101 protein-coding genes and 1 pseudogene (1 of these 102 only partly in view) are annotated in these 114588 nt (G+C 62.9%); 53 read left to right on the top strand and 49 right to left on the bottom strand.

What is annotated here, in order from left to right; translation table 11 throughout:
* The 4 genes from tauA to tauD all read left to right on the top strand — a co-directional run.
* Window positions 1-51: the 3' portion of a taurine ABC transporter substrate-binding protein gene (gene tauA, locus AB5Y89_RS06920; protein ID WP_368223261.1), read on the top strand. It extends 924 nt beyond the left edge of the window; 51 of the gene's 975 nt are visible here — the last part of the coding sequence; the start codon falls outside the window, past its left edge; the stop codon is at window positions 49-51.
* A gap of 16 nt (window positions 52-67) precedes the next feature.
* Window positions 68-835: a taurine ABC transporter ATP-binding subunit gene (tauB, locus tag AB5Y89_RS06915; RefSeq protein ID WP_368223259.1), complete on the top strand. Its 768-nt coding sequence runs from the start codon at window positions 68-70 to the stop codon at window positions 833-835.
* Window positions 832-1662: a taurine ABC transporter permease TauC gene (gene tauC, locus AB5Y89_RS06910; RefSeq protein ID WP_368223258.1), complete on the top strand. Its 831-nt coding sequence runs from the start codon at window positions 832-834 to the stop codon at window positions 1660-1662. The genes tauB and tauC overlap by 4 nt, the downstream gene beginning before the upstream one ends.
* A gap of 79 nt (window positions 1663-1741) precedes the next feature.
* Complete coding sequence (tauD, locus tag AB5Y89_RS06905) at window positions 1742-2593, top strand: taurine dioxygenase (RefSeq protein ID WP_052815882.1); 852 nt, start codon at window positions 1742-1744, stop codon at window positions 2591-2593.
* Between the two features lie 161 nt (window positions 2594-2754).
* On the opposite strand, the gene AB5Y89_RS06900 is transcribed toward tauD, so the two are convergent.
* The 8 genes from AB5Y89_RS06900 to AB5Y89_RS06865 form a co-directional block, all read right to left on the bottom strand.
* Entirely contained in the window at window positions 2755-3123 is a 369-nt protein-coding gene (locus tag AB5Y89_RS06900) for a DUF1428 domain-containing protein (RefSeq protein WP_139736972.1), read from the bottom strand.
* An 83-nt stretch (window positions 3124-3206) separates the two neighbouring features.
* Complete coding sequence (locus AB5Y89_RS06895) at window positions 3207-4568, bottom strand: MFS transporter (protein WP_041213223.1); 1362 nt, start codon at window positions 4566-4568, stop codon at window positions 3207-3209.
* Between the two features lie 164 nt (window positions 4569-4732).
* Window positions 4733-5626 (bottom strand): heme o synthase, encoded by an 894-nt coding sequence (gene cyoE / locus AB5Y89_RS06890; protein ID WP_010673685.1) that lies wholly within the window; start codon window positions 5624-5626, stop codon window positions 4733-4735.
* 8 nt (window positions 5627-5634) lie between these two features.
* Entirely contained in the window at window positions 5635-5964 is a 330-nt protein-coding gene (locus AB5Y89_RS06885; protein ID WP_010673684.1) for a cytochrome o ubiquinol oxidase subunit IV, read from the bottom strand.
* On the bottom strand, window positions 5965-6660 hold the full coding sequence (locus tag AB5Y89_RS06880; protein WP_080560441.1) for a cytochrome o ubiquinol oxidase subunit III: 696 nt from the start codon (window positions 6658-6660) through the stop codon (window positions 5965-5967).
* The gene (gene cyoB / locus AB5Y89_RS06875; RefSeq protein WP_041211612.1) at window positions 6581-8557 is read right to left on the bottom strand and encodes a cytochrome o ubiquinol oxidase subunit I; all 1977 of its coding nucleotides are present in this window, start codon (window positions 8555-8557) and stop codon (window positions 6581-6583) included. Before cyoB ends, AB5Y89_RS06880 begins: the two co-directional genes overlap by 80 nt.
* Before the next feature lie 3 nt (window positions 8558-8560).
* On the bottom strand, window positions 8561-9649 hold the full coding sequence (gene cyoA / locus AB5Y89_RS06870; RefSeq protein WP_080767819.1) for a cytochrome o ubiquinol oxidase subunit II: 1089 nt from the start codon (window positions 9647-9649) through the stop codon (window positions 8561-8563).
* A 507-nt stretch (window positions 9650-10156) separates the two neighbouring features.
* Window positions 10157-10600, bottom strand: a complete 444-nt coding sequence (locus AB5Y89_RS06865; protein WP_109422028.1) for a carboxymuconolactone decarboxylase family protein — start codon at window positions 10598-10600, stop codon at window positions 10157-10159.
* A gap of 119 nt (window positions 10601-10719) precedes the next feature.
* Here AB5Y89_RS06865 and AB5Y89_RS06860 point away from each other — a divergent pair, with 119 nt between their 5' ends.
* On the top strand, window positions 10720-11628 hold the full coding sequence (locus AB5Y89_RS06860; protein WP_039039206.1) for a LysR family transcriptional regulator: 909 nt from the start codon (window positions 10720-10722) through the stop codon (window positions 11626-11628).
* A 90-nt stretch (window positions 11629-11718) separates the two neighbouring features.
* Here AB5Y89_RS06860 and AB5Y89_RS06855 read toward each other — a convergent pair whose 3' ends face one another.
* The 3 genes from AB5Y89_RS06855 to AB5Y89_RS06845 form a co-directional block, all read right to left on the bottom strand.
* The gene (locus AB5Y89_RS06855) at window positions 11719-12048 is read right to left on the bottom strand and encodes a DUF3634 family protein (RefSeq protein ID WP_191967283.1); all 330 of its coding nucleotides are present in this window, start codon (window positions 12046-12048) and stop codon (window positions 11719-11721) included.
* 95 nt (window positions 12049-12143) lie between these two features.
* Window positions 12144-13115 carry a nucleoside hydrolase gene (locus tag AB5Y89_RS06850; RefSeq protein WP_368223256.1) on the bottom strand — a complete coding sequence of 324 codons (972 nt, stop codon included), beginning with the start codon at window positions 13113-13115 and terminating at the stop codon, window positions 12144-12146.
* Between the two features lie 131 nt (window positions 13116-13246).
* Window positions 13247-13546, bottom strand: a complete 300-nt coding sequence (locus AB5Y89_RS06845; RefSeq protein WP_041214821.1) for a DUF3861 domain-containing protein — start codon at window positions 13544-13546, stop codon at window positions 13247-13249.
* 81 nt (window positions 13547-13627) lie between these two features.
* On the opposite strand from AB5Y89_RS06845, the gene AB5Y89_RS06840 reads away from it, so the two are divergent.
* Window positions 13628-14050 (top strand): MarR family winged helix-turn-helix transcriptional regulator, encoded by a 423-nt coding sequence (locus AB5Y89_RS06840; protein ID WP_113736097.1) that lies wholly within the window; start codon window positions 13628-13630, stop codon window positions 14048-14050.
* Between the two features lie 129 nt (window positions 14051-14179).
* On the top strand, window positions 14180-14749 hold the full coding sequence (locus tag AB5Y89_RS06835) for a HutD family protein (RefSeq protein WP_029314060.1): 570 nt from the start codon (window positions 14180-14182) through the stop codon (window positions 14747-14749).
* Here AB5Y89_RS06835 and AB5Y89_RS06830 read toward each other — a convergent pair.
* Both AB5Y89_RS06830 and azu read right to left on the bottom strand, forming a co-directional pair.
* Window positions 14746-14949: a hypothetical protein gene (locus AB5Y89_RS06830; protein ID WP_103244534.1), complete on the bottom strand. Its 204-nt coding sequence runs from the start codon at window positions 14947-14949 to the stop codon at window positions 14746-14748. The genes AB5Y89_RS06835 and AB5Y89_RS06830 overlap by 4 nt on opposite strands.
* Before the next feature lie 181 nt (window positions 14950-15130).
* Window positions 15131-15571 (bottom strand): azurin, encoded by a 441-nt coding sequence (gene azu / locus AB5Y89_RS06825; protein ID WP_043155526.1) that lies wholly within the window; start codon window positions 15569-15571, stop codon window positions 15131-15133.
* A gap of 299 nt (window positions 15572-15870) precedes the next feature.
* Between azu and AB5Y89_RS06820 the strand changes: the two genes are divergently transcribed.
* Complete coding sequence (locus AB5Y89_RS06820; RefSeq protein ID WP_368223254.1) at window positions 15871-16914, top strand: FAD:protein FMN transferase; 1044 nt, start codon at window positions 15871-15873, stop codon at window positions 16912-16914.
* A 41-nt stretch (window positions 16915-16955) separates the two neighbouring features.
* On the opposite strand, the gene AB5Y89_RS06815 is transcribed toward AB5Y89_RS06820, so the two are convergent.
* Entirely contained in the window at window positions 16956-17381 is a 426-nt protein-coding gene (locus AB5Y89_RS06815; RefSeq protein ID WP_039039212.1) for an Hsp20/alpha crystallin family protein, read from the bottom strand.
* A 270-nt stretch (window positions 17382-17651) separates the two neighbouring features.
* On the opposite strand from AB5Y89_RS06815, the gene AB5Y89_RS06810 reads away from it, so the two are divergent.
* The 7 genes from AB5Y89_RS06810 (at window position 17652) to AB5Y89_RS06780 (ending at window position 27511) form a co-directional block, all read left to right on the top strand.
* Window positions 17652-19298 carry a response regulator gene (locus AB5Y89_RS06810; protein ID WP_010673669.1) on the top strand — a complete coding sequence of 549 codons (1647 nt, stop codon included), beginning with the start codon at window positions 17652-17654 and terminating at the stop codon, window positions 19296-19298.
* A 58-nt stretch (window positions 19299-19356) separates the two neighbouring features.
* On the top strand, window positions 19357-20319 hold the full coding sequence (locus AB5Y89_RS06805; protein WP_029314056.1) for an ion channel: 963 nt from the start codon (window positions 19357-19359) through the stop codon (window positions 20317-20319).
* Between the two features lie 252 nt (window positions 20320-20571).
* Window positions 20572-21378: an exodeoxyribonuclease III gene (xthA, locus tag AB5Y89_RS06800; protein ID WP_010673667.1), complete on the top strand. Its 807-nt coding sequence runs from the start codon at window positions 20572-20574 to the stop codon at window positions 21376-21378.
* Between the two features lie 183 nt (window positions 21379-21561).
* The gene (locus AB5Y89_RS06795) at window positions 21562-22053 is read left to right on the top strand and encodes a hypothetical protein (protein WP_113736093.1); all 492 of its coding nucleotides are present in this window, start codon (window positions 21562-21564) and stop codon (window positions 22051-22053) included.
* A 298-nt stretch (window positions 22054-22351) separates the two neighbouring features.
* Window positions 22352-23884: an efflux RND transporter periplasmic adaptor subunit gene (locus AB5Y89_RS06790; protein WP_368223252.1), complete on the top strand. Its 1533-nt coding sequence runs from the start codon at window positions 22352-22354 to the stop codon at window positions 23882-23884.
* Between the two features lie 76 nt (window positions 23885-23960).
* A complete protein-coding gene (locus AB5Y89_RS06785; RefSeq protein ID WP_368223251.1) occupies window positions 23961-27089 on the top strand; it encodes an efflux RND transporter permease subunit in 3129 nt (1042 codons plus the stop codon).
* A 44-nt stretch (window positions 27090-27133) separates the two neighbouring features.
* Window positions 27134-27511, top strand: a complete 378-nt coding sequence (locus AB5Y89_RS06780; protein WP_368223250.1) for a copper-binding protein — start codon at window positions 27134-27136, stop codon at window positions 27509-27511.
* Between the two features lie 74 nt (window positions 27512-27585).
* On the opposite strand, the gene AB5Y89_RS06775 is transcribed toward AB5Y89_RS06780, so the two are convergent.
* Both AB5Y89_RS06775 and AB5Y89_RS06770 read right to left on the bottom strand, forming a co-directional pair.
* Complete coding sequence (locus AB5Y89_RS06775) at window positions 27586-29280, bottom strand: aspartate aminotransferase family protein (RefSeq protein ID WP_368223248.1); 1695 nt, start codon at window positions 29278-29280, stop codon at window positions 27586-27588.
* Window positions 29281-29456: 176 nt separating this feature from the next.
* A complete protein-coding gene (locus tag AB5Y89_RS06770; RefSeq protein ID WP_104454464.1) occupies window positions 29457-30470 on the bottom strand; it encodes a lipoate--protein ligase in 1014 nt (337 codons plus the stop codon).
* Window positions 30471-30937: 467 nt separating this feature from the next.
* Here AB5Y89_RS06770 and AB5Y89_RS06765 point away from each other — a divergent pair, with 467 nt between their 5' ends.
* Window positions 30938-33325 carry a diguanylate cyclase gene (locus tag AB5Y89_RS06765; RefSeq protein ID WP_368223268.1) on the top strand — a complete coding sequence of 796 codons (2388 nt, stop codon included), beginning with the start codon at window positions 30938-30940 and terminating at the stop codon, window positions 33323-33325.
* Between the two features lie 33 nt (window positions 33326-33358).
* Here AB5Y89_RS06765 and AB5Y89_RS06760 read toward each other — a convergent pair whose 3' ends face one another.
* The 5 genes from AB5Y89_RS06760 to AB5Y89_RS06740 are packed head-to-tail and all read right to left on the bottom strand — an operon-like array spanning window position 33359 to window position 38753.
* On the bottom strand, window positions 33359-36517 hold the full coding sequence (locus AB5Y89_RS06760; RefSeq protein WP_368223245.1) for an efflux RND transporter permease subunit: 3159 nt from the start codon (window positions 36515-36517) through the stop codon (window positions 33359-33361).
* Window positions 36510-37529 (bottom strand): efflux RND transporter periplasmic adaptor subunit, encoded by a 1020-nt coding sequence (locus AB5Y89_RS06755; protein WP_322131483.1) that lies wholly within the window; start codon window positions 37527-37529, stop codon window positions 36510-36512. Before AB5Y89_RS06755 ends, AB5Y89_RS06760 begins: the two co-directional genes overlap by 8 nt.
* A 39-nt stretch (window positions 37530-37568) precedes the next feature.
* Window positions 37569-38015, bottom strand: a complete 447-nt coding sequence (locus AB5Y89_RS06750; RefSeq protein WP_039039223.1) for a YeeE/YedE family protein — start codon at window positions 38013-38015, stop codon at window positions 37569-37571.
* 13 nt (window positions 38016-38028) lie between these two features.
* Window positions 38029-38442 (bottom strand): YeeE/YedE family protein, encoded by a 414-nt coding sequence (locus AB5Y89_RS06745; RefSeq protein ID WP_042881673.1) that lies wholly within the window; start codon window positions 38440-38442, stop codon window positions 38029-38031.
* Complete coding sequence (locus AB5Y89_RS06740; RefSeq protein ID WP_039039225.1) at window positions 38439-38753, bottom strand: helix-turn-helix transcriptional regulator; 315 nt, start codon at window positions 38751-38753, stop codon at window positions 38439-38441. The genes AB5Y89_RS06745 and AB5Y89_RS06740 overlap by 4 nt, the downstream gene beginning before the upstream one ends.
* An 85-nt stretch (window positions 38754-38838) precedes the next feature.
* On the opposite strand from AB5Y89_RS06740, the gene AB5Y89_RS06735 reads away from it, so the two are divergent.
* The 4 genes from AB5Y89_RS06735 to AB5Y89_RS06720 all read left to right on the top strand — a co-directional run bounded on the left by AB5Y89_RS06735 (window position 38839) and on the right by AB5Y89_RS06720 (window position 42004).
* Entirely contained in the window at window positions 38839-39024 is a 186-nt protein-coding gene (locus tag AB5Y89_RS06735; protein ID WP_041213243.1) for a DUF2892 domain-containing protein, read from the top strand.
* 52 nt (window positions 39025-39076) lie between these two features.
* A complete protein-coding gene (locus AB5Y89_RS06730) occupies window positions 39077-40348 on the top strand; it encodes an FAD-dependent oxidoreductase (RefSeq protein ID WP_319908257.1) in 1272 nt (423 codons plus the stop codon).
* A 371-nt stretch (window positions 40349-40719) separates the two neighbouring features.
* The gene (locus AB5Y89_RS06725) at window positions 40720-41094 is read left to right on the top strand and encodes a hypothetical protein (RefSeq protein ID WP_043154730.1); all 375 of its coding nucleotides are present in this window, start codon (window positions 40720-40722) and stop codon (window positions 41092-41094) included.
* Window positions 41095-41275: 181 nt separating this feature from the next.
* A complete protein-coding gene (locus AB5Y89_RS06720) occupies window positions 41276-42004 on the top strand; it encodes an MgtC/SapB family protein (protein ID WP_319908256.1) in 729 nt (242 codons plus the stop codon).
* Window positions 42005-42082: 78 nt separating this feature from the next.
* Here the strand turns inward: AB5Y89_RS06720 and AB5Y89_RS06715 are convergent, their stop codons facing one another.
* From AB5Y89_RS06715 to grpE, 8 genes are all read right to left on the bottom strand, one after another.
* Entirely contained in the window at window positions 42083-43093 is a 1011-nt protein-coding gene (locus AB5Y89_RS06715; RefSeq protein ID WP_041213247.1) for a substrate-binding domain-containing protein, read from the bottom strand.
* A gap of 27 nt (window positions 43094-43120) precedes the next feature.
* The gene (locus AB5Y89_RS06710; RefSeq protein ID WP_319908255.1) at window positions 43121-44536 is read right to left on the bottom strand and encodes a sucrose-6-phosphate hydrolase; all 1416 of its coding nucleotides are present in this window, start codon (window positions 44534-44536) and stop codon (window positions 43121-43123) included.
* On the bottom strand, window positions 44536-45900 hold the full coding sequence (locus AB5Y89_RS06705) for a sucrose-specific PTS transporter subunit IIBC (RefSeq protein ID WP_041214803.1): 1365 nt from the start codon (window positions 45898-45900) through the stop codon (window positions 44536-44538). Before AB5Y89_RS06705 ends, AB5Y89_RS06710 begins: the two co-directional genes overlap by 1 nt.
* A gap of 83 nt (window positions 45901-45983) precedes the next feature.
* On the bottom strand, window positions 45984-46943 hold the full coding sequence (locus AB5Y89_RS06700; RefSeq protein WP_319884032.1) for an aminoimidazole riboside kinase: 960 nt from the start codon (window positions 46941-46943) through the stop codon (window positions 45984-45986).
* Window positions 46944-47054: 111 nt separating this feature from the next.
* Window positions 47055-48545, bottom strand: coding sequence for a carbohydrate porin (locus tag AB5Y89_RS06695; RefSeq protein ID WP_323949985.1), 1491 nt, complete (start codon window positions 48543-48545; stop codon window positions 47055-47057).
* Between the two features lie 264 nt (window positions 48546-48809).
* Entirely contained in the window at window positions 48810-49946 is a 1137-nt protein-coding gene (gene dnaJ / locus AB5Y89_RS06690; RefSeq protein WP_039039235.1) for a molecular chaperone DnaJ, read from the bottom strand.
* 269 nt (window positions 49947-50215) lie between these two features.
* Entirely contained in the window at window positions 50216-52144 is a 1929-nt protein-coding gene (dnaK, locus tag AB5Y89_RS06685) for a molecular chaperone DnaK (RefSeq protein ID WP_010673646.1), read from the bottom strand.
* 283 nt (window positions 52145-52427) lie between these two features.
* Entirely contained in the window at window positions 52428-53003 is a 576-nt protein-coding gene (gene grpE / locus AB5Y89_RS06680; protein ID WP_368223240.1) for a nucleotide exchange factor GrpE, read from the bottom strand.
* Window positions 53004-53266: 263 nt separating this feature from the next.
* On the opposite strand from grpE, the gene nadK reads away from it, so the two are divergent.
* Window positions 53267-54151, top strand: coding sequence for an NAD(+) kinase (gene nadK / locus AB5Y89_RS06675; protein WP_010673644.1), 885 nt, complete (start codon window positions 53267-53269; stop codon window positions 54149-54151).
* A gap of 24 nt (window positions 54152-54175) precedes the next feature.
* Here nadK and AB5Y89_RS06670 read toward each other — a convergent pair whose 3' ends face one another.
* Window positions 54176-55333: a GGDEF domain-containing protein gene (locus AB5Y89_RS06670; RefSeq protein WP_368223238.1), complete on the bottom strand. Its 1158-nt coding sequence runs from the start codon at window positions 55331-55333 to the stop codon at window positions 54176-54178.
* A gap of 306 nt (window positions 55334-55639) precedes the next feature.
* Here AB5Y89_RS06670 and recN point away from each other — a divergent pair, with 306 nt between their 5' ends.
* The 7 genes from recN (at window position 55640) to AB5Y89_RS06635 (ending at window position 65262) form a co-directional block, all read left to right on the top strand.
* Complete coding sequence (gene recN, locus AB5Y89_RS06665; RefSeq protein ID WP_368223237.1) at window positions 55640-57304, top strand: DNA repair protein RecN; 1665 nt, start codon at window positions 55640-55642, stop codon at window positions 57302-57304.
* Window positions 57305-57775: 471 nt separating this feature from the next.
* Window positions 57776-58216 carry a universal stress protein gene (locus AB5Y89_RS06660; RefSeq protein WP_042864170.1) on the top strand — a complete coding sequence of 147 codons (441 nt, stop codon included), beginning with the start codon at window positions 57776-57778 and terminating at the stop codon, window positions 58214-58216.
* Between the two features lie 194 nt (window positions 58217-58410).
* Complete coding sequence (locus AB5Y89_RS06655; RefSeq protein WP_368223234.1) at window positions 58411-59574, top strand: efflux RND transporter periplasmic adaptor subunit; 1164 nt, start codon at window positions 58411-58413, stop codon at window positions 59572-59574.
* On the top strand, window positions 59571-61595 hold the full coding sequence (locus AB5Y89_RS06650) for a MacB family efflux pump subunit (RefSeq protein ID WP_368223231.1): 2025 nt from the start codon (window positions 59571-59573) through the stop codon (window positions 61593-61595). The genes AB5Y89_RS06655 and AB5Y89_RS06650 overlap by 4 nt, the downstream gene beginning before the upstream one ends.
* Complete coding sequence (locus AB5Y89_RS06645; RefSeq protein WP_368223229.1) at window positions 61592-62965, top strand: efflux transporter outer membrane subunit; 1374 nt, start codon at window positions 61592-61594, stop codon at window positions 62963-62965. Before AB5Y89_RS06650 ends, AB5Y89_RS06645 begins: the two co-directional genes overlap by 4 nt.
* Window positions 62966-63097: 132 nt before the next feature.
* Window positions 63098-63904, top strand: a complete 807-nt coding sequence (locus tag AB5Y89_RS06640; protein WP_368223226.1) for a siderophore-interacting protein — start codon at window positions 63098-63100, stop codon at window positions 63902-63904.
* A 251-nt stretch (window positions 63905-64155) separates the two neighbouring features.
* Entirely contained in the window at window positions 64156-65262 is a 1107-nt protein-coding gene (locus tag AB5Y89_RS06635) for a 3-deoxy-7-phosphoheptulonate synthase (RefSeq protein WP_045524002.1), read from the top strand.
* 470 nt (window positions 65263-65732) lie between these two features.
* On the opposite strand, the gene AB5Y89_RS06630 is transcribed toward AB5Y89_RS06635, so the two are convergent.
* The gene (locus tag AB5Y89_RS06630; protein WP_010673634.1) at window positions 65733-66140 is read right to left on the bottom strand and encodes an H-NS family nucleoid-associated regulatory protein; all 408 of its coding nucleotides are present in this window, start codon (window positions 66138-66140) and stop codon (window positions 65733-65735) included.
* 349 nt (window positions 66141-66489) lie between these two features.
* Window positions 66490-67434: a DNA-binding transcriptional regulator DsdC gene (gene dsdC / locus AB5Y89_RS06625; protein ID WP_043154694.1), complete on the bottom strand. Its 945-nt coding sequence runs from the start codon at window positions 67432-67434 to the stop codon at window positions 66490-66492.
* Between the two features lie 215 nt (window positions 67435-67649).
* Here dsdC and dsdA point away from each other — a divergent pair, with 215 nt between their 5' ends.
* A complete protein-coding gene (gene dsdA / locus AB5Y89_RS06620; protein ID WP_368223224.1) occupies window positions 67650-68981 on the top strand; it encodes a D-serine ammonia-lyase in 1332 nt (443 codons plus the stop codon).
* A 339-nt stretch (window positions 68982-69320) separates the two neighbouring features.
* A complete protein-coding gene (locus tag AB5Y89_RS06615; protein ID WP_080944224.1) occupies window positions 69321-69497 on the top strand; it encodes a hypothetical protein in 177 nt (58 codons plus the stop codon).
* Window positions 69498-69563: 66 nt separating this feature from the next.
* Here the strand turns inward: AB5Y89_RS06615 and icd are convergent, their stop codons facing one another.
* Window positions 69564-70817, bottom strand: a complete 1254-nt coding sequence (icd, locus tag AB5Y89_RS06610; protein WP_010673630.1) for an NADP-dependent isocitrate dehydrogenase — start codon at window positions 70815-70817, stop codon at window positions 69564-69566.
* Between the two features lie 410 nt (window positions 70818-71227).
* Here icd and AB5Y89_RS06605 point away from each other — a divergent pair, with 410 nt between their 5' ends.
* Window positions 71228-72319: an alpha/beta hydrolase gene (locus AB5Y89_RS06605; RefSeq protein ID WP_045523996.1), complete on the top strand. Its 1092-nt coding sequence runs from the start codon at window positions 71228-71230 to the stop codon at window positions 72317-72319.
* Between the two features lie 84 nt (window positions 72320-72403).
* Here AB5Y89_RS06605 and AB5Y89_RS06600 read toward each other — a convergent pair whose 3' ends face one another.
* Window positions 72404-72553 carry a hypothetical protein gene (locus tag AB5Y89_RS06600; RefSeq protein ID WP_010673628.1) on the bottom strand — a complete coding sequence of 50 codons (150 nt, stop codon included), beginning with the start codon at window positions 72551-72553 and terminating at the stop codon, window positions 72404-72406.
* 558 nt (window positions 72554-73111) lie between these two features.
* On the opposite strand from AB5Y89_RS06600, the gene AB5Y89_RS06595 reads away from it, so the two are divergent.
* From AB5Y89_RS06595 to AB5Y89_RS06520, 16 genes are all read left to right on the top strand, one after another.
* Entirely contained in the window at window positions 73112-73405 is a 294-nt protein-coding gene (locus AB5Y89_RS06595) for a hypothetical protein (RefSeq protein WP_368223221.1), read from the top strand.
* Window positions 73406-73520: 115 nt separating this feature from the next.
* On the top strand, window positions 73521-74303 hold the full coding sequence (locus AB5Y89_RS06590; protein WP_368223218.1) for a hypothetical protein: 783 nt from the start codon (window positions 73521-73523) through the stop codon (window positions 74301-74303).
* A gap of 157 nt (window positions 74304-74460) precedes the next feature.
* Window positions 74461-76581: a hypothetical protein gene (locus AB5Y89_RS06585; RefSeq protein ID WP_368223215.1), complete on the top strand. Its 2121-nt coding sequence runs from the start codon at window positions 74461-74463 to the stop codon at window positions 76579-76581.
* Between the two features lie 3 nt (window positions 76582-76584).
* Window positions 76585-77346, top strand: coding sequence for a DUF3142 domain-containing protein (locus AB5Y89_RS06580; RefSeq protein WP_368223213.1), 762 nt, complete (start codon window positions 76585-76587; stop codon window positions 77344-77346).
* A 7-nt stretch (window positions 77347-77353) separates the two neighbouring features.
* Window positions 77354-77548, top strand: coding sequence for a hypothetical protein (locus AB5Y89_RS06575; RefSeq protein ID WP_368223210.1), 195 nt, complete (start codon window positions 77354-77356; stop codon window positions 77546-77548).
* On the top strand, window positions 77545-78012 hold the full coding sequence (locus AB5Y89_RS06570) for a GNAT family N-acetyltransferase (RefSeq protein ID WP_368223208.1): 468 nt from the start codon (window positions 77545-77547) through the stop codon (window positions 78010-78012). The genes AB5Y89_RS06575 and AB5Y89_RS06570 overlap by 4 nt, the downstream gene beginning before the upstream one ends.
* 82 nt (window positions 78013-78094) lie before the next feature.
* Complete coding sequence (locus AB5Y89_RS06565; RefSeq protein ID WP_368223205.1) at window positions 78095-79003, top strand: pseudouridine synthase; 909 nt, start codon at window positions 78095-78097, stop codon at window positions 79001-79003.
* A gap of 64 nt (window positions 79004-79067) precedes the next feature.
* On the top strand, window positions 79068-79535 hold the full coding sequence (locus AB5Y89_RS06560; protein ID WP_010673620.1) for an NUDIX hydrolase: 468 nt from the start codon (window positions 79068-79070) through the stop codon (window positions 79533-79535).
* A gap of 158 nt (window positions 79536-79693) precedes the next feature.
* Window positions 79694-80800 carry a tRNA 2-thiouridine(34) synthase MnmA gene (gene mnmA, locus AB5Y89_RS06555; protein ID WP_342040334.1) on the top strand — a complete coding sequence of 369 codons (1107 nt, stop codon included), beginning with the start codon at window positions 79694-79696 and terminating at the stop codon, window positions 80798-80800.
* Between the two features lie 103 nt (window positions 80801-80903).
* Window positions 80904-81515: a high frequency lysogenization protein HflD gene (gene hflD / locus AB5Y89_RS06550; RefSeq protein ID WP_010673618.1), complete on the top strand. Its 612-nt coding sequence runs from the start codon at window positions 80904-80906 to the stop codon at window positions 81513-81515.
* A gap of 30 nt (window positions 81516-81545) precedes the next feature.
* A complete protein-coding gene (gene purB / locus AB5Y89_RS06545) occupies window positions 81546-82916 on the top strand; it encodes an adenylosuccinate lyase (RefSeq protein ID WP_010673617.1) in 1371 nt (456 codons plus the stop codon).
* A 152-nt stretch (window positions 82917-83068) separates the two neighbouring features.
* On the top strand, window positions 83069-84199 hold the full coding sequence (locus AB5Y89_RS06540; protein ID WP_368223202.1) for a cupin domain-containing protein: 1131 nt from the start codon (window positions 83069-83071) through the stop codon (window positions 84197-84199).
* Between the two features lie 404 nt (window positions 84200-84603).
* Complete coding sequence (pykF, locus tag AB5Y89_RS06535) at window positions 84604-86016, top strand: pyruvate kinase PykF (RefSeq protein WP_010673615.1); 1413 nt, start codon at window positions 84604-84606, stop codon at window positions 86014-86016.
* A gap of 149 nt (window positions 86017-86165) precedes the next feature.
* Window positions 86166-89483 carry a mechanosensitive channel MscK gene (gene mscK, locus AB5Y89_RS06530; protein ID WP_113069935.1) on the top strand — a complete coding sequence of 1106 codons (3318 nt, stop codon included), beginning with the start codon at window positions 86166-86168 and terminating at the stop codon, window positions 89481-89483.
* A 121-nt stretch (window positions 89484-89604) separates the two neighbouring features.
* Entirely contained in the window at window positions 89605-90213 is a 609-nt protein-coding gene (locus AB5Y89_RS06525) for a LysE family translocator (protein ID WP_368223200.1), read from the top strand.
* A 57-nt stretch (window positions 90214-90270) separates the two neighbouring features.
* A complete protein-coding gene (locus AB5Y89_RS06520; protein WP_368223198.1) occupies window positions 90271-91269 on the top strand; it encodes a beta-propeller fold lactonase family protein in 999 nt (332 codons plus the stop codon).
* A 63-nt stretch (window positions 91270-91332) separates the two neighbouring features.
* Here AB5Y89_RS06520 and AB5Y89_RS06515 read toward each other — a convergent pair whose 3' ends face one another.
* Both AB5Y89_RS06515 and AB5Y89_RS06510 read right to left on the bottom strand, forming a co-directional pair.
* On the bottom strand, window positions 91333-92073 hold the full coding sequence (locus AB5Y89_RS06515) for a dienelactone hydrolase family protein (protein WP_219603840.1): 741 nt from the start codon (window positions 92071-92073) through the stop codon (window positions 91333-91335).
* Between the two features lie 145 nt (window positions 92074-92218).
* Window positions 92219-93457 carry a uracil-xanthine permease family protein gene (locus AB5Y89_RS06510; RefSeq protein ID WP_041213272.1) on the bottom strand — a complete coding sequence of 413 codons (1239 nt, stop codon included), beginning with the start codon at window positions 93455-93457 and terminating at the stop codon, window positions 92219-92221.
* Between the two features lie 317 nt (window positions 93458-93774).
* On the opposite strand from AB5Y89_RS06510, the gene AB5Y89_RS06505 reads away from it, so the two are divergent.
* Window positions 93775-94902, top strand: coding sequence for a Hint domain-containing protein (locus tag AB5Y89_RS06505; protein ID WP_368223196.1), 1128 nt, complete (start codon window positions 93775-93777; stop codon window positions 94900-94902).
* Between the two features lie 117 nt (window positions 94903-95019).
* Here AB5Y89_RS06505 and AB5Y89_RS06500 read toward each other — a convergent pair whose 3' ends face one another.
* Window positions 95020-96729 carry an NAD-dependent malic enzyme gene (locus AB5Y89_RS06500; protein ID WP_010673606.1) on the bottom strand — a complete coding sequence of 570 codons (1710 nt, stop codon included), beginning with the start codon at window positions 96727-96729 and terminating at the stop codon, window positions 95020-95022.
* Window positions 96730-96950: 221 nt separating this feature from the next.
* Here AB5Y89_RS06500 and mobA point away from each other — a divergent pair, with 221 nt between their 5' ends.
* The 3 genes and pseudogenes from mobA (at window position 96951) to AB5Y89_RS06485 (ending at window position 99472) form a co-directional block, all read left to right on the top strand.
* Complete coding sequence (gene mobA, locus AB5Y89_RS06495; RefSeq protein WP_368223194.1) at window positions 96951-97565, top strand: molybdenum cofactor guanylyltransferase MobA; 615 nt, start codon at window positions 96951-96953, stop codon at window positions 97563-97565.
* Window positions 97562-98047: pseudogene (mobB, locus tag AB5Y89_RS06490) on the top strand (molybdopterin-guanine dinucleotide biosynthesis protein B); the annotation flags it as partial. The gene mobA and the pseudogene mobB, both read left to right, overlap by 4 nt.
* Before the next feature lie 345 nt (window positions 98048-98392).
* The gene (locus AB5Y89_RS06485) at window positions 98393-99472 is read left to right on the top strand and encodes an FUSC family protein (protein ID WP_045523960.1); all 1080 of its coding nucleotides are present in this window, start codon (window positions 98393-98395) and stop codon (window positions 99470-99472) included.
* Window positions 99473-99541: 69 nt separating this feature from the next.
* Here AB5Y89_RS06485 and AB5Y89_RS06480 read toward each other — a convergent pair whose 3' ends face one another.
* The 8 genes from AB5Y89_RS06480 to AB5Y89_RS06445 all read right to left on the bottom strand — a co-directional run bounded on the left by AB5Y89_RS06480 (window position 99542) and on the right by AB5Y89_RS06445 (window position 106209).
* The gene (locus AB5Y89_RS06480) at window positions 99542-100915 is read right to left on the bottom strand and encodes an HD-GYP domain-containing protein (RefSeq protein ID WP_139737440.1); all 1374 of its coding nucleotides are present in this window, start codon (window positions 100913-100915) and stop codon (window positions 99542-99544) included.
* Between the two features lie 84 nt (window positions 100916-100999).
* Entirely contained in the window at window positions 101000-101557 is a 558-nt protein-coding gene (locus tag AB5Y89_RS06475; protein WP_368223192.1) for a DUF3332 domain-containing protein, read from the bottom strand.
* Window positions 101558-101701: 144 nt separating this feature from the next.
* Window positions 101702-102997: a methyl-accepting chemotaxis protein gene (locus AB5Y89_RS06470; protein ID WP_368223190.1), complete on the bottom strand. Its 1296-nt coding sequence runs from the start codon at window positions 102995-102997 to the stop codon at window positions 101702-101704.
* A 202-nt stretch (window positions 102998-103199) separates the two neighbouring features.
* Window positions 103200-103664 (bottom strand): GNAT family N-acetyltransferase, encoded by a 465-nt coding sequence (locus AB5Y89_RS06465; protein WP_368223188.1) that lies wholly within the window; start codon window positions 103662-103664, stop codon window positions 103200-103202.
* Window positions 103665-103724: 60 nt separating this feature from the next.
* Window positions 103725-104180 (bottom strand): DoxX family protein, encoded by a 456-nt coding sequence (locus tag AB5Y89_RS06460; protein ID WP_368223187.1) that lies wholly within the window; start codon window positions 104178-104180, stop codon window positions 103725-103727.
* On the bottom strand, window positions 104177-104929 hold the full coding sequence (locus AB5Y89_RS06455) for a putative DNA-binding domain-containing protein (protein ID WP_368223186.1): 753 nt from the start codon (window positions 104927-104929) through the stop codon (window positions 104177-104179). Before AB5Y89_RS06455 ends, AB5Y89_RS06460 begins: the two co-directional genes overlap by 4 nt.
* Window positions 104930-105043: 114 nt before the next feature.
* Window positions 105044-105886 (bottom strand): DUF692 domain-containing protein, encoded by an 843-nt coding sequence (locus AB5Y89_RS06450; RefSeq protein ID WP_368223183.1) that lies wholly within the window; start codon window positions 105884-105886, stop codon window positions 105044-105046.
* A 59-nt stretch (window positions 105887-105945) separates the two neighbouring features.
* The gene (locus tag AB5Y89_RS06445) at window positions 105946-106209 is read right to left on the bottom strand and encodes a DUF2282 domain-containing protein (protein WP_010673595.1); all 264 of its coding nucleotides are present in this window, start codon (window positions 106207-106209) and stop codon (window positions 105946-105948) included.
* A gap of 298 nt (window positions 106210-106507) precedes the next feature.
* Here AB5Y89_RS06445 and AB5Y89_RS06440 point away from each other — a divergent pair, with 298 nt between their 5' ends.
* On the top strand, window positions 106508-108532 hold the full coding sequence (locus AB5Y89_RS06440; protein WP_368223180.1) for a BCCT family transporter: 2025 nt from the start codon (window positions 106508-106510) through the stop codon (window positions 108530-108532).
* Window positions 108533-108687: 155 nt separating this feature from the next.
* Here AB5Y89_RS06440 and AB5Y89_RS06435 read toward each other — a convergent pair whose 3' ends face one another.
* A complete protein-coding gene (locus AB5Y89_RS06435) occupies window positions 108688-109068 on the bottom strand; it encodes a hypothetical protein (RefSeq protein ID WP_049636634.1) in 381 nt (126 codons plus the stop codon).
* Window positions 109069-109746: 678 nt separating this feature from the next.
* Between AB5Y89_RS06435 and AB5Y89_RS06430 the strand changes: the two genes are divergently transcribed.
* On the top strand, window positions 109747-111819 hold the full coding sequence (locus tag AB5Y89_RS06430) for an NACHT domain-containing NTPase (protein ID WP_368223178.1): 2073 nt from the start codon (window positions 109747-109749) through the stop codon (window positions 111817-111819).
* A gap of 331 nt (window positions 111820-112150) precedes the next feature.
* Here the strand turns inward: AB5Y89_RS06430 and AB5Y89_RS06425 are convergent, their stop codons facing one another.
* The 3 genes from AB5Y89_RS06425 to thrC all read right to left on the bottom strand — a co-directional run.
* Window positions 112151-112417, bottom strand: coding sequence for a hypothetical protein (locus tag AB5Y89_RS06425; RefSeq protein WP_323925625.1), 267 nt, complete (start codon window positions 112415-112417; stop codon window positions 112151-112153).
* A gap of 483 nt (window positions 112418-112900) precedes the next feature.
* A complete protein-coding gene (locus tag AB5Y89_RS06420) occupies window positions 112901-113323 on the bottom strand; it encodes a DUF4440 domain-containing protein (protein WP_368223175.1) in 423 nt (140 codons plus the stop codon).
* 124 nt (window positions 113324-113447) lie between these two features.
* On the bottom strand, window positions 113448-114588 hold a 1141-nt coding region (gene thrC, locus AB5Y89_RS06415), incomplete at its 5' end, for a threonine synthase (protein ID WP_368223173.1).

Below are 114588 nucleotides of genomic sequence, written 5' to 3'. Positions count from 1 at the left end.
GACTACCGCCAGTTCGTGACCGATCGCTTCGTGAAAGCCGTGGCCCAGTAAATCCAAGGAGACGACCATGCTGCAGCTCTCTCATGTGTCCGCCGAGTACGCTGGCAGGCGGGTGCTCGACAACATCAACCTCTCCCTGTCCGAGGGGGAGCTGATGGTGGTGCTGGGGCCCTCGGGCTCCGGCAAGACGACCCTCCTCAACCTGGTGGCGGGCTTCGAGCCTTGCCACCACGGCCAGATAAGCCTTGAGGGCAAGCCGGTCACCGGCCCCGGCGCCGAGCGCGGCGTGGTGTTCCAGAGCGAGGGGCTGCTGCCCTGGCGCAACGCGCGAGACAACGTGGCACTCGGCCTGCAGCTGGCGGGCGTGCCCAGTGCCGAACGCACCGAACAGGCCCGAGCACTGCTGCGTCAGGTGGGGCTGGAGGGGGCCGGCGATCGCGCCATCTGGCAGCTCTCCGGCGGCCAACGCCAGCGGGTCGGCATCGCCCGGGCCCTGGCCACCCAACCCCGCCTGCTCCTGCTGGACGAGCCCTTCGGCGCCCTGGACGCCTTCACCCGGGAGCAGATGCAGACTCTGCTGCTGCGCCTGTGGCACGAGCACCGGCGTCAGGTGCTGCTCATCACCCACGACATCGAGGAGGCCATCTTCATGGCCACCGATCTGGTGCTGCTCTCCCCCTCCCCCGGGCGGGTGACGGAGCGGCTGACCCTGGATTTCGGTCGCCGCTTCGCCGCCGGGGAGCCCTGCCGCAGCATCAAGTCCGATCCGGCCTTCATCGAGCGCCGTGAATACGTGCTGGAACGGGTGTTCGCAGAGCGGGAGGCCTTCGCATGACTCTCGCCCTCGCCCGGCAACGGGATCTCACCCACGCACGGGCAGCGGGCTGGCCCCTGTCCCGCCGTCTGACCCTGAGCCTCGCCACCCTGCTCATGCTGCTGGCCCTGTGGTGGCTGGTGGCCCACTTCGGCTGGGTCGATCCCCTGTTCCTGCCGCCCCCACAGCGGGTGCTGGCACAGCTCATCACCATCGCAGGCCCAACGGGCTTTATGGATGCCACCCTGTGGCAACACCTGGGGGCCAGCCTGGGGCGCATCCTGGTGGCGCTCGCTGCCGCGGCGTGCTTTGGCATCACGGTGGGCATCGCCATGGGGCTCTCCCCCACCGTGCGCGGCGTGCTGGATCCCCTCATCGAGCTCTACCGCCCGGTGCCGCCGCTCGCCTACCTGCCACTCATGGTGATCTGGTTTGGCATCGGTGAAACATCGAAGGTGCTGCTCATCTATCTGGCCATCTTCGCGCCCGTGGCCCTGGCGACCCTGGCGGGGGTGCAGAGCGCCAATGCGGTGCGAGTGCGGGCAGCCCAGGCGCTGGGCGCATCCCGGTCCCAGGTGCTCTGGCACGTGATCCTGCCAGGGGCCCTGCCGGACATCCTGACCGGGCTGCGCATCGGGCTCGGGGTGGGCTGGTCCACCCTGGTGGCGGCCGAGCTTATCGCCGCCACCCGGGGGGTGGGCTTCATGGTGCAATCCGCCGGCGAGTTTCTCGCCACCGACGTGGTGCTGGCGGGCATCCTGGTGATCGCCCTGATCGCCTTCGTACTGGAACTGGGACTGCGCGCCCTGCAGCGCAGGCTCACCCCCTGGCATGGAGAAGGACAATGAGCCACAGGCTGACCTCTTTCCTTCGCCCCCCTTTCCTATTGGTATCGGGCCTTCACGCCCCCAGACATGGAGCAAGACCATGACCGACAAGTTGACCATTACCCCCCTCGGCCCCCACATCGGCGCCGTCATCGCCGGCGTCAATCTGGCCGAGCCCCTGAGCCAGGAGCAGTTCGAGCAGCTCCATCGCGCCCTGCTCAAATACCAGGTGCTGTTCTTTCGCAACCAGCCCATCACCCCGCGAGCCCAGCGGGCGCTGGCGAACCGCTTCGGGGATCTGCACATCCACCCCGTCTACCCCCACACGGAGGAGGCCGAGGAGATCATCGTGCTCGATACCCACGATGACAATCCGCCGGACAACGACAACTGGCACACCGACGTGACCTTTATCGAGACGCCCCCGGCACTGGCCATTCTGGCCGCCAAGCAGCTGCCCCCCACCGGGGGGGACACCCTCTGGGCCAGCGGCATCGCGGCGCTGGCGGCCCTCTCCCCGCCCCTGCAAACCCTGCTGGCAGGGCTGGAAGCCGAGCATGACTTCACCAAGTCCTTCCCGGCCCATCGCCATGATGACAGCGAGGAGGCGCGCCAGCGCTGGCAGGCGGCCGTGGCCCGTCACCCGCCCCTGCGCCACCCGGTGATCCGCACCCACCCGGTGAGCGGCCGTCAGGCCCTGTTCGTCAACGAGGGGTTCACCACCCGGCTGCCCGGGCTGCCCCCCAAAGAGAGCGAGGCCCTGCTCGGCTTTCTGTTCGAGCACATCACCCGCCCCGAGTTCCAGGTGCGCTGGCGCTGGCAGGAGAACGACATCGCCATCTGGGACAACAGGGTGACCCAGCACTATGCCAATGCCGACTACCTGCCGGCCCGCCGGGTGATGCACAGGGCCACCATTCTCGGGGACAAGCCCTTCTGGCGCCCGGGCTGAACATCCCTCATGGAGAGCGACCATGAGATAACGCCCAGCAAAAAGCCCGCCGGCTGGCGGGCTTTTTCATCATCTGACGGGCCTGGGTCTCGCTGACGGGCCTGGGTGTTGCTATCGGCCCTTGCGCTCCGGCCACCAGGGTGAAGCCCCGATGGCCGGTCTCAGCCCTTGAGCTCCAGCACGGTGTTGAAGCCTCCGAAAATCATGCGGGCGCCATCAAACGGCATGGTCTGGTGCAGGGGATTGGCGGGGTCCATCCTGGGGTCCTGCATCATCTTGCCCATGGCGTCGTCCCGCACCGCCTTGCTCGGCCACTCCACCCAGGAGAAGACCACGGTTTCATCCTCCCTGGCCGCCACCGCCCGGTAAAAGTCGGTCTGCTTGCCGTGGGGCACATCGTCCCCCCAGCACTCCAGCACCCGGGTGGCGCCGTATTCGAGGAAGATGGGGTCAAACTGCCCCGCATGATCGATCAGGGCCTGCTTGTTGGCCGTCGGCACGGCGAGCACGAATCCGTCCACGTATGACATCAGAGGTTCCTCCTGTGAGTGAGGATCTCAGCATAGCAGCCGCCCATCAGCCCGCGCTCTGCGCCGCCCCGCGCAGCCAGCCATCACAACGAGACCAGCCGCTCCAGATCGCTGCGGGTCAGGCGCTTGCTGTCCACCTTCACGTAGAGGGAGTGCTCCTCGCGCACCAGCAGCACGTCGCTTACCCCCTCGCAGGCGCGGATCCGCTGCTCCAGGGCCGGGGTGGCCTCGACCCCTTCCGGCAGCACGATGCGCAGGCTGCTCACATAAGGGGGCTCGGCCATGGTGAGGCTCACCCCGAGCCAGGCGAGGGCCAGGGCGGCGCAACCGCCAAACACCAGGGGGCCGCCCCCCAGGCTGTAGAGCAGGCCGCCGAGACTGCCGCCGATGGCAACCCCGAGGAACTGACTGGTGGAGTAGACCCCCATGGCGGTGCCCTTGTAGCCCGGCGGGGACTCCTTGCTGATAAGAGACGGCAGCAGCGCCTCCATCACGTTGAAGCCGATGAAGAAGAGCTGCAACCCGGCGAGCAGACCCCACAGCTGCTGGCCGCTCTGCCAGAGCACCAGCTCGGCGGCCAGCATCACCACCACGCACCCGATGAAGACCCGCTTCATCTGGCGGTGCTTCTCGGCATAGATGATGAAGGGCACCACGCTCACGAAGGCGATCAGCATGGTGACCAGATAGGCCTGCCACTGGCTGTCACGGGGCAGGCCCGCACGTTCCAGCAGGGGCGGCAGGGCCACGAAGCTCGACATCAGCAGGGTGTGGACGCAGAGGATGCCGAGGTTGAGTTTGAGCAGGCGAGGGTTGGTGAGCACGGTACGAAAGCTGCCTCGCACCATGGCGGACTCGCGATTTTGCAGGTGGGCCGCCGGGGTCGGCACCACCCAGAGCACCATGGCGATGGCGGCCAGGGCCAGCAGGGCGATGAGCCAGAAGAGGCCGGACAAGCCCAGGGCATGGGTGATGAGGGGGCCGGTCACCATGGCGATGGCGAAGGTGATGCCAAAGCTCACCCCGATGAAGGCCATCGCCTTGGTGCGGTTCTGCTCCCGGGTGAGATCCGACAGGAGCGCCATGACGGCGGCGGAGATGGCGCCGCTCCCTTGCAGGGCGCGCCCGACGATGACCCCCCAGATGGCGTCGCTCAGGGCGGCGATGACGCTGCCAAGGGCAAACATCAGCAGGCCACCGACGATGAGGGGCTTGCGCCCCACCTTGTCGGAGAGCAGGCCGAAGGGGATCTGGAACAGGGCCTGGGTCATGCCGTAGATGCCGATGGCAAGCCCGATGAGCGCCTCGGAGGCGCCCGCCAGGGACATGCCGTAGGTGGTCAGCACCGGCAGCACCATAAACATGCCGAGCATGCGCAGCGAGAAGACGGAGCCGAGCGCCCAGGTCGCGCGTCGCTCGCCCCTCGTCATGGTGAAATCATTCATGAGGGCCTCGATGAGTCAAAAAGAAGAGAGAAAGAAAGGGGTGACAGGCGCCCGGCCGCCCCGAAAAATCGGCGATGCCCCTCGCAGGGCGGCGCCCATAATAGCAGAGCCGGGAAGATTCCCGGCTCTGGATTTCATGCATTTCAGGGGTGCAGTTCACACTATCAGGGCAGCATGCTCACCAGCACCGGCGCTGCGTCCGGCTGGAAGTCCACCGACATCATCACGCTCAGGCAAGTAATGGTGACGATGGAGAACATGAACAGCTTGCGCGCCCAGAGGGAGTCGTCCACCGCCGCCTTGTAGCCCGACAGCGCCATCCCCAGCCACCAGACGCTCACCGCGGTGGCCACCACCAGATACTTGTACCCGGCGTAGCCGCCGAGGAACAGCATCAGGGTCGGCACCATGAACGCCAGGATGTAGAGGGTGATGTGGAGCTTGGCCACCGGGATCCCCTTCACCACCGGCAGCACCGGGATGTTGGCAGCCTGGTAGTCCTTGAAGCGGAAGATGGCGATCGCATAGGAGTGCGGCATCTGCCACAGGCTGAAGATCGCCAGCAGGATCAGGGCCCCCGAGTCGAACTGCCCGCTCACCGCGCAGTAGCCGATGACCGGCGGCGCGGCGCCGGAGAGGCTGCCGACCAGGGTGCCATAGACCGAGTGGCGCTTCATGTAGAGGCTGTAGACCCCCACATAAACCAGGAAGCCCAGCACCGCCAGCAAGGCGGCCAACGGATTGGCCGCAAAGTAGAGCAGTGCAATGCCCGCAACGCCCAGCGCCGTCGCATACCAGAGGGAGACACCGGGGGCGATGAGCCCCCGCACCAGGGCGCGGTTCTTGGTGCGCTCCATGATGCAGTCGATGTCCCGGTCGATGTAGTTGTTGAACACGCAACCGGAGGCCACCACCAGTGACACCCCCACCATGGTCAGGATGAACAGGGGCACATCCAGGCTCCCCTTCGAGGCCAGCAGGAATCCCCCGATAACCGAGATGAGGTTGCCGAAGATGATGCCCGGCTTGGTCACTTGCAGGTATTGCTTCATCATCATCAACCCGCTCAGTGAACCATCATGTTGATGTTGAGGTTGTACATGATCCACAGGGAACCCACGACCACGATGGCGATGATGAGCACGGTAAAGACCAGTGCCACCAGGTTCCAGCGCTCCTCGGAGGAGGTGTTCATGTGCAGGAAGTAGACCAGGTGTACGAAGATCTGCACCACCGCCATGGCCACCACGGTGCCGAGCACCACGGCGTGGGAGGCGGAGCCGTCCATCACCATCCAGAACGGCACGGCGGTCAGGATGAGTGACAGCACGAAACCGATCATGTAGGACTTGACGCTGCCGTGGCTGGCGCCGTGATTGTCAACGGAATGACTCATTTACATGACCCCCATCAGATAGACCACGGTGAAGACGCAGATCCATACCACGTCGAGGAAGTGCCAGAACAGGCTCAGGCACATCAGGCGAGTGCGGTTGCGCTCGGTCAGCCCCTTCTTGGTGATCGACACCATCATCACGATGATCCAGACCAGGCCGCTGGTCACGTGGATACCGTGGGTCCCCACCAGGGTGAAGAAGGCAGAGAGGAAACCGCTGCGATCCGGGCCCGCCTCGTGCACGATCAGGTGATGGAACTCGTAGATTTCCATCGCGATGAAGCCGGCACCCAGCAGGAAGGTGACGAACAGCCAGGTGTTGACCGCCGCGACCTTGTTCTTGTTCATGGCCAGCATGCCGAACCCGAAGGTGATGGAGCTCAGCAGCAGCAGCATGGTTTCGGCGAACACGAACGGCAGTTCGAAGATGTCCTTGCCGGTGGGGCCGCCGGCAGTGCCGTTGACCAGGACCGCATAGGTCGCGAACAGGGTCGCGAACAGGATGCAGTCACTCATCAGGTAGATCCAGAAACCGAATACCTTGGTGGCACCGGCATCGTGGTGCCCATCCTCATGGGCACCGTGAGAGTGATGTAGTACGTCAGTCGCCATGGAATTAAGCCACCTTGTTGATGTTGTCGAAATGCTGACCTTCGATGCGCTCGATCTCGTCAACCTGTACGTAGTAGTCCACATCGTCGTTGAAGCTGTGGATGATCCAGGTGGCGATCATGCCGATGAAGCCGGCGATGGCCATCCACCAGATGTGCCAGATCATGGCAAAGCCGAACACCACGCTGAAGGCGGCGATGATGACACCGGCACCGGAGTTCTTCGGCATGTGGATGGGGGCATACTGGGCAGGCTTCTTGTAAGCGCTGCCGTCAGCCTTGGCTTCCCAGAAGGCGTCCAGACCGGTGACCTTCGGCTCGATGGCGAAGTTGTAGAACGGCGGCGGAGAGGACGTCGCCCACTCCAGGGTACGGCCACCCCAGGGATCGCCGGTCAGGTCGCGGTTCTTCTCGCGGTCGCGGATGCTGACCACGATCTGGATGACCTGGCACAGCACGCCCAGGGCAATCAGACCGGCGCCGCAGGCGGCGACCACCAGCCAGCCGTGGAACTCGGGATCGATGTTCTGGCTGACACGACGGGTCATGCCCATGAAGCCCAGCACGTAGAGCGGCATGAAGGCCACGAAGAAGCCGGTGATCCAGCACCAGAAGGCACGCTTGCCCCAGACGTCATCCAGCTTGAAGCCGAACGCTTTCGGGAACCAGTAGGTGATACCGGCGAAGCAGCCGAACACCACGCCGCCGATGATGACGTTGTGGAAGTGGGCGATGAGGAACAGGCTGTTGTGCAGCACGAAGTTGGCGGCAGGCACGGAGAGCAGTACCCCGGTCATGCCACCCACGGTGAAGGTGATGATGAAGCCGACGGTCCACAGCATGGGCGAGGTGAACTCGATGCGACCGCGGTACATGGTGAACAGCCAGTTGAAGATCTTCACCCCGGTCGGGATGGAGATGATCATGGTGGTGATGCCGAAGAAGGCATTCACGTTGGCGCCGGACCCCATGGTGAAGAAGTGGTGCAGCCAGACGATGAACGACAGCACGGTGATCGCCACGGTTGCCCACACCAGGGAGGTGTAACCGAACAGCTTCTTCTTACAGAAGGTCGCCACCACTTCGGAGAAGATCCCGAACACCGGCAGCACCAGGATGTACACCTCGGGGTGACCCCAGGCCCAGATCAGGTTGATGTACATCATCATGTTGCCACCCATGTCATTGGTAAAGAAATGGGTACCCAGGTAGCGGTCTGCGGTGAGCAGGGCGATGGTGACGGTCAGGATCGGGAAGGAGGCGATGATCAGGATGTTGGCACACAGGGCGGTCCAGGTGAAGACCGGCAGGCGCATCATGGTCATGCCAGGGGCACGCATGCGGATGATGGTGGCGAAGAAGTTCACGCCGGTCAGCAGGGTCCCCAGACCCGAAATCTGCAGACTCCATATCCAGTAATCGACCCCGACCCCGGGACTGAACTCCAGCCCCGACAAGGGCGGATAGGCCAGCCAGCCGGTCTGGGCGAATTCACCGACCCCGAGGGAGACGTTGATCAGCACCACGGCCGCGGCGGTGAACCAGAAGCTCAGGTTGTTCAGGAAGGGGAAGGCCACGTCACGGGCACCGATTTGCAGCGGCACCACGATGTTCATCAGACCGATCACCAGCGGCATGGCCACGAAGAAGATCATGATGACGCCGTGGGCGGTGAAAATCTGGTCGTAGTGATGGGCGTTCAGGTAGCCTTCGCCACCCCCGGAGGCGATGACCTGCTGGCCACGCATCAGCACGGCGTCGGCAAAGCCACGCAGCAGCATGACCATGCCCAGAATGAGATACATGATACCGAGGCGTTTATGGTCGACCGAGGTCAGCCACTCTTTCCACAGATATTGCCACTTGCCGTAGTAAGTGATGAGACCGGCGATGGCCAGGCCCCCCAGAATGATACCGGCTATCGTGACCATGATGATGGGTTCATGGTACGGAATAGCCTCGAGTGTCAATTTTCCAAACATCGATTATTCCTCGGATCCTGCTTTCACACTCTTGTCGGCCGACATGGCCATGTGTCCGGCATGGGCGTCATGGTTCATGGCCTGGTTCTCCATGGCGTCCTCTTGCGAGGCCTCATGGTTCATCCCTTCGTGGTCCATGGCACCCGCTTTCGGGGCGGCGTCATGGTTCATGGCCTCGTGGTTCATGCCCTCGTGATCCGCAGAGCCCGCAGCCGGGGTGGCGTGACCACCATGGGACATGCCGCCCATGAACTTGTTGATGATGTTGACGAACAGCTTGGGATCGGCGCTGGCGAAGTACTCCACCGGGTGGTTTTCGCTCTTCTTGGCCAGGGCATTGAACTCATCCATGGTGCTCAGGGCCTTGGAAGAGGCCTTCACCTTGGCTACCCAGGCGTCGAAACCGGCTTGGTCCTGGGTCGCGATGGCCTTGAACTTCATGCCGGAGAAACCGGCACCGCTGTAACCGCCGGAGATGCCCTTGTACTCGCCCGCTTCGTTGGCAATCAGGTGCAGCTTGGTCTGCATGCCGGCCATGGCGTAGATCTGGCCGCCCAGTTGCGGGATGAAGAAGGAGTTCATCACGGTGTCGGAGGTCACCCGGAAGTTGACCGGGGTGTTGACCGGGAAGGCCAGCTCGTTGACCGACGCAATGCCCAGCTCCGGATAAACGAACAACCACTTCCAGTCCAGGGAAATGACATCCACCTGAACCGGTTTGACGTCCGATTCCAGCGGCTTGTAGGGGTCGAGGGAGTGGGAAGTTTTCCAGGTGATCACCGCCAGGATGACGATGATGATGACGGGTACAGTCCAGACGACTGCCTCAATCTTGTTGGAGTGGGCCCAGTCCGGCGCATAGGTGGCACTGGTGTTGGACGCCCGGTATTTGTAGGCGAACGCCACCGCCATGACAATCACGGGCACCACCACGATCAGCATCAAGCCGAGTGCGGTGAGTATCAGTGACTTCTGCTCCATACCGACCTGCCCCTTGGGGCTCATCAGTGCCATGTCGCAGCCACTCAGCAAGCTGGCGGTCGCGAGCAGCAGCAAAGCGCCCAAGCCCCTCTTCACATCAAAGAGTCTCATGCAATGTCCTCATCTTTTGAAGGCTTATTGGTATAAAAAAATGCAGCATTTTATTGCATCAGACCGGCATGTGAACAACATGAAAAATTAATCCCAAAAATGTTCAAAAGGTGATGGAAAGCGGTATCAGATGTTAATCCCTTGACAATGACCAATTTATTCAAGTTACACCGCGGCAATTCATCTTCCGTTAATCTCTCGTGCCACCAAAAGTGACCACCAATTAACCAAAAAGATCCATCTGGTCTGTTTTTAACCCGCCATTGCGATCAAAAAAGAGCCATACAGCCCCTTTTCGACTCACAGGTCATTTCTCCACACCTTGATCTGGATGGGTATTTTTCGGGGAAGATTAAAAAAATAATTAATCAAACGAATGTATGATTAACTTCCCGCCCCCCGACAACGGTCGCAACCCCTGGCGCCAGAAGGCACACTTCGTAACAAAACGGGCCCTTGTGCGGGCCCGTTGACAATCGTTTTCTCTCCCTCCCTCGAGGTCCGGTGTCAGGAGTGATCGTGTTCCATCCGGGTCGCCACGGCGATCCGGTTCCAGGCGTTGATGGTGACCACCTGCATCAGACACTGGGCCAGCAGGGTTTCCCCCAGTTGGGCCAGCGCCGCCTCATAGGTCTGCGCCGTGAGCCCCTTGTCGGCGATCAGGGTCACCTCGTCGGTCAGGGCCAGCACCGCCCGCTCCCGGGCGTCGAACAGCGGCGACTCCTGCCAGGCGGCCAGCGCCAGCAGACGCTGGGCGCTCTCCCCGTGCTTCATCGCCACGTCGGCGTGCATCTCGATGCAGTAGGCGCAGCCGTTGATCATGGAGGCGCGCAACTTGATGAGCTCCTTGAGCGACAGGGGAATGTCGGTGCCCCCGAGGTAGGACTCGAGGCCCATCATGGCCGAGACGGCGGCAGGCACCTGGTTGGCGAGCTGGATACGGTGTGACATGGCAAGACTCCTGTGATGGACCCCGGATGGGGCGGTGAGCTGATTGTTCACTTTTTCATTGTTGATTAGAATATCGTCATAACCTGCAACAGTTTTGCGTTTATCGCAAAGGTGAATCCATGCTGGATCGCATCCGCATCCTGGCCCAGGTGGTGGAATCGGGCAGTTTCTCCCGTGCCGCCCGCGCCCTCAACCAGGCCCCCTCCTCCGTGACCCGTGCCATCGACGCCCTGGAGCAGCAGCTCGGGATCCCGCTCTTCAAGCGCAGCACCCGCCAACTGGTGCTGACCGAGCAGGGCGCCTATTTTCTCGCCCGCTCCCTGCCCCTGCTGGAGGAGGCGGATCAGCTGGTGCAATCCCTGCAACCCCTCTCGGTGGCGCCAGAGGGGCCGCTGCGGGTCTCGGTGTTCGAGAGCTTCGGCGCGTCCTGGCTCTCTCCCCGCCTGCCCGACTTCCTCGCCCGCTACCCCGGGGTGCGCCTGGAGGTTGCGCTGGACAACCGCATGGTGGATCTCGATGCCGAGAACGTGGACGTGGCGGTGCGCATCGGCAAGCCCGCCGACAGCAGCCTGCACACTCGCCATCTGCTCACCAACCGCTCGCTGCTGGTCGCCTCCCCCGCCTATCTGGCCCGCCATGGCGAACCCGCCCATCCCGCCGAGCTGGCCCACCACAACTGCCTCATTCGCGGGCATGGGCGCCAACGCCAGCACTGGTACTTCCAGCAGGGCACGGAGCGCGAGAAGGTGGCGGTGCAGGGCAACCTTGCCTCGGTCGGGGGCACGCCCCTGCTCTGCGCCGCCCTCGCGGGGTGCGGCGTGCTGCTGCTGTCGAGCTGGATGGTGCAGCAAAGCATCGACGAGGGCACCCTGCTGCCGCTGCTGCCAGAGTGGCTCGCCTCCCCCTACGAGGATCGCCAGGACGAGATCCACGCGGTGTTTCGTGGCGGCCGCTTCCTCAAACCCCAGACCCGCGCCTTCATCGACTTTCTGGTCGAGGCGATCAGGCCCCTGCAAGGGCCGCGCTGACCGCAACAGGGCCTCCTGGCGAAACCCTGAAAACGCAGACGCCGGGCACAGGGCCCGGCGTCTGGAAATGAGGGTCGCCACGGCGACCGCTCAGCGTGATTTTCGCCCGTCAGGGCTCGGGGAGAGCCCCCGGTAATCCCCGTAGGGGAAGATGTTGCGCAGGCGCTGGGCCACGGGCTCGGGGATGGAGCGGGAGAAGACCAGCCTCACCCCGTTGCCGTCCCGCAGGCCCAGGATGCGCCCGCGCACCGGCTCATGGTGCAGGATCTGGGTCGCCTGGGCCACAAAGCGCGGCGGCACCGAGCCCCGCTTCACCACCACCTTGCCCGGCGCGAGCCGGACCTCGAACAGGGCGCCGCGCCCCAGCGTCATCAACCACCCGATCAGGGCTATCGCCACCAACAGAGACAACCAGGCCATTGCGTCTTCCTCCCGTCAACCCGATGTTCGCCAGTATAACCGGGGGCGCCTCACCATGACCCGGCCGCCATCACGCTTTCACTCACTGCCGGGCCTTATCGGCGCCCCTTGCCCCAGGCCACCAGGGTATCCCGATAGAGGGCGAGCAGGGCCTGATCCCGCACCGCGATCCCGACCTGCTGGGCCGGGCAGTCGGCCCACTCGTCATGGGGATGGCGGGTGTCGTCAAATTTTTGCAGGGTATGGCCGATGGCGGGCCCCTCGGTGATGACCCGCACCGGCCCCTTGCGCAGGGTGAACAGCGCAGGATCGATCACATAGGCGATGGCGGAGGGATCGTGCACATGGCACCCCGCCATGCCGATGCGCTCGGAATAGAAGCGCAGGTAGAAGCGGCTGACATCCCACAGGAAGCGGCCCGGCTCCCCCGCATCGTCCCGCAGGGCATCCAGATAGTCGGCGGTGAAGATGCTCTGCTGGGTGACGTCGAGCCCGATGATCACCAGGGGCCAGGGGGCGGTGAAGACCCGGTCCGCCGCATCGGGATCGTCGTGGATATTGGCCTCGGCACAGGGGGTCACGTTGCCGCGATGGCCGTTGACGCCAAAGGCGCCGCCCATCACGACCACTTCTTTCACCAGGGCGGCTACCTCGGGGGCCGCCTCGAGCGCCAGCGCCAGGTTGGTGAGGGGCCCGATGGTCACCAGGGTGATCTCGCCGGGATGGGCCTTCACCGTCTCGACGATGTATTGCCAGGCCGGGCGGGGATCCGGGATGAGGGTCACCTCCCCCGCCTGGACGTCGCCAAAGCCGCTCGGGCCGTGCACCACTGTCGTCGGCCCCACGGGCTCGCGCAGCAGCGGCGCGGCGGCGCCCCGGGCCACGTCCGCCTTCATGCCATATTTTTGCTTGAGCCAGAGGGCGTTGCGGGTGCCGTTTTCGATGGTGGCATTGCCAAACACCGTGGTGATGGCGAGCAGGTCAATGGCGGGGTGCGCCTCGGCAAACAGAATGGCCATGGCATCGTCGATGCCGGGATCGGTATCCAGAATGATCTTGTGGGTCATGGGTCCTCCGTGAAACGAGCTGCCAGTGTAGCGGGCCCTCGCCGCTTTGACAGCACCGGGATCACAACCTCGGGGTTTCCTTTGCATCAGGCATGCTGGCGGGACCACTCGCCCTTTGGGTCAGGGCAGGGTCACTCGGAAGGGGCGACCACGGCCTCCTCTCCCCTGGCGGTGCGTTTCAGTTGCCCCATGAATTGCTTGAAATGGGGGAGAAACCCCTTGAACAGCTCCTCTTTGCGATGCTGCATCATGACTTCGCCAAACAGCTTCAACCCGACGATAAACGCCTGATGTTCCTGCTCCGACATGGGCAGCTTCCCCTTGCTGAGCGCCAGGATGGCAAAGATGTCGTCGTGATTCTGGCAGTCGAACTGCAACGGGGGCACCTCGCGGTCCAGCGCCTGGACCTGTACACGATAAGTGTGTGGCATCTTTCATCTCCTCTCGGGCTGGGCTTTTGCCCATATGGTTGATAAAATCAATTAAACCCTTTCAAGTTGACTTTATCAACCATGAAGTTGTCAAACCGCCTCTTCCGGATCCTCGATCAGTACAAAATCGCCATGACGCAGCATTTTCGGGCACAGCAGATCGCCCTTAGCCCCCTCCATTACAAGGTGCTGCAACTGATCCATGCGCTGGATCCCGCCACGCCGCAGCTCATCGCGCAGCGGTCGGGCCGCGACAAGGCGCAGGTGACGCGCCTGCTGCAGGAGATGGAGAAACAGGGGCTCATCGAGAAGCGGCCCCATCCCACTGACAGACGCAGCATCTGTCTGGCCTTGACCCCGCTGGCCTGCGAGCGGGTCAGCCAGGGGGAGCAGGAGGCTGCACGGCTCGACGAACGGCTGTGTTCCCTGCTGACGCCGGCGGAGATAGCGCAATTGCAGCAACTGCTGGACAAGATAGAAAAAGGGCTTGAGTCGACCGATTAGGGTCAGCGTCAGGGGGTCCGCTGCCTGATTTGTGGCCAACCAGCGCGGCCTGCGCTGGCGGCGCCTTGTGAGCCACTCCCGGAGATGGTATCACTGGCCCCACTCTCCCCTTCCCGCCGAGGCGACATCGTGATCACCCTGATTAAAGAGTCCGACCAGTTGAAAATGCCCTGGAAGAACAGGCAGGGCACCACGGCCCAGATCCTGATCTCCCCCCCTGGTTCGACCCTGGACAAGCTCGACTTTGACTATCGGCTGAGCTCGGCCCCCATCAAGGAAGCAGGGAGTTTCTCACGCTTTCCCGGCTACCAGCGCATCCTGCTGCCCGTCAGCGGTGCCGGTTTCGTGCTCAACGGCCACCCCTACGCCACCTTCGAGGCGGCCCACTTCAGCGGGGATGACGAGACCCGCTGCGAGCTGCTGAAAAAAGAGGTGACGGATCTCGGGCTCATCTACCACCCGGCGCGCATCAGTGCCAACGTGCGGGTGCTGAACCTGCCCTTCCCCCTCAGCCTCACCCTGGAGGCGGACAAGTGCTACCTCTGCCACCTGCTGGAGGGCCAGCTCACCGTGCAGGGGCAACAGGTCGCACCGGGAGAGACCCTGGTGGTGCAAGGGGAGGAGAGCATCCGCTTCGAGTGCGGGAAGAAGACCACCCTCGCCTTCTTTACCCTGCAGCCCAAGCAGGCCGCCGTTTAACGCCGGGGGGCACGGCCCCCGCTGTCGAGGCAGGCCTGCATGGTGTCATAGGGGGTATAGTGCCTGGTGCGGCTGTAGTAGGTGCCGCCCTTGGGGTGGCAGATGCCGCTCCGGCTCTTCTTCACCGGGGGCTCGGCGGCCAGCGCCATGGCGCACAGCAGCATAAGGCAACAGCCAAGCATCCATTTCACTGCGTTCATGCTCTCTTTTCCGAAGGGGCGTAGGCGGGCCACTGGCCCATTTGCGGCCTATTCTACGCCGGTCATCTCCTTGCCACCCCAGACCAGATCATGAAAGCACCGCGACGCAGCGCAAGCGAAGACAAAAAAGCCGGGACCCTCCCGGCTTTTGCTTGTGCTGGCGGCGACACGACCCTTGGCACTACCCCACCTTGAAGCTGCCCTTCATCAGGGCGAAGTGGCCCGGGAAGGAGCAGAAGAAGGTGAGATCCTTGCCCGCCAGGCCGTCGGTCTTGAAGGTAACGCTGGTGCTCTCGCCGCCCCCCACCAGCTTGGTGTGGGCCAGGATCCTGGGGTCATCCTTGGGCAGGTAGTCGTGATCGACCCCGGCGCTCATGCCGGCGGTGGCGATGGCCTGATAGTCGGCGGTGTTGGCCAGCACCCAGTTGTGGCCCATGTTGGCCACCGGCAGTTTGCCCGTGTGATTGAGGGTCACCGTCACCTCCTTGCAGGTGGCCGGCACGCTCATCGCCGTCTGGTTGAACTGCATGGCGTCATTGCCTTCGATCACCAGTGCGCACTCGTCGGCCAGGACCGGGGTGGCGAGGGAGCCAAGAAGCAGCAGGGTTAACACCTTTTTCATCACGTTCTCCTTTGATTGACGAAGGATGACAGCACAGGCATCTCGCCCCCGTGGGCGCGACCCGCAAAGATGCTGTCAGGATCGATCTTCATTGTATTCAAATGTCACCGAAGGACGACCGCTTTTGGGCCAGCCTGCGGGCCCGGTCACTTCTTTTCTCCCGACCCCGGGCCCAAAGCGGGTTGATCAAATTCCCCTCCGGCTTAATTATTTGCGGCCTTCCCGCCCACGGCCACTCGCCAACACCACAGCCGTTGGCTAAGCTGCTCCCCCGTCGATGACTCCCGCGAGAATGAGAGATGAAGTTCCCCTTTGCGCCTGCGCTGACGCGCACCCTGCTGCTCTCCCTGATCCTGCTGCTTGGCGCCTGCCAGCCGGCCCCGACCCAGACCCGCATCCAGGGCAACACCATGGGCACCTATTATGCGGTGACCCTGAGCGACCCCTTCCCCGGCGGACAGGGGGCACTGCAACAGGAGGTGGAGGCGCTGCTGGCACGCCTGAACAAGGAGATCTCCACCTATGATCCGGGCTCCCTCATCTCCCGCTTCAATCAGGGAACGGGGCAGCCCCCCCAGGTCATCCCGGCCACCATGGCGAAGATTGTGCAACAGGGCATTGACGCCGGGCACCTCACCCGGGGGGTTCTCGATGTCACCGTGGGCCCCCTGGTCAATCTGTGGGGATTCGGGCCGGACAAGCGCCCGGTCAGGCGGCCCGGCGCAGAGCAGATCGCCAAGGCGCGGGAGCGGGTCGGCATCGACAAGCTCACCCTGACCCCCGAGGGGGATCACTTCCTGCTCGGCAAGGCCATCCCAGACCTCTATCTGGATCTCTCCACCCTGGGCGAGGGGGCGGCCTCCGACGAGATAGCCGGGCTGCTGGAACAAAAAGGGGTCCACAACTACCTCATCGAGGTGGCGGGAGCGGTGCGCAGCAAGGGACACAACGACAAGGGCAATCCCTGGCGGGTGGCCATCGTCGAGCCCTCGGACAGACCGGGCGCCATCGAGGATGTGGTGACCCCGAACGGCATGGCGGTGAGCACCGCCGGCAGCTATCGCAACTATTACGAGCTCGACGGCAAGCGCTACTCCCACATCATCGATCCCGCCACCGGCGAGCCCGTGACCCACAAGCTGGTCTCCGCCACCGTCATCACCCCCACGGCCCTGGAGGCCGATGCCCTCGACACCGCCCTCATGGTGATGGGCCCCGAGCGGGCGATGGCCTTTGCCAGGGAGCACAAGCTGGCGGTCTATCTCATCGAGAAGACCGCCACGGGCTTTGCCGCCAGCCACACCCCCGAGTTTGCTCCCTATCTGGTGCGCAAGCAGCCCTGAATGACGAGGCTCCGCAGTGCGGGGCCTCGTTCACTGACCGCCTATTCGATGGGAATGCGGTGGGGCGCGGGGCTGGCCGCCTGCTTGGGCAGGCGCAGGGTGAGGATGCCGTTGTCAAAGCGGGCGCTCACCTGCTCTGGCGACACCTCCACCGGCAGCTCGACGCTGCGCGACACGCTGCCATAATAGCGCTCGCTGCGCAGGGCCCGTTCATCCTTGTTCTGGCTGTCAAACTGGCGGATCTCCGCCTTCAGGGTCACCAGCTTGCCGTGCACGTCCACGTGGATGTCCTCCTTCGCCACCCCGGGCAATTCCGCCTGCAGCAGGTAGTCATCCCCGCTCTCCCGCAGATCCAGCTTGATCTGGCTGGGCAACGGGTCCCCGTGCAGGGGGCGGATGTAGAAGCCGGAGGCCATGTCGTGGAACAGATCATCAAACAGGCTGGTGCGACTTGGTAGCAAACTCATCTGATCCCTCCTTGTGAGCGGGCAAGGGAGCAGACGGGCACCCTGCCCTTCTGCCGCCTCCCGCATGCTGATGCTCTTCAAGTCTAAAAACCGGGACAGCGCCTGCCAGTGCCAACTCACCTTCCCTTGACCTGGATCAAAGGCAAGACACCCTTTTTTCACCCAAGGTCTGCGGGAAAAACCGGGGGGCCTCCCCATGTGCAATTGCCTGCCTGCGGACTTTGGTGGCACACTTCTCCCACCAGCCCGTAGCGCCTTGATGCCAGACAGATGCAGACACCGGACTCCGTACCCGAGAAGAAACCCCAGCCCAAGCCCAAGCGCATCCTGCTGGTCAACGAACAGCGTTCCTTCCAGATGATGATGAAGGCGATGCTGATCAACATCGGCATCAACCGCATCACCTACACCAACTCCGCCGACGAGGCGCGCCGCCGCTGCCAGAAAGAGAGCTTCGACATCTATCTGCTCGACTATGAGCTGGGGGCGGGCGAGAACGGCCGCCAGTTGCTGGAAAGCCTGCGGGATCAGCAACTCATTCCGCCCCAGAGCGTGGTGATCATGGTCAGCAGCGACGGCTCCCGCGCCATGGTGCTGAGCGCGCTGGAAGCCGAGCCCGACGAATACCTGATGAAGCCCTTCTCCCAGGAGCAGTTCTCCTTTCGTCTCAAACGCGCCCTCGCCCGGCGCCAGGCGCTGGAGAGCGTCTTCAGCGCCCTCACCCGGGACGATCTGCCTGCCCTGGTGGAGGCCTGTGCCAAACAGGCGGACGCGGTGCCCCGCTTTGCCAACTTCTGCCGCTGCCTGCAGGCCGACACCCAGCTCAAGCTGGGCCAGGCCAAGGAGGCTCGCAGCCTGATGCGCCAGCTGCTGGCGGGGCAGGAGAACAGCTGGGCTCGCCTCACCCTGGGCAAGGCGTGCCATACCCTGGGTCTGCACGAGGAGGCGGTAAGCCACCTGCAAGCCACCCTGAAACACACCCCCCTGATGGTGGAGGCTTACCTCTGGCTCGCGGAGTCCCTGCTGGCGCTGGGCAATGACGAGCAGGCCCAGCAGGAGCTGCGCCGGGCGGTGGACATCTCTCCCCAGTCGGTGCAGCTCTCCCGCCGTCTGGCGGAGGTGTGCCTGCAACGGCACGACTACGCCCAGGCCAAGGACGTGCTGCTCGCCCTCATCGACTTGTCGCGCAACTCGATCCACCGCACGCCGCATTATCTCGGGGCCTATATCCAGACCCTCACCTTGTACGCCCTCAACAGCAACGACGGCTACCACATCGCCAACCTGCAAAAGCAGGTGAACTCAGCCCTGTCGCGCATCCGCGACTCCCTGATGATGTCGGAGTTCAACTACCCGGTGTTCGAGCAGATCTGCCAGGCCCGGGTGCGCATCGCCCTGGGGGAGCTGCTCAAGGGCAAGAAGATGCTCTATCGCGCCAACCAGAACTGGCTGGACGAGCCCGCCACCATGCCTCCGGCTCTCCTTGGCGAGACCATACTCGCCCTCTATCAGCTCGGGGAGTTCGAGTACGCCGAGAGCCTGCAACCCCTGCTGGCGGAGGATGAGGATCGGCTGCTCACCACCTGCATCCAGGTAACCCGGGATGACAAGACGGTGCAGGAGCGGCGCCAGCGCTATCAGCAGCTCAACGATCTGGGCATCAAGGCCTATCAGGCCGGAGAGCTGGAGCAGGCCCTCGGCCACTTTCGCGAGGCCCTGCGCCGGGCGCCCGCCAATACCGGCGCCGCCCTCAACAAGATCCAGGTGCTGCTGCAACTCATGCAGAAGAACCGCAAGAGCCCGGAGTTTGGCGCCGAGTGCAAGGAGACCCTGGAGGTGCTGGAAGGCATCCCCCTCAACCCCGCCCAGCAGGAACGTTTTCGCAAGCTGCGCCAGGAATATCATCAGCACAGCTGAATCCCCCTCCTCCCCTCACCTATGCTGATACTGACTCAGGGAAGGGAGGGGCAACACCATGGCAATGTGCCGATACCTGGTGGCCGATGGCCGCCACTGCACCGAAGAGGCAGGGGATCATGATCTCTGCCGCTGGCACGACCCCGCTGCGGCCCACAACACCCCTGATACCGCCGAGGCGCTGGAGCGCTATGTGCGCCAGGGAGGCCTGTGCCACGGCCTGCAACTGGCCCGCGCCGAGCTGGCGGATCTCAACCTGGTGAACAGGCAGGGTCCGGAGGGATTCTTGCTGGAGCAGTGCAACCTCTATCGCGCCAACCTGCGAGGTGCCCATCTCTACGGCATTCGCATCAAGGGCGGCAGCCTGATGAAGGCCGATCTGAGCGAAGCGAACCTCCACTGCGCCACCCTCGACGACGTCAACCTGCTCGGCATCCGCTGGAAGAACACCCGCCTCGACAACCTGGAGACGGGCAAGCGGCTGATGCAGGACAGAAAGGGGCGCCGCGAGCGGGACCCGGCGCAGGCCCGCGTCTGGTTCAAGGAGGCGGAGGAGACCTACCGGGATCTGCGCAAGGCCTCGGAGGCCCAGGGCATCTTCACCATGTCCGGTCGCTACATCCAGCAGGAGCTCACCATGCGCCGCCTGCAGATGCCGTTCTGGTCCTACCGCCGTTTCGCCTCCTGGATAGTGGATCTCTTCTGCGGTTACGGCGAGGCCCCCATGCGGGTGGTTCTCTTCTCCCTGCTGCTCATCGTCATCTGCAGCATTTTTTACTTCTTCTGCGGCCTCAACTTCGCGGGCACCCACCTCATCTATCGACCGGACGCCCCCCTGGAGCAGAACGCCATCTTCCTGATGGAGTGCCTCTACTACAGCGTGGTGACCTTCACGACGCTGGGGTATGGGGACTTCACCCCGGTGGGGTTGTCGCGGATCTTCGCCGCCTTCGAAGCCTTTACCGGCAGCTTCACGCTGGCACTGTTCGTGGTGGTGTTTGTCAAGAAGATGACCCGCTAGAAACCTGTCCACGATCCTGCTGGGAGGCCGCGTCCAAGGCTCATGTGCTGCTCGCTTGTGTGTCGCCAGGCGCTCTCATGTATACATATACACTCAGGTTCCTCTGCTGCGCGTCACCTTGCTGACAGACTCTCGCGACAGATCGTGAACAGATTCCCGAGTCGCTGCGCCAGTCACAGCCCCCGAACTTGCATCCATCGCGGATTCCTAGTCCAATAAGCGACGAACAAAAACGACATGAGCACCCCGAACATGAAGATCATCTCTTTCAATATCAATGGCCTGCGTGCACGCCTTCATCAGTTGCAAGCCCTTATCGACAAGCACCAGCCGGACGTGATCGGCCTGCAGGAGATCAAGGTGCACGACGAAGCCTTCCCGGTCGCGGATGTGGAGGCCATGGGCTACCACGTGGTCTTCCACGGCCAGAAGGGGCACTACGGGGTCGCCATCATGAGCAAGCAGGCTCCCATCGAGGTGCAAAAGGGTTTCCCCACCGATCCGGAAGATGCCCAGCGCCGCATGATCATGGCCAGCTTCAAGCGGGAAGACGGCTCCGTCATCAAGGTGATGAACGGCTACTTCCCCCAGGGGGAGAGCCAGGATCACGAGACCAAGTTCCCGGCCAAGCAGAAGTTCTATGAAGACCTGCAGCACTACCTCGAGACCCACCACACCCCGGACGACCAGATAGCGCTGATCGGGGATATGAACATCTCCCCCACGGATCTCGACATCGGCATCGGCGAGGCGAACCGCAAGCGCTGGCTGCGGGATGGCAAGTGCTCCTTCCTGCCCATCGAGCGGGAATGGATGGAGCGCCTCAAGGGGTTCGGCCTCACCGACACCTTCCGCGCCGCCAACCCCACCGAGTGCGAGCGCTTCTCCTGGTTCGACTACCGCTCCAGGGGCTTTGACGAGAACCGGGGCCTGCGCATCGACCTCATCATGGCCTCCGACGCCCTCAAGGACAAAGTGACCGAGACCGGCATCGACTACGAGCTGCGCGGCATCGACAAGCCCTCGGATCACGCCCCCATCTGGACCTGCTTCGCCTGATCCCCACGTCAGGCTCGCCCTCGCCAAAAGCCCCTGCCCCCGCCCATGTGGGGGCTTTTTTTGTTCACTGCCCTGCCCTCTCTTAATCCATGTCAATTCCCAGGCAGACGGCGCTTGCCAGGCCTTGACCTTCTCCTTTCGGCAAGGTTTAGATTCGGCCCATTCGTCACAGGGAAGCCACCCATGCTCTCATCGAGATTGCCCACCACGTTCATCGCCCGGCTGTTGCTGGGGCTGATGCTCGTCTGCAATCTCACCCTGTGCATCGGCTGGCATGGGGCGGCCACCGCCCTGCCAAGTGACGCATCCGCATCCATCCTGGCTCCGGCGCAGTCCCCCCTGTCTCATGGACTGCACCAGAGCGAGCCTGTGCAGCACTCCGCCATGCACCAGGCCGACACAGCCTCCCTCTCCTGCCACGGCGGCCCCCAGAGTGAGGCGGCCCCGCCCGGGGAGGAGTGCCAGATGCAGAGCGGCGTCTTCGGCGCCACCAGTGCGCCGCCCCTGCTGGGCCTGCTGCTGTCACTGCTGCTGCTTCCTTTGCTGTTGCTCCCTTCGTGGCGCCTCGCCCCCCTGCTGGACAACTGGTTGCGGGATCCCTTCCTGCGATCCCGCGGTACCCACCCTCCCTCCTGGCCGCGCCGACACCTGATGTTGTCGGTGCTGCGCCACTAGAAAGATCTTCTCTCGCGGCAACAGCAAGCCTCGGCTTGCCCGTTTTCTGCCGCCTTGCCTGACCCTGTGACGACTGGCCCCGCCAGCAACAGGGAGCCGTGCGTCCGCTGACTCGTCAGCAACGCCCCGTTTGCCGCCAGCCCCTTGGGTGATGCCTTGCACCTCACCCGACCGGCGGCCTGCAAAAGAGAAGACGTATTATGTCACCAGCCCACTTTTCACCGTCCAAGGTTGCTGCCTTCGCGGGCACCTTATCCTCCTGCACTTTCTGCATGCAGACTCGCGTCGGAGGCTTGTCATGAACAAGACGCTGTTGATGTCCGCCCTGCTGCTCGCCCTCGGCGCCGGTGGCGGCTACTGGGCCGCCAAACAGACCACCGCTGGCACTGCAGCCAAGGAGAAGACGCCCCTCTACTGGGTCAACCCCATGGATCCGCGCGACAAGCGCGATGCCCCCGCCAAAGACAACATGGGGATGGACTTCATCCCCGTCTATGAGGAAAAACAGGGCGGCTCACCGGGCACCGTCACCATCAGCCCCGAGATCCAGCAGAATCTTGGGGTGCGGCTCGCCAAGGTGGAGAAGCTCCCCATCCACCAGCAGCTCGAGACGGTGGGTTACGTCGGTTATGACGAAGACAAGCTGGAAGCCGTCAACGCCCGCATGGCGGGCTGGATCCGCACCCTCGCCATCAAGAGCGAGGGGCAGCAAGTGAGCAAAGGCCGCCTGATTTACGAGCTCTACGCCCCGGATCTGGTCAACGCCCAGCACGAGTATCTGCTGGCTCTCAACACCGCCAACCCCCTGCTGCTGCGCGCCGCCGAGGGCAAGCTCAAGTCCCTGCAGGTGCCGGCGGATCAGATTGCGGCCCTCAAGCGCAGCCGCCAGGTGCAGGAGACGGTGCGCATCTATGCCCCCAGCAGCGGTTATGTCTCCGAGCTGAAGGTGCGCGAGGGCCAGTATGTGGAGCCCGCCGCGGCGCTCTTTAACATCAGCACCCTACAGCAGGTGTGGGTGAGCGCCGAGGTATTCGAGCGCCAGGCCGCCCAGCTGAAGGTGGGCGATCCGGTCACCATGACCCTGGACTACGCCCCCGGCCGCCACTGGCAGGGCCGGGTCGATTACCTCTACCCGACCCTGGATGCTGCCACCCGGACCCTCAAGGTGCGGCTGCGCTTTGCCAACCCGGACGAGTTTCTGAAGCCCAATATGTTCGCCAAAGTGACCATTCAGGCGGGCAAGGGAGAGCCGCAACTGGTTGTGCCGAGCGAAGCGGTGATCCGCACCGGCAGCCAGGACCGGCTGGTGCTGGCGCTGGGGGATGGCAGCTTCAAATCGGTGGCCGTCACTCTGGGCCCCCAGTTTGGCGACAAGGTGGCCATCAAGGCAGGAGTTGAAGCGGGGGACAGCATCGTCAGCTCGGCCCAGTTCCTGCTCGACTCCGAATCGGCTATCGATTCGGACTTCCTGCGCATGACGGCGGTGCGCCCCGCCCAGGTATGGACCCAGGGCGAGGTTGAAAGCATCGATCTGGCCAACCGCACCCTGATGGTCTCTCACCAGCCCATCCCCGAGTGGCAGTGGCCCGCCATGGAGATGGAGTTCACCGTCGCCGACGGAGTCGATATCAGCAAGCTGGCCGAGGGACAGACCCTGCACCTGCAAGTGATGCAGGAGGGGGATGAGTACCGCATCACCACCATCCATCAGGAGCAAGCGCCGGCAACTGGCGACACCGCCAAGCCCGCAACGGATGAGATGGAGAAGATGGAAGGCATGGACCATAGCCAGCATCAGATGGCGATGCCCGAGATGGAGAAGAAATCATGATCCCGTCGATATCTTGCCGCTTTACTAGCGACCATGTCCTGCCGTTCACGCCACGCCAAGAGGGAGGAGCCAAGTCATGATCCCTTCCATCATTCGCTGGTCCATCGGCAACCGCTTTCTGGTGCTGCTGCTGACTGTCATGCTCACCGCCTGGGGGCTCTGGTCGGTCAAACAGACCCCGGTGGACGCCCTGCCGGATCTCTCCGACGTGCAGGTGATCATCAAGACCTCCTATCCGGGCCAGGCTCCGCAGGTGGTGGAGGATCAGGTGACCTACCCGCTCACCACCGCCATGCTGGCGGTGCCGGGGGCCACCACGGTGCGCGGCTACTCCTTCTTCGGCGACTCCTTCGTCTATGTGCTGTTTGACGACAACACCGACCTCTACTGGGCCCGCGCCCGGGTGCTGGAGTATCTGAGCCAGGTTGCCCCCAACCTGCCCGCCTCAGCCCGACCCCAGCTCGGCCCCGATGCCACCGGGGTGGGCTGGGTCTATCAGTACGCGTTGGTGGACAGAACCGGCAAGCATGACCTCAGCCAGCTCACCTCACTGCAGAACTGGTTCCTCAAGTACGAGTTGCAGACGGTGGGCGGGGTCTCCGAAGTCGCCACCGTGGGTGGCATGGTTCGCCAGTATCAGGTGCGGGTCGACCCGGACAAGCTGCGCGCCTACGGCATCCCGCTCTCCCTTATCGAGACCGCCATCAAGCAGGGCAATCAGGAGACCGGCGCCTCCGTCATCGAGATGGCGGAAGCGGAGTACATGGTGCGCTCCAACGGCTATCTGAAAAGCGTCGAGGATCTGAAGCAGATCCCGCTCGGTACCAATGTGCGCGGCGCCCCGCTGCTGCTGGGTGACGTGGCGGATGTGGTCACCGGGCCCCAGAGCCGGCGCGGTCTGGCCGAGCTCAACGGCGAAGGGGAAGTTGTGGGCGGCATTATCGTCATGCGCTATGGCGAGAATGCCCAGCACACCATCGACGGGGTCAAGGCGCGGCTCGCCCAGCTGAAGAGCAGCCTGCCGGAAGGAGTAGAGATCGTCACCGTCTACGATCGCTCCGACCTTATCCAGCGCGCCATCGACAACCTCTCCGGCAAGCTGGTGGAGGAGTTCGCCGTGGTGGTGCTGGTCTGCCTCGCCTTCCTGTTCCACCTGCGCTCGTCGCTGGTGGTGGTCATCTCCTTGCCCATCGCCATCCTGACCGCCTTTATCGTGATGCACCTGCAGGGGATCAACGCCAACATCATGTCGCTGGGCGGCATCGCCATCGCCATCGGCGCCATGGTGGATGGCGCCATCGTGATGATCGAGAACGTCCACAAGCACATGGAGCGGGAGGCGCTCACCGACAAGAACCGCTGGCGCATCATCACCGAGGCGAGCATAGAGGTGGGCCCCGCCATCTTCTTCTCCCTGCTGATCATCACCATCAGCTTCCTGCCGGTGTTCGCGCTGGAGGCGCAGGAGGGGCGGATGTTCCACCCGCTCGCCTACACCAAAACCTACGCCATGGCCGCCGCGGCCGGGCTCGCCATCACGCTGGTGCCGGTGATCATGGGTTACTTCATCCGTGGCAAGGTGCTGGCGGAGCAGGCCAACCCGCTCAACCGCTGGCTAAGTCAGGGCTATGTGCCACTGCTCAAGGCCGTGCTGGCCCGTCCGAAAACCACTCTGGCTGTCGCCGCCGTGGTGACGGTGGCGGGCTTCTGGCCGCTCAAGTACCTGGGCTCCGAGTTTATTCCGCCGCTGGACGAGGGGGACATCATGTATATGCCCACCACCGCAGCCAATATCTCGGTGGGCAAGGCGCGGGAGATTTTGCAGCAGACCGACAAGCTTATTCGTACCGTGCCCGAGGTGCAAAACGTGTTCGGCAAGGCGGGTCGAGCCGAGACCGCTACCGACCCCGCCGATCTGGTGATGATGGAGACCAGCATCCAGCTCAAGCCACGCGACCAATGGCGCCCCGGCATGACCCCGGAGAAGCTCAAAGAGGAGCTGGATTCCCTCATCCGCTTCCCCGGTCTCACCAACGCCTGGGTGCCCCCCATCAAGACCCGCATCGACATGCTGGCCACCGGCATCAAGACCCCGGTCGGCATCAAGATAGCGGGGCCGGATCTCAAGGTGATCCAGCAGCTCGGCCAAAAGCTTGAGCAAGTAGTCGGCAAGGTGAAGGGCGCCTCATCGGTCTACGCCGAGCGGGTGGCGGGCGGCCGTTACGTCAAGGTGGATATCGACCGGCTGAAAGCGGCCCGTTACGGCCTCAACATTGCCGACGTACAGGCGGTGCTCGCCACCGCGGTGGGCGGCATGGAGGTGGGCCAGACCATCGAGGGGCGCGAGCGCTACCCCATCAACCTGCGCTATCCCCAGAGCTATCGCGATTCGGTGGCGAGCCTCGAGCTGCTGCCGATGGTGACTCCGAGCGGTGCGCGCATCGCGCTGGCGGATGTGGCTCGGGTCTACATCAGCGATGAGGCCCCCATGCTGCGCAGTGAAAACGCGCGCCTCAACGGCTGGGTCTACGTCGATATTCGCGGTCGCGATATCGGCTCTTTCGTGGCAGAGGCCAAGGCCGAAGTGGGCAAGCAGCTGGTGCTGCCGGCGGGCTACGCCCTCACCTGGTCCGGCCAATACGAATACATGGAGCGGGCCAAGGCGCGCCTCGCCTACGTGGTGCCGCTCACGGTCGCCATTATCGTGCTGCTGCTCTATCTGGCGTTTCGCCGCGTTCAGGAGGTGCTGCTCATTCTCACCACCTTGCCACTGGCGGTGGTGGGCGGGATCTGGACCCTCTGGCTGCTCGACTTCAACCTCTCGGTGGCAGTCGGGGTGGGCTTTATCGCCCTGGCCGGGGTAGCGGTGGAAACCGGCGTCCTGATGCTGGTCTACCTCAACCATGCCTGGGATGACCTCGTGGCCTGCGGCAAGCCGGACAAGGCGGGCCTGCACCGGGCGGTGATCCAGGGCGCCGCCCTGCGCCTGCGTCCCAAGATGATGACGGTGGTCACCATTATCGCCGGCCTGCTGCCCATCATGTGGAGCCACGGCACCGGCTCCGAAGTAATGCAGCGCATCGCCGCCCCCATGATTGGCGGCATGGTGAGCGCCTTAGGTCTGACCCTCTTGGTGCTGCCCGCCGCCTATTACCTGTGGCGTAGCCGCAGCCTTGGCAAGACCGAAACCCGGCAAGCCGATTGACCCGACTTCACCACCGACTTTGAATAAACGACGAGGAAAAGATCATGAATTACAAGACGTTGACCCTGACATTGCTGCTCGGCCTTGCCACCAACACCAGCCTGCAGGCAGAGGAGATGATGAACCACCAGGGGCACGACATGGCGCAAATGGAGGGGATGAACCATGAGGGCCACGACATGGCCGCCATGCAAACCGAGCAGACCCTGATCAAGGGGACCATCACCCGCCTCGATGCCGCGAGCGGCAAGGTCGGGATCAGGCACGAGGCGATCACCAACCTCAAGATGCCTCCCATGACCATGGTCTTTCGGGTGGCCGATACGGACCTGCTCAAGGATCTGAAGGTGGGGGATGCGGTGCGCTTTCACGCCGAGAACCCGGCCGGCAAGCTCACCGTGACCGCCATCCAGAAACAGTAAGCGGAGTCATTTCAATAAAAGACGGCGGGATTATCCCGCCGTCTTTATTTATGACATCACAACATGTGGCTATTTCAGCCACGAATATGCGCGATAAAGGCGTCGATCTGTTCGCGGCCGCAGGCGGGGTTCATGAAGACCGCCTTCTCCCCGGCGATGTAGGAATACTTGCCGCGCTCGTCGTATTCCGAGTGTGCCACCGCCTCCACCCAGTTGGTGTAGAGCCCTACCTTGCCGCGTCCCTTGAACAGGCTGCGGTGGTAGTCGGTGTTGCGCTGCAGGCGCGCCTTGTAGGCGGGATCGCTGGAGCGGGCCAGCTCGAAGGCGAACTCGGCCTCGGGGTCCTGTACCCACTCTGGGTTGTAGATCTTGAAGCCGACACTGGGCCCCTGGTTCTCCTGGGCCACCAGCTTGACGTTGCCGAGCTGGCTTAACCGGAAGCGGAAGTAGTTGGCGTTTTGCAGGCAGTGGGCCAGCACGGTGCGATACCCCTCCACCCCCAGGTAGTTGAGGGCCGCATAGGCACCGAACAGGCCGCTCGCCCCGCGGGAGCACTCGATGGTGGATTGCAGGTGGGTCTGACCCTGGATGTCCCGCTCAAAGTAGGAGAAGTTCTCCGGGTCGTTCTCCATCGCCTTGAGATCGTCCTGCTCTTTTATCATCACCAAGCTGGAGGTGTAGGGCACATAGCCCCACTTCTGGAAGTCCACGGTGAAGGAGTCGGCGTATCTGAGCTCGGCGAAGCGGCTCACGTTGCGCTCGATCCCCGCCAGGGTGGCGGCGTTGATGGCCAGCGGGTTGGCGGCAAAGTCGTAGTCCAGGAAGAAGATCATCGACCAGCCGATGGCGGCGTCGACGTGGATGTGGGGCCTGACCGCCACCTCGAAGCGCTCGCACAGCCTGTCCCGCAGCTCGACCACGGGTTTGACCCTATCCACCCCGAAGGTGTCGGTGGTGCCCATGGTGAGCATGATGGTGGGCACCACGTGTTTGAGGGCGAAGCAGGCGGTCAGGGTGCGCTCGAGGTGGTCGAGATCGATGTCGTTGTTCTCGCCCACCTGGATGCGGATGGTCTTGTTCTCGATGTCCACCCCGAGCAGGGAAAGGTTGGTGATGTTGGAGTAGTGGCCGCCCTGGGAGTTGATGATGCGGTAATCCTGATAGTGGCCTAACCCCTTGTGCTTGGCCTGTGGCAGGCTCTTGCGGATGCCGAGCAGGTAGCCGTAGAGGTTACAAAACGTCCCCCCCTGGGTGAAGATGCCGGTGGCGCGAGCTGGGTCATAACCCGCCAGCAGCGCTATCTGGCGCACCACCTTCTTCTCGAGCTCCTCCGCCACCCCGGCGTATTCGGAGTAGACCAGGTTGGGGTTGGCCAATATGCCCATCTGGGCGCCATAGATGGCGGGATCCGCCGACATGGTGATGACGTTCTCGACGCTGGAGGGGTTCTCCCAATCCTTTGACAAGGCGCCGGCAAACAGCAGCTCCGCCATGGGCTCCCCCGGCGTGCGCATGGTGGCTGGCACTGGCATGGTTTCGCAGAGATCCGCCAGGCGGGCGCGACCATCTGGCCAGGCATTGAGCCGCGCATCCGGCGCCAGTCCACGGGCGCGAAACTCGTTGAGGGTGGCAAAGCCGGGCTCGCGAAAGACCGGCCAGAGATCGGGATTGCGGGAGAAGAAGTGGGCTTTGACGGTGGCAAAATGGCGGGCGAATTCGGGGGAGACGGCGTTGACGCCCTCATCTTTCAGATAGACCAAGTGATTCATTTTTATACCATTGATACTGCTGAGGTGCGGTTTTTATACTCCAGTGACACCTCTATCAACAGAGACAATAACTAATGGTCTGCCCTACTTTTTGTCATGTTGGCGCCCTGACGGGCGCCGCGCCCCCTCTTCCCTCTTTTCCCCTGTTCATCTTGTGATCCTGGTCATGGGCAAGGTCAGCGCAGGGCGGTCAGCAGCCATGCCGAAAACCCTTCCAGCTCGGGGTTGGCCGAAAACGTCGCCCGCCACTGACGCAGCAACTCGTCGATGGCCTCGGGACGATAGGCCACCCCGGGCAGGCGTGCGGCCAGGTCATCCAGAGGCGCAGGGTCCAGGGTGTCACTGAAGATCTGTGCCCGCCCTATCACCCCCTTCTCCACATCGAAATGAAGCTCGACCCCGCCCCAGGGGAAGCGCTCCTCCAGCAGGTGGCTGAAGGCGGGAGCATGGCCGAAGTTCCACTCCCAGCTGCGTTGGCGGGCAAAGATCTCGGCAAAGCCGGGCAGGTCGGGCATCCGCTCGGGGGAGATATGCTCGGGCTGCACCACCTCACCGTGATGGGCAAAGAAGGCGTCGCACAGGGCCTGCACCACCTGCTCATGACCCAGGCCAGGCAACAGCTCGCCAAGGTTCGCCACCCGGCTTCTCACCGAGCTGATACCCTTGGCCGCCAGCTTCTTGGGGTCGGGATTGAGGTAGTGGGCGAGGCGACCGAGATCGGCGTCCAGCAGCAGGGTACCGTGGTGAAAGCCGCGATCATGGGTCTCCCGGTAGGCCGAACCCGACACCTTGCGATCCCCGTCCGGGGTCGCCACCAGCAGGTCGTTGCGCCCGGAGGCAAAAGCACTCACGCCGAGTCTGGCGAGGGCATCAATGACGATGGTGGTGGAGACGCTCTTGTCATAACCGGGCTTGCCCGCCATGAAAGTGAAACAGCTGTTGCCAAGGTCGTGGAACACGGCGCCGCCCCCGCTGCTGCGCCGGGCCAGGGTCACCCCGTCCTCTTCCATGCGGCGGGTGTTGCACTCCTTCCAGGGGTTCTGGGCCCGGCCTATCACCACCGTATTGTCGTTGCGCCACAGGAACAGCACCCGCTGGGCCGGGTCCATCTGGCGAAAGATGCACTCCTCCACCGCGAGGTTGAACAGGGGATCGTGGGAGTCGGAGAGCAGCAGGCGCAAGGAAGACATGACAGGACCTTCTCGGGAAACAGGAAACGGATGACTACCATACCACCCTGAACGAAGGAAGGCGTCCCCCGACCGCCACAGGTCGACACCCGATACGGACAAGAGCATCAACTTCTGATACGACAGGAGAAGATAAGAGGGAATTGCCGAAAACACGCAGTTTATCATTAACAGGCGAGAAGAGAGGCGGCAGCCATCCCTCCTGGAATGACACCTAATGCCCTTGTCACCGGCCGGTGACGAGTCAACAAGGTTTCAAAATGAGCCGTGACGCCCATTGACGTGATGAATGACACAAAAATGACTTTTAATGCCTCCCGCGCCCCATCTTATTGGGGCTTGCTCCCCTTGCGAATAACAGGAAATTGTTTGACTCTAGCCAGAAGAGCACCTCCCGAGAGAACAGCGGTATGACGGAGTCCGATGCATCTCGCCAGCCTGTACGCTGGCTTCTGCCCTTCTGGGTGATGATTGCCACCCTGACCACGGCTCACCTCAGGGCGGATGAGCGCGTCATCCTGCAGCTTCCCTGGCAGCACCAGTTCCAGTTTGCCGGTTACTACGCCGCCATCGCCAAGGGGTTCTACCGGGAGGCCGGCCTGCAGGTCACCCTGCGGGAGGCGGGGCCGGGCACCGACGTCATCAATGAAGTCACCACGGGTCGCGCCCAGTTCGGCATCCGCGGCAGCGATCTGCTGCTGGCCCGGGCAGCAGGCCGCCCTGTGGTGGTGCTCGCCGCCATGTTGCAGCACTCCCCCCTGATGCTCATCACCCTGGAGCGGCCGGATATCCAGACCCCGGGCGATCTGGCCAACAAGCGGCTGATGCTCGAACCCGGCTCCAACGAGCTGCTCACCTACCTGCATCGCTACACCCGCAGCCGGCAGTGGGAGACCCTGCCCTACGAGCGGGGGGTCCAGGCACTGCTGAGGGGCCAGGCGGACGTCATCAGCGCCTACAGCACAACCGAGCCCTTCACCCTGCAGCAACAGGGCATTCCCTTCCGGGTGTTCAGCCCCCGCGACATCGGTTACGACTTCTACGGAGACAACCTCTTCACCTCGGAGAGTGAGGTCATCAACCAGCAGGAGCGGGTCCAGCGCTTCTTGCAGGCCAGCCTCAAGGGGTGGCGCTATGCCATGGATCATCCCGAGGAGATGATCAACCTGATCCTGGAGCACTACCCCAGCGGGGCCGGGCGCGAGGCGCTCGCCTTCGAGGCCCGTGAAACCCGGGCCCTGATGCAGCCCGACATCATCGAGCCCGGTTACATGCAGCAGGATCGCTGGCAGCAGATCGCCCGCACCTACCAGGAGGCCGGGATGATCAAGGCGGTGCCCAACCTCACCCCCTTTCTCTACAACAGTACCCAGGCGAGCCTTCGTCAGCAGCGCCAACTGCTCGACAGGAGCGTGGCCATCGCCATGCTGATCTCTTTCTCCCTGCTGGCACTGCTCGGCGTCTTCCTGCACCTCTATCTGCGTCTGCGGGAAGAGGCCAGTGACCGACAGCGGCTCACCCGGGAACTGGCCCAGCGCGAGCAGCACTACCGCTTCGTGGCGGAGAACAGCGGCGACGTGATCTGGACCATGGATACCAATAGCCTGCGTTTTCGTTACATCAGCCCCGCCATCGCATCCCTGAGCGGCTATGAACCCGCCGAACTCTTTGCCCTCTCCCTGCGCCAGCTGCTCCCCGATGAGTCCTGGAAACAGCTTCGCGACGGCATCACCGTCTCCCTCGAGGCCTGGCAACGGGGGGATCATGGACAGACCCGGTGCGTCATCCACTCCCAGCTGCGCCACAAGCAGGGTCATCTGGTGACCATCGAGACGGTCACTACCTTACATGGCAGCGCCAGCACAAGACCGGACGCCATTTTGGGGGTGACCCGGGATGTCACCGAACGTTCGGCCCGGGAGGAGATGATGCGCCGCCTCGCCTTCTATGACCCCCTCACCGGCCTGGCCAACCGCCGCCTGCTGCAACAGCGGCTCAAGGAGACCCTGGAGCAGGCTCCACAGCAGCCCCTGGCCCTGGTCTTCATCGATCTCGACCACTTCAAGCCCATCAATGACACCTTCGGCCACGAAACCGGCGACCTGCTGCTCAAGCTGGTGGCCGAGCGCATGGGGGAGTGCGTCAGGGAAGAAGACCTGGTGGCACGCCTTGGGGGGGACGAGTTTGTCATCATGCTGCCCGATACGGATGCCTCGGCCCTCGCGGTCGCCGACAAGCTGCACCACTGCCTGCATCACCCCTTCCAGCTTGAGCAGCAGGCGCTGCGCATCTCCGGCAGCATAGGGGTCGCCCTCTATCCGGATCACGGCACCGACCCCAAGACCCTGATGCACCACGCCGATCAGGCCATGTATCAAGCCAAGCACCATGGCCGGGGCAGGGTCTGCCTGTTTTCCACCGGGCAGGATCCCCTCCCCGGCACCCTGCAATGGCAGCCCGCCCACGCATGCGGCCACCCCCGCATCGATGCGGACCACCGCCAGCTCTACCTGCTGGCCAACCGCTTGCTCGAGCACATGCAGGATCCCGGCATCCATCCGGATGCCTTGCTGGCAGACATGGCGCAGATATTCGAGATGGCGCGCCAGCACTTCCTCCTCGAAGAGCAGGTCCTCGCGCAATATGGCTATGAGGAGCTGGCGGCCCATCGCCAGGAGCACCAGCATCTGCTGAAAAAAGCCGGTCAGCTGATGGCGGCCGCACAGGCGGGCACCCTTGGCAACGACGCCCTGCTCAACTTCATCATCCAGGAGCTGGTCGTGGGTCACATGAGCCAGGCGGATCGCCGTTATTTCCCCCTGATGAAAACCTGCGATGCCCGCGAGGCGGTGTGATGCCAGAAAACAGGGGGCACGTGCCCCCTGTGTTTACCTCTGACTTCGGCGAACGAGCAGGCTGTAGTAGAGCAGTGGGATCACCACCAGGGTGAGCAGGGTGGAAACCAGGATCCCGAAGATCAGGCTGATGGCGAGGCCATTGAAGATGGGGTCATCCAGGATGAAAAGCGCCCCTATCATGGCCGCCAGCGCCGTCAGCATGATGGGTTTGGCTCGCACCTGCGCCGCCTCGATCACCGCCTGCTCGAACGCCATGCCACTCGCCCGCTGCTGCTCGATGAAATCCACCAGCAGGATGCTGTTGCGCACGATGATCCCGGCCAGCGCAATCATCCCTATCATCGAGGTGGCGGTAAACTGGGCCCCCAGCAGGGCGTGACCCGGCATCACCCCGATGAGGGTGAGCGGAATGGGGGCCATGATGATGAGCGGCACCAGATAGGAGCGGAACTGGGCCACCACCAGCAGGTAGATGAGGATCATCCCCACTCCGTAGGCTAGCCCCATGTCGCGGAAGGTCTCGTAGGTTATCTTCCACTCCCCGTCCCACAAGAGCGCCACCTCCCCCAGCTTGTCGGGCTGATGCACGTAATACTGTGGCAGCGAGATGTCAGCACCGGCGGCAAACATGCCGTAGAGCGGGCTGTCGGCATGGCCGCCCATGTCAGCCACCACCATCACCATGGGCTGCATGTTCTTGTGCATGAGGTAGCTGGGGGAGACCTCGTCACGACGGCTCACCAGCTCGGAGACCCGCACCAGCTGGCCGCTCTGGCTGCGCACCTTGAGAGCCAGGATGCCGGTCAGATCCCGCTTGTCACCGGGGGCGAGCTCGATGCGGATCGGCACCGGATACTTGGCGCCTTGCCCCTGCAGCCAGCTGGCATCCTGATAACCCACGCCCCCGTTGAGGGTCGCCACCAGATCCCCGAGATCGACCCCGAGCAGGGCCGCCTGGGCGCGATCCACCACCAGCCGCCACTTGGGCTGGGGGTCGGTCAGATAGATGTCCACGTCCACCAGATCCGCCGTGGCCACAAAGCGGGCCTGTACGGCGCGGGCAGCGGCTTCGCGGGCGGCCTGCGTCGGGCCATACACTTCCGCGACAATGGGCGACCAGACAGGCGGTCCCGGGGGCACCTCCACCACCTTGAGATTGCCCCCTGCCGCGCTGGCGATGGCCTGCAAGGGCGCACGCACCGACCGGGCAATCTCGTGACTGCTGCGATCCCGTTCATGCTTGTCCACCAGATTGACCTGGATGTCCCCCACGTTGGCGCCGCTGCGGATGAAGTAGTGGCGCACCAGCCCGTTGAAGTTGATGGGGGCGGCGGTGCCGGCGTAGATCTGGTAATCCTTCACCTCGGGCACCCTGGCGAGCTCCCGACCCACCGCCAGCAGGGTGCGCTCGGTCTGCTCCAGGGTCGCCCCCTCCGGCATGTCGAGCACCAGCTGGAATTCCGACTTGTTGTCGAAGGGGAGCATCTTGAGCACCACCCACTGCACCACCGGCATGGCGGCGGCCGCCCCGACCAGCAGCAACACCACCAGCCAGAGCTTATGTCTCGATCTTTTGGCACCCGCCCCCATCAGGAAGGGGGTCATCAGCCGGTGAAAGAGCCCGGCCTTGGCCTCCCCGTGGGCGACACGCCCCTCGCGTTTGAGCAGGTGATTGGCCAGCCAGGGGGAGAAGATAAAGGCCACCAGCAGGGAGATGAGCATCCCCATGCTGGCATTGATGGGGATGGGGCTCATGTAGGGGCCCATCAGGCCGCTGACGAAGGCCATGGGCAGCAGGGCCGCGATGACGGTCAGGGTCGCCAGTATGGTCGGCCCCCCCACCTCGTCCACCGCGCCCGGAATGAGATCCTTGAGGGACCCCTTGCCCAGGCCGCGATGGCGGTGGATGTTCTCCACCACGACGATGGCGTCATCCACCAGGATGCCGATGGAGAAAATAAGCGCAAAGAGGGACACACGGTTGAGGGTAAAGCCCCACGCCCAACTGGCAAACAGGGTCAGCGCCAGGGTGATGACGATGGCGACCCCCACCACCAGCGCCTCGCGCCACCCCATGCTCACCAGCACCAGCAATACCACCGCCGTGGTGGCAAAGATGAGCTTGCCGATGAGGGTGTTGGATTTGGTCTCGGCGGTGACGCCGTAGTCACGGGTCACCGTCACCTCGACGCCAGCCGGGATGAGCCGGTTCCTGAGGCTCTCGACCCGTGCCTCCACCCGCTTGGCCACCTCCACCGCGTTCTGCCCCGGCTGCTTGCCGATGGCCAGGGTCACCGCCGGGTAGCTGGCTTGCCCCTGCCCCATCCAGCTTCGCTGGACCGGGGTCTCTTCCCCAAGCCCCACCCGGGCCACCTCACCGAGATAGACGGGCTTGCCGTCGTGCAACCCCACCACCAGCTCGCGGGCCTCCTGTTCGCTTTGCAGGAACTGCCCCACCTGCACCTTGATTTCCCGGTTATCCTGCACCACGGCCTGCTCGCTGCCCACCCGGTTGGCGGCCGCAAGTCGCTGGCTCAGCTCGCCCCAGCTGATGCCATGGGCGCTGAGGGCCGCCGGGTCCGGCATCACCCGCAGCACGGCGCGCTGGCCCCCCAGGCTGTAGATGTCCCGGGTACCGGGAATGCGCTTGAGTTCGGTCTCCAGCTCGTGGGCGACCCGGGTCAGATCGGGGGCCCCCAGTTGCTTGCTCCAGAGGGTCAGACTGACGATGGGCACATCATCGATCCCCCGGGGTTTTACCAGTGGCTGACCGACTCCGATCCCCTGTGGCAACCAGTCGCGGTTGGAGTCGAGCTGGTTGTTGAGATCCACGATGGCCTGCTCCCGGCTCACGCCTACCTTGAACACCACCACCAGCAGGGCACCATCGGGTTGGGAGAAGGAGTAGAGGGTATCTATCCCCTTTATCTGGGAGACCACCTGCTCGGCAGGGGTGGTGACGAGGGATTCCACCTCTGCCGGGCTGGCCCCCGGGAAGGGAATGTAGACGTCGGCGAAGGTGACATCGATCTGGGGCTCCTCCTCCTTGGGGGTCACCAGCACGGCAAAGAGGCCGAGCAAGAGCCCCACCAGCGCCAGCAGCGGGGTGATGGCCGAGCCCTGAAACAGGGCCGCCAGCCGACCCGCCGGCCCCAGGTGGCCATGGTTGTCGTTCAGATCGCTACTCATGGGGCACCTCCTGTTGACGGGTCCAGGCATCGGGGGCCAGGGTGTCACCGCCCTTGAGACCCGCCAGGACCTCGCACAGCCCAGCCTCACAGTGGCCGACCCGCACCGGGGTCAGGGCCCAGCCCTCCCCCTCTTTGAGGTAGACGCCGTTGAACTCCCCTTGCCGCAGCAGGGCGGGCTCCGGCACTTGCAACACCTGACGCTCACCCTGTTTGAGCTGCACCTTGAGCCACATGCCAGGCAGCACCCCTGCCGTGTTCGACGGCAGATCGAGGCGCAGCCGGAAACTGTGGCTCTGGCTGTCGGCGTAGTTGAAGCGGGTCAGCTTGACGGGAGTCACGGCCTTGCCACCGGGCAGCAGCACCTGCACATCCGACGGCTGGCCGGCGAGAGCCAGTGCGGACTGGGGCAGCTCCAGCTCCACCCTCAGCTCGCCCAGGGAGAAACCGGATAGCAGCGGCGTACCGGGGGCCACCGTCTCCCCCAGCTCCACCAGCCGCCTGGTCACCACCCCGGCGTAGGGGGCGAGGATACGGGTATAGCCGTAGGCTTCCCGGGCCTGGATGAGGGCGGCCTCGGCGGCATTGACCTCGGCGCGGGCGGCCCGATCCGTTGCCTGGGCGTTGTCGAGCTGGGCCCGGGTGATCACCCCCTTGGCGATGAGGGCCTGATAACGGGTGAGCTGGCGCTCGGCCTCCACCTGCTGGGCCTGGGCCCTGGCCACCCGCGCCTCGGCGCCGGTCACGGCGGCAGACTGCTCCTTGCCGCTTATCTCGAGCAGGGGCTGCCCGGCCTGTACCTCGTCATTCACATCCACCAGCATGCGGGAGACGCGGCCACTGGTCTGGGCCGCGACCGTCCCCTGATGAATGGCGCTCACGGTACCGCTCAGGGTGAGCCAGTCGGTGACGCGCTGCGGGGTCAGCGTCAGCGGCCCCTTGGCCTCCTCGGCCGCCACCAGGGTGGATGTCATGACCAGCAGGGTGGTCACCAGCAACCGGATTGTGTTCATCATGATTCTCCTTCCCTGGCTCATGGGCACCTTGAAAACTCAGGCAATACGGTGCTGGCGAGCCTTCTCCAGCACCCTGTTCCAGACCTTGTCCACCAGCAGGATCCCGGCCGCCATGGCCCCGATGAACAACAATATCATGGGCTGTCCGCTGGAAATGAGACTCAAGGCAGGCCCTGGACAGATGCCGACCAGGCCCCAACCGATCCCGAACAGTGCGGCCCCGCCAATCAGGCGGCGATCCAGCACGGGAGCGGGAACCCGGGCCATGGGCTCCCCCAGCAGGCTCAGACGACGGGGTTTCACCAGCAGGAAGTAGCCCGGCATGAAGACAGCCAGGGCCCCTCCCATCACGAAGGCCAGGCTGGGATCCCAGGCACCGGCCAGATCGAGAAACCCGGTGACCCGCGCCGGATCCATCATCCCGGAGAGGGCCATTCCCAGCCCGAACAACAGACCCGCAAACACACTTGTCAGCAATTTCATGGCAATCAACCCGTCAAAACATGTGGTGAGTAAAGAACACGGTCGCCACGCCCATCCCCATAAAGGTGAGCGTCGCCACCACGGAGCGCGTCGACAGCCTCCCCATGCCGCAGATGCCGTGACCGCTGGTGCAGCCATTGCCAAGACGGGTGCCGATGCCCACCAGCAGGCCGGCCAGCAGCACCACGGGCCAGCCGGGCAAGGCATCAAAGGCGGGCATGGTGGCCCAACCCAGGGTCAGCGCCAGCCAGGCCCCCAGTCCCAATCCCAGCAGAAACAGCACCCGCCAGGGGGTCTTGTACTGCATTGCACCGGCCAGAATGCCGCTGATCCCGGCCACCCGGCCGTTGAACAACATCAGGATCAGGGCCGAGAGCCCCGCCAGCATGCCGCCCCCCAACGAGAGCAGCCATTGGCTTTCCATCATCGAATTTCCTCATCTGAGTGACAAAAATGGGTTTGCAGCGCCGCCAGCACATCGGCCGCCGCCTCGCTCACCAGGGAGTAGTAGATCTGCTGGGAGACTTTGCGCGAGCGGATAAGGCCCTGGCGCTTCAATACCGACAGTTGCTGGGAGAAGGCCGACTGCCCGAGCTGGCTGTGGGCCAGCAGCTCCCCGACCCCCTTCTCCCCTTCCACCAGCTGGCAGAGCACCATCAGGCGTTCGGGATGAGCCAGCGCCTTGAGCAGGCCGGCGGCGGCTGTCGCATGTCGGTTCATCTCGTCGAAGTGGCTCATAAGATTAAATTAGCAATTGCTGATATTTGTTCTATTGTATAAAACAACTCTAAATTAGCAATCACTAAACAAAAGGAGACGATAAATGACCGTCGATAACGGAGTCAGAGTGGTCGCGGGTGGCATGTTGCTGCTGTCGCTGCTGCTAACGGCCTGGGTCCACCCGGGCTTTGTCTGGTTGAGCGTCTTTGTCGGGGTCAACCTGATCCAGAGCGCGTTCACCGGGGTCTGTCCCGCCGCCGCCGTGCTCAGGCGAATGGGGCTCAAATAGGCAGGCGGACATATTGGCTCACAGGAGCCGTGTAATAGAGCGGAGGCTCATTATGGCAACCATCATCATCATCGGGGCAGGGTTGGGGGGCATGTCGGCCGCCTACGAGCTCAAGGCCGAACTCGGCAAGCAGCACGACGTCATCCTGGTGAACGACAAACCCGACTTTGAATTCAACCCTTCGAACCCGTGGATTGCGGTCCGGTGGCGAGAGCGCAAGGATATCTCCCTCCCCATAGAGCCTCATGTGAAGAAGAAGGGGATCCGCTTCATCCACGCCGCCCTGACCGGGTTGCAACCCCTCGAACAGCAGATCCGCCTCTCCGATGGCCAGCACCTGCACTACGACTTTCTGGTGCTCTGCACCGGCCCCGCACTCGCCTTTGAAGAGGTGCAGGGAGCAGGCCCGACGGCGGGCGGCACCGCCAGCGTCTGCACCCTCTCCCACGCAGAGGAGTGCCTGCACAGTGTCAACGGGCTGCTCGACGAACCGGGTCCGGTGATCGTCGGTGCCATGCCCGGCGCCTCCTGCTTCGGCCCGGCCTACGAATACGCCTTCATCCTCGATCGCCACCTGCGCGACAAGAAGGTGAGAAAGGACGTGCCCATGACCTTCGTCACCAGCGAACCCTACATCGGTCACCTCGGCCTCAACGGCGTGGGGGATTCCAAGGGCATGCTGGAGAGCGAGCTGCGCATGCGCGACATGCAATGGATCTGCAATGCCCGCACCGTGGCGGCCAAGGATGGGGTGATGACGGTGGAGGAGCTGGATGAAGATGGCAACGTCAAGCGCACCCACAGCCTCCCCTACAAGCATGCCATGATGCTGCCCGCCTTCGCCGGCATCAGCCCCCTGCGGGGTCTCGAGGGGCTGGTCAATCCCCGCGGGTTCGTCATCGTCGACGAACACCAGCGCAACCCTGTCTTCCCGCAGATTTACGCCGCCGGGGTCTGCATCGCCATCCCGCCCCAGCACAAGACGCCGGTTCCGACCGGGGTGCCCAAGACCGGCTACATGATCGAAGCCATGGTGCGCACCCTGAGCCACAACATCAAGGCAGAGCTGGACGGCCAGCCCCCAGTCACCCGGGCGGTGTGGAATGCCATCTGTCTGGCGGACATGGGGGACACAGGGGCCGCCTTCGTGGCCATGCCGCAGATCCCGCCGCGCAACGTCGCCTGGTTCAAGAAAGGGAAGTGGGTCCACCTGGCCAAGATAGCGTTCGAGAAGTATTTCCTGCACAAGATGCAGGTGGGCGACACCGAACCCATCTATGAAAAACTGATGCTCAAATACCTGGGCATCGACAAGACCCGGTAACCCCCCAAGGGCCCGCCGGTGAAGGGAAGAGGGCTCCCTTCACCGGCGCTTTCATCTCTTTTTTATTATGTTTCAATATGTTGCTATCAAGGGCTCGGGGTTTACCCAGGCCGCCGTATCGGCTACCATGTCGCCTCTTTATCACTAGCGGAGACCATCGGTGGGCAACTCATCAAGTGACAGACGCACGCCGACCCTCGTCGTCGGCACCCTGGTCGCGAGCTAGCCGCAGGTTTTTCTCTGCCGCGACTCGCCACCCTGCGAGAAGTGGATCCCTCTTTTCCCCGCTTTTCACACTTGACGTCAGGTGACGCGGACTCATCCCCCGACACCTTGCCTGCATAGTTTCTGCTTCCCAAAAGGAGGCTGCTATGCGCTTGATTTCAAACAACCCTGTCGCTGACAAATCCCCTTCCCTGCTGAGCAGACTGGGACGGGGCCTGCGACCACTCTGGCAACGTGGCAGACGGCGTCAGCACCTCTATCGGCTGCACATCCGCTGCGAAGACAGAGCCGACATGGAGCAGGTGCTGGCGGCGGTGAGCCACACCCTGCAACCGGCCGGACTCAGTCCCCTGCAGTCCATGAAGCCCGGGCGCGGTGAAGGCCGCGTGCTGGTGCTGAGCCTCTACTGCACGCCGCCCCAGCGCCGCTATCTGGTGCAGTTCATCCACCAGGTCGGGGCTGTCCACCCGGTACGCTGGGAACTGCGCCCCCGCGCCGGGGACGACGCCACCAGGCATTGACCCTCGAATGAGGCGAGGTCCTTCCCGGGCAACCGTGAAGGGCCTTTACCCTGTTCTGCGCCATCCCGCCCCGTCAGGAGGGGGGTCGCGCCCTTGCATTCACCACGATGTCGACCTTGCCCCCCATCTCTCACACAACCCGGGGGAGCAGGCTGGTCGGCATCCCAGGAGGAGACCCTTCATGAGAATGTGGCAACAACTCGATTTTCTCGCCCTGCTCGACACCCTGGCCAGCCTGCTGCTCGCCTTCGTGCTGGGCAGCCTGGTCGGCCTGGAGCGCCAGTACCGCCAGCGCACCGCCGGCCTTCGCACCAACGTGCTGGTCGCCGTGGGGGCGGCCCTGTTCGTCAACCTGGCCCAGCGCATCTATGACCTGCATGGCGGCAGTTACGGGGTCGTCCACGTGGTGGCCTACATCGTCTCCGGCATCGGTTTTCTCGGCGCCGGCGTCATCATGCGGGAATCCGGTAACATCCGGGGCATCAACACAGCGGCCACCCTGTGGGGCGTGGCCGCTGTCGGGGCCGCCTGCGGCGCCGGGTTCGCCCTGGAGGCCATCCTCGGCGCCCTCTTCGTGCTGGCCGCCAACACCCTGCTGCGCCCCCTGGTCAACCAGATAAACCGTGACCCGGTGGACAACATGGACACCGAAGCGACCTATCACGTGACCGCTCTCATCGGCCGCGCTCACCAGAAGGAGGTGCTGCCCTGGCTCGAGCAGATGCTGGAGCAGGCCCACTACCCCCTGAGCGAGCTCGACATCACCCCCTTCGGCGATCAGGATCTCGAGATCTCGGCGGCGCTGCTCGCCACCGCCATCGATGGCACCAAGCTCGATGCCCTGATGAACACGCTCGGGGAGCACCCTCACATCAAGCAGATCTTCTGGCGGGCCAGCATCACCGATTGACGCCCTCATACCAGGCGCAGCAGAAAAAGCCCCGCCGGATCCGGCGGGGCTTTTTCACAGGAAAGGGAAGCCGTGTGCCTAACGGCGGCTGCGCCAGCGCACCCTGGGGTTAATGACCTGGGCGGTCTGGGCTGGGGGATTGCCCGCGATGAGTTGCTGCATCATCTCGAAGGCGGCCCGGGCCAGGGCCGGGCAATCCTGGGCCACGGAATCGATGCGCATGGGGATGCAGTCGAGCAGATCGTGATCGTCGAACGTACACAGGCGCATGCCGGTCTCCATCAGTTCCGCCTCGTTGAGGTAGCGCAGCACCCCCTCCAGCAGGGTGAAAGAGGCGGTAAAAAGCCCCTTCGGCGGCGCCCCGAGTTCGTCCACCAGCTCAGACATCAGCTGATAGCCCGAGCTCGGCTGGTAGTCACGGTGGCGGACCCGGTCTGAAGTGGCCTCCAGCCCGGCCCGGTGCAATCCGAGCTCGTAACCCGCCAGCCGGTGGCGGCTGGGGGAGAGATCCAGCAGACCGCCGAAGTAGTAGATCTCCTCCCCGCAATCCTCGGCCATATCCTGCACCAGCTCGGCGGTAGCCTTGCAGGCGTCCGAGATCACCATGGGCAGGCGCGACTCACCGATGTGGCGGTCGAGCTGCACCACCGGCAAGCGGTCGTGGATGCGGGCATAGATGTCGTCACTGTGGCCGCTGGAGGCGACGATGAGGCCATCCACCTGGCGGCTGATGAGGTTGTCCACCACCCGCTGCTCCAGGGTGGGGTCATCCTCGGAGCAGGCGATGAGCAGCTGGATCCCCGCCTCCCGACAGCGGGCCTCCAGGGCACGGGCGATGCTGGCGAAGCCGAAGTTGGTGAGGTCAGGGATCACCAGCCCCCAGGTGTAGCTGCGCACCTCCCGCAGGGAGCGGGCGTGGATGCTCGGCTGATAGTGGCACTCGTCCGCCACCGCCTGGATCCGCTTGCGGGTATCGTCGGCGATGCGGTATTCCGCACTCTTGCCGTTGAGCACAAGGCTGGCGGTGGCCTTGGAGACCCCCGCAAGCGTGGCTATCTGGGCAATCGTGATCCGTTTCTTCTTCTCCACCTGACCTCCCGGCACACTGAGACCGGGCTATTGTACTAGGCAGGCCGCCAGCGGCCAGTGATCGAGGCAAATTTTGCTGCCATCACCACCACAACGTGCGGAAAGTACTGGATTTTCGCCGGGGAAGTAACGGGTCGACAAGCTCTGGCGCCCGCCATCGACGAAGCACTCCAGGCTGGAGCGGTCACACAAGACGGTGATCTTGCCCCCAAGCCAGGGGGCGCTTCGCTCCTCCCACTCCCCGCTCTGCCAGTTCTGGCGACGCAGCACAAGACGCCCAGGCTGCCACACCAGCTCGACCACGGCCCCGAACCTGAGGCGCCCTTCACCGCACAGCGCCAGATCGAGCCAGGCCGAGTCGATGGCCAGGGCAGGCAGCTCGTCCGGCGCCCCCTCGAAGCGGGTCTGCTCCCCTTTCAGGGTGCCCAGCTCAGCCACCGGCCGCTGGCAGAGCCACTCATCCTGCCAGAACAGCTCCCGCGGGCAGCTCATCTGGTGGATCCAGCCGTGCTCGAGAGTGGGCTGGCTCATCTCGTTCTCCTCCGGCAAGCCCAGCCAGCCGAACAGCAGGCGCCGCCCCTGGCTATCCTGGGTAGTCTGGGGGGCATAGAACTCGAATCCCCTGTCCAACTCGTGGAAAGCCCCGTGCTCGAAGCGCTCACCGTCGAAGTCACCCGCCAGCCAGCCGCACTGGTAGAGGTTGCGATAATCCTCTCCCTGCGGGGCAATCCCCTGCGGGCAGCTGATCAGCACATGGCGATCTCCCTGGGGGAAGAGGTCCGGACACTCCCACATGTAGCCAAACTCCCCGAGACCGCCGCGCCCGCTGCCGGCGATGGGGCCCACCAGTGACCAGGCATCCAGGGTGTCACCGCGATAGAGCAGCACCTCACCCCGATCGTCCAGGGTGCGGGCCCCCAGCACCATCAGCCACTGCCGACCGTCGTGCCACACCTTGGGGTCGCGCACATGGCCGCTGTAGCCTGCGGGCAGGTCCAGCACGGGTCCCAGCTTGGCAAAGCCCCCCTCACCGTCGGCACGGGCCAGACACTGGTAGGCGGTGCGGCTGCCGTCCGGGTATTTGACGTTGCCGGTATAGATGAGGGTCAGACGCCCCTGCTCGTCGCTCACCGCCGAGCCCGAATAGCAGCCGTGGCTCTCATAGGCCTCGGTGGGCAGCAGCGCCACCGGCTCGTGCTGCCAGTGCAGCAGATCGGTGGAGGTGACATGCCCCCAGCCCTTGTTGCGGTGCTCGCAACCGAGCGGGTTCCACTGGTAGAAAAGATGGTAGCGCCCGTCGTGCTCGATGAAGCCGTTGGGATCGTTGAGCAGCCCCACCGGGGCTGCCAGATGCCAGCGGGGCCGATGGGGATCGGCCGCCGCCTTGAGCTGTCCGGCCAGCAGGGACCGGACAACCTGGTTCAGGAGATGGCTTTCCTTCATCACTCCACCTTGTACTTGAGCAGGTAGGAGGCGGCGAAAGCGGCGCCAAAGGCGATCACCAGACCGATGACGTAGTGGATGAGGCTCATGGGCTGGACGATGGCCATGCCCGGGATGCCGGTCAGGCCCACCGCCGTCATGCCGACCTTGGCCGCCACCACGTAGGCGCCGCCGCAGGCCCCGCCGAACAGGCCGGCCAGGAAGGGCTTGATGTAGCGCAGGTTGACCCCGAAGATCGCCGCCTCGGTGATGCCGAGCAGGCAGGACATGGCCGCCGGCACCGTGATGGCCTTGATCTTCACGTCCCGGGTCTTGAAGTAGACCGCGAGGCAAGCCCCGCCCTGGGCCACGTTGGCCATGGCCCAGATGGGCAGCAGGAAGTTGACGCCGATGGCAGGGTTGGCCAGCAGCCCCGCCTCGATGGCGTGGAAGCTGTGGTGGATGCCGGTGATGACGATGAGCGAATAGGTGCCGCCAAACACCAGACCCGCCAGCCAGCCTGCCTGCTCATAGAGGGCGCTCAGACCGAACGAGATGCCATCCCCCAGCACCCGCCCGGCGGGGCCGATGAAGAGCAGCGCCACGAAGCCGGTGATGATGACGGTCAAAAACGGGGTGAGGATGAGATCCAGGGCGTCAGGGATGCGCTTGCGCAGCTGCTTCTCCAGGTGGGACATGAACCAGACCGCCAGGAGCACCGGGAAGACGGTGCCCTGGTAGCCGATCATGGCGACATCCAGGCCGAAGAAGTCCATGGTCTTGAAGCCCCCGGCCACGCCCCAGGCGTTGGTCAGGGCCGGGTGGGTAAGAATGCCGCCCAGCGTCGCCCCGAGGTACGGATTGCCACCAAATTCCCGCGCCGCCGTAAAACCGATGAGGATCGGCAGGATGATGAAGGCTGCCGAGCTGAACATGTCGAGCATGACGAACAGGGCGCTGTCGGCGTTGACCCAGCCGTAGGTGCGCACCATGCCGAGCAGCCCCATCAGCAGGCCGGAGGCGACGATGGCCGGAATGATGGGCACGAAGATGTTGGAGAGGGTCCGCGCCAGACGCTGGGCCACGTTGAGCTTGGCCGTCGCCATGTCGGTCAGCTCCGCCTTGCTGGCGGTGCCGGTCCCGGTCAGGGTGACGAACTCCGCATAGACCTTGTTGACCAGGCCGGTGCCGAAGATCACCTGGATCTGGCCGGCGTTGCTGAAGCACCCCTTGACCCCTTCCAGCTTGTCGATGGCGGCCTTGTTCACCTTGCTGTCGTCCGCCAGCACCAGCCGCAGCCGGGTGGCGCAGTGGGCGGCGCTGACGATGTTCTCCTTGCCCCCGAGCAGGGGCACCAGATCCTGGGCTATCGCACTGATATTCATATTCTTCCTCTTATGACCCGCCACGCTGGCGGGCCCTTGTCACATGAGAGTAGGGGCTGTCGAGCCGGGCTTCTAGCCGCAGATCAACAGCCGTCTGCGCCTGATCGCAAAAATTCATCCAGCCGGGTGCGGGTGGGCAGTGCCGTCATCGCCCCCTTGGCGGTGGTGGCGAGCGCCCCGCAGCCGTGGGCCTGAGCCAGGATGGCGGGCAGCTCGGCCAGCGTCGGCAGCGAGGAACGCCCGGCCAGCGCCGCCAGCAGCCCGGCGACGAAGGCGTCCCCCGCCCCCGTGGTATCGAGTGGCGTCACTTTGGGTCCCACCCACTCCAGCAACTCGCCACCCAGACGGGCCACCACGCCCCCCGCCCCCCGGGTCACCAGCACCAGGGCCGGGCCTGAAAGAGTGGCAAGCCCCGCCGCCATATCGTCCAGACCGCTCAGCAGTTGCAGCTCCTCCACCGAGAGTTTGACCACGTCTGCGAGGGCCATGGCCTCGCGCACCACGGGCAGCATCTCGGCAGGGTTGCCCCACACCTCTGGCCTCAGGTTGGGGTCGAAGCAGACCCGCCCCCCGACGGCCTGGATGGTCGCCATGGCTTGCAGACAACTGCTGCGCACCGGCTCGTTGGCGAGCGCAATGGAGCAGGTCAGCAGCCACTGCCCGGCCTGGAAGACCGGCAGATCGGCATGGCTCAGGAACTGATCGGCACTGGGGCGCACCATGAAGGTGAAGCTGCGCTCCCCCGCTTCATCGAGATCCACCAGTACCGTGCTGGTGCGATGGGCCGGATCCAGGATCAGGTGGCGAATGTCGACCCCCTCCCTGGCCAGGGTCTCCCCCATGAAGCGGCCAAAGGGATCCGCGCCGACCCGGCCAATGAAAGCCGACTCCCCGCCGAGCCGAGCAACGCCCACCGCCACGTTGGCCGGTGCGCCACCCGGACACTTGAGGTAGTACTGCTCCCCTTCCGGGATCAAGTCCACTACCGCATCCCCCATTACCCACACACGATTCGTCACCTTGTTGCTACTCCACTGCTGCACAGGATTTGCCGGGGTCAGCCCCGGGTTCTGGGTCCGCATTATCAGCTAAACCGTTTTAGCTAACCAACAGATCCCGGGGCCGCCTGCCATTTTTGTGATCGGGATAACGAACTAGAACCAGGTTTCCATCTGCACGCCAAAGTTCCACTCGCCCCCGGCGGTGAAGTTGCTCTGGCCCATGGCATCGGAGCTGGCGTAGTTGTCGAGCTCGGAGGACCAGTCCATCCAGGTGGCGAACACCCGAAGCTCGGGCCGCTCGAAGAAGCCGGCGGTCTGCGCCTTGAAGGTCGGCGCGAAGGTGAGCTTGGTGAAATCGCCGCTCACCGCCTGACGACCCTTGTAGCCCTTGGGATCGAGGTCCATGTACTGCCAGGTCGCCTCGTAGACCAGCTCGACGTTCTGGCTCAGCACCTGGGCCAGGCGGCCATTGAGGGTCACCCAGCGGTACTCGTCCCCCTTCACGTAACGATCCTGGCTGTGCTCGGCCAGCAGGGCCGGGGCGACACGCCAGCGAGGCGCAAGATCGGTAGCGCCAAATACGGCGACCCGCACCGCATCGGCATCCGGCAGCAGCTCGCTGTCGGAGCCCAGCCCCTTGAGCTCGGCACCCAGACCGTGGCCATACAGCACTGCCGCCTTGGAGAAACCGGGGTTTATGCCAAAGAAGCTGTCGGCGTGGTAGGCCACCAGGGTGTGGGCCCCCTTGTTCGCCGCTTCGCTGCCCGCGCCGCCGTCATTGATGCGCGCCTCGTTGTCCTTGGCGGAGAGGCCGTTCAGCATCCACTGCCAGTTGCCAACGCGGTTGTTCATGGTGAGGATGTAGCTCTCGATGTCGGAGAGACCGCTCGCGCTGATGTCGCCGTAGTCGCGCCCGTAGAGGGAGAAGTTCGCCTTCCAGTTGTCGGCCAGCTGCACGTCGTAGACGCCGCCGCCGGTGCCGGCCAGGAAGACCACGTCCGAGTCGAGCCAGTGGATATCGAAGTTGTCCCGGTCAAAGCGCTTGCCCGCCCAGAGCACCGAGTGCTGGAAAGGACCGCTGAAGCTCGCCAGATCGCCGATTTCGGCAAACACCTGGCGGGTGTTGAGGCTGGAATCGCTGGCGGTCCAGTCGTTGCTGGTCTCCACCCCGTCCGCCAGCATCAGCTTGTAGCGGGCCCAGCTGCCATCGTCGAAGGTCTGGGTCTTCAGCAGGTTGGCCTCCATGTAGGTGTCATCCTCGTTGCCAAGGCGACCCACGGCGCCGCCCACCGAGCCGGCCGGGGTGATGTAGGGGCCGCCGCGGCCACCATTGCCGTTGCCGTTCACCAGCAGGCCCGAGCGGGCATAGCCGTGGAACTCGAAGCCCTGGGCCCCGGCGGTCTGCTTGTCCACCTTCTCGCTCTGGGCCTTGGCCACGGCGGCGGTCTCGCGGGCTTCGCTCGCCTTGCTCTGGGCCTCATCGGCCCGCGCTTCGGCAGCGGTGGCGCGCGCCTCGGCTGCCTGCACCCGCGCCTCCAGCGCCGCCAGCCTGGCTTCGATACCGCCATCCGCCGCCCACAGCGGGCTGCTCATTCCCAATCCCAGCGCCACGGCCAGCGCCAACTTGCTCTTGAACATCGTCATCGTCCTCACCTGTCTTCTGTCGCCCGTCCGGGCTCTGTTGTTGTTGACGAGCCGAGGATAGCTAAACCGCTTTAGCTAACTCAATATGCCAGCTAAACCGTTTCAGCAGGAGTGTGAGCGGAATAACATTTGTACAGGAGGAATTGGTGGAAGTTGTGAGGAGGATCCCTCATCGGGATCCACTCAATAAGGGGGGATCCAGGCCAGATGGCGGGCAAAAAAAAGCCGGCACATCCGTGCCGGCTTGGGTAACGCGGGTCGCGTTTATTTGGTCAGGTCGTCGAAGAAGCGTTTCACCCCTTCGAAGAAGCCCTCGGATTTCGGCTTGTGGGTCTTGGCAGCGGCGCCGCTGAAGGAGTCGTCCAGCTGGCGCAGCAGATCTTTCTGGGTCTCGGTCAGCTTGACCGGAGTCTCGATCACCACCTTGCACATCAGATCCCCCACCTGGCCGGAGCGCACGGACTTGACGCCCTTGCCCCGCAGGCGGAACAGCTTGCCGGTCTGGGTCTCCGGGGTCACCTTGAGCTTGACCCGGCCATCCAGGGTCGGCACTTCAATCTCGCCGCCCAGCGCCGCCGTGGTGAAGCTGATGGGCACTTCGCAGTAGAGGTCGTTGCCGTCACGGACGAAGATCTCGTGCTCGCGCACGTGAACCTGTACGTAGAGATCCCCCGCCGATGCGCCGGTTTCCCCCGCTTCCCCTTCGCCGGAGAGACGGATGCGATCCCCGGTATCGACCCCGGCCGGGATCTTGACCGACAGGGTCTTGGTCTTCTGGTAGCGCCCTTCCCCATGGCACTTGCGGCACGGATCCTTGATGATCTTGCCGCGACCGTGACAGTGGGGGCAGGGCTGCTGCACCGCGAAGAAGCCCTGGCGCATCTGCACCTGGCCGGAGCCGTGGCAGGTGGGGCAGGTCTGGGCCTGGCTGCCGGTATGGGCACCGGAGCCGTTACAGACTTCACAGTGGACCTGGGTCGGGATCTTGATCTCCTTGGAGACCCCGCGCACCGCCTCTTCCAGCGTCAGCTCCATGTTGTAGCGCAGGTCGGAGCCACGGGCCGGGCCGCGACGACCGCCCCCGCGACCACCGAAGATGTCGCCAAACACGTCGCCGAAGATGTCGCCGAAATCGGCACCACCGCCAAAGCCGCCGTGGCCGCCACCCTGGCTCGGATCCACCCCGGCATGACCGTACTGGTCATAACGGGCACGCAGGTTCTCGTCGGTCAGGACCTCGTAGGCTTCCTTGACCTCTTTGAACTTCTCTTCAGCCCCGGCATCACCCTGGTTGCGATCCGGGTGATACTTCATGGCCAGACGCTTGTACGCCTTCTTGATCTCGCGCTCGTCGGCACCTTTCGACACCCCGAGCACTTCGTAGAAATCGCGCTTCGACATACTCATCCTGTTGCTATATCAGCAGTTACGCAGACGGGCGTTGGTTACCCAACGCCCGTAAATTCATTGACGAATCTGCTCACACTCTTACTACGAAGCCGTGATCAAGGCTCATGTGCAGCTCGCTTGTTTGTAACCAAGAGTGCTCATGTATTCACATACACTCCGGTTCCTGCGCTGCTCTTTACCTTGCTGACGGCCTCTCGCGACAGACCGTGAACAGATTCTGAGCCGATGGGCGAAGCGGACTTCGCCCATCCGGGTCGGGCTTACTTCTTGTCGTCTTTCACTTCTTCGAACTCGGCGTCGACCACGTCGTCGTCAGCCTTGGCAGAAGAGGAGGACTGACCGGCGTCAGCACCGGCGGCGCCTTGCGCCTGAGCCTGCTGCTGGGCAATTTCCATCAGCTTCTGGGACGCTTCCAGCAGCGCTTGCTGCTTGGCTTCGATGGCAGCCTTGTCGTCACCCTTGATGGCGGATTCCAGCTCGCTCAGGGCAGTCTCGATCTTGGTCTTCTCGTCGGCAGGCAGGGCTTCACCGGCTTCGGTGACCTGCTTGCGCACGGAGTGGACCAGACCGTCAGCCTGGTTGCGGGCCTGCACCAGCTCTTCGAACTTTTTGTCCTCGGCCGCGTTGGCTTCGGCTTCGCGTACCATGCGTTCGATCTCGTCATCAGACAGACCGGAAGAGGCCTGGATGGTGATCTTCTGCTCCTTGTTGGTCTCCTTGTCTTTGGCGGAGACGTGCAGGATGCCGTTGGCGTCGATGTCGAAGGTCACTTCGATCTGCGGCAGACCGCGCGGTGCCGGACGGATGCCTTCCAGGTTGAACTGGCCCAGGGACTTGTTGTCGCTGGCGCGCTTGCGCTCACCCTGCAGCACGTGAATGGTCACGGCAGACTGGTTGTCTTCGGCGGTGGAGAACACCTGGGACTTCTTGGTCGGAATGGTGGTGTTCTTCTCGATGAGCGCGGTCATCACGCTGCCCATGGTCTCGATCCCCAGGGAGAGCGGAGTCACGTCCAGCAGCAGTACGTCGGTCTTGTCACCGGACAGTACGGCACCCTGGATGGCAGCACCCATGGCCACGGCTTCGTCCGGGTTGACGTCTTTGCGCGGCTCTTTGCCGAAGAAGTCGGCCACGGTCTTCTGAACCAGCGGCATACGGGTCTGACCGCCCACCAGGATGACGTCGTCGATCTCGCCAACCGCCAGACCGGAGTCTTTCAGGGCGACACGAACCGGCTCCAGGGAGTCTTTCACCATGTCTTCCACCAGGGATTCCAGCTTGGCGCGGGTCACCTTGATGTTCATGTGCTTCGGACCGGTGGCATCTGCTGTGATGTACGGCAGGTTCACGTCGGTCTGCTGGGCAGAAGAGAGCTCGATCTTGGCTTTTTCAGCTGCATCTTTCAGACGCTGCAGGGCCAGCTGGTCGTTGCGCAGGTCAATGCCCTGCTCGCGCTTGAACTCGTCAACCAGGTAGTTGATGACGCGGTTGTCGAAGTCTTCACCACCCAGGTGGGTGTTACCGTTGGTTGCCAGCACTTCGAAGGTGGTTTCCCCTTCGACTTCGTCGATCTCGATGATGGAGATATCGAAGGTACCGCCACCCAGGTCGTATACGGCAACCTTGCGCTCACCCTTGACCTTGTTGACGCCGTAGGCGAAAGCCGCGGCAGTCGGTTCGTTGATGATGCGTTTTACATCCAGACCGGCGATGCGACCGGCATCCTTGGTGGCCTGACGCTGGGCGTCGTTGAAGTAGGCCGGTACGGTGATGACGGCTTCGGTCACCGGCTCGCCCAGGTAGTCCTCGGCGGTCTTCTTCATCTTTTTCAGCACTTCGGCAGAGATCTGCGGCGGTGCCATCTTCTTGCCTTTCACTTCAACCCAGGCGTCACCGTTGTCGGCCTTGGCGATGGCGTACGGCATGATTTTCAGGTCACGTTGTACTTCGTCATCTTCGAAACGACGGCCGATAAGACGCTTGATGGCGAACAGCGTGTTCTTCGGGTTGGTGATGGCTTGGCGCTTGGCCGGCTGACCAACCAGGATTTCGCCGTCATCGGCATAGGCAATGATGGACGGAGTAGTACGGTCGCCTTCCGCGTTCTCGATCACGCGAGCATGGTCGCCATCCAGAATAGCGACGCAGGAGTTGGTAGTACCCAGGTCAATACCGATGATTTTACCCATTTGACGAATCTCCAAATACTTTGAATAAACTGGCGAGGGGCTCGCCTTGATACGTTAACGGCTAGGTGGGGCCTGCCACTGTGGCTTTCAAGCTCCCGGCATCAAATTTTTTGTGCCGCCGTGGCCTTGCAACCTATATGGGGTCTCAAGTCGGCGCTTCAAGTCCGGCCCTGAAAAAACCTGCATACAGGCCACCTGACAGCCAAATGACGCCAGACACGTCTTTTGGCGCCACATCCAACAAAAAGCCCGCCAAGCGGCGGGCTTGGTGAGAACAGCGTGATCAGTCAGCGGACTTGGACACCATCACCATGGCCGGGCGGATGACGCGGCCGTTGAGCTCGTAGCCCTTCTGCATCACGGCGATCACGGTGCTTGGCGCCACGTCGGCACTGGGCACCATGCTCATGGCCTGGTGGGCATTGGGGTCGAACGGCTGGTTGGTCGGGTCCAGCGCCACCAGGCCGAACTTGGCCACGCCGCTCTGCATGGATTTCAGGGTCAGCTCGACCCCTTCAATCATCGGCTTGAGGGTGTCGTTCTCCTTGTCCGCCAGCTCGATGGCGCGCTCCAGGTTGTCCAGCACCGGCAAGAGCTCTGCGGCGAACTTCTCCAGTGCAAACTTGTGGGCTTTCTCCACGTCCTGAGCGGCACGGCGACGCAGGTTCTCCATCTCGGCGACGGCGCGAATGGCGCGCTCCCGCTCTTCCAGGGAGGCCTGCTGGGCCGCCTCCAGCTGGGCCTCCAGCTCGGCGATGCGGGCCTGCTCGGCTGTCACTTCACTGTCTACATCGGTCGGCTCGACTGGCTGGGCTTCCACTTGCTCCATCGCTTCAACCTTTTGTTCTTCGTGGCTCATGACATCTCCAATATTCAGGGGTTGCGTGTGAGGGTGGCTGGCGTTCAGACAAGCGACACGCGCCAGCAGACCCTGTGTTGGCGCTATTATGGGGACACAGCCCCGGCTTTCAAGGGGAAAAGGGCAGATCGGGCACAATGGCGCCCATCCGCGTGCCAGGCAGCCCCTTTTCGGGGCCGATTGCACCAACAGCCACGGAGGCAGACAAATCCCCGGCAAAGCGCGGTATACTCCCCCCAAGACTCTCCCAGACCCGATAACCTATGGATTCTCCGTTCAAAACCGTTGCCCTCATCGGCAAGCCCCATCACGAGGGGGCCAACCAGACCCTGACCGGCCTGTATCAGTACCTGACCAGCCGCGGCTTTCGTGTGCTGCTGGAGAGCCGGGTGGCCCATACCCTGGGGCTGCTCGGGGAGAACGTGATGGATCTGGTGCAGCTCGGCGAGCAGGCGGATCTCGCCATCGTCGTTGGCGGTGACGGCAACATGCTGGGGGCCGCCCGGGTGCTGTCACGGTTCGATGTGGCGGTGATCGGGGTGAACCGGGGCAACCTCGGCTTCCTGACCGATCTCTCGCCCCAGGATTATCTGCTGCCCCTGGAGCAGGTGCTCTCGGGTCACTTCAAAAGCGAGCATCGCTTCCTGCTGGAGGCCGCCGTCTATCGCCACGGGGAGCGCAAGTCGAGCAACCTCGCGGTCAACGAGGCGGTGCTTCACCCGGGCAAGATCGCCCACATGATCGAATTCGAGGTCTACATCGACGGCAGCTTCATGTACAGCCAGCGCTCGGACGGCATCATAGTGGCGACACCCACCGGCTCCACCGCCTACTCCCTGTCGGCAGGGGGCGCCATTCTCACCCCCAAACTCAACGCCATCACGCTGGTGCCCATGTTCCCGCACACCCTGAGCAGCCGCCCCATCGTGCTGGATGCGGACAGCGAAGTGCGGCTACTGGTCTCGCCGGACAACCAGGACGACGCCATGCAGGTGAGCTGCGACGGCCAGGTCACTCTGGCGGTCCACCCGGGGGACGAGATCCTCATCAAGAAGAGCAGCCACAAGCTGCATCTGGTGCATCCGCTGGATTACAGCTACTTCCACGTGCTGCGCAACAAGCTCGGTTGGGGCAGCAAGCTCTTCTAGCCAGGCAACACCGATGGCGAGGGTCTACCCCTCGCTGCTTTCGATCAGCCGAGGCGGTGCCGGCTCGAATGCCAGATGCACCCCGTTTCTCCCCGCTTCCTTCACCCGGTACATGGCAGCATCGGCTTTGGTCAGCATCAGTGCCAGGTCAGCCTCGGCACTGGCGCACACGACCCCCATGCTCACCGTAACCCCCTCGCACGGCAGGCAGGCCCCCTGCCGGGAGCCCGTCTCTATCTGGCGGCGGATCCGGTCACAGATGTCGCGGGCCATCTGGCCGCTCACGCCTCCCATGATGATGGCGAACTCCTCGCCACCGATGCGCCCCACCAGATCATCCTTGCGTACCTCGGCCACCAGCACCCCGGCCACATAGCGAATGACCTCATCCCCGCAGCCGTGACCAAACTGGTCGTTGACCCGCTTGAAGTGATCGATGTCCAGGACCACCACGCAGCGCGTCTGGCCAGGCGTAGTACCCTCTCCGTGCCTGAAGAGGCCGCGCCGATTGAGCACCCCGGTGAGGGGATCCCGCTCCGAGAGCGCCAGCAATGCCTCCTCCGTCTCCACATAGGCCACCAGAGGCAGCAACAACACCGAGCCGATGGTCAGCACCATGTGCATGAAGAAGATGAGATCGAGCCAACCTCCGTCCCCCATCCGCTCTTCGACTCCCAGCAAGAGCAGCCCCCCCTGGCTCAGCAGGATGGTGAAATGCAGCAGGTAAATGAGCGCCACCGCATGGAGCACCCGCTTCTGTTGCCGGCCGAGAGAGACGATGAGGCAGGCGCACCACAGGTACAACATCGACTCCATCAGAGCCAGCACAATGCGCACGGGGGCGAGGCTGGACAATCCCAGATAGAGCAGCAGCAACACCGCCACGCCTCCCCCCACGGCACGGGGATGCCATGCGCGCTCGTAAAGCGCACAAAAACCGGCGAGCAACAGCAGGATGCTCATGAGCGAGACCAGGCCGCCGACCCGGATGCCCAGCGCCGGATACCCTCCCAATACCCCCAGACTGAGCAGCAGGATGGAGAGGGAGAAGAGAAAAGCGGAGAGGGACCAGTACAGAAAGTTGCCTCGACCCGGCTTCAGGGAGTGGATGAACAGCATGATCAGCCCCGACATCAGGTTGATTGCCAGGGAGATCAGCAGCAGGGTCGGGGTATGGATCATCGTGACGCATCCTTGCGAAGAGGTCTGTGCACAGCCCAGGCTCAACCAGGACTGTTTCGAGTGTGTCTCAACCAGCTACTCACCACAAGAGAGCCCCTCAAGGTGGCTTCTCGCATCGCCTCAGCCCATGCCAGGTACGCAGGTTGATTTTGCAGACCATCTGATCGGCGTCACACCCATGCCGCGGCCTTGACACCCTTGCCCTCCCCCTGTTTCGCAAAAATCCTCCCTGCCCACTTTACTGTATATAAGACCAGTATATACTGGATGCATACACAGTAATGTTGACCCATACAGGATGAGACCATGCTGACCCAGCTGACCGTCAACAACTTCGCCATCGTCAAGTTTCTCGAGCTCGATCTGCAACCGGGGATGACCTGCATCACCGGGGAGACCGGGGCGGGCAAATCCATCGCCATTGATGCTCTGGGGCTGTGCCTGGGGGAGCGCGCCGAAGCCAGCATGGTGCGCCCGGGCAGCGACAAGACCGAGGTGAGTGCCCGCTTCCTGCTGGAGGGTAATCCTGCCGCCCGGGCCTGGCTCGCCACCAACGAGCTTGAAAATGACGGTGAGTGCATCGTCCGGCGGGTACTGTCCGCCGAGGGGCGCTCTCGCAGCTATATCAACGGGGTTCCCGTCCCCCTCGCCCAGCTCAGGAACCTGGGTCAACTGCTGGTCAACGTCCACGGTCAGCACGCTCACCAGATGCTGCTCAAACCCGATTACCAGCTCGCCCTGCTAGACGGCTACGCCGGTCATCATCTGCTCCTCGACGATGTGCGCCGCCACTACCAGCAGTGGCGCCAGTTGCAAAACGAGCTCAACCGGCTCAAGGCCGAGCAGCAGCAGCGGGAAGCCCGCCGTCAACTCATCGAATACCAGGTGCAGGAGCTGGACGAATTTGCCCTTCAGCCGGGAGAGTTTGAAGAGATTGAAGAGGAGCATCAGCGGCTCGCCAATGGCACCGAGCTGATGCAGGAGTGCGGGTATTGCCTCGATCTGCTCTATGACAATGAAGAGACCACCATCGCCGGTCTGCTGCAGACGGCGGTGGACAGAGCCGAGACCCTGGTCGGCATGGACAGCCGGCTTGGCAACGTGCTCGGCATGCTCAACGAAGCCCTGATCGGCGTACAGGAGAGCCACAGCGAGCTGCGCAGCTATCTCGACCGGCTGGAACTGGATCCAGAGCGCTTCAACGAGCTGGAGAGCCGCCTCTCCAAGGCCATCAACCTGGCACGCAAGCACCATGTCAAACCGGCGGAGCTGGCCCTGCACCATCAGGAGCTGGCCGCCGATCTGGCCCGCCTCAACTCCGACGAAGAGCGACTCGAGGGGATGGAGGACGAGCTGGCCTCGGCCCGCCAGGCCTTCGTGCAGGCCGCCGAGGCCCTGAGCCAGAGTCGCCAGCGCTATGCCGAGGAGCTTGGCGCGAAGGTAAGCGCCAGCATGCACGAACTGGCGATGCCAGATGGCCGCTTCGCCATCGAGGTTCGACCCGATGCCCAGAGCAGCCTCTCGCCCCTTGGCATCGATCGGGTGGAGTTCATGGTCACCACCAACCCGGGTCAGCCCATCCAACCCCTTGGCAAGGTGGCTTCCGGCGGCGAGCTGTCGCGTATCAGCCTCGCCATCGTGGTGATCAGTGCACGCAAGATCTCCACCCCGACCCTTATCTTCGACGAAGTGGATGTGGGGATCAGCGGCCCGACCGCCGCCGTGGTGGGCCGCCTGTTGCGCCAGCTCGGCGAATCCACCCAGGTGATGGTGGTCACCCACCTGCCCCAGGTGGCAGGCAAGGGTCACCAGCACATGGTGGTGAGCAAACACACCGACGGCAAGACAACGGAAACCCAGATGCAGCCACTCACCCCGGGCGCCCGGCTCAACGAACTGGCCCGCCTGTTGGGGGGCGATCAGATCACCGACAACACCCTGGCCAATGCCCGTGAGTTGCTCGCAAGCTGACCACGGGGCGGGCGGGACATCCTCCCGTCCATGTCGGCCCTTTCAGATTGACCGAGTCATCATCGCGGTGGCCAGTTGAAGCCTCTTGCCGACGGCGCCGGCCTGGTTGACCGATGCCGTGAGCCGCAAGAAAGAACGAGGGGCTGCCCTGGCTAATCCGCGGCACGTGTCTTGATGCTCAGTCTGAGTCTGTCAGACTGGTCATCACCCAGTCGGGCTTCCATCGCCATGGTCAGGACGCCACTCATCTTCGTTGCACTCATTCACATTTCGAACGGACCCACTCCTTCATTTTCCATTCAACTCAGTCTGTTATGATGATGTAAACGGACTCGGTACCTTCAGTTGCCATCGACAGAAGGTGACGCTTGAGGCAAACACACCGGGTTCGTTTGAGCTGACATTTCGCGGGAAGGGAGGATGGGAGCGCGCTTCCGCCGTCTGACCCGCACCTGCCAAGGAGAACTGCTTATGAGCCCGACCAATATTGTGCTGTTGCTGGAAGGCAAGGATTACGAGCAGGAGACACTGGCCAAGGCGAGCCGTCTGGCACAAGGGCTGGGCGCCAACCTGACCTTGTTGCACCTGACCCACAGCAGCAAGACCCGTCGCAATAGTCTGTCCCTGTCACAAGAGGAGCGCAGCGCCCAGGGCACCCTGGATGCCAAGGCGATCATCAGTGAACTCATCACCCAGCTGTCTCATCCGGTGGATTACCAGTGTCTGGTGGTGGATGACGTGGTGCCGGATCTACAGCGCTGGCTGGCCGCCCACCCCGCCGACCTCTTGCTGGTCGGCAGCCGTCATCACTGGATGGAGGGCTCGCTGGCCCGCCTGCTCCTCTACAAACTGCCCCTCGATATCCAGATCTGCCACGAGCCTCACGCCGCCTTGCTCAAAGCCGTCGGTTGACACCACAAGACCCGCTCCCTGAGCGGGTCTTCTTGTTTCTGACGCCCCGCCGTCATCCTCCCCCAGCTTGACCTCCTCCACTGCGTCACCGCCAGAACCACACGATTTCTTACACATTGCTCGCTTCTTTTTGAGGGCCATTTGCTGCACGATATGGCCCTTGCACGCCTTCGCTCGTTTCGTTCAGGTGATAAATGAAAGCTCTTCGAAAACCCGGCAAGCTCGCCCTGCTCGCCCTTGTGCTGATCCCTCTCGTCACCTGGCTGGCCTGGCCAGGCCACACACCGGACCCGGTACTGACCGCAACGGTAACCCGCCAGGATGTGGAGCAGACGGTGCTCGCCAGTGGCGTACTGCAGGCCATCGAGCAGGTGGATGTGGGTGCCCAGGTCTCGGGTCAGGTCACCTATCTCGCGGTGGAAGCGGGTCAACAGGTCAAACAAGGAGAGCTGCTGGCGGAGATCGATCCCCTGATCGCCCAGAACAACCTCAAGACCGCCGAAGCTGAGCTGGCCAGCCGCCGCGCCCAGCTCAAGATCAAGCAGGCACAGCTCAAACAGAACGAGCTTGCCTGGCGCCGCCAGCAGCAGATGTTTCGGCAGGAAGCGAGCTCTCGTGCGGATCTGGAGAGCGCCGAAGCCCAGCTTGCCGTCACCCGGGCCGAGCTGCAAAGCGCCCAGGCCGACATCGACAACGCCATCATCAAGGTGGAGCGCGCCAAGACGGAGCTCGGCTACAACCGCATTCAGGCCCCCATGGATGGTACCGTCGTCTCCATCGTCACCCGGCAGGGGCAGACCCTGGCCGCCAGCCAGACGGTACCGACCCTGCTCAAGCTCGCCAATCTCGACACCATGACGGTCAAGGCCCAGATCTCCGAAGCGGACGTCACCCGGGTCAAGGCGGGCATGCCGGTCTATTTCACCCTGATAGGGGATCCGGATACTCGCTACCACGGTACCCTTCGCACGGTCGAACTGGCCCCCACCAACATCAATGAGCAGACGGCCAGCACCACGGCCACCAGCAATGCGGCCATCTACTACTATGCCCTGTTCGATGTGCCCAACCCCGGCCATCAGTTGAGGGTCGCCATGACGACCCAGGTCACCATCGTACTCGGCGAGCGCAAGCAGGTACTGGCCATTCCCCAGACCGCCCTCGGCAAGAAGACTGGCGACAACGAGTACGAGGTCAGCCTGCTCAAGACAGGGGACCAGAGAGAGACCCGCCGCATCAAGACCGGCATGAAGGATGACATCAAGATTGAGGTGGTGAGCGGCCTGACCGAGCAGGAGAAGGTGATCCTGGAGCAGGGCAAGCCGGCCCTGCACGATGAAGGGGAGATGGAGCCGTGAGCGAGCCCCTGATCCGTCTCAAGGGCATCGAGCGGCGCTACCAGAGCGGAGAGCACGAAGTGACCGTGCTGCACCCGCTGGATCTCGCCATCGATGCCGGGGAGATGGTGGCCATCGTCGGCGCCTCCGGCTCCGGCAAATCGACCCTGATGAACCTGCTGGGCTGCCTCGATCGCCCGAGCGGCGGCCAGTATCTGTTTCGCGGCCAGGATACCGCGACCCTGGATGCCCTCTCCCTGGCACGGCTGCGCTGCCACCACTTCGGCTTCATCTTCCAGCGCTATCACCTGCTGCCCCATCTGGACGCGGCCGCCAACGTGGAGATCCCCGCCATCTATGCCGGCACTGCCCGCCTTGATCGCCAGGCCCGAGCCCGCACCTTGCTGACCCGCCTGGGACTGCAGGATCGCAGCCACCACAGACCCGGCCAGCTCTCCGGCGGTCAGCAGCAGCGGGTCAGTATTGCCCGGGCGCTCGCCAACGGCGGCGAGGTGATCCTGGCGGACGAACCCACCGGCGCTCTCGACAGCCAGAGCGGCAAAGAGGTGATGGCCATCCTCAAGGAGCTGCACGCCCAGGGCCACACCATCATTCTGGTGACCCACGACATGGCGGTGGCAAGCCATGCGGATCGCATCATCACCCTGCGTGACGGGCGGGTAGTGGAGGACAGCGGCCATCGGGCGACCGATGACAACGCACCCTCACCCTCCCCATCCGGGGCGCCGGCCCACCCGCTGCCAGGTGATGGCAGCCAGCTGGCCGCTCCCTCTGTCGGGCAAGATGCACAGGGCACAGGCGCCGCCGTCCGCACCGCAAGCCGGGGCTGGGATCGCTACCGGGAGGCGGGGCGCATGGCCCTGCACGCCATGCTGGCCCATCGCATGCGCACCTTCCTCACCATGCTCGGCATCATCATCGGCATCGCCGCCGTGGTCAGCGTGGTGGCGCTGGGTCAGGGGGCGCGCGCCAAGGTGATCGACGACATCAACGCCATGGGCACCAACACCATCGACATCTTCCCCGGCAAGGACTGGGGAGACGAGAAGGCCGCCAGCATCCAGACCCTGAACGAGCGGGATCTCGACGCGCTGCTCGGCCAGCCCTATCTGGAGGGGGCCAGCCCCCAGATAGCGACATCCGGCCAGCTTCGCTATCGCAACAAAACCAGCAGCGGCAGCGTGATCGGGGTCGGCAACGACTTTTTCCGGGTCAAGGGGATGACGCTCACCCAGGGGCGCCTGCTCGATGAGCGGGACATTCGCAACCGGACGGCAGTCGCCGTGGTGGATGGCAAGACCATAGAGAGCCTGCTCGGCAAGGTGGACCCGGTCGGCCAGGTGGTGCTGGTCGGCACCCTGCCGGTGCGCATCGTGGGGGTAGTCACCCAGGAGACCGGCTTTGGCCGCAGCAGCCAGTCGGTCAATGTCTGGCTCCCCTACAGCGCCGTCATGAGCCGTCTCCTCTCCCAGCAGCACTTCACCCAGATCACCATCCGGGTCAAGGACGGCGTCCAGCCCGCCCTGGCCGAGCAGGCGGCAGTCGCCCTGCTGACCCAGCGCCACGGCGTGAAGGACTTCTTCACCTTCAGCAGCGACAGCATCGTCAAATCGGTGGAGAAGACCACCGCCACCCTGACACTGCTGGTCTCCGCCATCGCGGTGATCTCCCTCATCGTCGGCGGCGTCGGAGTGATGAACATCATGCTGGTCTCGGTGGTGGAGCGTACCCGGGAGATAGGGATCCGCATCGCCGTCGGCGCCCGCCAGTCCGACATATTGCAACAGTTCCTCATCGAGGCGGTGATGGTCAGCCTGCTGGGGGGGCTGCTCGGTATCGGCCTCGCCCTGCTCATCGGCGCTCTCTTCTCCCTGCTCGTGGAAAGCTTCCAGATGCGCTTCTCGCTTTTCTCCATCCTGATGGCCTTCGGGTGCTCCTCCCTCATCGGGATCCTGTTTGGTTACCTGCCCGCCCGCAATGCGGCCAGGCTCGATCCGGTGGAGGCACTGGCGAGGGAATGATGATGCACAACCTATCAAGGCTCGGGCTAAGCCTGATGCTCACCGCCAGCCTCGGTGCCTGCAGCCAGCAGAGCACCTATCACAGACCCGATCTCGACGTGGCGCCAGCATGGCAGCAGGAGAGCCGGGGTCTCACCGTGCAGCAGGCAGGCCCCTGGTGGCAGGGATTCCAGGATCCTGCGCTCGATCGCCTGGTCGAGGCGGTGCTGGCCGCCAACCCGGACATGCGGGTGGCCGGGCTCAAGCTCAAGAATGCCCTGCTCGGCGCCGACCTGGCTGACACCAACCTCACCCCCTCGGTCAGCGCCAATCTCGGGGCCAGCGGCACCAAGAACATGAAAGATGGCAGCGCCAGCAGCAACCTGGGCCCCTCCCTCAACCTCAGCTACGAGGTGGATCTCTGGGGCAGACTGGCCGCGGCAAGGGATCAGGCGAGCTGGGAGGCACAAGCCAGCGAACAGGATCTGGCCGCCACCCGGTTGCTGCTCATCGGCAAGACCCTGGAGCAATACTGGCAACTGGCCTACCTCGGCTCGGCCATTACCCTGGGCACCCAGCAACTGGCCAATCTGGAACGCATTGAGCGCCTGACTCGTGCCAAATACGAGGCGGGCGCCGTGACCCGACTCGATCTGGTACAGGCCAGCCAGCAGAAGGCAGGCAAGCAGGCGGAGCTCGCCACCCTCACCCAGCAGCGGACACAGGCTGGCAATGCTCTTCGCCTGCTGCTGGGCCGCAGCAGCGGGTCGCTCGCAGACGCTCCCGGCGCCCTGATCATGGGCCCGATCCCGTCCGTGGCGGCCGGCATCCCAGCCGATGTGCTGGCCCGGCGGCCAGATGTGCGCGCCGCCGAACTCAGGTTGCGCAAGACCCTTGCGAGGGGAGACGAGATCCGCACCGGCTTTTATCCCACCCTGAGCCTGACCGGCGGTGCCAGCACCACCTCGGATACCCTGACCCAGGTGCTGCAAAATCCAGTCGGCACCCTGGGCGCCACGCTGGCGCTCCCTTTCCTCGAGTACAACAAGACCCGGCTCTCCATCGCCAGCACCGACATCGACTACCAGATTGCCGAAACCGAGTTTCGCAAGCAGCTCTATACCGCGCTGCTGGAAGTGGAGGATGGCCTGGCCGCCCGTCAGCAAGGGGATCAGCGGCTGCGCTATCTGGAGCAGCAGAGGGCCTATGCCCGGGAGGCCGAGAGGCTGGCAGGCGCCCGTTTTCTGGCCGGTGCCACCGGGGTGCAACCCTGGCTGGATGAGCAGAACCGCCTGTGGGATGCCGAGCTCGCCCTGCTGGCACAGCAGCAGGCCCAGCTCAACAACATGGCAGGCATCTATCGGGCGCTGGGGGGAAGCGATCGAACCTGACCCAGGCAGAGAGTGTGGGATCGCGATGGACATCCCGAGGAGGTCAATCGCGACCCATTCTGCCCACAAACCAATTGATAATAGTTTTCATTTCATCAAGAATGGGCGCCATCATCAGCCAGGAGTATGCCCATGTCTCAACCCGCCCCGGCCAATCGCCCCCGCCTGCTCACCGTCAAGCATGTTCAGGATGTGAGCCCGCATCTGCGCCGAATCTGCCTGACCAGCCCCGAGCTTGTGGACTACCCCTTCAGCTGTGGCGGTGCTCATGTCAAGATCATGCTGCCCCGACCGGATCAGTGCGAGATAGTGTTGCCCACCCCCACCGACAAGGGGCCTCGCTGGCTCGATCCCGCCCAGAAACCCGTCATTCGCACCTTCACCATACGCGCGTTTCGCCGGGAGGCGCTGGAGCTCGACATCGACTTCGCCCTGCACGGCGAGGCTGGCCCCGCCAGTCGTTTCGCCCTGCACGCCAAACCGGGTGACAGGCTCGCCATCTCGGGCCCGGGCGGCCCCGACCCCATGCTGCAAACGGCCGAGCACTATTACATGGCGGGGGATCTCACCGCCCTGCCCGCCATCAGCGCCATGGTGGAGGTGATGCCGGCCCATGCCCTCGGCCATATCGCCCTGCTGGTCCCCCATCAGGACGACGTGCAGGATCTGTCGCTGCCGGCTGGCGTCGACCTGCGCTGGTTCGTGGGCAATCCGGAGCAGGCCGCGACCTTGGTGGCGCATTTCACCGCCCAGCCTATGGTCGCCGAGGGGAGCTATTTCTGGTTTGGCGGGGAAGAGAGCTTGGTCGTGCCGCTGCGCCGCCACGTCAGACGCGCCCTGGATGCCGAGCGCCAGCGGGTCTACGCAGTCCCCTACTGGCGCAGCGGCAAGGATGAAGACGCCTACCATCAGGACAGGCACGCCGTGATGGACAGCTGATCCCCTCTTTATCTTGTGACTGGCGGGCTTCTTCCCTCGGGGAAGCGGCCTGCTTTTGCTGCGGTTCCCCCGCCATCGTTCTCTCTCCCCCCATCTTCGCCTGGCGATTTCATTGCACTTGCATTTGAGACAAACACCAAGATAATGACAATCATTCTCAACAACTGCGATAAGCCGTGAATCTGTCTGCTCCCAACAGGATGCCGCATACGGGTTCCCCATCGCACACATGCACAGCAAGGTAACTCCAGATGGCAGTTTTGAATTCGGTCATGCGCGCCTTCGCCATAGAGGCGCTCCCCACCCCTGCCGAGCTGCTGGCGCAGCACCCCTGTCCGGCCGACATGGCCCGGCACATCGACAACCAGCGCCATCAGGCACGCCGGATCCTGGCAGGTGAAGACGATCGCCTGCTGGTCGTGATTGGCCCCTGCTCCATCCATGATCCCGTCGCGGCCCTGGACTATGCCGGACGGCTGGCACGACTCGCCACCGCCTATGAAGACAGCCTTCAGATAGTCATGCGAGCCTATTTTGAAAAGCCGCGCACCACGGTGGGCTGGAAGGGGCTGGTCTTCGATCCGCACCTGGACGGCAGCAACGACATCAATCGGGGATTGCATCTGGCACGCCAGGTGCTGCTCGACATCAATGGACTGGGGCTCGCCACCGCCACCGAATTCCTCGACACCACCAGCTTTCTCTATCTCGCCGATCTCGTCAGCTGGGGCGCCATCGGGGCACGCACCACGGAGTCTCAGGTCCACCGGCAATTGGCCTCCGCACTGCCCTGCCCCGTGGGATTCAAGAACGGTACGGACGGCAATATCAGGGTCGCCATCGATGCCATCCAGGCCAGTACCGCCTCCCATCTCTTCACCGCCCCCGGCAGCCAGGGCGGCATGGTAGTGATCAAGAGCGAAGGCAATCCCGACGGCCATATCATTCTGCGTGGCGGCACCCTGCCCAACTACCACCAGAGCGATGTGGCGGAGGCAGCAGACCGCCTCACCCGCCAGGGACTCCCCCCTCGCCTGATGGTGGATTGCAGCCATGGCAACAGCCAGAAGCTGCACACGAACCAGCTGAAGGTCGCCAAAGAGCTCTGTCGCCAGCTGAGCGAAGGGAGCCAAGCCGTCGCCGCCGTCATGGTCGAGAGCTTCTTGCTGGGAGGAAACCAGAAACCGGCTCCTCTGGGTGAACTGCAATACGGTCTGTCAGTGACCGATGCCTGCCTCTGCTGGGAAGAGAGTGAACACCTGCTTGCCATGCTGGCAGAGGCGGTCCAGGCCCGTCGCCGCACCCGGAGAAAATACACACACGCCGTTCAGTCTGAACTCGGACAACCCGTCATCTAGCATTCGGTTTATTTGTTTGCCACCAATCGGTGTCTGCCTCATCCGCACATTGTCCGGCATCGTGCGGATATATCGCAGAAGAGCGGTGTCAAACAGACCATAAATAGAGGGGATAAATTAATAGGCGGTGGGCGTCATGCATCAGCATGAAAAAGAGACGGGCCGCTCAGGCATACAGATGAGGATCCACCGCCGCTATTTCATTCTGTCACAGCAGGTATCCATGATCGTTTCTCACAAGGGACGAAGAAACACGGGCTGTATGAGTCCTCAGTGCGTATAAGTGGCGAGGTGGCGTGGAAGATGATGCGCCAACTTTATTGGGCACATGATGGTCATGGCTATTCCAGACGAGGCTCTCCAATTAACCGGAGTAACCTGCGCAATTGGGTTTTACTGCGACATCCTCTGAACCCTGAAAATAATAATGCCGCCCTGCAGGCGGCATTATCGAGATCCGGATCCGGCGATCAGATCAGGAAATCGTTCAGATCCTTGCCCAGCGCAACTTGCTCGGCGATGGCCTTGGGCATACGACCCTGACCGGTCCAGGTCTTCTCCTGACCGTCTTCCTGGTACTTGTATTTCGCAGGACGGGGAGCACGCTTGCTCTTGGTGGTGCCCGCCGCAGCCGGAGCCGCCACGCTGCCGATCAGCTCACGGGGATCGATACCAGCCTGTTGCAGCATTTCGGTGAATTCATTCAGTTTGCGCTGACGCTCTTCCTGTTCGGCACGTTCCTGTTCAACGGACTCGGCACGCTCGTTATATACCAGGTCAAACTTTTCTTTCGCTTCTTGCAGTTGCTCAAACGGCAGTTCACGAATGGCAGCGCGCAAGCTGCGAATGTTCAGCAGAACCTTCAGAAACTCGTTCATTACTTCCTCACAGAATTATTTTTGTATGTCACAGGGATAACACGATTTGAGAATAGCATGCCCATTGGATAACAACATAATGTTTTTATACCATCCGGCAGCGCTCTGACACCATATGGACATTATTCACCGTGGTTAATTCCCTGCCTGATACTTATTGGGAATACTCTCACAGACTTTATTTTCTATTTTCCCCGGTTAATCTCTGGTTCACCTCATCCGTTGCACACGGTGTTATCTCTTACCCGCGACGCTCTGCGCCAAGTCATTTAGCAGCAGTGCCGGCCCTTATTGTACAAATAGTGCGCTCCTGGCCATGACCTTCGCAGACAATAAACCAGGTCCCGTTTCAGGATGCCCCTTGCGCCTGATCCTGTATCCAGCGGATGAATGCCTGGATCTTGGGACACTGGCGATGAGGGAGGGTCGCCAGGTAATAACGCGGCTCGCAGCGCACCGCCATATCCGGGAAGGGCATCACCAGCGCTCCGCTCGCCAGCGCCTGGCTTGCCAGCTGCCTGCGCCCCATGGCGACACCGGCGTGGTGGGTGGCGGCAAGGATCGCCAGATCCGCTCGATCAAATCCCATGTGTGACGAGCAGGCCTCCAGGGAGAGATGCCAGTGGCTCCCCCAGGTGCGCCACTCGTCGCTGTCGGTGTCCAGGCCCCAGGCCTGCCTGTCATGGAGCAGGCGGCACTGCTGCAGATTCCCCACCTCCCCCATCAGACCGTGGTCGCTGGCGTATTGAGGGCTGCACACCGGCACCATGAATTCATCCATCAGGGGGTGAATGGCCAGGCCCGTCGGGGTTCTGGCGTCGAAGTTGAGGGTCAGATCGATGCCGTAGCCGTGCAGGTTTATATGCTCGTTGCCCGTCAGCAGGTTGAGCTCGATGTGAGGATGCAGGCGGGAAAAATCGGCGAGCCTTGGCACCAGCCAGCACTGGGCGATGGAGGGGCGCGAGTGCAGCGTCAGGGAGCCCGACAGCGCCTGCTCCCTGATCTCCAGCACCTCCTGATTGATGAACTCCAGGGAGGAGGTGAGCGCCCAGAAGATGCGCTGCCCCTCCGTGGTCAAGGCTACCTTGCGGTGAAAGCGCTGGAACAGCAAAAACCCGAGCGCCTCTTCCAGGGCCGAGATGCGGTGGCTCACCGCGCTTGGGCTCAAGGAGAGCTCGTCGGCGGCGAGCGCAAAGGAGCCGTGGCGGGCCGCCGCCTCGAAGGTGTGGAGCCTGGCGAGCTGATGGCTGCTGAGCAGCTTGCTCCTCACCCCTGGGTGCTCATCGCGTTGCATGGTTGGGCCTCCCTCTCTTTTATCTGGCAGATGATACCAGAAGGGCGAGGTTTGCATTCACCAGGAAGACTCAACTCACCCGTATGCGAAGAGACAGCAGGGTAGATGACCATTTGCATCAACTGAGCTCATCCAAGCGACGCGTTTTATCATTTGTCACGGCAACGCTGGTGCCATTCAATGGGATGATTCCGTCACCACCCCGAGAGGCTTTCATGACACACACCGACATTGCCGGGCTCATCGCCCGCTTCCCCCTGCTCGAACCGCTGATCGCCCTCACCCCTGTGACCTGGTTCAATCCGGGGGCCACCTCCCTCGCGGAAGGATTGCCCCATGTGGGGCTCACCCGGCACGATGTGGCCGCCGCCTCCGCCCGGCTCGCCCGCTTCGCCCCCTACCTGTGCGAGGCCTTCCCCGAGACCCGCACCAGCAACGGCATTCTGGAGTCCGAGATCGCCGCTATTCCGGCGATGCAGGCTACGCTCAATCAGCGCTACGGTGTCGAACTCACCGGCAGGTTGCTGCTCAAACAAGACAGCCACCTGCCCATCTCCGGCTCCATCAAGGCGCGCGGCGGCATCCACGAGGTGCTGGCCCATGCCGAACATCTGGCCATCCAGGCTGGGCTGCTGCGCGAGACGGATGACTATCGCACGCTATTTTCGGACGAGTTCCGCCACTTCTTCGGCCAGTACAGCATCGCGGTGGGGTCGACCGGCAACCTCGGCCTCTCCATCGGCATCATGAGCGCCCGCCTCGGCTTTCGCGTCACCGTCCACATGTCGGCTGATGCGCGGGAGTGGAAGAAGCGCAAGTTGCGCCAACATGGCGCCATCGTGGTGGAATACGCCGAGGATTACGGGGTGGCGGTGGAGCAGGGACGCAAGGAGGCAGAACGCGATCCCAACTGCTTCTTCATCGATGACGAGCACTCCCGCACCCTGTTCCTCGGCTATGCGGTGGCGGGCGAGCGGGTGAAAAAGCAGTTCGACGAGATGGGCATCAGGGTGGACGCCGACCATCCGCTCTTCGTCTACCTACCCTGCGGCGTCGGCGGTGGCCCGGGCGGGGTGGCCTTTGGTCTCAAGCTGGCGTTTGGGGACAACGTGCACTGCTTCTTCGCCGAACCTACCCACTCCCCCTGCATGCTGCTCGGGGTCCACACCGGGTTGCACGATGCCATTGCGGTGCAAGACCTTGGCATCGACAACCTCACCGCCGCCGACGGCCTCGCGGTGGGACGCGCCTCCGGTTTTGTCGGCCGCGCCATGGAACGCCTGCTTGCGGGCTTCTACACCCTGAGGGATCAGGAGATGTACGACCTGCTGGGGCTCCTGGCCCGGGATGAAGAGATCCGGCTCGAGCCCTCGGCACTGGCGGGCATGGCAGGCCCCTGGCGAGTGGCCACCAACCTTGAGTGGCAGAGTGGGCAGGGACTGGATGCTGCCAAGATGGCCGGGGCCACCCACCTGGTGTGGGCCACCGGCGGCGGCATGGTGCCCGCCGAGGAGATGGGAAAATACCTGGCCTGCGCCCGGATCTGATCTTTTTTTCGCCCCCGTGACCCGCCGACCTGGCGGGTTTTTCTGCTGCGAGATCAGCAAGATGGCACCTCAGCCCTCGCCACCATGACACAGACGGCCAGACTGCTGGACAGCCTGATTTGTCATCCAGCCCCACCGACTGGTTATTTTGTGATACGATAGAGACCGTTTTTTGACATCTGCGCCCCGTTGTCCCCTTTTTCCGGTGAGATAACCACCGGATCCGGCGACCAACACCTGCCGGGCGCAGCACAACATGTGCCCAGTTCGAATCGCTCCTGCGCGACCTTGACGCCAGGAGCACTCCCCTCTGGGCACCTTAGATAAGGAGATCGGGCGATGAAACAATATCAAAGCTGGTTGGGACAATATCTGATGAGCCGCCGTGACGGAGACCACGCCATGGCATCCGAGCTCGCCAACTCCATCTGCGAATTCTGGCAGGCCCGTGGAGATGAGGCCGAGACCAGCAAATGGCAGCAGATCTACGAGCAGCACGTGGAAAAAACCACCTGACGACCTGCTCTCCTCCATAAAAAAACCGGCGCTCATGGCGCCGGTTTTGCATTTCAACGACCCGGATCACATCTGGTCGATCATGTCCTGGGCGAACTGGGAGCAGGAACGCAGGGTGGCTCCTTCCATTAGACGCTCGAAGTCATAGGTGACGGTCTTGTTGGCGATGGCCGCTTCCATCCCCTTGACGATGAGGTCAGCCGCCTCGGTCCAGCCCAGGTGGCGCAGCATCATCTCGGCAGAGAGGATGAGGGAGCCCGGGTTGACCTTGTCCTGGCCAGCGTATTTCGGCGCGGTGCCGTGGGTGGCTTCGAACAGGGCAACGCCGTCGCCGATGTTGGCGCCCGGCGCGATGCCGATGCCGCCGACCTGGGCCGCCAGCGCGTCGGAGATGTAGTCACCGTTGAGGTTCATACAGGCAATGACGTCATACTCGGCCGGACGCAGCAGGATCTGTTGCAGGAAGGCATCGGCGATGACGTCCTTGACGACGATGGTCTTGCCGGTCTTCGGGTTCTTGAAGGAGCACCAGGGGCCGCCGTCGATGAGCTGGGCATCGTACTCTTTCTGGGCCAGGGCATAGCCCCAATCCTTGAAGGCACCCTCGGTGAACTTCATGATGTTGCCCTTGTGCACCAGGGTCACGGAGTCGCGATCGTTGTCGATGGCGTACTCGATGGCGGCACGGACCAGACGCTCGGTACCGGCCTTGGACATGGGCTTGATGCCGATGCCGCAGGACTCGGGGAAGCGAATTTTCTTCACGCCCATCTCGTTTTGCAGGAAAGCGATCACCTTCTTGGCTTCATCGCTGTCCGCCTTCCACTCGATGCCGGCGTAGATGTCTTCGGCGTTCTCGCGGAAGATCACCATGTCGGTCAGCTCGGGGTGCTTGACTGGGCTCGGGGTCCCTTCGTAGTAACGGACCGGGCGCAGGCAGACGTAGAGATCCAGCTCCTGGCGCAGGGCCACGTTGAGGGAGCGAATACCGCCGCCGACCGGGGTGGTCAGCGGGCCCTTGATGGCCACGCAGTATTCACGAATGAAATCCAGGGTTTCGGCCGGCAGCCAGGCACCTTCGCCATAGACATGAGTCGATTTCTCGCCGGTATAGATCTCCATCCAGGCGATCTTGCGCTCGCCTTTGTAGGCTTTCTCGACCGCAGCATTCACCACATTCAACATGGCCGGGGTCACGTCCACACCGATACCATCCCCTTCGATAAACGGAATGATGGGATTGTGGGGAACCTGCAGCTTGCCGCTGGCATCGACTGTGATTTTCTGGCCCTGGGTCGGGATAACTACTTTGCTTTCCATCGGCATCTCCTAACTTCCGTTTGTTATCAATCTGATCGTTGCGCGCGGCCATCTTAAGCCCATCCATTTGCATAATCAAATAGCGGGCGTGCATGTCAGACCATAGTCGGGGAGTGGATCACAGTGCGCCTGAGGATCCCCTCCTCCCTCGCTGCCCTCTGGTCCTGACGAGGCGCAGGCCCCGTCCATCCGGGCCTCTTCCTCTAGTGATGACAGCGTCTTCCTGCCCTCGCCGCCCCGAAGGCGCCATTCCCCCAAATCCCGTTCGCCTTTACATCGTCGTAACCCCTTTGGCGAGGCAAGGCGCGCCGGGGGACAGGCAGCCGGATCCGGACTAGGCTCTTTGCCAGTGATCGGGGCGCCCGGGGCGTGGCCGAACATGAAGAGAGCACGACAACAAGGAGAACACCATGTTTATCGTCACCAACCGGATGGTCAACGAGCAGGGCAAGACCCCCAGCGAGATCTTTGGCGAAAAACCCGCAGAGGGCCCCAACGAACTGCGCCTCGCCGAGGCCCGGCGTCAGGGCAAACAGTGGCAGCTGGACCTGCTGCCGGATCAGATCACCGCCGAGATGGCCGCCAGCGTCGGCCTTGACCCCGACCTCCCCCACCCGGCCAGCGCCTATGTGGCGCGCAAGCTGCTGGAGCGCTGCGCCGGGACCGGCAGCACGGCCAAGCAGAAGCTCAAGACCGGCAAACACCTGCTGCTGTTCGTACACGGCTTCAACAACGATCTTGACGATGTGCTGGAGCGAGCCGCGGGGCTCGAGGCCCGGTACGGCGTCGAGGTGCTCTGCTTCAGCTGGCCCGCCAATGGCGGCGGTGCCCGGGGCGTGCTGAGCTACAAGAGCGACAAGCGCGATGCCCTGGCCTCGGCCGGTGCCCTTGACCGGGTGCTGGAGAAGATGAAGGGGCTGCTCGACGAGTTCAACGGCCAGTATGTGACGCAGCTGGAAGAGAAGGCCCAGAAGAAGTTCGCCGACAACGGCGAGGCCTGGGATCGCTACTTTGCCAAGGAGGTGAACAAGCGCTGCCCCTTCACCATCAACCTGCTGCTGCACAGCATGGGCAACTACCTGTTCAAACACCTGCTGAGCAGCACGACCTACCACGCCAACCAGCTGCTGTTCGACAACATCATCATGGCCGCCGCCGACACCAACAACGAGCTTCACGCCCAGTGGGTCGACCGCATCCAGTGTCGCAACCGCCTCTACATCACCATCAATGAGCGCGATGGTGCCCTGATGGCATCGCGCATGAAGATGGGGGAGCAGCAAAAGGCGAGGCTCGGCCACTACACCCGGCGGCTGGACGCCAGAACGGCCACCTACGTGGACGTGACCAATCAGCCCCATGTGGGGGACTCTCACGCCTACTTCGAAGGGGATGCCCTCGCCAACGAGAAGGTGCTGCGCTTCTTCCACACCGTCTTCAACGGCGGCACCGGCGAGCGCGCGGAGCTGTTCGATGCGGCCCAGAACCTCTATCGCCTCTAGCCACTGCGCAAAAAAACCACCGCCCCGAACAGGGCGGTGGTTTTTCATTATGCGCTCACTTGGTGGCCACAAGGCCGCCAGGGGCTAGTGTTCTGCCGCTTCCGGCTGGGGCGCTTCGCTGCGCTCCCGTTGCAGTTCATCGACCCTGGCCTGCCATCTGTCCTGGGCCTGTTTTTGCCCCTGGGACTCGAATTCCTGGCGCATGGTGTCGATTTTTTGGTCAAGTTTTTCCATCAGGATGTCTCCTTACATCTCGGGTTACACACTGGCTGACGGCACTGTTTGGCCAACCTGCTCACCCGATTGGACACCAGGTTTTCCCCAATTGTCCAACAAAATAAACGATTGATTATGCAAAAACCAATCTAGAAAATGGGTTAAAGCTCCTTATGAAACCCCATAAACCACCCTGAAAACGCCTGACAAAAACACTTCTTTTACCATTTATATCAATAGCTTGATATTTATAATTCGCTCAATGACTCCCTTGAGATCGGCATGACGAGTGTATGCACATTTTTTTTCACAAAAACTCCCCGCTCTCCAGGTTTTGCGACCGGAAAGGCCCCCATGTCCATCCAAAAATACGATGGTTTATGACACAACCCATCTCTTTAATGGATAGATAATCCCCAACCCCGACCCTGCGGCTTGCCAACCCGACCACCAGCAGGTTCGCTTGTTACCCATCCGGGCATATCCCGCCCCACTCCCGCCCCGATAAAATGAAGCCGCACCACGCCTGCTGAGCGGGTTGTTGCCGCCCTCATCCCCTCTCGTCGGAGTCATGACATGGATCTCTTCTGGTGGTTTGCCCTGCCCGTCGCCGCAGGCACCTTCTATGGGTGCTATTTCTGGAACCAGCACCATGCCCAGCCCGACTGGCTGCGCCTGCCCACCCGCGCCGACTACCTGCACCAGCATCCCGAATGCGCCATCGACGATGAACTGGGGGCGCGCTGCTGCGCCTGCGGCTCCGACAAGGTGCTGGGCCACCCCCAGACTGGCTGGCCTGATCATCGCTTTCGCCACACCTGCCTCGCCTGCGGCAAGGTGCTCTTTCGCACCGAAGAGCCCCCTATATAAGCATCCACATTCTCTCTTTTTGTATGGCGATGTATGGCGATGTATGGCGATGGCAGATGCTGACACCCGCGAAGCAGCAAAAAGAGCACGCGCTCGGGACAGGGAGACATCTCAGATGGAAAAGGATTTAACCGCACTGAAGCGCAAGTGGCTCAAGAAGCATCTGCAAGCGCTACGGGCAGTAAAAGACGAGGAACAAGAGAAAGGGACCATGCTGGCATTTGTCGGCATTCTGTGTGCACTTTTGCCAATACTGACTGCGGCTGTCTACTTTGTGGGTATGCGTTATTACCACGGCTACCTAGGACAGTTCGGATTGAAGAGCGATGAGTTCTCTCTCCCCCCAGACACCGCCTTATTTCACGGATTTTATCTGCTCATTCAACTGTTCTTACCCTATGTGCTACCGCTCGTTACGGCGGTAGCCGGACTGTTTCTCTCGCTCACATTTTTATTTTTCAAAGTGAAATGGCGGCTGAGGCTCTCATGGTGGTTATTTCGCTTGGTCGAGCGGCTTCCCATTGTGCAAAAAGGAGGCAAGATTGCTCATCACTATCCTGCTCCGTTTACCTTCCACTGTTTGAGCTGGTTAAAACGTACTTACTTCAAATTTACTGTTTTTATACTGCCTCCCTTGCTGGTCATCATGGCGTCAGAACACATCAAACCTATGGGGGAAGAGCTCGCTAAAGACCAAATCACCCACCTCGAACAAGGCAACTGGCCAGAGAGTAAGGCCCATAGCCAGTCCCCTCTGCTGGGGGATGAACCCCATATCCGCATCGGCTGTAACACCGCCCACTGCGCCTATCGCCTCAAGGGGGGTGACACCCTGATCCTGCGCCTCGACCAGATAACCGAGACCCGCTACCGGCCTGACAAGGCCGCGCCGAAATAGACGGCATGGCGCAGGCGTCCTGACAGGGAGAGCGCCGACCAAGTCATAATGGGTTGTCGTTTGTGACCCTGTTTCGTACTATTGCCCGCCACTGCGAACCCCCTTTTCCGGCCCGGGCGTCACGCACGGCGCGGGCCCACAAACGGATAGCGATCCCATGACATCTCTGACCCACTGCTCGGTGCTGGCGATGACGCTGGTTGCACTGCCCGCCCTCGCCTCCGGTGACGGTGACGGGTGCGGCTTCTGGCTCACCGACTGCCCTCTCCCCACCTATCCACTCTATCTCAACGAGAACGACACCCGGGGCAACCTGCTGATGCTGCTGGGGGATGCCCAGCATCACCCCCTCCCCTTCACCCTGCCGGCGGATCCGCTGAACGAGCGCAGCCAGCCGCTGTTCTACCTCACCCGCCTCCCCCAGCCGGAGGAGGTGGAGGACCCGGCGCTGCGCGAGCAGCTCGGCAGCCGGCTGGCCGCCTACGACCCGTCCCTCCCACCGCTGCTCGAGCACTACGCGGGCCACGACTCCCTCTACGGCCACGCCATCTCCAACTCCCTCTCCTCGGTCAGCGCGTTTCTGGACGCCCTCGAGCAGAGCGAGGTGCCCGCCCCGGAGCGCACGTCGCTGCTGCGAAGCCGTCTGCTGATCCTGGGGCAGCAGGAGAGCCCGGCCCCCGCGACCGAAATGAGCGGTGCTGCCCTGGAGTGGCAGGGGTATCTGCAGGCTGCCCGGCACTTCTACGAGAGCCGCTTCGAGGAGGCCCGCGCAGGCTTTGCCGCCTTGCAGCAGGCCAAGGCCCCCTGGGTGGCCGAGAGCGCGACCTACATGGTGATGCGCACGGAGATCAACCTCGCGATGAAGGAGGCGAAGGACGAATACGGCGATCAGAACGTGACCAGGAGCGACAAGGAGGCTCTTCGCCGCGCCATGGCCCAGGGTCAGGCCTATCTGGCGGCCTACCCGCAAGGGCGCTACGCCAGCTCGACCAGAGGACTGTTCAGACGCATCCAGTGGATGGCCGGTGATCTCGGCGCCCTGCGGGATGCCTATGACGAGGCCATGGCAACCCGCCAACCCTTGCCGGCGCTGGAGGCCCTGGTCAACGAGATCGATCTCACCCTGCTCAGTGGCGATGCCTATCGCCATCAGGCGGCCTATCAGGACTCGGCCCAGCCGGCGCTGCTGTTCGTCAATGCCCTGCGGGGTCTCAGACCGACCTATGAGCGGCCGCGGGACTGGCAAGATGCCCAGCTGGACGACGCCATCGCGCAACTGCAAAAAACCGGTCACCAGGCGCAGGCGGCCTATCTCAAGGCCTACGCCCTCTTTTTGGACAAGCAGTTCGAGCAGGTGCTGGCCCTGCCCTCCCCCGGGCAGGAGGACGCCACCCTGGCATTCAGCCACCAGATGCTGCGCATCTGGGCCTGGCAGGGCATGAAGGCCTTCGACAAGGCCGAGCAGGCCCTGATGGCACTGGTGGCCTCCCCCCTGGGTCAGGCCCAGCAGGCGTTCGTGGAGAACGTGCTGGCGGATCACTGGGTGCGTACCGGCAACACGGCCGCCATCTTCCAGCCGGGCAGCCCCATCACCCAGCTGCGCATCCGCGCGGCCGTGCTCAAGCAGGAGGCCGACCCCGCCCTGTTGCGCCAGCAAGCCAGTCAGGGCCCGAGCGCGGCAGAGCGGCAGATTGCGCTCCATACCCTGCTGGTGCGGGATCTTATCGCCAGCGACCCGGCCACCTTCTTGCAGGATGTGGCCCTCATCCCCGCCGATTACAAGGAGGCGACCCCTCCCGCCGACGCCCCCTGGGAACCCGTGCCCAACGGGGATGTGCGCCTCTCGGCGTTCCAGTGGCGCGGAGAGGGGACGCCCCAGGGTTACCACTGCCGGGATCTGACCCAGACCCTCGGCACCCTGGTGCAGCGCCCCGACGATGGTCATGCCCTCAACTGCTTCGGGGAGTATCTGCGCAGCCGGGATCCCCATATCGACCTGTGGCAGGATCGCGAGATGATCTGGGGGCTGGCGCAAGACGAGCGTCCCACGTTCCCGAGTCGCCTCGCCCTCTATCAGGCCGTGATGGCCAACCCCAAGGCGGAGCCCGAAGACAAGAGCTATGCCCTCTATCGCGCCATCCAGTGCTATGCCCCCTCCGGCTACAACAGCTGCGACAGCCAGGAGATCCCCAAACGCACCCGGCAGGCCTGGTTCAACACCCTCAAGCAACGCTATGGCAACTCGGTGTGGGCCAGATCCCTCAAATACTACTGGTGAGCCATGAGCAGCCCCCCTGAACGCGCCCTGCTGGCGCTGCTGCTGACGACCCTGGCCACCCCCCTTGAGGCCAGTGTCGATGCCAGCGCCTATGACGCCTTCTGGCTCTGGTCCGCCACCCGCCACCAGCCGGTACTGGAACAGGCCAGCACCCTCTATCTGCATCAGGGGGAGATCCTGGACAGGCCCGGCGGCCCCCGCTTCGTCAAGCTGGGGCGGGTTCCCTCCCCCCTCAAGGCCGGGCAGGTCTGGCTGGTGGTGCGTGTCAACGCCCTCCCCCTCTCCCCCGCCCACGAGCAGGTGCTGGTGCACCTCTACGAGGGGTGGCGCGCGGCCGGGGCCAGGGTGGCGGGCATCCAGATCGACTTCGATGCGGCGACCCGCCAGCTCGATCGCTATGGCAACGCCCTGCAACAACTGCGGCGCGCCCTGCCTCCCGGGTGCAAGCTCAGCGTGACGGGGCTGCTCGACTGGGCGAAAACGGGGGACGTGGCAGAGCTCAATCGCCTGCCCGTGGACGAGCTGGTGATCCAGACCTATCAGGGCACGCGCACGGTGCCGGGCTATCAGGCCTATCTGCCCGCCATGGCGCACCTGACCATCCCGTTCAAGGTCGGGCTGGTGCAGGATGGGGAGTGGGATCCCGCCTGGCAGACAACACTGGCCGCCTCCCCCCACTACCGGGGCGAGGTGGTCTTCCTGCTCAACCGCCCGGCGCCGATCCCGGGGACCAGCGCCCCTGTTCCCCGGCATGACGCCCCCTGAGACGCGGGTGAACCCTATCGGGGCACAGGAGCAAGGGCGTGCCCACAGCAAGCAGCAGTGGCAGACCCTGATCCGGCTGGTGGCATCCACACAGGGCGAGATGCCGTGCGAGAGGAACGCCGCCCGGGCCACCACATCGGTCAAGCCCGCCATCGTGCTGCGCGCCGCGCGCCGTCACAAACAGGGAGAGAAACAAGGATGACGTTTGTCGAGATGAACCCCGCCCACCTGCCGCTGGCCCTGCTGCTGGAGGCCGATCCCGCCGCGTCGCGCATCGCCGCCTATCTGCCCGGGGCCTGGGGCTTTGCCGCCCTGGCGGACAACGAGGTCGTGGGGGCCTGCGTGGCGGGCCTGGTGGGGGAGCAAACCGCCGAGATCTTCAACATCGCCGTTGCCCCCAACCGCCAGCAGCAGGGCATCGGCTCCGGCCTGCTGCGCTTCGTGCTGGAGAACCTGACCGGGAAGGGGATAGGCCGCGTCGAGCTCGGTACCGGCAGCTTCGGCCACCAGCTCACCTATTACCAGCGCCACGGCTTTCGCGTCCATGCCGTCGTGAAGGATCACTTCCTCATCCACTATCCCGAGCCCCTGATGGAGCACGGCATCCAGCACAAGGACATGCTGCGCCTCTCCCTCGCACTGGCGCCGGACATCGCCTCCCCCTGACCCGAGAGGGAAGCCCCGCTCTCCCCCTGATGGCCGCCCCCTGTGGTACACTCCGCCATCCCCTGTTTTTGGTAGGCATGCGATGAAATCAGCCCGTCCCCGTCTCTCCCTCTCCGCCCGACCTGACGCAGGCCGCACGGCCAGCGGGCCTACCACTGTGCCCCCATTCCAACGCCGGGAGGCCCGGCACGCAGGGAGAGTCAACGAGCGCAAACCGGCCCCCGCCCCGGCGGATCGCAAGCTGCTGCTCTTGAACAAGCCCTACATGGTGCTCTGCCAGTTCACCGACGAGGCGGGCCGCGAGACCCTCAAGGATTACATCAAAGAGCCCGGCATCTATGCCGCGGGCAGGCTGGATCGAGACAGCGAAGGGCTCTTGCTGCTCACCAACGACGGCAAGTTGCAGGCACGCCTCACCCAGCCGGGAGAGAAGACCCCCAAGACCTACTGGGTGCAGGTGGAAGGCATCCCGAGCGAGGAGAAACTGGCGGCCCTTCGCACCGGTGTGGAACTCAACGACGGCATGACCCTGCCCGCCGGGGCGCGCATCATGGATGACCCTGCGGTGTGGCCACGCAACCCGCCCATACGCGAGCGCAAAGAGATCCCCACCTGCTGGCTGGAGATCAAAATAGTGGAGGGGCGCAACCGCCAGGTGCGGCGCATGACCGCCCACATCGGCCACCCCACCTTGCGCCTCATCCGCTACGCCATCGGGGAGTGGACCCTCGATGGTCTGGCGCCGGGAGAGAGCCGCGCCCTGCCCGCCCCCGAGCTGGCACCCGCGCCACGACCAGCCGCCACGCAAGGCAAAGCACGGGCATCCGCCGCAGCCGGGGGCACTGGCCGCAGTGCCCCCCGCACCGCCCGGCCAACAGATCAGGAGCCACCTCAGGGGCGGGAGCGCCGCGGGGCAGACCCGCGCCCCGGCAATCGCAGTGGCGGGCGCACCACCGCCCGCCGTCCGGCTCGCACCAAGCCCTCTGAATGAAGGCGATAGCGGATCTGCATCGAGCGCCCCTGCCGGGGCACAGCCAACAAGACAAGGAGTCCTTATGAGCGATCACCCACCGCTGCCCACCCGCCTTACCGTGGCCGCCCTGGTGCACTGGCAGGGGCGTTTCTTGCTGGTGGAAGAGGAGATTGCGGGCAAGCGCCGCTTCAACCAGCCCGCCGGCCATGTGGAGCCGGGAGAAGATCTCATCCAGGCGGCCTGCCGCGAGCTGAAGGAGGAGACCGGACTCACCGCCGCGCCCACCGGCTGGCTCGGGGTCTACCTCTTCAAACCGGCGGACAGCGAGGCCACCTTTGTGCGCACAGCCGTCATCTTCGACCTTGAAAAGTCGCCCGGTCAGCACCATCCAGAGGATCCCGACGGTGACGTACTGGCCTGTCACTGGCTCAGTCTGGAGGAGATTGCCGAGTGCAAGCCCGCCCTGCGAAGCCCCCTGGTGTGGCAGTGCATCCAGGACTATCTGGCAGGCACCCGCCTGCCGCTGTCGGCCCTCAAGGCCTTTATCTAAGCGCCATTGGACGCTCTTTTTGACGCTATGGGGCCGAGACAAGAAAAACGATTTCCCGCCACCGGGCTCCCAAGGGGAACAGCGGCAGGGAGATGTGACCGGGGGCGCAAAACTCTGGTAGAATACGCCCCGTTTAAACGAACTGGTAACTTCGACTAATGACAGACAACAGCCAAATCAAGGTGATCGTCGGCATGTCCGGCGGCGTGGATTCTTCCGTCTCGGCCTACCTGCTCCAGCAGCAGGGCTATCAGGTCGAAGGCTTGTTCATGAAGAACTGGGAAGAAGACGACACGGACGAGTACTGCTCTGCCGCCCAGGATTTGGCTGATGCCAAGGCCGTCTGCGACAAGCTGGGGATGAAACTCCACACCATCAACTTCGCCGCCGAGTACTGGGACAACGTCTTCGAGCACTTCCTGGAAGAGTACAAGGCGGGTCGCACCCCGAACCCGGACATCCTGTGCAACAAGGAGATCAAGTTCAAGGCGTTCCTGGAATTCGCCGCCGAAGAGCTGGGGGCCACCTACATCGCCACCGGCCACTATGTGCGCCGTGACGACAGCACCGGCCGCCCGCGCCTGCTGCGCGGCCTGGATACCAACAAGGATCAGAGCTACTTCCTTTATACCCTGAGCGAAGCCCAGGTGGGTCAGAGCCTGTTCCCGGTCGGGGATCTGGAAAAACCCGAGGTGCGCCGCATCGCCGAGCAGCTGGATCTCATCACCGCCAAGAAGAAAGACTCCACCGGCATCTGCTTCATCGGTGAGCGCAAGTTCAAGGACTTCCTGGCCAAGTTCCTGCCCGCCCAACCCGGTAAAATCGAGACCGTGGATGGCAAGGTGATCGGCGAGCATCAGGGGCTGATGTATCACACCCTGGGCCAGCGCAAGGGGCTCGGTATCGGTGGTCGCAAAGATGCCACCGAAGAGGCCTGGTACGTGGTGGACAAAGAGGTGGAGCGCAACACGCTCGTGGTGGCGCAAGGGGAACACCCCCGTCTCTACTCCGACGGCCTGGTCGCGAGCCAGCTGCACTGGGTGGATCGCACCCCCATTCGCGCGCCGCGCCGCTGCACCGTCAAGACCCGTTATCGTCAGGAAGACATCCCCTGCCTGATCCAGCCCATCGACGATGAGACCATCCGGGTCATCTTCGACGAGAAACAGGCTGCGGTGACCCCGGGCCAGTCCGCCGTCTTCTACGACGGGGAAGTGTGTCTGGGCGGCGGCATCATCGAACAACGTTTCAGCCATCCGGTTTGAGCCAATAGCAGAAGGCAGCCTACGTGAGCGATACATTCCAAGGCCGGATCATGACCTGCTGCGGGCATCTGCCAGTGAATGAACAGAACAGGGCCGTGAAGATATGAGCGACAAATTCCAAGACAGAACCATGGCCTTCGCAGGCATCTGCCAGGCCGCCTATCTGGTGCAGAAAGTGGCCCGTGACGGCTCCTGCGACGAAGCCTCCCTGCGCGAGAGCCTGCAAAGCATTCTGGTCACCAACCCCACGCAGCCGCTGGAAGTGTTCGGCAGCCACCTGGCCATTCGCGACGGCTATCGCGCCCTGGTGGAACAGCTGGGGGCCGACGGCAGCCAGAAGAATGCCGAGCTGACCCGCTACGTGGTGAGCCTGATCGCGCTGGAGCGCAAGCTCGCCAAGCGCAAGGACATCCTCAACATGCTGGGGGAGCGGATCAGCCAGATCGGCCGCCAGCAACAGCATTTCGATCTGCTCGACGAGCAGATCCTGGCCAACATGGCGAGCATCTACAGCGACCTTATCAGCCCCATCGGGCCGCGCATCCAGGTGGCGGGCACCCCGCTGTTCCTGCAGCAGCCCCTGGTGCAGCACAAGGTGCGCGCCCTGCTGCTCGCAGGCATCCGCGCCGTGGTGCTGTGGCGCCAGCTCGGCGGCAGCCGTACCCAGATCATCTTCGCCCGCAAGAAGATGGTGGAACTGGCCAAACGATTTTAACCCCCACACCAATCATCAGGAGTTCACCCCATGGAGCTGTCCGCGCTGACTGCCGTTTCCCCGATTGACGGTCGTTATGGCGACAAGGCCGATGCCCTGCGCCCTATCTTCTCCGAATTCGGTCTGCTGCGTTTTCGCGTCGAAGTCGAGGTGCGCTGGTTGCAAAAACTGGCCAGCCACGCCGGGATCCCGGAAGTCCCTGCCCTGAGCGAGGCAGCCAATGCCGTGCTTGACGGCATCGTCAGCAACTTCAACGAGCAGGATGCCGCCCGCATCAAACAGATCGAGCGCACCACCAACCATGATGTGAAAGCGGTGGAGTACTTCCTGAAAGAGAAGGTGGAAGTGAACCCGGAGCTGGCCGCCGTCAGCGAATTCATTCACTTCGCCTGCACCTCGGAAGACATCAACAACAACTCCCACGGCCTGATGCTGAAGACCGCCCGGGAAGAGGTGATCAAGCCTTATTGCGAAAAGCTCATCAGCGAGATCAAGCGCCTGGCCGTCGAGTACCGCGACATGCCGCTGCTCTCCCGTACCCACGGTCAGCCGGCGACCCCGAGCACCATGGGCAAGGAGATGGCCAACGTCGCCTACCGTCTGGAGCGCCAGCTCAAGCAGATCATGGCGGTGGAGCTGCTGGGCAAGATCAACGGTGCCGTGGGCAACTACAACGCCCACATCAGCGCCTACCCGGATGTGGACTGGCACCAGTTCTCCGAGGAGTTCGTCACTTCCCTGGGCCTGACCTGGAACCCCTACACCACCCAGATCGAGCCCCACGACTACATCGCCGAGCTGTTCGACGCCCTGGCCCGCTTCAACACCATCCTGATCGACTTTGACCGTGACGTCTGGGGTTACATCTCCCTGGGTCACTTCAAGCAGCGCACCATCGCCGGCGAAATCGGCTCCTCCACCATGCCCCACAAGGTCAACCCCATCGACTTCGAGAACTCCGAAGGCAATCTGGGTCTGGCCAACGCCGTGTTCCAGCACCTGGCGAGCAAACTGCCCATCTCCCGCTGGCAGCGTGATCTCACCGACTCGACCGTGCTGCGCAACCTGGGTGTGGCGGTGGGTTACTCCCTGATTGCCTATCAGGCGACCCTGAAGGGCATCTCCAAGCTGGAAGCCAACGCGGACGCCATGGCCGCCGATCTGGACGCCAACTGGGAAGTGCTGGCGGAACCCATCCAGACCGTGATGCGCCGCTACGGCATCGAGAAGCCCTACGAGAAGCTCAAAGAGCTGACCCGTGGTCGCCGCGTCGACGCCGAAGGGATGCGCACCTTCATCGACACCCTGGAGTTGCCGGAAGCGGTCAAGGTCGAGCTCAAGAAGCTGACCCCGGCTAACTACATCGGCGACGCCCAGCGTCTGGTCGATCTGCTGAAATAAGTGATGTAACCGAACCGGCGGGGGCTCTGTCATGACGGCAGGGCCCCCGTTGATTTTGGCCCATTTGATATGATCACCCTCTATCGGGCCATTTCAGAGCCCTTGCCCAAGCCCGCCTTGGGCAAGCCCTCTCACAAGATACGAGAAGCACCATGTACCAACTCAATCTGGATATCGCTCACTTCCTCGAGCACTACTGGCAGAAGCGCCCGCTCCTCATCAAGGGCGGTTTCACCGACTTTCAGGATCCCATCAGCCCGGACGAGCTGGCGGGTCTGGCCATGGAAGAGGTGATTGAATCGCGCTTGGTCACCCGCTTCAACAACAAGTGGGAGGCGACCCACGGCCCCTTCGAATCCTACGATCACCTGGGGGAAGAGAACTGGACCGTGCTGGTGCAGGCGTGCAACCACTGGGTACCCGAGGTGCACGAGCTGGCGGTGCCCTTCCAGTTCATCCCGGGCTGGCGCTTTGACGATGTGATGGTGAGCTTCTCCACCCCTCACGGCGGTGTCGGCCCCCACATCGACAACTACGATGTCTTCATCACCCAGGGTCAGGGCAAGCGCCACTGGCGGGTCGGCGATGCCAAGCCCTTGAACGAGTTCGCCGCCCACGCGGCCCTGCTGCACTGCGAGCCGTTCGAGGCGATCATCGACGTCATCATGGAGCCGGGCGACATCCTCTACATCCCGCCCGGATTCCCCCACGAGGGCTACGCCATCGAGCCCTCCCTGAACTTCTCGGTGGGTTTCCGCGCACCGGACGCCAAGACCCTTGTCTCCTCCTTTGCCGATCACCTGATCGACAACGAGATCCGCACCGACCGTTACGGCGACCCGGACCTCCAGCCCCGCGCCCGCCACGGTGAGATCCAGCCCCATGAGCTGCACCGCCTGCGGGAGCTGATGCAACAGGCCCTCGACGACGAAACCCTGTTCAAGGAGTGGTTCGGCACCATGATCTCCGAGGCCAAGCACGATCTGGACGTCAATCCGGTGGAGCCGGACAACAGCGCCGACGAGGTGGCCGACCTGCTGAGTCAGGGGGAGCCCGCCATCAAGGTGCCGGGGTTGCGCAGCGTCTGGTTCAGCGGCGAGAGCCGCACCTGCTACATCGACGGCGAAGCCTGGACCCTGCCAAGCGAGGATCCGGCCGCCATCGCACTCCTGTGCGACAAGGACATCATCACCCAGGACGCGCTGGTGGAACTGGCCGATCAGGCGGGCTTCCTGCAACTGCTGACCCGGCTGGTCAACCGCGGCTACTGGTTCTTCGGCTGATCCAGAGGGCTGCCGCCCCTCCCGGCGTGCCGGGAGGGGCGGCGTTTTTTTCCGCTGTAGGCCTACCGGCTCCAGCCTTGCGTTGCTTCGCCCTGACGCCGCGGGAGGAAGTGACTACACTGGATGACGGCCAACGGCATCGGGCCGGATCGCCCCCGCAATGGGGCCCTGTTGTTTGTCATTTAACAACATGGGATCGGGCAGGATGCGGGGCCAGAAATGGGAACCAAATGGCCTCAGTTGCGGAAAATCAATTATTTTAGCCCCTAAAATGAGCTGTGAGCGAAAACGTTATCTTTCAAATTGAGGCCGTTTTCGCTCAAAACGTTGTTTCTGGATCATAAAAAGTATCCAAAAACTGGTGTATATTGCACGGCGGAAATTCCTTAACCATGAAGACTGACATGAAAAAGACCAAAATCGTCTGCACCATCGGTCCCAAGACCGAATCCAAAGAAATGCTGGGCAAGATGCTGGATGCCGGCATGAACGTCATGCGCCTGAACTTCTCCCACGGCGACTACGCCGAACACGGTGGTCGCATCAGCAACCTGCGCGCTGTCATGGCCGAAACCGGCAAGCACGCAGCCATCCTGCTGGACACCAAGGGTCCGGAAATCCGCACCATCAAGCTCGAAGGCGGCAACGACGTCTCCCTGGTCGCCGGCCAGACCTTCACCTTCACCACCGACCAGACCGTGGTGGGCAACAAAGACAAAGTCGCCGTCACCTATGCCGGTTTTGCCAGCGACCTGCGCGTCGGCAACCGCATCCTGGTTGACGACGGCCTGATTGGCCTGGACGTCATCGAAATCACCGAGCGCGAAGTGATCTGTAAAGTGCTCAACAACGGTGACCTGGGCGAGAACAAGGGCATCAACCTGCCGGGCGTCTCCATCAAGCTGCCGGCCCTGGCCGAGAAAGACAAGCGCGACCTCATCTTCGGTTGCGAGCAAGGCGTTGATTTCGTTGCCGCTTCCTTCATTCGCAAGAAAGAAGACGTGCTGGAAATCCGTGAGCACCTGAAAGCCCACGGCGGCGAGAACATCCAGATCATCTCCAAGATCGAAAACCAGGAAGGCCTGGACAACTTCGACGAGATCCTGGCTGTCTCCGACGGCATCATGGTTGCCCGTGGCGACATGGGTGTCGAGATCCCGGTAGAAGAAGTGATCTTCGCCCAGAAGATGATCATCGAGAAGTGCAACAAGGCCCGCAAAGTGGTCATCACCGCGACCCAGATGCTGGACTCCATGATCAAGAACCCGCGTCCGACCCGCGCCGAAGCTGGCGACGTGGCCAACGCCATCCTGGACGGTACCGACGCAGTCATGCTGTCCGGTGAGTCCGCCAAGGGCAAGTACCCGCTGGAAGCCGTGACCATCATGGCCACCATCTGCGAGCGTACCGATGCCGTGATGCCCTCCAACCTGTCTGCTGCCAACGACAGCAACAAGCTGCGCATCACCGAAGCGGTCTGCAAAGGCGCGGTAGAGACCTCCGAGAAGCTGGACGCCCCGCTGATCGTGGTTGCCACCGAAGGCGGCAAGTCTGCCAAGGCCATCCGCAAGTACTTCCCGAAAGCCTGGATCCTGGCCATCACCACTAACAAGAAGACCGCTGCCCAGCTGGTGCTGACCAAGGGTGTGGTTGCTCACGTGGTTGACTCCATCGCCTCCACCGACGACTTCTATCGCATCGGCAAAGAAGCCGCGCTGGAAATCGGCATGGGCGTGAAGGGTGACGTGGTTGTCATGGTCTCCGGTGCCCTGGTCCCGAGCGGTACCACCAACACCGCCTCCGTTCACGTACTGTAATCCGTCCTGAACCGATGAAAGCGGCGCCTGCGGGCGCCGTTTTTTTTTATCTCTCCCCCTGCTGCCCCTCTTGCGCCGGTGCTAGAATCCACGCGGATTTTACCCTGGTGGAAAATCCCCCGAACATCGCATAATCACCCGGACGCTTTATGCTCTCAACACGCTTCAAAAGAGCCTCGGCCACCCTGCTGCCGCTGCTCTGTTTACTCATCACCTTCTGGACCCCGAGCACCCTGGCGCAGGATCTGCCCCAGCGCGCCACCGTGCAGCGGGCGCTCGACGCCCTCGGCAAGTCGGACACCCCCACGGCCAGCCAGCAGGCGGACCAGAAGTTCCTGACTGACACCCTCTCCCTCCTCGACAGCATCGACAAGGAGAAGAGCAAGGCCAAAACCCAGAGCGAACGCCTGCGCACCCTGCCGACAGAGCTCAAGGAGATCGGCGCCAAGCTCGACGCCCTGACCCAGGGCAAGAGCCCGGAGCAGCTCAAGAGCGAATACGCCACCATGAGCCTGGCGGAGCTCGATGCCCGCCAACCCGAGATCATGGCCAACATGCAGGCGGCCCAGGAGGCCCTTGGCACCATCGGCAGCCAGATCACCAACCTGCAGACCCTGCCGGAGCGGGCCCAGGCCAGCATGAGCCGCGCCTATCAGCGCAGCCAGGAGATCCGCACCCGCCTCAATGCAGGGGACGGGGTGAGCAGCGCCGAGAAAATGAAGCTTAATGCCGAGCTGGCCCTGCTGGATCTGCAACTGGCCAACCTGCAAAAGGAGCTGGACAACCGCACCAGCATGCAGGATCTGGTGGTCAAGCAACGGGACTACCAGAGTGCCCGTCTCGCCAGTGAAGAGCAGAAACTGCAGGCATTGCAGGAGCAGAGCAGCGCCAAGCGCCTGGGGGACACCGAGAAGACCGCCGAAGAGACCGGCGAACTGGTGGCCGCCGAAGACAACCCCCTGGTGCAAAAAGAGCAGGAGCTCAACTACCAGCTCAGCCAGCAGCTCATCAGCTCCACCAACAGCCTCAACACCCTGGCCCAGAAGAACCTGCAGGCGAAGAGCATGCTGGAGCGCGGCACCCAGACCGAGCGCAACCTCAACGAACAGGTGCAGATGCTCAAGGGCAACCTGCTGCTCTCGCGCATCCTCTATCAGCTCTACCAGCAACTGGAAGCGGCCCCCTCCACCCTGGTGAAGAACCTGGAGGAGCAGATCGCCGACCTGCACCTGGCCCAGTTCGAACTGAGCCAGCAGCGTGACCAGCTGTTCCAGAAGAACCAGTATCTGGACAACCTCATCGCCAGCAGCGGCGAGTCGGTGAGCGACGAAGACAGGGCCAGCCTTGCCAAGCTCATCGACACCCGCATCGGCCTGCTGGATCAGCTCAACCGCCAGATGGATGCCCAGCTCACCAACGCCATCAGCCTGCAACTGACCCAGCAGCAGCTGACCCGGGTCTATGCCTCCATCGAGTTCACCCTGCAACAGCACATCTTCTGGGTGAGCAGCAACAAGCCCATCGACGCCAAGTGGTTCATCACCTGGCCGGCCCAGGCCTTCAAGCAGGCCTCCGACTGGGTGCTGAAACCGGACTGGAGCGGTTGGGGCGACATGCTGCTGGCAGTCTCTCTGCTGGCACTGCCCCTGCTGCTGGTGGGGGGCCTGCTGCTGTGGAAGCGCGGCACCCTGCTCGAGCGCCAGAAGAAGATCGTCAAGGATCTGGGACGTTTTCGTCAGGACAGCCAGTGGCACACCCCCCGTGCCCTGCTGTTCACCGTGCTGCAACGCCTGCCGGGTACCCTCTTCATCCTGGCCGCCGGCCTGCTGCTCGCCTATTGCGGCCTGCTGAGCCCGAAACTCATCTTCCAGATCACTCTGAATCTGGCCCTCGGCTACCTGGTGTTCAGCGTCTACCTGTCGGTGATGCGACCGGGGGGCATCGGCGAGACCCACTTCCGCATGCCGCGGGACGAGCTGCAGGCCAAGCGCAACAGCATGCGCTACCTCTGGCTGCCCCTGCTGCCCCTCATCATGCTGTCGACCAAGGCGGTGGTGGAACCCTCCTCCCTTGGCAACGACGTCATCGGCCAGGGCATGACCATGCTGCTGCTGGGGCTGACCGCCTACCTGGTGCTGCCCATCTCCCGCGCCCGCATCAAGGGCGAGGCGAGCATGTTGCAGACCCTGACCGCCGTCGCCCTGGCGCTGGCGCCGGTGGCCCTGATGGTGCTGGCAGCCCTTGGCTACTACTACACGGCCCTGAAACTCACCGGCAGGCTCATCGAGTCCTTCTACCTCATCATCATCTGGGGTCTGGTCTATCGCACCGCCCTGCGCGGTCTTGAACTGGCGGCCCGTCGTCTGGCCTATCGCCGCGCGGTCGCCAAGCGGGAACACAAGACCCAGGAGGATGCGGAAGGGGGCGAAGCCATCGAAGAGCAGCCCATGGATCTGGAAGAGGTCAGCCAGCAGTCCCTGCGTCTGACCCGCATCATGCTGCTGCTGGTGTTCGGCGTCGCCTTCTACTGGCTCTGGTCTGATCTGGTGGCGGTCTTCACCTACCTCGACAGCGTGGTGCTGTGGCACAAGAGCGAGGGGACCGGGGCCAACGCCGTGCTCTATCCCATCAGCCTGAGCGACGTACTGACCGGCCTCTTCGTGTTTGGTGCGGCTCTGTCGCTGGCCCGCAACCTGCCGGGCCTGCTGGAGGTGCTGGTGCTCTCCAAGCTGCGCCTTGCTCAAGGCACGGCCTACGCCTTCACCACCATGCTCAACTACGCCCTGATCGGGGTGGGCAGCCTGACGGCGCTCGCCATGCTGGGGGTCCAGTGGGAGAAGCTGCAGTGGCTGGCCGCCGGTCTCTCGGTCGGTATCGGTTTCGGCATGCAGCAGATCGTCTCCAACTTCATCTCGGGCATCATCATCCTGTTCGAGCGCCCGGTGCGGATCGGCGACACCGTCACCATCGGCACCATCTCGGGCACGGTCAACAAGATCAGGATCCGCTCCACCACCCTCACCGACTTCGACCGCAAGGAGGTGATCATCCCGAACCAGCAGCTGATGATAGAGCGGCTCATCAACTGGTCCCTGTCCGACACCGTCACCCGGGTCATCGCCCGGGTCGGGGTGGCCTATGGCTCGGATCTGGATCTGACCCGCAAGTTGTTGATGCAGGCCGCCATGGAGAACAGCCGGGTGCTGAAAGACCCGGCCCCCATCGTCTACTTCCTCACCTTCGGGCCCAGCACCCTGGATCACGAGCTGCGCTTCTTCGTGAGCGAGCTGGGGGATCGCAACCCGGCCATCGACGAGCTGAACCGCCGCATCGACGTGCTATTCCGCGAGCATGGCATCGAGATTGCGTTCAACCAGATGGACGTCTACATCAAGAACATGCAGGGAGACGAACAGAAGGTGGAATCCCGCCCGGCGCTGCCGCCGGCGGGGAACCAGCCCGTCTGATCCCGCCCGCTTCACAGGCCCCGTCACGGGGCCTGTTTTTTTTCTGCCCGCCCCCCGCCTTGGAAAGCGCAGATCGCCCCCAATATAGGGAAGACAACGGACTGTCTGCACGAGGAACCCAATGGACTCGCTCTACGCCGTGGTGCTCTTTGCCATCTCGGCATCGGTCACCCCCGGCCCCAACAACATCATGGTGATGAGCGCCGGCGCCAGCGTCGGGATACGCAAGAGCCTGCCCCTGCTCATGGGGATCTGCGTCGGCTTCACCCTGATGCTGTTGCTGGTGGGGCTGGGCTTTGGCCAGCTCTTTACCCGCTTCCCCGAACTCCACTTGTTCATCAAGTGCGCGGGCACCCTCTATCTGCTCTATCTTGCCTGGCTCATCGCCCGCCCGACGGACGAGATGGCTGACAGCAACGGGACCCGCCCGTTCGGCTTTTTCAAGGGTGCCCTGTTCCAGTGGGTCAATGCCAAGGCCTGGGTGGTCGCCACCGGCGCCATCGCCGCCTTCACCAGCGCGGGGAGCGACCCCTTTGAACAGCACCTCGTCATCGCCCTGACCTTCTTCATCGTCTCTTTCCCCTGCGTTGGACTCTGGCTCCTGTGCGGTTCCCTGCTCAAGCGCTGGCTGGCAAACGATCTTGCCCGTCGCCGCTTCAACCAGGTGATGGCAGCCCTGCTGGCACTGTCAGTGGTGCCCGTCATTCGCGAGATCCTGATCCCCGCCTGAGACGCCGGGACTCCCCTTTCCCTTGACCCGACGGATGGCCGTCGCAAAGGAGATGCAATGCAACAAGTGGTCTATGTGGCCAACCCGGTGAGCGGGTTGATCCATGTGTTTCGCCTCGAAGCAGGCACCCTCGCCCCGCTGCAGGAAGTGCAGACCGGCGGCGAGGTGCAGCCCCTGGTCATCAGCCCGGACCGGCGCTGGCTCCATGCGGGGGTGCGCCCCGATTTTCGGGTGCTGAGCTTCCCCATCGCCGCCGATGGGCGGCTCGGGGCCCCGACCTCGGCGCCACTGCTCGGCAGCGCCTCCCATACCTGCATGGACGGCAGCGGCCGCCTCTTCTTTGCCGCCTCCTACGCCTTCAACCACGTCACCGTCTCCCGCCAGGATCAGGCGGGCCGGATGCAGCCCCCTCACCAGCGTCTCGACCACCTGATGGCGGCCCACTCGGTCACCTGGCTTGCGGGGCAAAACGGGGAGCAGGAGCTGCTGGTGGCCTGCCTGAAAGAGGACAGGGTGCGCCGCTTTGCCCTGGTGGACGAGAGGCTGGTTCCCCATCCCTTGGGGGACATTCACACCGCCCCCGGCGCCGGGCCCCGCCATCTGGCACTGCACCCGGCCAACGGCGATCTCTATTGCCTCAACGAACTCGACGCCACCCTCAGTCGCTACCACAGGGAGGCGGACGGACAGATAGTGGCGCGCGAGAGCCTGGACATGCTGCCCCCAGGCTATGAAGGGGAGCGCTGGGGCGCCGACCTGCACCTGACCCCGGATGGACGTTTTCTCTACACCAGCGAACGGGCCAGCAGCCTGCTCACCCTGTTCGGCGTCTCCCCCCAAGATGGCGCCCTCACCCCCCTCGGCCACTTCCCGACCGAGGCCTGTCCCCGGGGCTTTGCCATCGACCACAGCGGCCACTGGCTCATCGCGACCGGGCAGCAATCCCATGAGGTGGCACTGCATGCCATCGACCCCGAAAGCGGCCAGCTCACCCCGGGCCCACGGAGCGAGGTGGGCAAGGGGGCCATGTGGGTGAGGGTGCTCGCCCTCCCCTGAGATGGCAAAAAACGGGCATAAAAAAAGCCATGGCACTGCCATGGCCTGTGTGAACCGGCCCCCTCAGGAGCCGGTCACCTCCTTCAGGAAACCGGTGAAACGCTGCCAGGACTTGGCATCGGCATCGGCGCGGTAGTTGTCCGAGCCAAAGACGCTGAACGCGTGGGGAGCACCGCTGTAGCTGGTCGCCTCATGCTTCACCCCGGCGCTCTCCAGCTCGGCCACCAGCGCCGCAAATTGACCCAGAGAGACCGCCTCGTCGGCGCTGCCGTGCTGGACAAGCAACTGTCCCTTCACCTCTTTGTAGTCCTGCCCGGCCGGGGTCTCCAGCCCGCCGTGTACGCTCACCACCCCTTTGAGATCCGCCCCGCTGCGGGCCAGCTCCAGCACGGCGGCGCCGCCAAAGCAGTAACCGAGGGCCACCGCATTGTCGAGCCGCCCCCCCTGCCTGCCCGCCTCCGCCAATCCCCCTTGCAGCAGGGTGCGCATCCTGGTCCTGTCCTGATAGAGGGCCCCGGTGAGGCGCTTCTTGTCTTCCACCGTGCTCGGCCTGACCCCGGCACCGAACAAATCGACGGCAAAGACACTGTAGCCCAGGGCCACCAGCATCTCGGCCCGCTTGATCTCGTAACCGTTGAGCCCGTCCCAGTCGTGCACCAGCACCACCAGGGGGGCATCCTTGTCGGCACCCGCCAGGTAATAGCCCTCGAACGGCTTGCCTTCGACCTCGTAGCGCACCGCACCGGCCTCGGCCGCGCCGCTCCCCATCAGCCCCAGCAGGGCCAGGATCCATGCCCTCTTCATCCTTTCGTCCTCTCCCGTCAATGGTGCCCCTGAGTGTAGCCGCTTCACATGGGGAGCCCGGGTTCAGTGGTACGCAGGCAAAAAGAGAGAGGCCACCCGAAGGTGGCCTCTTTTTCATCATCTCAACGTACAGCAAGCCAGGCGCTTAATCCTTGGCGCTCTCCATTGCACCAGTTTCGGAGTGCTGGGGCAGGATGAGGTTCAGCAGGATGGCCGCCACCGAAGCCAGCCCCACACCCGCCAGGGCGAAGTCACCGATCTTCATCTCCAGGGCGCCGACACCCACGGTCAGGGTCACCGCCACGATGGCGATGTTGCGGGACAGCCCCAGATCCACCTTGGACTCCACCAGGGTCTTGAGACCGATGGCGGCGATGGATCCGAACAGCAGCAGCATGATGCCGCCCATCACCGGCATGGGGATGGAGGTGAGCAGGGCGTTGAACTTGCCGAAGAAGGCCAGAATGATGGCGAACACCGCCGCCCAGGTCATGGTGACCGGGTTGAAGTTGCGGGTGATCATCACGGCGCCGGTCACTTCCGCATAGGTGGTGACGGGGGGACCACCGATGAAACCGGCGAAGCAGACGCCGATGCCGTCACCGGCCAGGGTGCGGTGCAGGCCTGGATCCTTGGTGTAGTCCTTGCCGGTCACGCCGCCGATGGCGAGCACGCCGCCGATGTGCTCGATGCAGGGGGCGATGGCCACCGGCAGCATGAAGAGGGCCGCGGCCCAGTTGATCTCCGGGGTCTCGAAGTGGGGCAGCGCCAGCCAGGGGGCGTTGACCATGCCGTCGAAACTCACCTGGCCCATCAGCACGGCAGAGACATAACCGGCGATGACACCGCACAGGATGGGGATGAGCTTGATCCAGCCCTTGCAGAACACGGCGGCAATCAGGGTGACCGCCAGCGAGATCCCCGCCAGGGTCAGCGCCGTGGTGGCAGGCACCACCTGCTCACCGCCGGCACGGCCCATGGCCATGTTGCAGGCTACCTGGGCCACCGACAGGCCGATCACCATGATGACGGGACCGATGACCACGGGGGGCAGCAGCTTGTGCACGAAGCCCATGCCACGAGCGCGGATGATGGCCGCCAGGATGAAATACATGAAGCCCGCGGCAAACAGACCGAACATGGTGGAGGGCAGGCCCCAGGTCTGGGTGGCATAGATGATGGGGGCGATGAAGGCGAAGCTGGAGCCGAGGAAGATCGGCACCTGACGACGGGTGCAGAGCTGGAACAGCAGGGTGCCTACACCGGCGCCAAGCAGGGCCATGGAGGGGTTCAGACCGGTGAGCAGGGGCACCAGCACCATGGCACCGAAGGCGACAAACAGAATTTGCAGCCCGGCGACGCTTTGCTTGACCAAGGAAAACATGGGTATCCTTAATTTTTTGATAACTGACAGGGATATTTGACACTTTTCAGTCATCACAAGACGTTTTCAAGGCAGCCAACGGGCCAAACGGCGTCATTTGTTGCCTTTTACTGCTTGGGGAGGGCATGAAACTGGCTTTTTAGGCGGGATTCGCTGCTACAAGCATCGAGGAAGCGATTTTACGCACTTTTATGGCCAACGCCAATCGTTTTTCCGGCGAGTTGACATGACAAGGCTTTCAACTGGTCGACGCAGATATCGCCCCAACCCCCTCTCTATACTCGAAGGCGTGACCCCACACCGACAAGGAGTTCCCCATGTCACTGCCCTCATTCAAACCCAGCCAGCGCCGGCTGCTGCTGGGCTCGGCCATCGCCCTGGCCCTGTTCGCCACCCCGCTGAGCTATGACTTCGACCACCACCAGTGGCAGGTAAACCAGGCCCATGCCAAATCCTGTTTCATTGCCGGTACCCGCATCCTGATGGCCGATGGCTGCGAACGCCCCATCGAGACCCTGCGGGTCGGCGATCGGGTGCGGGACAGGCACGGGCAGAGCAACCGAATCCAGGCCATCGAGCGGGTGGCGCTGGGGGCGCGCAGGCTCTACGGGCTCAATCATCTGCCCCCCTTCTTTACCGCCGAGCACCCCTTCCTCACCACCCGGGGCTGGGCGGCCATCGCACCGGCCATGACCCGCACCGAAAACCCGGCCCTCGCCGTGCTGCCGCTCTTTACCGGCATGCACCTGCTGGGTTGGTCAGAGGGGGGCTGCGCGGGCAACCTGGCGCTGGCGCCGCACCCTGTCGAACTGCCGGTGGCCTCCCTCTCCTGGGTTGATGCCCCGCCCGCCACGGCGCTGTTCAACCTGATCCTCGATGGCAGCCACAGCTATGTGGCCAATGGGCTGATCGTGCACAACAAAGGGGGGGATGGCGGCGGCAACAGTGGTAGCGGAGGCGGCAACAGCGGCGGCGGAGGCAGCAACAGCAGCGGCGGAGGCAGCAACAGCAGCGGTGGGGGCAATAGTAGCCACAGTGGAAACAATAGCGGAAATGGAGGCGATAGTAGCCATAATGGAAACAATGGCGGGGACGACAGCGGCCACGGCGGCGATGACCGTGGTCAGGGCGAACATGCCGGTGGCGACCAGCACGCTGGCGGCGATCGCCACGGCGGTGGCGACAAGCATGCAGGCGGGGAGCGTCATGCCGGTGGCCGGGTGGACGACAACGGCGTGGACGCCGTCGATGCCAATGGCAACAAGCTTCGAGGCGATGGCAGCGTGGATGACAACGGCGTGGACGCCGTCGATGCCAATGGCAACAAGCTTCGGGGCGATGGCAGCGTGGACGACAACGGCGTGGACGCCGTCGATGCCAATGGCAACAAGCTTCGAGGCGATGGCAGCGTCGATGACCGCCTGGTGCCCCCGCCCGCTCAATAGGTGGCAGCGTCCTGCCCCGCACACACAGCAGGGCAGAAAAAAGAGAGGGTGGCCTGGGCCACCCTCTCTTGTTTATGCGGCGTCGTCATGCCCGCGAAACGGCGGGCAGGTCGCACCTCAGACCCGGCGATAGGGCAGGTAGACCGGCTCCCACATATGGCTCAGGATGTGCTCTTGCAGATCCTGACCGATGAGCGGGTGGGAGGGATCGCGGCGCACGATATCCTTGAGCACCGCGGTCGCCACGTGCACCGAGATGTTGCGCAGCTCGCTGATCCTCGGGTAGACGGTGCCCCGGGCGAGATCCGCCTCGCTCACGCACTCCGCGAGCGCAAAGGCGGCGGTGGTGAAGATGTCCGGGCTTATCTCGCGGATCTGGCTGACGATGGCCGCCAGCCCCACGCCGGGGAAGATGAAGACGTTGTTGCCCTGACCGATGCGATAATCCTGCCCCTCATGGTGCACATCCTTGAACGGGCTGCCGGTGGCGACGATGGCGCGCCCCTGGCTCCAGCGGAAGATGTCTTCCGGCAGGGCCTCGCAGTTGGCGGTGGGGTTGGAGAGGGGGAACACCATGGGGCGCTCGCAGTGAGTCAGCATCAGCTGGATGTGCTCCTCCTGGAAGGCGCCACCGGCGCCGCTGGTGCCGAGCAGCACTGTGATGGGCACGTGGCGCAGCACCTCGGTCAGCCCCGCCTTGCCCTGCAGATCCCACTGGGCCAGCAAGAGGCCCGGCTTGGCGTAGCGGCGCTTGTACTCATCCAGCCCCTCGCGGTTGTCACACACCAGCCCCTGGGTATCCAGGATGTAGATGCGATCCCGCGCCGCCTGCGGATCCAGCCCCTCGCGGATCATCCCCGCGCAGATCTGATCCGCCACCCCGACCCCGCCAGCACCGGCCCCGTAGACCAGGTAGTGCTGCTGGCCCAGGGTTTCCCCCTTGGATTTGACGGCCCCAATGATACCCGCCAGCACCACGGCCCCGGTGCCCTGGATGTCGTCATTGAACGACGGCAGCGCCTGCTGGTAGCGGGCCAGGTTGTTGAAGGCGTTGGACTTGCTGAAGTCCTCCCACTGCAGCACGGCGTTGGGGAAGTGGCGCTTGACCCCGGCCACGAACTTGTCGATGAAGTCGTCGTACTCCTTGCCGCGAATGCGCCTGTGGGGCTGCCCCAGGTACATGGGGTCATCCAGCAGCGCCTGGTTGTCGGTGCCCACGTCCAGCGCGATGGGCAGGCAGCAGGCGGGGTGGATGCCCGCCCCCAGGGTATAGAGGGCGAGCTTGCCGATGGGAATGCCCATGCCCCCCACCCCCTGATCGCCGATGCCGAGGATCCCCTGGCTGTCGGTCACGACGATGATGCGCACCGCCTTGGCATCCATGTGGCGGGCGAGGGAGCCCATGTCATCGACGTTCTTCGGGGTGATGTAGAGGCCGCGCGGCTTCTGGAAGCGGTGGCTGAACTCCTGGCACGCCTTGCCCACGGTCGGGGTGTAGATGTAGGGAGTCATCTCCTCCACGTGGCGGGACAGGAGGGCGTAGAACAGGGTTTCGTTGCGATCCTGCAAGGCTCGCAGGTTCTGGTACTTCTCGATGTCGCTGCAGGCGCTCAGGAAGGCCTCATAGACCCGCTCCAGCTGGGCTTCGAAAGTCTGCACCTGGGGCGGCAAGAGGCCGCCCAGCTCAAAATCGGCCCGCTCCTGTTCGGTGAAGGCGGTGCCCTTGTTGAGGTTGCGATCGTTGAGCAGATTGGTGCCCGTCAGCGCAACGGGGCGAAAATCGTGACCCTGTGCATCTTTCCACAGCAGATATTGTCCGGTAGCCATAGTCATTCTCTTTGATTTACATGAAGTTGCCATCAGGCAGGAGAGCAAGACTCAGAATGCTGGGGATCATATGACGTTTGCCGATCCGGTTTTGTGAGCTTGGACAAACCCTGCGGCCAAAGGCGCCTTTGCCGGGGCAGCCGAAGGTTGCTCACGCGCCCGCCTTGGCGCAAGATCCCGACACGCCCCTGTGGGCATCCCTTTGCGAGCAACGGAGCACCATGACCCCTTCCTCTTCCCCCGCTTTTCTCGTCAGCGGCGTCATCCTAGCGGGCGGTCGCGCCACCCGCATGGGGGGCGATGACAAGGGCTGGGTGCCCCTCGCGGGCACTCCCCTGATCCAGCACGTGCTGACCCGCCTGCGCCCCCAGGTGGACGAGGTGCTGATCAACGCCAACCGCAGCCAGGCTCGCTACCGGCAGCTTGCTCCCGTCATCGGAGATGCGCAGGCCGACTTCCAGGGGCCGCTGGCCGGCATGCTGGCGGGGCTGACGGCGGCCCGTCACGACTGGGTGCTGTTCGTCCCCTGTGACGGCCCCGCCCTGCCCCTTGATCTGATGACCCGCTTTCTCGCCGCCATCACCCCGGACACCGATCTGGTGGTGGCCCACGACGGGGAGCACCTCCAGCCCGTGGTCGCCCTGCTGCGCCGCGCCCTGCGCCCCTCCCTGAGCCAGGCGCTGGCGGACGGGGAGCGCAAGACCGGGGCCTGGTTTGCCCGCCACCGGATGGCGGTGGTGCCCTTTGCCGATCTGCCCGACGCCTTCGTCAACCTCAACAGCCCGGCCGAACTCGCCGCCTGGGAGGCAAGGCTGCGGGAAAGGGGCGCGCCATGAGCCCCCTGCCCCTGCTCGGCTTCGTCGCCTGGAGCGGCACCGGCAAGACCACCCTGCTGGAGCGCCTCATCCCGCGCCTGGTGGCCCGCGGTCTGCGCCTCGGGGTGCTCAAGCACACCCACCACGCCTTTGACATAGACCAGCCCGGCAAGGACAGCCACCGCCTGCGCCAGGCGGGCGCCACCCAGGTGATGGCGGCCTCCGACCGGCGCCACGCCCTGATCCGGGAGACCCCGGAGGGGGAGCCCCCCTTCGAGGCGCTGCTGGCCCGCTTCGATGGGAGCGCCCTGGATCTGCTGTTGGTCGAGGGGTTCAAGCACAGGCGCTTTCCCAAGGTGGAGCTGTATCGCGCCGCCATCGGCCGACCCCTGCTCTTCCCCGATGATCCTGACATCGTCGCCCTCGTGAGCGACGCCCCCCAGGCCACGACCCTGCCCCGGTTCCCCTTCGAGGATTTGGAGGCCATCGCCGACTTCATCTGCGCCCGGTTGCCCCCGCACGCCCCCCGTCAGGCCCCGCCGCCCCTTCGCCTCTGCGCCCGGCTGCTGGCGGCCCTGCCCCCATCGGCAGAGCAGGGCGTTGTGCCCGGCTTGCTCAGTCAGGACGAGGCGGGCACCCTGCTGGTGCGCCCGGTGGACGGGGGCCACGACAGTGCCAACTGCCGCATCGAACGGGCGCCGGGTAGCCTGGCCCTTCCCCCCGGCGAGCGGGTCATGGTGCGCCTGCCGACAGGTGCGCCCCCATGAACCGGAGAAACGACGCAGGTCAAGGCGAATGCCGCCCCCCTTGCTATCCTCACCACCCTGACCCGAGATAAGAGAACGCCCTTGCGCCTCAATGCCCCGCTCTCCCGCTTCGATCTGCTCATCTATGGCCGCTACCGCCTGGTCCACGGCCTGCGCATCGCCCTGGCCTTCACCCTCACCTTCCTGCTGACCCGGGAGCTCAAGCTGCCGGAGAGCACCTGGCCCCTCATCACCCTGGTGGTGGTGATGGGCCCCATCTCGTTCTGGGGCAACGTGCTGTCGCGCGCCCTGCAACGGGTGGTGGGCACCGTCTTTGGCGCCGCCTGCGGGGTGGTGGCCCTCTATCTGGAGCTCTACTCCCTGCCCCTGATGCTGGCCTGGTGCTGCGCCATCATGTTCCTGTGCGGCTACCTGGCGCTCGGCAAGCGCCCCTATGTGGGGCTGCTCATCGGCATCACCCTGGGGGTCATCGTCGGCGGGGTGCCCGGGGACATCGAGACCGCGCTCTGGCGCAGTGGCGACGTCATCCTGGGATCGGTGCTGGCCCTGCTGTTTTGCAGCATCTACCCCCAGCGGGCCTATACCCACTGGCGTCTGCAGATGCACGACACCCTGCAGCAGGCCGGGCGGCTCTACCACACCCACCTCTCCCCCAACGTGCTGGAGCGCCCCAAGCTCACCCGAAGCCATGCCCGCCTGCTCGCCAAAATAGTCAGCCTGCGCCCCCTGCTGGCCCCGGCGGTCAAGGAGACCCGCCTTGGCAGCCCGCTGTTCGAGGCGACCCAGACCACCCTTCGCAACAGCGTCTGCACCCTGGAGATGCTGGCCAACACCTATTGGCGGGATCGCCAGAGCCACTTCCTGATGCAGAGCCACCCGGGGCTTCGCGCCTGCCAGCAGGCGACGGAGTCGGTGCTCACCGAACTCGCCCTCATGCTCAAGAGCGGCGATACCACGGCGGCCGACCAGGCCATCGGCCGCCTGCAAGAGGCCGCCGCACGGCTCGATGGGGACGCAAGCCAGGCGCCAGGCCAGGGACACGACCCCACTCTTGGCGGCTACCTCTGGCTCAATCTCCATCTCATCGAGCAACTCGCCCACCTCCATCGCCTGCTGGGGCTGGTGCTGCAACCCTATGCCAAGCCCTCGGCCCGCCCCTGATCGCGCCGCCTGCAACCGCCCATAAAAAAGCCCCGCCGATGCGGGGCTTGTTTGTCTCGGGCTCGCGCCTTAGCTTGCACGAGCCAGGGGCTGCTCCGGAGTGAGGTAGAGGGAGAAGTCCTCTATCCCCGCCTTCAGGGCGGCAAAGCAGTCGGGGTCGATGGCCGTGCCCAGGTTTTCCGCCATCATCTCCAGGGCCCGCGGCACCGGGATGGCATCCCGATAGGGGCGCTTGGCGGTGATGGCATCGAAGATGTCGGCGGTGGTGATGATGCGCGTCTCCAGGGTGATCGCCTCCCCCTTGAGCCCCTTGGGGTAGCCCTTGCCGTCGAGTCGCTCATGGTGGGCGCCAGCCACCTGGGCCAGCTCCTCGAAGGCGCCGATGCGGCTCAGGATCTCCTCGGTGTAGGCGGCATGCATCTGCACCGCCGCCCACTCCTGCTCGTCAAGCTTGCCCGGCTTGTCGAGGATGGCGTTGCTCACCCCGAGCTTGCCCACATCGTGAAGCAGGGCACCCCGCTTGAGCCAGCGTCGCCGCGCCTCGGACATCCCCATCTGGGCGGCGAGGATGTCGGTATAGAGCGCCACCCTGCCGCTGTGCCCCGCGGTATAGGGGCTCTTGGAGTCCACCACCTGGCCGAAGGCCGCCGCTATCTCGTCCAGATAATCCTCATCCAGCGCCACTTCCCCCTGCCCCGCCGGGTGGGCGAAGACCCGCTCCGCCAACGCGGGATCCGCCAGTCCTTGCCAGAAGGCGTCGTCGGCCAGCGCCTCGAAGGCCTTGACCAGGGCGGGATCAAACCAGTTGCCGCTGCGCTCGCGCAGCTCCCTCATCGCCGCGTCCGGCCCGGCGGCGGCGTGAAACACGTCCACCACCTGACAGAGCAGGGCGATGCGGGAGAAGAGCGGGATGGCCTCTCCCGCCAGTTGTTGCGGCCGCCCTTTGCCGCTCCAGTGCTCATCCAGGGAGAGGATCCCCTGGGCCACCTCGTCGCTGAAACGCAACTGGCGGGCGATGTCCGCCCCCCGGTGGCAGCGGGTCAGGATCAGCTCGTTGGCTATCTGATCCCCGTTGCGAAAGATGTGGAACAGGCTGCGAAAACGGCCCAGCAGATCCGCCTGCAAGCCGGTGTGGCCCAGCACGAAGTTGACCACCTCGGAGAGGGAGCCATCCACCAGCTTGAAGTCGCGCTTGAAGTGAAGATCGTCGGTGAGATAGAGCTCGCAGATGCGGGCGGCATTGCTGCTGCACCCCAGATCCTTGAGCAACAGGGTGTAGTAGAGGTCGTGGCGCTGCCGGGCATCCAGTCCCAGTTGCTCCCCCAGACGAGAGCCTATCCAGCAGCAGCGGATGCAATGGCCTCTCGGCTGCCCTTCCGTCATGTCCAGGGCATGGCTGAGAGAACCAATCAGCTCTGCCAAACGCAACCCGTTTACCGTCATAGCCCACTCCCTCTACATCGGGGCGTACTTGCCCGCAGGCATGTATAGCATTTGTTGGGAGTAAAGGATCAGGGGCGCGACAAATTATACCTGCACCGCTCCCCGGCTTGCCGCCGCATCGCGCTGCTCGCGGCTCAGGGTCGAGACCAGTTTGTCGTCCAGATAGAGATCCAGTCGCTCCCCGCGCATCTCTCCCCGCATCAGGCTGCGCTGACCGTCGATGTAGTGGATCTCCATCTGGGCGGTGCGCTCGTCCGGGTAGCTCACCTGTACCTCGCGCACCCCTTGGGGCAGCATGGCCAGCGGCACCTGGTTGAGGGCAGGATCCAGGTGCTGGTTCACCTTGATGATCGCATCGCTCTTCTGATCCACCAGGGCGGGCGCCTTGCCGGTGATGGGGTTCTTGCCGGACCAGAATTCGATGGTGTTGAACACGAAGAGATCCGCCGTGGCCGCCAGGCCATAGACGGGGGAGAGCAGCACGAAGACGCTGGCACGACCGTAGCGGTTGTCCACCACGCTGAGGTTGCCCTTGGTCACCATGGAAGAGAGGCCCATCTGACCCATGCAACCACCGAGCCCCAGGCTCGCCCCCACTCCCAGCAGCAGGGCCAGTGCCCTGCCTCTCTGTCGTACTGCCATTGTTGTCTACCTGCTCAATAAAAAGGAGGCGGCAGCCTAAACAAGGGGGCCGGGCGGCACAATGACGAAGGGGGGCGTCATACAGCCAGGGTTCAGCCTGGCCGTCCGATCGCTCACTCTGTTGGCAATCTTGCGGTCAGCCCCTCAGATGGAGAGGGCAGACACCGTCTGGGAGACCCTGTCCGCCTCCTGGTGGATCTCGCTCATCAGCTTGTCCACTCCGGCGATCTGCTGCTTGCCGAGTTCGGCGCTGCCCGCCACCCCGGCCATGTCGTCGGTCACCCTGGCGGTCAGCTCGCGGTTCTTCTGCACCACCCTGGCGATCTCGTCGGTAGAGAGCGACGTGCGGGCGGCCAGCTGGCGCACCTCGTCCGCCACCACCGCAAACCCGCGCCCCTGCTCACCCGCCCGCGCCGCCTCGATGGCGGCGTTCAGGGCCAGCAGATTGGTCTGATCGGCGATGGCGCTGATGGTCGAGACGATGGCCTCGATGCTTCTGGACTGCTCGTTGAGTTGGCCGATGAGGGCGATGGCCTCATCCACCTGGGAGGCGATGAGGGAAGAGGTCTGCACCACGGCGCGCAGCAGGCCCGCCCCCTCCTCTGCGCTGTGCAGGGTCTCCTGGGCGGTGCTGTGGGCCAGGCGGGCGGCCTCCCGGGTGGCGTGGTTCTGCTCGATGCGCGCGGTGATGTCGCTGGCGAACTTCACCACCCGCACCACCTTGCCGCTGCCATCCCGGATGGGGTTGTAGGTCGCCTCCAGCCAGACGGCCTGCCCCCGGCTGTTGTGGCGCATGAAGAGGCCGGATTTGAACTGGCCCCGGGCCAGCTCCTCCCAGAAGCGGGGCTGCTCGCGTAGGAAGGTTTCGTCACAGAAGATCCTGTGGTGCCTGCCCGCGATCTCCCCCAGGGTGTAACCCATGACGCTCAGGAAGTTGGCATTGGCATGAATGATGTCGCCGTTCGGGGTGAACTCGATCATGGCCCGGGAACGGTCCAGTGCCTCGGTCAGCGCCTCGAGCCGCCCAAGCCGCTGGTGCTGTTCGGTGACGTCGCTGGCAATCTTGAATACCCGGGTCACCCGGCCCTGGTGCTTCACCGGGAAATAGGTCGCCTCCAGCCAGCGCGTCTCCCCCTGCCGGTTCACGCGCTCGAAGGTGCCTGACTGCACCTCCCCCTGGGCCAGGCGGCGCCAGAACTGGCGATAGTCACCGGACTCCCCCCAGGCCCTCGGACAGAGCTGGCTGTGGGGCTGCCCAATCAGTTCGGCGGCCCCATATCCCATCAGGGCCAGGAAAGGGGTGCTCGCCTCCTGGATGATCCCCTCCGGGCTGAAGATGACGGTGGCGGCGCCCGCCTTGATCGCCTCTATGATGCCCTGCTCCTCGTCGAGCCGGATCTGACATGCCTGCAACTGCGCTTTGAGCTTCTGATTGAACATGACACTTCTTCCTCGTTGACCATCCCCATGGGCACCACGGCCTCACCCACAGAGGGTATCGGCACCGCCAGCGCCGACATAAGTGGTCGGACAACTGAAACGAATGGGGCGCGCAGTGTATAGAAAAGCGGCGATGCCGCCAAGGGCTCCCAGTACGCAGCCCTTGTGAAAGAGGATCAACCCGGTGCAGAAAAAGAGGAGGCTAACGGCTAGGTACGCACTCGAGGCAGGCGGGATTGCCGGCAAAGCCGAACCGTTCGTAGATAGCGCGCCCATCACTGCTGGCATGGAGCCACAGCTTGCCCAGTTGCTGCTCGCGGGCATACGCCACCATGGCCACCAGCAGGGCATTCGCCATTCCCCGTCTGCGCCAGGCCGGCCGGGTGTAGATGTTGAGCAGGTACCCTTCCCGCCCCGCCAGATTGCCCGGGTAGGGCGGGCGCACGAAGAGTGCCAGGGTGGCGCACGCCACCACCTCGCCCTCCTCTTCCACCACCCAGCTACGGGCGCTGCCCTCTTCCTGCGCCTGAATGAAGTAGGCCTGCGTCGCCTCCCTGAGGACCGGATCCTCATCGGGCCGGGCAAGTTCCCCCACCTCGCAAAAGAGCGCCATGCGCAGTGTCGTCAGGGCGGGAATATCGGCCGCCAGGGCCTCGCGTACCTTCATCTCTTCTCCTTTGCATTCCTTTCCCGCCCGTCAGTCAGGCAGGGCTCGTGTGCGGCCACCTTACGCCGGAGGCGAGCGACGGGCAAGGCGCCAGCTGTCGAGCCCCAGGGGGCCCGCCCCCCACACGGCCAGGGTCAGCAGCATCCAGCCCCACAACTTGTGATCGTGAAAGCCTCCCGCCCAGAGGGCTGGGTAGGAGATGACCGCCATGGCGTTGAAGCCAAACAGCAGCAAGGCGACCGGACGGGTGAAGAGGCCCGCCAGCAGGAAGAGGGGCAGCAACAGCTCGGTCGCCGTGCCCGCATAGGCCGCCCACTGCCAGGGCAGCAGGGGCACCTGATATTCGAACTCGAACAGATAGAGGGTGCTGTCCCAGGCCGTGAACTTGAGCCAGCCGGACCGCAGAAAAATGGTGGCGACCCAGAGCCTGGCAAGCAGCAACAGGCCACCGCTGCACCAGGGCAAGATGCGTTCAACAAGGGGGCCAAGGGGCCTGGCAAGGGTTTGCGTTGTCATGGGGCAAGCTCCAGATCGACCAGCAGGTCGAGGGTGATGAGGGGGGCCAGGTGTTCGGCCATGGCGGGATCATGAGCCAGCAGGCTGGCCAGCGGCCTGCCCTGCAGGCAGCCTTGCAGCAGACGCCAGGCGGCGGCATCCAGGGGAATGGGGTCGACCCGGTATCCGGGGCGTTTCTTGAGTGCCAGGGAGCAGACAGCATCCAGTTCCCTGACCGTCTCACCGCCGTGCAGGGCCATCTGCCAGAGCGCCAGCACCGGATGGGGGCTCTCCAGGAGTTGCAGATCGCAGGCAGGATGCAGCACCAGCCGCTCCCAGTGCTCAGGGGTCATGGCGGCAAGCCGCTCGGCGGGCCAGCGCCGCGTCTCTGGCGCAAGCAGCGAGACCCGCTCCAGCCCCCACTCGAAGCGGGCCAGATCCCCGAGCCAGGGCAACGCGGCCGTGGTGGGCAAGCGTGCCAGCCAGTCGCCAAAGCCCTCCCCGTAGTCCATGACGCTCCCCTCCTCCAGAGGTGCCGCCAGCACGAACCCTCGTGCCGCCGCCTCAAAGAAGGTCTCGCCAACCATGGCGCGTACCGCGGGGTAGCTGCTGGCAAGCACCTCAGTGAGGCCGAGGATGAAGTTGTTGCGATAGATCTGCAACAGGGCGTCGGGGGCAAAGCGTCCCGGCTGGATGTGCCCGAGGATGGCATCATCCTGGCCGAGCAGACCGCTCGCAAAAGCGCGTTGCAGGGAAGCAAGCTCACACATGGGCGGCCTCCCCGAGCAGACCGCTCACAAAAGTACCTTGCGGGGAAACAAGCTCAGACATAAGTGGCCTCCCCGAGCAGCCCGCTCGCAAAAGTACCTTGCGGGGAAACAAGCTCAGACATGGGCGGCCTCCCTGGATGTTTGCTGCGCCGCGCTCAGGATCTCGCTGGCACGCTGCGCCTCTCCCAGCAGCACCGGCAGCGGGGGGATCGCCAGATCCCATTCAATCAGGGTGGGGATGGCGCGCTGCTGGCAGACCTGCTCGTAGAGCGCCCAGACGGGCTCGGCCACGGGGGTGCTGTGGGTATCGATATAGAGGGGCCCCTGAGGCAGGTGCTTCTCGGTAAAACCGGCCAGGTGAATTTCGCCGACCGTGTCGAGGTCGATAGTCGCCAGATAGTCGTCCACCTCCAGGCCGTGATTGACCGCGCTCACATGGAGGTTGTTGAGATCGAGCAGGACGCCGCAGCCACTGCGCTCAGCCAGCTCGGCCAGAAACTCGGCCTCCCCCATCTCCCCCGCCAGTTGCAGGTAGGAGGAGGGATTCTCGATGAGCAGTTGTCTGCCCAGTGTCTGCTGCACCCGATCTATCTTGTCGCTCATGTGCAAAAGAGCGGCCCGGGTGTAGGGCATGGGCAGCAGATCGTTGAAATGGCGCCCGCCGATGCTGCCCCAGCTCAGGTGCTCCGACACCCGCACCGGCGAGATGGCCGCCACCAGGGCCGCCAGCTGGCGCAGGTGCCCGGCATCGAGAGGATCGGCGGAGCCCAGCGACATGCCGACTCCGTGAAGGCTCACGGGGTAGTGCTTCGCAAGCTCCGCCAGCACCTCGAAGCCCTGGCTGTGGCGCTCGAAGTAGTTTTCGCTGTGTACCTCAAGCCAGCCCACTCGGGGCAGGGTGTGGCGGATCTCGTCGTAGTGCGGGGGGCGTAAACCGATACCGATCAAGGGGTTCATGGCTGGGCTCTCAATAGATAGGGCCATGATGTGGCGGGCGCCACACCATGGCATGCGGCTTACTTGGGTTGCAGGGACCCGCCAGCGAGCTTCTCGCACAGCCCCTTGGGCACCACCACGAAGGCATCCCCCTGGGCATCCATCTTGGCGGTGCCGGCGCAGGATCCGCCCTTGGTGGCGCAATCGTTCTTGCCCGCCTTGACCACGCCGTAGCACTTCTCCTTGTCATCCGCAGCCATGGCCGGCGCGGCGATGAACTGGGCACCCAGGGCCAGCAGACCCGTCATGGCAGAGGCGATGGCAGTACTTTTTTTCACGTTCATGTCTCTATTCCTTGTTGTCGAGAGTGATGTCTCCGGCGCATCTCATCCGGCTACGTTCAATAGAACCGGACGAGGGGGGAAAAGATTTCCCAAAAAACGGCATCAACTCGCTATTAACAAACAAGAAAGCGGTAACCATATGATTTAAAGGCATAAAATACGATGAAAAAAACAGGACGACGAGTGCCTCCCCCACGGTGCTCATGGCCGTTGACCCCGTCACTCGCCGTCCACCCCTTGTCTGCTTTGCACCCGAGGGGCCTATAGTGTCTTGAGTCCTTCCACCCAAAGGTGTCCCATGAACGCTCCCCGTCCCTCCAGATGCACCCTGTCGCTGCCCATCTTCATCCCGGGTCTGCTCTTTATCCTGGCGCTGCTGGCCATCTGCTCCCTGGCCCCGGAGGCCGCCGCCCGCTTCTTCGGCAGCGGCCAGAGCTGGATAGCCCAGCACTTCAGCTGGTTCTATGTGCTGGTGGTCGGCATGTTCCTGATCCTGCTGCTGGTGATCGCCTTCAGCCACTTTGGCAACATTCGCCTCGGGCCGGACGATGCCCGCCCGGAGTTCAGCTTCACCTCCTGGCTCGCCATGCTGTTCGCCGCCGGGATGGGGATAGGGCTCATGTATTTCGGGGTGGGCGAGCCCATGAGTCACTTCGTCTCCCCGCCCCAGGCGACGCCCCTGACCCAGGTGGCCGCCCGCGAGGCCATGGTCACCACCTTCTTCCACTGGGGCTTTCACGCCTGGGCCGTCTACGCCATCGTCGGCCTGGTGCTGGCCTACTTTGGCTTTCGCTACAACCTGCCCCTGACCATCCGCTCCGGCCTCTATCCCATCTTCAAGGAGAAGATCCACGGGCCGCTCGGCCACGCGGTGGACGTCTTCGCCCTGGTGGGCACCATCTTCGGCATCGCCACCACCCTGGGCTATGGCGTGATGCAACTCTCGGCGGGGATCACCCGCCTCACCGGCATGGACACCTCGGGGGAGCTGTTTCGCTTCGGCCTCATCGGGGTCGTTATCACCCTCGCCGGCATCTCGGCGGTCACCGGTCTCGACAAGGGGGTGAAGCGCCTCTCCGAGCTCAACCTCTTTCTCGCCATCGTGCTCCTGCTGTTCGTGCTGGTAGCCGGCCCCACCCAGTACCTGCTGGGAGCCCTCTCGGAGAACATTGGCAACTATGTCTCCTCTTTGAGCCAGCTCACCTTCCGTACCTTCACCTACAGCGAGACCCGCCAGGCGGGCTGGTTCGGCAACTGGACCCTGCTCTACTGGGCCTGGTGGATCTCCTGGTCCCCCTTCGTCGGCCTCTTCATCGCCCGCATCTCCCGCGGACGCACCCTGCGCGAATTCATCCTCGGCGTCCTGTTCGTGCCCACCGCCTTCAACCTGCTCTGGATGACGGTGTTCGGCAACGCCGCCATCTGGGCCAGCCAGCATGAGGGGGGCACAAGCCTCATCGACTCGGTCGGCAACATCGACACCCTGCTGTTCAACTTCTTTGACCTCTTGCCGGGAGCGGACATCACCTCGGCCCTCGCAGTGATCCTCATCAGCGTCTTCTTCGTCACCTCCGCCGACTCGGGAGCCTTCGTCATCGACAACATCGCTACCCAGGGCAAGGAGGGCTCACCGGTCTGGCAGCGCCTGTTCTGGGCTCTGCTGCTCGGGGTCACCGCGGGTACCCTGATGAGCACAGGGGGGCTGGCGGCGCTCCAGTCCATGACCCTCATCGCCGCCCTGCCGTTTGCCTTCATCATGGTGCTGCTCTGCCTCGGACTCTGCCGCGGCCTTGTCGCAGACAAGGAGCACTCGGCCAGGCGCCTCTCCCCCGCCACTGACTTCTGGAACGGCAAGCAGTGGCGCACCCGGATGGATCACCTGCTGCGCCCCTCCACCGAGCAGGAGGCCCGCGCCTTTGTGGACAAGGTCGCCCTGCCCGCCCTGACGGCCCTGAGTCAGGAGTTTGCTGCCCGGGGCATCACCAGCCGGGTCGAAGAGGATGGGCCGGATCAGTGCCATCTGCTGGTGCCCCAGCAAGGTCGCCGGGACTTCTGCTACGGGGTGCGCATCGAAGCCCGCCCCGCCCCCGCCTTCAACCCCCTGGAGGCGGCCCACAACCACGATCCCGAGGCCCGCATCTTTGAGCCCATCACCTATTTTGCCGATGGCCGCGCCGGTTACGACATCCAGTACCTGACCCGGGACGAGCTGAGTGCCGACGTCTTGCGCCAGTACGAGCGCTATCTGGTGCTGAGCCAGGACGAGGGGCAGGATCTGCTGAGCAGCGCCCCCGAACATACCCAGCCAACCCAGGGAGAGTGATGACCAGGCAGGGATCAAGTCAGCTCCCCGCCCAGAGCTTATGGCCGGGCACACTGGCGGCGAGGGCTGCCCCCCCCATCACAACAGAGAAAGGGGCCCCTGGGCCCCTTTCTCGTCACTGCCTCCACCGGCGTTGGTGTCAGAGCCTCACCGGCTCAGGCGGTTTTCACGCACTTCTGGATAAAGCTGTTCTTGGCCGCCCCGGCGAGCTTTTTATCCGCTGCCGCCTTCTCGCACTGGGTCGCCTTGTCGGCGGCCCCGTCCGTCTTCAGGCACTTTTGCACGAAGCTGTTCTTGGCCGCGCCAGCCAGCTTCTTGTCGGCGGCCGCTTTCTCGCACTGACTTGCCTTGGCACTGGCAGAGGCATCCTTGACGCACTTGCCCACAAAGCTGGTCTTGGCGGCGCCCGCCAGCTTCTTCACCGCCGCCTGGGCCTCGCACTCTTGCTGCGCGCCAGAGGTCGCGCTCTGGGCTACCCCCATTCCCATGCCCATGACCGTCACACACAGACTCAACACCATCAGGATCCGCTTCATATGTCACACTCCCATCGTTCTATCCATTGTGATTGGCCCCCACTCACGCGGGCCAAACGAGGCACCCTCGCCTCGCTGCACTATAGTCCCCCCTCCCCGTGACAACAAAATGCCCCTTCCTTCTCGACAACCCCCTCCTTGCCCCCGCTCCGGCCACCCGGCGCCTTCACTTCAATTGTTGAGCTGGCGCAAAAATCCAGCGCTTCCTTGCGGTTGCGTCAACTTTTGACTGGTTTGCGTATGAGGCTTGAGGATATGCTGGCCATTCGGCGCCTACAGCACCATCCGGGCCCCGCCCGCTGGTCGATGGAGCGCATTGGAAGCTGTAATCCAGGGGCGGTAGCGTGGGGACACCATCCCAGATGGAAGCTGCTGAGTATTTATTCCATTTTTTTGTGACACATAGCCCCTCAATTTATTCATTAAAATAATACCAATTCCGGTTGTTATAAATAACATTCCCCCGATAGAAACTAACTTACACTGCATTATCATAGATAATCGACAATGGATGTCAGTCATGAATAATAAATTATCAAAAATAAATGAACTAACTAATGAAGTAAAAGATTTCCATCCTATTTTGAGAGTATTGTTTCCTAGGCTACCTGATATATCTAGTGTTGAGTACAAGCAAGGGCCNACGACTCCACCCTATTAAGTGAACATTACATAGGAGTGATTTGTAAAGTTGGTAAAATCACTCAATCTAACGCAGAGGTAGATAGACAGGTTGATGAGTGCATACTTTTCGATCGTCTTATCGATGGTGGGAAAAGAAAGATAAAACTTAATGAAGTTTGGGTTGTCACAAATGCATCAATATCAAGTAATGCTGAAGAGAAATTGCATGAAAAATATTCAAAAACAAATATAAAATTCATCAATGGAGAGCGAATAGCACAATTAATTGATAGATTTTACCCTGAATTCTGGGAAATTGAAGAGTTTCATAATGAGCAATATTATAATGCTGTCAACGAGAAAATCAATGAAATATCAGGAGGCGTTTCCATTTTTTCCTCACTAGGAATTGATGAACTTATTGAACAAGAAATCAGAAGTGAAGAAAAGAAAGGGCATAAGAAAAGGCCAGAGAAATTAATCAGCGTTATAAAAAAGGAAAGATTTATATATTTAGAGGGCGCTGTGGGGTCAGGTAAGACAACCATTATAAAACAATTGGTATCTAGCCTAAAGAAAGAAGCAGCCACTGACACACCCACATTTCTCCCTCTAGTTCTTCACTATCGAGATATTAAACAACCGGACTTCAAGATACAAAAACATATAACCGAAACATTCTCAAAACATCACATTGAAAATGCTAGCCCCATTGTTATTATTGACGGTGTAGATGAATATCTAGAGTCCATAGAAGATAGAATTGATTCATTCAAATCAATAATATCAGAGGTATCTAACATACCAGATTCAAGGGTCATAATTACATCACGAACAATGAATTCATTGGAAGATTACAGTGTAATAGATAGAACCTTTTCAAGGTTCTCATTAATGCCCCTAACTATTCGACAAATAATAACCTTTGTCGATAAAATATGTAAGAATGCTAAGGTAACAGAGCGACTTGCCACAGATATAGAAAAAACACATTTATTTAAGTGCATACCTAGAACACCTATTAGTGCACTGTTGCTAGCGAAAATATTAAGTGATGAGGTAAAAGAGCTACCCTCCACAATGACAGAACTCTACGCAAAATATACAGAGCTAACTCTTGGTAGGTGGGATACAACAAAAGGACTAATGTCTCAAACAGAATATGAGATAATGAAAAATGTAATAATAGAAATATCAAGATACATGATGACGAATGGCTTGAATAGAATTGCTATATCTGAGGTAGAGGATATATACTTAGAGTATTTATCCAAGAGAAACATTAATGTAGATGAATCATCTTTGTTCAGGAAGATACTTAATCAATCTGAAATAATCTCCTACAATAAACAAAATAACACATTTCAATTCCGCCACCGCTCATTTATGGAATATTTTTTTGCGGAAGGAATCAAAAGAGATAATAGTGCAGTAATTACTCAAGAAATTTATAACCTATATTGGGCAAACTCTTATTTCTTTTATCTGGGTTTACTAAGGGATAACGAACAAATAATAACAGCGATAAATAATATTAACGAGATTGATAATAAACATAGAATTTTAAGAATGTTTCATAATGGTAGTTTCTTTCTTGCTGCATATCTTACACCATACGAAACAATAACTAATGGGGTAAAAGCATCATTCGCTGATGCAGCTAACTTATTCAAAGAACTATTAGAGGGACGAACTGATACCGCACTTGAGGTATTACCACCAGTGGCTGCGCTTTGCATATTTACTAGGTGTTTAGGTAACAATTATTCTTTTGAATACTTCGAGAAGGCATTAAAAAAGACAGTACATGATCTCCCCGTGGGTCCATATATGGATTTCGAAATTCAGGTTGAAAAGTTCTTTATTTCTTCAATTTTAAATGAATTAGGAGATAAAAACGCTTTTAACTGCTTAGTTGAATGTAAAAATCTAAACCCACTCATAGCTCTTGGAATAGCTCATGTTACAGAGGAGACAGGCTTGATTGACAGTATAACGGAGAGATACCTCAAAAAAATGCACCGAAAAAGAAAGGATAGCCGCCATCTGAAGGTCTATTTAGAGATGCTGTATGATAATGGAATTAACACACTTAATAGCAACAACATAAATATATTGGAGAAATAGGGGAGTCTATAATACCCACCTTTTTGAGCCAGCCGTTAACTGGCTGGCTATATCTCTCATCACACACTGATCTTCCTGGAACCTGATAAATACCTTGTACACCAGCGACATTTACCCAGCGGGGTTGCGTGTTCAGACATGGCAATGTCCCAAACAAATGCCAAGGGAGTAAAACGGGATCTATCGGATTAACAAGGTGGCTGATGGCATCGCCGCTAACCACAGTGCAGGGCGAATTGCTGGCAAAAAGGTGGGAGTCCCAATTTGGAAGTCCAAAAACCATCCCGCCCGGGATGGTTTTTATTGGATGGCTTGAAAGGCAAGGACCTTCTTACCACCGTCCCTGGGGTGGCTGCTGGTTGCGCGACTCCACCATGGCAATGAGGATGGCCATCAGGCTCGATATCAGCATCAGCCCCATGGCGATGGGAAACGTCACCAGGATGTAAGAGAAACGCCCGATCTCTGCCGCTGGAGAGTCCGATAGCATGATCATTGGCAGGGGGAAGACCAATAACATGGCCAGGTAAAACATGATCCTGGCGATCATCAGGGGGGTTTTGAGGGACTGGGTCACTATTTTTCGGTACGGCCACATGATGGTTTGCTCCCTGCACTGTGGTGTTGTTGTTGTCGATAGGCCGCGCCGTCGAGGCATCTGCGGCCCTGCTCGTCCATGAAGGGTGTCAAGCAGTCCCCTGATTAGCAGCCACGGCAGACCGGGTCAACGGGCCACGGGGGGCCGGAAATGACCCACAGAAAGGGTTGTGCTGCCAGGGGCGAACATAACAACGAGAGTGCAAACCAGATTCGTAAAAATGTCGCAGCAATCACTGTCAGCGCACTTACTGCCAGCAGGTTGTGAGGCACAACCAAAACGGGGAGTTGCGCCGTGGGCTGCGCTGTGATGCCCCCTCCCAGGCAGAGCGGTGCCCTGCGTGCGGCTCGGGCTCCCCGGCCTGGATGGCTTGGCTCTTGCTACTCAATCTGGCTAGCCGATCTGGCTGCATGGCCTTGATGGTAAGCCTTGATTACGCACACTATACACGCACTCTGGCTACGTCGAGCCAGTGTGACTGCGCTAGTCGATTGCAGGCCGTATGCCGGGCTGCTGCGCCCCCAGCAGCGTGGTGCCGTAGGAGTTGTCCACCGTGCAGCGCCACTGCCCGCCGGGCTCCTTGCGAAACACATAGATGGCGCGCCGGGTCTCGTCGATCCAGCCCTCCCCGCCCGGGTAGCGCAGCCGGGTCTCCATGATCACCAGGGCGTTGTCGGCCCCCTCGATCACCTCCATGGCCCCCTGGGTCACCTCAAGCTGGCCGTCAAAGTAATCCGAGATCGCAGTGAAGGCGCGGCGGATGGCGGGGATGCCGCGCACCACCATGCCGGGTTTGACCACCAGGGCGGCGTCTTCGGCGTAGAAGGCCATCAGGGCGTCGAAGTCGCGCCGGGAGATGGCGGCGTCACAGGTCTCGATCAGGGTACGAAGGGGATGCGGGCTCATGCTGTGCTCCTTGTTTCAGGGGTATAGGGCGGGCTACCCGCCCTATACCGGACATCAATACCGGACATAAAAAAATCCCCCGCTTTCGCGAAAAAGCGGGGGATCGTCAGCGTCTCATGACGTCTTAACCGAGCAGGAAGGCCTTAAGGCGGCCAAAGTCTGCGGGCAGATCGTGGGACAGGAGCGGGAGCGCGGCATGCTTGGCGAGCGGGCCCGGCAGCGGCACATCCAGATTCAGGATCTCGTCCACCGACTCCTTGAACTTGGCCGGATGGGCGGTGCACAGGAACACACCGACCTCGTCTTGCCCAAGCTGCTCGTTCAGCAGATCCCAGGCGATGGCCCCGTGGGGCTCGCACAGGTAATCCAGCTGATGGAGGCGTTTGAGCGCATCGCGAGTCTGGGCATCATCACGCATCCCTGAGCCCAAGGTTTCCAGCGCCCAGCCCTTGCGACGGCACAGCTCTTCCACGCGCGGCCAGTTGTTGGGGCGGCTCACGTCCATGGCGTTCGACAGGGTCGCGACTGTCTGGTGCGGCTCCCACTGGCCGGTTTTCAGGTAGCGCGGCACGGTGTCGTTGGCGTTGGTGGCGGCGATAAAGCGCTTCACCGGCAGCCCCAGCGCCTTGGCGATGAGACCCGCGGTGAGGTTGCCGAAGTTGCCGGACGGCACGCTGATGACCGCCTTGGCCCGTTGGGCTTTCGGCAGCTGGGCCACGGCTTCGAAGTAGTAGCAGACCTGGGCCAGCAGGCGGCTGATGTTGATGGAGTTGGCGGAGTTGAGGCCGATGGCGGTCTTGAGCCCTTCATCGTCGAAGGCATCTTTGACCAGTGCCTGACAGGCATCGAAGTCACCGTCGATGGCGAGGGTGCGGATGTTGCCGCCCAGGGTGCAGAAAAGCGCCTCCTGCAAGGGGCTTATCTTGCCCTTGGGGTAGAGGATCACCACTTCAATCCCCTCCAGGCCGTAGAAAGCGTGGGCCACGGCGGCACCGGTGTCGCCGGAGGTGGCGGTGAGAATGGTGATCTTGTCATTGGTTCTGAACGCAGCCAGACACTGGGCCATGAAGCGGCCGCCGAAATCCTTGAACGCCAGGGTCGGGCCGTGGAACAGCTCGAGAGCATAGGTGCCATCTTTGAGCTTCACCAGGGGCGCCGGGAAGGTGAAAGCGGCGTCGATAAGCTCGCTCACCTTGGCAGCCGGTACTTCGTCACCCAGCAGGTGGCTCAGGATGCTGGCCGAGCGCTCGGCCAGCGGCAGATCC

It is taken from the genome of Aeromonas sp. s4, from assembly GCF_040907855.1.
GTDB classification, from domain to species: domain Bacteria; phylum Pseudomonadota; class Gammaproteobacteria; order Enterobacterales; family Aeromonadaceae; genus Aeromonas; species Aeromonas caviae.
Note: the sequence above shows the minus strand (reverse complement) of the source record. Positions and strands in the feature narration are given on the sequence as shown.

What these genes read in the sequence shown, in the direction of transcription:
- tauB (WP_368223259.1), top strand. Translation starts at nt 68, where the DNA reads ATGCTGCAGCTCTCTCATGTGTCCGCCGAGTACGCTGGCAGGCGGGTG.
- tauC (WP_368223258.1), top strand. Translation starts at nt 832, where the DNA reads ATGACTCTCGCCCTCGCCCGGCAACGGGATCTCACCCACGCACGGGCA.
- tauD (WP_052815882.1), top strand. Translation starts at nt 1,742, where the DNA reads ATGACCGACAAGTTGACCATTACCCCCCTCGGCCCCCACATCGGCGCC.
- AB5Y89_RS06900 (WP_139736972.1), bottom strand. Translation starts at nt 3,123, where the DNA reads ATGTCATACGTGGACGGATTCGTGCTCGCCGTGCCGACGGCCAACAAG.
- AB5Y89_RS06895 (WP_041213223.1), bottom strand. Translation starts at nt 4,568, where the DNA reads ATGAATGATTTCACCATGACGAGGGGCGAGCGACGCGCGACCTGGGCG.
- cyoE (WP_010673685.1), bottom strand. Translation starts at nt 5,626, where the DNA reads ATGATGATGAAGCAATACCTGCAAGTGACCAAGCCGGGCATCATCTTC.
- AB5Y89_RS06885 (WP_010673684.1), bottom strand. Translation starts at nt 5,964, where the DNA reads ATGAGTCATTCCGTTGACAATCACGGCGCCAGCCACGGCAGCGTCAAG.
- AB5Y89_RS06880 (WP_080560441.1), bottom strand. Translation starts at nt 6,660, where the DNA reads ATGTGGACTACTACGTACAGGTTGACGAGATCGAGCGCATCGAAGGTC.
- cyoB (WP_041211612.1), bottom strand. Translation starts at nt 8,557, where the DNA reads ATGTTTGGAAAATTGACACTCGAGGCTATTCCGTACCATGAACCCATC.
- cyoA (WP_080767819.1), bottom strand. Translation starts at nt 9,649, where the DNA reads ATGAGACTCTTTGATGTGAAGAGGGGCTTGGGCGCTTTGCTGCTGCTC.
- AB5Y89_RS06865 (WP_109422028.1), bottom strand. Translation starts at nt 10,600, where the DNA reads ATGTCACACCGTATCCAGCTCGCCAACCAGGTGCCTGCCGCCGTCTCG.
- AB5Y89_RS06860 (WP_039039206.1), top strand. Translation starts at nt 10,720, where the DNA reads ATGCTGGATCGCATCCGCATCCTGGCCCAGGTGGTGGAATCGGGCAGT.
- AB5Y89_RS06855 (WP_191967283.1), bottom strand. Translation starts at nt 12,048, where the DNA reads ATGGCCTGGTTGTCTCTGTTGGTGGCGATAGCCCTGATCGGGTGGTTG.
- AB5Y89_RS06850 (WP_368223256.1), bottom strand. Translation starts at nt 13,115, where the DNA reads ATGACCCACAAGATCATTCTGGATACCGATCCCGGCATCGACGATGCC.
- AB5Y89_RS06845 (WP_041214821.1), bottom strand. Translation starts at nt 13,546, where the DNA reads ATGCCACACACTTATCGTGTACAGGTCCAGGCGCTGGACCGCGAGGTG.
- AB5Y89_RS06840 (WP_113736097.1), top strand. Translation starts at nt 13,628, where the DNA reads ATGAAGTTGTCAAACCGCCTCTTCCGGATCCTCGATCAGTACAAAATC.
- AB5Y89_RS06830 (WP_103244534.1), bottom strand. Translation starts at nt 14,949, where the DNA reads ATGAACGCAGTGAAATGGATGCTTGGCTGTTGCCTTATGCTGCTGTGC.
- azu (WP_043155526.1), bottom strand. Translation starts at nt 15,571, where the DNA reads ATGAAAAAGGTGTTAACCCTGCTGCTTCTTGGCTCCCTCGCCACCCCG.
- AB5Y89_RS06820 (WP_368223254.1), top strand. Translation starts at nt 15,871, where the DNA reads ATGAAGTTCCCCTTTGCGCCTGCGCTGACGCGCACCCTGCTGCTCTCC.
- AB5Y89_RS06815 (WP_039039212.1), bottom strand. Translation starts at nt 17,381, where the DNA reads ATGAGTTTGCTACCAAGTCGCACCAGCCTGTTTGATGATCTGTTCCAC.
- AB5Y89_RS06810 (WP_010673669.1), top strand. Translation starts at nt 17,652, where the DNA reads ATGCAGACACCGGACTCCGTACCCGAGAAGAAACCCCAGCCCAAGCCC.
- AB5Y89_RS06805 (WP_029314056.1), top strand. Translation starts at nt 19,357, where the DNA reads ATGGCAATGTGCCGATACCTGGTGGCCGATGGCCGCCACTGCACCGAA.
- xthA (WP_010673667.1), top strand. Translation starts at nt 20,572, where the DNA reads ATGAAGATCATCTCTTTCAATATCAATGGCCTGCGTGCACGCCTTCAT.
- AB5Y89_RS06795 (WP_113736093.1), top strand. Translation starts at nt 21,562, where the DNA reads ATGCTCTCATCGAGATTGCCCACCACGTTCATCGCCCGGCTGTTGCTG.
- AB5Y89_RS06790 (WP_368223252.1), top strand. Translation starts at nt 22,352, where the DNA reads ATGAACAAGACGCTGTTGATGTCCGCCCTGCTGCTCGCCCTCGGCGCC.
- AB5Y89_RS06785 (WP_368223251.1), top strand. Translation starts at nt 23,961, where the DNA reads ATGATCCCTTCCATCATTCGCTGGTCCATCGGCAACCGCTTTCTGGTG.
- AB5Y89_RS06780 (WP_368223250.1), top strand. Translation starts at nt 27,134, where the DNA reads ATGAATTACAAGACGTTGACCCTGACATTGCTGCTCGGCCTTGCCACC.
- AB5Y89_RS06775 (WP_368223248.1), bottom strand. Translation starts at nt 29,280, where the DNA reads ATGAATCACTTGGTCTATCTGAAAGATGAGGGCGTCAACGCCGTCTCC.
- AB5Y89_RS06770 (WP_104454464.1), bottom strand. Translation starts at nt 30,470, where the DNA reads ATGTCTTCCTTGCGCCTGCTGCTCTCCGACTCCCACGATCCCCTGTTC.
- AB5Y89_RS06765 (WP_368223268.1), top strand. Translation starts at nt 30,938, where the DNA reads ATGATTGCCACCCTGACCACGGCTCACCTCAGGGCGGATGAGCGCGTC.
- AB5Y89_RS06760 (WP_368223245.1), bottom strand. Translation starts at nt 36,517, where the DNA reads ATGAGTAGCGATCTGAACGACAACCATGGCCACCTGGGGCCGGCGGGT.
- AB5Y89_RS06755 (WP_322131483.1), bottom strand. Translation starts at nt 37,529, where the DNA reads ATGAACACAATCCGGTTGCTGGTGACCACCCTGCTGGTCATGACATCC.
- AB5Y89_RS06750 (WP_039039223.1), bottom strand. Translation starts at nt 38,015, where the DNA reads ATGAAATTGCTGACAAGTGTGTTTGCGGGTCTGTTGTTCGGGCTGGGA.
- AB5Y89_RS06745 (WP_042881673.1), bottom strand. Translation starts at nt 38,442, where the DNA reads ATGATGGAAAGCCAATGGCTGCTCTCGTTGGGGGGCGGCATGCTGGCG.
- AB5Y89_RS06740 (WP_039039225.1), bottom strand. Translation starts at nt 38,753, where the DNA reads ATGAGCCACTTCGACGAGATGAACCGACATGCGACAGCCGCCGCCGGC.
- AB5Y89_RS06735 (WP_041213243.1), top strand. Translation starts at nt 38,839, where the DNA reads ATGACCGTCGATAACGGAGTCAGAGTGGTCGCGGGTGGCATGTTGCTG.
- AB5Y89_RS06730 (WP_319908257.1), top strand. Translation starts at nt 39,077, where the DNA reads ATGGCAACCATCATCATCATCGGGGCAGGGTTGGGGGGCATGTCGGCC.
- AB5Y89_RS06725 (WP_043154730.1), top strand. Translation starts at nt 40,720, where the DNA reads ATGCGCTTGATTTCAAACAACCCTGTCGCTGACAAATCCCCTTCCCTG.
- AB5Y89_RS06720 (WP_319908256.1), top strand. Translation starts at nt 41,276, where the DNA reads ATGAGAATGTGGCAACAACTCGATTTTCTCGCCCTGCTCGACACCCTG.
- AB5Y89_RS06710 (WP_319908255.1), bottom strand. Translation starts at nt 44,536, where the DNA reads ATGAAGGAAAGCCATCTCCTGAACCAGGTTGTCCGGTCCCTGCTGGCC.
- AB5Y89_RS06705 (WP_041214803.1), bottom strand. Translation starts at nt 45,900, where the DNA reads ATGAATATCAGTGCGATAGCCCAGGATCTGGTGCCCCTGCTCGGGGGC.
- AB5Y89_RS06695 (WP_323949985.1), bottom strand. Translation starts at nt 48,545, where the DNA reads ATGACGATGTTCAAGAGCAAGTTGGCGCTGGCCGTGGCGCTGGGATTG.
- dnaJ (WP_039039235.1), bottom strand. Translation starts at nt 49,946, where the DNA reads ATGTCGAAGCGCGATTTCTACGAAGTGCTCGGGGTGTCGAAAGGTGCC.
- dnaK (WP_010673646.1), bottom strand. Translation starts at nt 52,144, where the DNA reads ATGGGTAAAATCATCGGTATTGACCTGGGTACTACCAACTCCTGCGTC.
- grpE (WP_368223240.1), bottom strand. Translation starts at nt 53,003, where the DNA reads ATGAGCCACGAAGAACAAAAGGTTGAAGCGATGGAGCAAGTGGAAGCC.
- nadK (WP_010673644.1), top strand. Translation starts at nt 53,267, where the DNA reads ATGGATTCTCCGTTCAAAACCGTTGCCCTCATCGGCAAGCCCCATCAC.
- AB5Y89_RS06670 (WP_368223238.1), bottom strand. Translation starts at nt 55,333, where the DNA reads ATGATCCATACCCCGACCCTGCTGCTGATCTCCCTGGCAATCAACCTG.
- recN (WP_368223237.1), top strand. Translation starts at nt 55,640, where the DNA reads ATGCTGACCCAGCTGACCGTCAACAACTTCGCCATCGTCAAGTTTCTC.
- AB5Y89_RS06660 (WP_042864170.1), top strand. Translation starts at nt 57,776, where the DNA reads ATGAGCCCGACCAATATTGTGCTGTTGCTGGAAGGCAAGGATTACGAG.
- AB5Y89_RS06655 (WP_368223234.1), top strand. Translation starts at nt 58,411, where the DNA reads ATGAAAGCTCTTCGAAAACCCGGCAAGCTCGCCCTGCTCGCCCTTGTG.
- AB5Y89_RS06645 (WP_368223229.1), top strand. Translation starts at nt 61,592, where the DNA reads ATGATGATGCACAACCTATCAAGGCTCGGGCTAAGCCTGATGCTCACC.
- AB5Y89_RS06640 (WP_368223226.1), top strand. Translation starts at nt 63,098, where the DNA reads ATGTCTCAACCCGCCCCGGCCAATCGCCCCCGCCTGCTCACCGTCAAG.
- AB5Y89_RS06635 (WP_045524002.1), top strand. Translation starts at nt 64,156, where the DNA reads ATGGCAGTTTTGAATTCGGTCATGCGCGCCTTCGCCATAGAGGCGCTC.
- AB5Y89_RS06630 (WP_010673634.1), bottom strand. Translation starts at nt 66,140, where the DNA reads ATGAACGAGTTTCTGAAGGTTCTGCTGAACATTCGCAGCTTGCGCGCT.
- dsdC (WP_043154694.1), bottom strand. Translation starts at nt 67,434, where the DNA reads ATGCAACGCGATGAGCACCCAGGGGTGAGGAGCAAGCTGCTCAGCAGC.
- dsdA (WP_368223224.1), top strand. Translation starts at nt 67,650, where the DNA reads ATGACACACACCGACATTGCCGGGCTCATCGCCCGCTTCCCCCTGCTC.
- AB5Y89_RS06615 (WP_080944224.1), top strand. Translation starts at nt 69,321, where the DNA reads ATGAAACAATATCAAAGCTGGTTGGGACAATATCTGATGAGCCGCCGT.
- icd (WP_010673630.1), bottom strand. Translation starts at nt 70,817, where the DNA reads ATGGAAAGCAAAGTAGTTATCCCGACCCAGGGCCAGAAAATCACAGTC.
- AB5Y89_RS06605 (WP_045523996.1), top strand. Translation starts at nt 71,228, where the DNA reads ATGTTTATCGTCACCAACCGGATGGTCAACGAGCAGGGCAAGACCCCC.
- AB5Y89_RS06600 (WP_010673628.1), bottom strand. Translation starts at nt 72,553, where the DNA reads ATGGAAAAACTTGACCAAAAAATCGACACCATGCGCCAGGAATTCGAG.
- AB5Y89_RS06595 (WP_368223221.1), top strand. Translation starts at nt 73,112, where the DNA reads ATGGATCTCTTCTGGTGGTTTGCCCTGCCCGTCGCCGCAGGCACCTTC.
- AB5Y89_RS06590 (WP_368223218.1), top strand. Translation starts at nt 73,521, where the DNA reads ATGGAAAAGGATTTAACCGCACTGAAGCGCAAGTGGCTCAAGAAGCAT.
- AB5Y89_RS06585 (WP_368223215.1), top strand. Translation starts at nt 74,461, where the DNA reads ATGACATCTCTGACCCACTGCTCGGTGCTGGCGATGACGCTGGTTGCA.
- AB5Y89_RS06580 (WP_368223213.1), top strand. Translation starts at nt 76,585, where the DNA reads ATGAGCAGCCCCCCTGAACGCGCCCTGCTGGCGCTGCTGCTGACGACC.
- AB5Y89_RS06570 (WP_368223208.1), top strand. Translation starts at nt 77,545, where the DNA reads ATGACGTTTGTCGAGATGAACCCCGCCCACCTGCCGCTGGCCCTGCTG.
- AB5Y89_RS06565 (WP_368223205.1), top strand. Translation starts at nt 78,095, where the DNA reads ATGAAATCAGCCCGTCCCCGTCTCTCCCTCTCCGCCCGACCTGACGCA.
- AB5Y89_RS06560 (WP_010673620.1), top strand. Translation starts at nt 79,068, where the DNA reads ATGAGCGATCACCCACCGCTGCCCACCCGCCTTACCGTGGCCGCCCTG.
- mnmA (WP_342040334.1), top strand. Translation starts at nt 79,694, where the DNA reads ATGACAGACAACAGCCAAATCAAGGTGATCGTCGGCATGTCCGGCGGC.
- hflD (WP_010673618.1), top strand. Translation starts at nt 80,904, where the DNA reads ATGAGCGACAAATTCCAAGACAGAACCATGGCCTTCGCAGGCATCTGC.
- purB (WP_010673617.1), top strand. Translation starts at nt 81,546, where the DNA reads ATGGAGCTGTCCGCGCTGACTGCCGTTTCCCCGATTGACGGTCGTTAT.
- AB5Y89_RS06540 (WP_368223202.1), top strand. Translation starts at nt 83,069, where the DNA reads ATGTACCAACTCAATCTGGATATCGCTCACTTCCTCGAGCACTACTGG.
- pykF (WP_010673615.1), top strand. Translation starts at nt 84,604, where the DNA reads ATGAAAAAGACCAAAATCGTCTGCACCATCGGTCCCAAGACCGAATCC.
- mscK (WP_113069935.1), top strand. Translation starts at nt 86,166, where the DNA reads ATGCTCTCAACACGCTTCAAAAGAGCCTCGGCCACCCTGCTGCCGCTG.
- AB5Y89_RS06525 (WP_368223200.1), top strand. Translation starts at nt 89,605, where the DNA reads ATGGACTCGCTCTACGCCGTGGTGCTCTTTGCCATCTCGGCATCGGTC.
- AB5Y89_RS06520 (WP_368223198.1), top strand. Translation starts at nt 90,271, where the DNA reads ATGCAACAAGTGGTCTATGTGGCCAACCCGGTGAGCGGGTTGATCCAT.
- AB5Y89_RS06515 (WP_219603840.1), bottom strand. Translation starts at nt 92,073, where the DNA reads ATGAAGAGGGCATGGATCCTGGCCCTGCTGGGGCTGATGGGGAGCGGC.
- AB5Y89_RS06510 (WP_041213272.1), bottom strand. Translation starts at nt 93,457, where the DNA reads ATGTTTTCCTTGGTCAAGCAAAGCGTCGCCGGGCTGCAAATTCTGTTT.
- AB5Y89_RS06505 (WP_368223196.1), top strand. Translation starts at nt 93,775, where the DNA reads ATGTCACTGCCCTCATTCAAACCCAGCCAGCGCCGGCTGCTGCTGGGC.
- AB5Y89_RS06500 (WP_010673606.1), bottom strand. Translation starts at nt 96,729, where the DNA reads ATGGCTACCGGACAATATCTGCTGTGGAAAGATGCACAGGGTCACGAT.
- mobA (WP_368223194.1), top strand. Translation starts at nt 96,951, where the DNA reads ATGACCCCTTCCTCTTCCCCCGCTTTTCTCGTCAGCGGCGTCATCCTA.
- AB5Y89_RS06480 (WP_139737440.1), bottom strand. Translation starts at nt 100,915, where the DNA reads ATGACGGTAAACGGGTTGCGTTTGGCAGAGCTGATTGGTTCTCTCAGC.
- AB5Y89_RS06475 (WP_368223192.1), bottom strand. Translation starts at nt 101,557, where the DNA reads ATGGCAGTACGACAGAGAGGCAGGGCACTGGCCCTGCTGCTGGGAGTG.
- AB5Y89_RS06470 (WP_368223190.1), bottom strand. Translation starts at nt 102,997, where the DNA reads ATGTTCAATCAGAAGCTCAAAGCGCAGTTGCAGGCATGTCAGATCCGG.
- AB5Y89_RS06465 (WP_368223188.1), bottom strand. Translation starts at nt 103,664, where the DNA reads ATGAAGGTACGCGAGGCCCTGGCGGCCGATATTCCCGCCCTGACGACA.
- AB5Y89_RS06460 (WP_368223187.1), bottom strand. Translation starts at nt 104,180, where the DNA reads ATGACAACGCAAACCCTTGCCAGGCCCCTTGGCCCCCTTGTTGAACGC.
- AB5Y89_RS06455 (WP_368223186.1), bottom strand. Translation starts at nt 104,929, where the DNA reads ATGTGTGAGCTTGCTTCCCTGCAACGCGCTTTTGCGAGCGGTCTGCTC.
- AB5Y89_RS06450 (WP_368223183.1), bottom strand. Translation starts at nt 105,886, where the DNA reads ATGAACCCCTTGATCGGTATCGGTTTACGCCCCCCGCACTACGACGAG.
- AB5Y89_RS06445 (WP_010673595.1), bottom strand. Translation starts at nt 106,209, where the DNA reads ATGAACGTGAAAAAAAGTACTGCCATCGCCTCTGCCATGACGGGTCTG.
- AB5Y89_RS06440 (WP_368223180.1), top strand. Translation starts at nt 106,508, where the DNA reads ATGAACGCTCCCCGTCCCTCCAGATGCACCCTGTCGCTGCCCATCTTC.
- AB5Y89_RS06435 (WP_049636634.1), bottom strand. Translation starts at nt 109,068, where the DNA reads ATGAAGCGGATCCTGATGGTGTTGAGTCTGTGTGTGACGGTCATGGGC.
- AB5Y89_RS06425 (WP_323925625.1), bottom strand. Translation starts at nt 112,417, where the DNA reads ATGTGGCCGTACCGAAAAATAGTGACCCAGTCCCTCAAAACCCCCCTG.
- AB5Y89_RS06420 (WP_368223175.1), bottom strand. Translation starts at nt 113,323, where the DNA reads ATGAGCCCGCATCCCCTTCGTACCCTGATCGAGACCTGTGACGCCGCC.